Source organism: Rathayibacter sp. AY1B6, assembly GCF_002932755.1.
In the GTDB taxonomy this organism is placed as follows: Bacteria; Actinomycetota; Actinomycetes; order Actinomycetales; family Microbacteriaceae; genus Rathayibacter.
In genome coordinates this window covers 1-110553 of record NZ_PSWL01000004.1, presented here as the reverse complement: position 1 = coordinate 110553, position 110553 = coordinate 1, and the positions used below count along the sequence as shown (strand labels likewise).

Here is a 110553-nt window from a genome sequence, read left to right as displayed (position 1 = left end):
CCCGGTCGCCGACGACCACGATCGCCACGTCGGAGTCGGCGGCCGCCCGGACCGCCTCGGCGATCCCGGAGGCGTCGTCGCCCTCGACCGAGCAGCCCTCGGCGAGCAGCAGCTCGGCCGGGCCGAACTCGGCCGCCAGCGCGTCCGCGACGGTCGGGATCTCGAAACCGAGCGGCACGCCCGGGTGGTGCGCCAGCACGTGGTTGGCGAAGGAGTAGCAGCCCATCAGGGCGGGCGCGCTGTCGGCGTTGGGGCCGATCAGGGCGAGGCGGCGCTGCGGGGCGAGCGGCAGGACGCCGTCGTTGGCGAGCAGCACCACCGACTCCTCGGCCAGTCGGCGGGCGATGTCGCGGTGGGCCGGCGAGTCGAGGTCGATCGACTCGGGGGCGTCGTCGAAGCGCGCGTCGAGCAGGCCGAGCCGTTCCTTCTGCGCGAGCACCCGCAGCACGGCCCGGTCGACGAGCGCCTCGTCGGCCTCTCCGGCCCGGATGCGCGCGGCCAGCGGAGCGAGGAACGCGTCACCGGTGGGCAGCTCCACGTCGATCCCCGCGGCGAGCGCCAGCTCGGCCGCCTCGCCCAGGTCGGCGGCGACCGCGTGCATGAGGTGGAGGAACGCGACCGCGAAGTAGTCGGCGACGACCACGCCGTCGAAGCCCCAGCGCTCGCGCAGCACGCCCGTGAGGTAGGCGGGCGTCGCTCCGACCGGGTCCCCGTCGATCTCGGCGTAGGAGTTCATCACCGAGCGGGCGCCCCCGTCGCGGATCGCCATCTCGAACGGCGGCAGCAGCACGTCCGCGATCTCGCGCGGTCCGGCGTGCACCGGCGCGTGGTTGCGGCCGCCGCGGGAGGCGGAGTAGCCGATGAAGTGCTTCAGCGTCGCGTCGACGCCGGTGGACTGCAGCCCCTGCACGTACGCGGTGCCGATCGTGCCGACGACGTACGGGTCCTCGGCGATGCACTCGTCGACCCGGCCCCAGCGGGGGTCGCGGATCACGTCGAGCACGGGCGCCAGGCCCTGGTGGATCCCGAGCTCGCGCATCGAGCCGCCGATCACGGCGCCGAGCTCGGCCACGAGCTCGGGGTCGAAGGAGGCGCCCCAGGCGAGCGGAGTCGGGAACGTCGCGGCCTGCCAGGCGGCGAGCCCGGTCAGGCACTCCTCGTGGACGATCGCCGGGATGCCCAGCCGCGTCTCCTCGACGAGGCGGCGCTGCTCCGCCCACAGCCATCGGGCGCGCTCGAGCGGATCGACGGGGCGCGTACCGTAGACGCGGGTCAGCTGGCCGATCCCCTCGCGGGTCGCCTCGGCGTATCCGGTCGAGGTGGCCATCTCCCCGGCGAGCGGGGCGACGACCTCGCCGCCCTGGTCGACCCAGTAGCCGACCAGCTGGGAGAGCTTCTCCTCCAGCGTCATCCGGCCCAGAAGCTCGGTGGTGCGGGCGGACGGGGCCTGGGGCTCCTCTGGTGCGTGCGGTGCGGTCACGGTGCGACCCTCTCTGCGGGTGGGGCGACGGGTGCGGACGGGACGGGGGACGCGGCGGACGGGCGGAGCGATCCGCTCATCCCTTCACCGCCCCCGTCAGCCCGCCGACGATGCGGCGCTCGAAGACGCTGAAGAAGATCAGCGCCGGGATCATCGACAGCGACACGAAGGCGAGCACCTTCGCCGTGTCGACCGAGTACTGCGACGAGAACGCCTGCACTCCGAGCGGGAGCGTGAAGGTGGACTCGTTGTTGAGGATGAACAGGGGCAGCAGATAGCTGTTCCAGCTCGCGATGAACGCGAGGATCCCCGTGGTGATCACGCCGGGCATCGCCAGGCGCACGACCATCCGGAAGAAGAAGCCGATCCGGCTGCAGCCGTCGATGAAGGCCGCCTCCTGGATCTCGTCCGGGATCGCGCGGAGGAACGGCACCAGGATGATGATCGTGGTCGGCAGGCCGAACGCGATCTGCGGCAGCACCACTCCGGCGAGCGAGTTCATCAGGCCGAGGCTCTTGATCACCAGGTAGAGAGGAGTGATCGCCACCGTCATCGGGAACATCAGGCCGGCGGCGAAGAGCGCGTAGAACACGCCCCGGCCGGTGAAGTCGTACCGGGCCAGGACGTAGCTCGCCATCAGGCCGAGCACGACCACGCCGAGCGTCGTCGCGAGGCCGGCGATGGTGGAGTTGCCGACCTCCTGCCAGAAGACGCCGCCGGTGATCACGTCGAGGTAGTTCTGCACGTTCCAGGGCGAGGGCAGGCCGGCCGGGTCGGTGGTGATCTGCGCGTTCGTGCGGAAGCCGCCGAGGATGATGTACGCCACCGGGGCGAGCATCAGCGCGATCACGACGATCGCCACGACGTAGGCGATCGTGGTGCCGCGGCCCAGGGGCTGCCGGCGCCGCTTCACCGCGAGAGGCCGAGGGGTCTCCGGAGTGATCGGCGGGGCCGTCATCGTCGTGCCGGTCATCGCTTGTCTCCCGTCAGTGCGCCCGCCGTGTCGCGCCGGAGCACGAAGCGCTGGTAGATCAGCGCCACCACGAGCGAGATCAGGAACAGGACCACTGCGACGGCGTTCCCGTACCCGTAGTTGCCGGCGTTGCGGCCGTTGGTGACCAGGTAGATCGCCATGGTCGAGGTGCCCGCGGTCGAGGACACGTACTGGCCCCAGATGATGTAGACGAGGTCGAACAGCTGCAGTGCGCCGATGATCGACAGGAACGCCCAGATCCGCAGAGTCGGCGCGAGCAGGGGCAGGGTGATCCGCCGCTGCACCTGCCAGTAGGAGGCGCCGTCGATGGCCGCGGCCTCGGACAGCTCCTCGGGGATGCCCTGCAGGCCCGCGAGGAAGAGGATCACGGCGAAGCCGATGTACTTCCACGTGATGATCAGCATCAGCGTCCAGATCGCGATCGCCGGATCCGAGAGCCAGTCCTGCTTCTGCGCGCCGAGGCCGACCTTCTCGAGCAGGCCGTTGACCGCGCCGCTGGTCTGGAGCATCAGGCTCCATCCCGTGCCGACGACGACCTCCGAGATCACGTACGGCACGAAGATCAGGACGCGGATGATCGACTGCCCGCGCAGCTTGCGGTTCAGCAGCAGCGCCAGGAGGATCGCGACCGGCCCCTGGAGCACGAGCGAGAGCACCACGATGATGCCGTTGTGCGCGAGGGCGTCGTGGAAGGTGGGGTCCTGCAGGATCGTCAGGTAGTTGCGGAAGCCGACGAAGTCCGTCGGCACTCCGTAGCCCTGCCAGCTGAAGAAGCCGTAGTAGGCCGCCATCACGACCGGGAAGATCACGAAGGCGAGGAAGACGATCAGCGCCGGGCCGACCAGGAGCGCGATCTCGAAGCGGCCCGCCCAGCCCACGCTGCGGCGGCGCCGGCGCACCGGAGGCGTCGAGGTGACGCCTCCGGTGCGCGCGGCCCCGCGGGGCTCATCCACTCCGAGGAGCGGGCTCTCGCGGAGTGCCATGGTGGCTAGGCCTTCGCCGCGGCGGCGTTGACGGCCTCGACCAGCTGCTCGGGGTCGCTCTTGCCGGCCAGCAGGTCGACGACTCCGACGTTCAGCGCGTTGCCGACGTTGAGGCCGTAGACGGTGTCGAGCCACTGCGAGACGTACGGGGCCGAGTTGTAGGCCTCGAGGATCTGCTGCAGGTACGGCTCGGTGACCGCCTCCTGCGCCACGGTGTTCACCGGGGGCGCGTTGAAGGCCGCGTAGTACTCCTTCTGCACGTCGGAGGTGGCCAGGTAGTTGAGGAAGTCGACGCACTCGTCGGGAGCACCCGCGGAGCAGGAGTAGCCGTCGACGCCGCCCATGATCGCGCCGGCCTCGCCGTCGCCGCCGTCGATCTCGGGGAAGGGGAACCAGCCCAGGTCGGGCAGCGGCTTCTCGTCGGGGGTGAGGGAGGCGATCACGCCCGGGTCCCAGGCGCCCATGAGCTCCATCGACGCCTGGTGGTTGGCGAGGAGTCCGGCCGAGCTGCCCGCGCCCTGCTGGGCGGCGGTGGTGAGGAAGCCCTCGTTGAACGGCTCGGTCGCCGCGAAGTCCTGCAGGTCCTCGCCCGCGCGGACCCAGCAGTCGTCCGAGAAGTCCTTGGTGTCGGCCGCCTCGGCCATGGTGTCGGCGCTGCACTCGCGCAGCGCGAAGAAGTAGTACCAGTGCGCGGCGGGCCAGGCGTCCTTCGCGCCGAGCGCGACGGCCTGGGCTCCGCTGCCCTTGATCTTCGTGATCGCGGAGTCGAGCTCGTCGATCGTCTTCGGGGTCTCGGTGACTCCGGCGGCGGTGAACACGTCCTGGCTGTAGAAGAGGCCGCCCGGGAGGACCGCGACCGGCATCGCCCAGACCTTGTCGTCGAGCGTGTTCGCCGAGAACGAGCCCTCGGGAATCTCGCTCCGCGCCTGGTCGGAGATGCCTCCGGTGAGGTCCTTGAGCTGTCCGCCCGCGACCATGGCGGCGAGCTTGCCGCCTCCGCGCTGGAGGAAGACGTCGGGGGCGTCGCCCGAGTTGAGCGCCGTCTGGAGCTTGCCGTCGAGGTCCTCGTTCTGGATGGCCTGCGACTCGATGGTCACTCCGGGGTTCGCGGCCTCGAAGTCCGCGATCGTCTTGTCCCAGAACTCCTGGCCGGGGCCCGTGGTCGAGTTCTGCCAGAGGGTCATCGCGACGGTGCCGTCGCTCGATCCCGAATCCTGGGCCGAGCAGCCGGTGAGGGCCGCGACCGTGCCGAGCAGGGCTGCTGTCGCCACTGCGATCTTCCTGAACTTCATCGTCCAACCGTTCTCTTCATCGAGGGCGCCGCCTGGTGCACCGGCGCCGTGGGGGTTCCCGCCTTCGCGGGTGGAGTCAGTGTCCGCAGGGGTTGCGAAAGTGGTCAAACGTTTTCGAAATGGTTTTCGAAGCACGGGTTACAGTCGGCCACATGACCACCCGACCGACCATCCACGACGTCGCCGCTGCCGCCGGCGTCTCGGTGGCGACGGTGTCGAAGGCCGTGAACGGCCGCTACGGCATCGCTCCCTCCACCGCCACCCGCGTTCTCGAGGTCGTGCGCGAGCTCGGCTACGAGTCGAGCCTCGTCGCGAGCAGCATGCGCTCCCGGCGCACAGGCGTGATCGGCGTGCTCGTCGCCGGGTTCGAGCCGTTCAGCGCCGAGATCCTGAAGGGCGTGGGGTCGGTGCTGGCGGAGTCGCGGTTCGACCTGCTCGCCTACTCCGGCTCCCACGAGGGCGAGCAGGAGGGCTGGGAGCGGCGCTCGCTGAGCCGGCTCAGCGGCACCCTCATCGACGGCGCGATCATGGTGACGCCGAGCGTGGTGAGCGCCCCCTCCGACATCCCGCTCGTCGCCGTCGACCCTCACACCGGCCGCGCCGACCTGCCGACCGTCGAGTCCGACAACTTCGGCGGCGCCCTGCTCGCCGTCCGCCACCTCGTCGCCCTCGGGCACCGCCGCATCGGCTTCGTCGCGGGCCGCGGCGACCTGCGCTCGGCGCGGCTGCGCGAGGCCGGCTACCGGGCGGCGCTGGCGGAGGCGGGCATCACCTTCGACGATCGGCTGCTGCGCGTGGGCAACTACCACCGCGACACCGCTCGGCGGCCCGCCTCCTCGCTCCTGTCGCTGCCCGACCGGCCGACCGCGGTCTTCGCTGCGAACGACGTCTCGGCGCTCGCGATCATCGAGACCGCCGCGCACCTGGGCCTCGCCGTGCCCCACGACCTGTCGGTGATCGGCTTCGACGACGTGCCCGAGGCCGCGCGCTTCGACCCGCCGCTGACGACGATCCGCCAGCCGATGCAGACCCTCGGTGCGACCGCGGCCGAGATGCTGATCGCCCTGATGGCCGGGCGCGAGCCGCGCTCGCTGCACGTGCAGCTGCCGACCCAGCTCGTCCGCCGGGCGACGACGGGGCCGCCCGCATGAGCGACGACGGGACCGCCGGCAGGGGCGACGACCTCGAGGACGACGGCCCGGCCGCCGTGCACGCCGCCCTCTTCGACGCGCTGGAGCTGGTGGACCTGCCCGCGCTCGAGGCGCTGCTCGACGAGCGCTTCGTGATCGAGCACCCCACCGGCCTCGTGCAGTCCCGGGAGGAGTGGCTCGCCGACATCGACGAGGCGCGCAAGGAGTACCACGAGATCGACCACGTCGAGAGCGCCCTCTCGGGCGGCGCCGCGCACCCGGTGCTCACCTCCCGCACGATCACGGAGGCGACCATCGGCCGCCTGCACGCGACCTGGCGCCTCCAGCTGACGAGCCGTCTCGTCCGCCGCGACGAGGGGTGGGTGATCACGCGGACGGTGGTGACGAGCTGGTGAGGTGGGCGGACCGGCGCGCTCCCGGCAGGCGGCAGGCGGAGCGGGCAGGATCGACACCGTGCTCCTCCAGGTCGTGACCCGCTCCCCCCGCCCGGCCGCCGAGATGTTCGACCGGGCGCGCGACATCGACCTGCACACGCGCTCGCAGTCCGGCGCCCGCGAGCGCGCGGTGTCCGGGACGACCACCGGGCTGATCGGGCTCGGCGAGCACGTGACCTGGAGCGCCCGGCACTTCGGCGTCCCGCTCCGGCTGACCAGCACCGTCACCGCGCTCGACGCCCCGCACTCCTTCGTCGACGAGCAGACCCGCGGGCCCTTCGCCGCGTTCCGCCACGAGCACCGCTTCGAGCCCGACGGCTCCGGCTCCGGCTCCGGCTCCGTGATGATCGACCGGCTGGAGTACTCCGCCCCGCTCGGCGTCCTCGGGAGGATCGTGGAGCGGCTGGTGCTCGACCGGCACCTGCGGCGGCTGCTGGAAGCGCGCGGCGCGTTCCTCGCCGAAGGCGACCGGTGAGCGTCGCGATCCGGACCCGGCTGACGCTCGTCGCCGGGCGCGGAGCGCAGACGGGGCCGAGCGGCGCCCACTAGCGGTTCCGCGCACGTGACCGTGACGCGGCGTCGACCCGTACCGTCGCTTCCCTCGCGGCCGGAGTCCCCGGCGACGGGGAGACGGAGCGCGCTGTGGAGCAGGAGTGGACCCTGCACGAGGTGGCGCGACTGGCCTGCTGCTGCCCGACCTCGGCCTCGGGCTGCCCGAGATCGGGCGCATCCTGCGGCGCGACACGGAGCCGGTGCTCGCTCTCGAGCGGCACCTCGACGTGCTCCAGGAGGAGCGCCGGCGGATCGACCGCCGCATCCGGGCGGTCGCCGGGACCGGGTCGACGGCGACACCATCGCGCTGCCGTTCGTCTGGGGAGAGGCGGTGCCGACGAGCGTCCTGGGACTCCGGCACGAAGGCCTCGCGAACATCCTGCGCGCCTCCTTCGACGAGCTGTGGCGGCGGGCGGAGCCGGTGGGAGCGGACCAGCAGCCGTGGTCGGCGCTCCTCCGCCTGATGCAGCAGGGCAACACCCTCGAGGGCGCGTCGCACCGCCTCGGCCTGAACCCCCGGACCGGACGACGCCGGGTCGCCGCCACGATGGAGCACTACGGAGCACCGACGCTCTTCGCGCTCGGGTCCGCCTGGACCGCGGCGGGCGGCGGTGGTGGCGCATCGGAGGGTGAGAGCACCCGCGTGCGCCGGCCGACCGCGTGCCAGGATCGCTCCATGGGGATGAGCGGAACACGGTTCGCGGTCACGGTCACGGTCACGGCGCTGGCGGGCGGGCTGCTGCTCTCCGGTTGCACCGCTGCGGAGCCGACCGCAGGGCCGTCGGCTGCGGCGGACGGCGTTCCGCCCACGTCCTCCGTAGCACCACCCTCCGCGGCGTCGCCGCTCAGCGCCTTCGAGCAGCAGCTCCCCCTCTCGGGAGACTTCGTCAGCCAGCAGACCGCGACGACCGGCTCGGTGCGGATCGAGCGCCGGGCGGACGGATCGACGTGGGCGGTCCTCACCGGCTTCTCGACCGGCGACGCCTCCGACCTCCGGCTGTCCCTCAAGGAGGGTGCGCTCGACCAGGACGCCTCCGGCAACTGGGTCGACACCGCCGGCTACTCCTTCGACATCGCCGCGCTGGACCCGGACCTGCCCGATCAGGAGATCCCGATCCCGGGGGCCGCGACGATGCCGGAGATCCGCACGCTCACCGCGATGGACTACCAGGGCCCCGACTACCCGTCGCTCGGCTCCGTCGCACTCGCGCCGGCCGCGTGAGGGTGAGCTCCTCCGCGGGTCGAGGGCTCCGCCCGGAGACGGGATGATCGCCTCATGGGGCGCATCCGCTTCAGCAGTCCGGGCTGGGACGAGGACACCGACCGGGGTCCGGCACCCGATCCCGATCGGGCACGGTACTCCCGGGACGACGGGGCGAGGTTCACCGCGATCACGCTCACCTGCCTGTCCGTCCTCCCGTCCCTCGTCCTGACGGCCGCGTTCTTCCTCGTGCGGCTCCCTCCGCTGGACCGCGACGACCAGCCCGACTGGACGGCGCCGAGCGCAGGCGTCCTGGCTCCGTGGCTGCTGCTGTTCCTGCTCCCGCCGCTGGTCACAGGGCTGCTCACCCGACTGGTCGGCGGGCGCGACTCCGACCACGGGTTCCGGCACTCCGCCGCGATCTGCCTCCTGGTGACGGCCCCGTTCCTCGGGCTCTCGGCCCTGTCGCTCCTCGGCTAGACGCCGCCTACGCCTGCAGGACCACCGCGCCGTAGTGCGTGCCCGCGCCCGTGCCCACCAGCAGCACCGACTCCCCCGGCTGCACGCGCGAGCGGTGCAGGGCCAGCGGGATCGCGCTGCCGATCGTGTTGCCGACCTCGCCGAGCGTGATCGTCATCCGGTCGCGGCCCCACAGGCGTGCCATGCCCTCGAGCCCGGCCGCGCTGGTCTGGTGCGGGACCACCCGGTCGATGCCGGGGAGCCCGGTCGAGAGGCCGGGACGCACCTCCTCGAGGAACGCCGGGAAGTGCCGCAGCGCGTCGACGAGCAGCGCCTTGCCCTGCATGTCGAAGCGGAAGTCGGCGAGCCGATCGGGCGCCTCCTCGACGCGGATGCGCGAGCCGAAGCCGCGCAGCTCCGCGTGGCGCACGCCGCTCGAGCGGGTGCGGAAGTGCGTGGTGACCAGGCCCTGGCCCGGAGTCTCGGCGCGGCCGATCAGGACGGCGGCGGCCGCGTCGCCGAAGAGCAGAGCGCTCTCGGGCTGGCCCGGGTCGATGCCGCGGCTGCCGCAGTCGGTCGAGACGATGAGCACGGTGTCGGCGCGGTGGGTGGCGAGGAGGAAGCCCGCCTCCTGCAGAGCGAAGAGGAACGACAGGCAGGTGGCGCCGACGCTGTACGCCGAGACGTCGTCGAGGCCGAGACCCGCGGCGAGAAGCGCGCCTCCGTCCGGGATCGCCTGCAGCTGGGTCCCCGAGGCGTTGAGCACCACGTCGACCGTGTCGAGACCGGCCGCGGCGAGCGCCCGGCGGGCGGCGAGCAGGCCGAGCTCGAGCGGGTCCTCGTCGTCGGTCACCCAGTGACGGGTGCGCACGCCGGAGCGGCGCTCGGCCTCGTCGGCGGGCAGGCCGCAGAGCGCGGCGACCTCGGCGGTCGTGACGATCCGCTCGGGCAGCGCTTCGCCCGTGCCGAGGACGCGGAGCGGGAGGAGGTCGGGCACGCGGGCCCCTTCCTGCCCCGGGACGTGCGGAGCGAATCCCTGTATAGCGCGCCTCTGCACCTCCGCGCGCACTGTTCGGCGCGGTTTGACGGCACGGGCGCCCGCCGACACCATGGTCCCGGAGCGGGGGACGGATGGACGCGCACGGATTCTGGGTGGTCGTGCCCTTCCTCGACGAGGAGAAGCTGCTCGGCGGCGCCCTCGACGCGCTCGCCCGCCAGACCGATCCGGACTTCACCCTCCTGCTCGTCGACAACGGCAGCACCGACGGCTCGCGCGCCGTGATCGAGGAGTTCCGCCGCCGACGCCCGGAGCGGCAGGTCGCCGTGATCGACGAGGCGCAGAAGGGCACGGGAGCCGCCTCCGACACCGGCTTCCGCCATGCGATCGCTGAGGGCGCGTCGGCCGTCGCCCGCACCGACGCCGACTGCCTGCCGGGCGCCGACTGGGTGGCGCGCCTCAAGGCCGATCTCCGCGGCGGCGCCCGCTTCGTCGGCGGCCGCCTGTCCCCGCGGCGGGACGAGGCCGTCTACCGCTGGTACGACGGCGTGCTCGGCACCGCGCTGATCCGCCTGATGGAGCACGCGCCGGCCGTCTTCTACCGCCGCCCCGGCCAGCGGTACCGGATGTTCATGGCCGCCGGCTGCAACCTCGCGATCGACGCCGCTCTGTACCTCCAGGTCGACGGCTTCCCGCGCTCGAGCATCGACGACACCGACGAGGATCTGGAGCTGCACCTCAAGGTCTGCCAGGTGATCGGGCGGAGCGAGGCGCTGCTCGACAGGCACGCGGTCGTGCTCATGTCGATCCGGAAGGGCAAGGCGCTCGGGTACCTCGGGATCCTGCTCTGGTACTGGGGCCGCAAGCGCGGCCTGGAGGTCGTCGATGTCCGCTGAGCGACGCGTGCTGATCACCGGGGCGACGGGCTTCCTCGGCGGCTACGCGGTGCGCGAGTTCCTGGCCGCGGGTGACGACGTGCTCGCCACAGGACGCGACCCGGGGGCGCTGGCGCGGCTGGAGGAGGAGGGCGCGTCGGTCCTCCGCGCGGACCTCGCCGAGCTGGGAGCGATGACCGTCGAGGCCGACGTCCTCGTGCACGCCGCCGCCCTCTCGAGCCCGTGGGGCACGTGGAGCGAGTTCGAGCGCGCGAACGTGGCGGGCACGGAGGCGATGATCGCGCTGGCAGAGCGCTGCGGGATCCGCCGCTTCGTCTTCGTCTCGTCGCCGAGCATCTACTCCGCCCGCCGCCACCAGTACCTGGTGCGGGAGGAGGAGGTCGACACCGGCAGCCGGATGAGTCTCTATATCCGCAGCAAGATCGAGGCCGAGCGGCTGCTGCAGGAGGCGCACCGCGCCGGCCGGATCCCCGAGCTCGTGATCCTGCGCCCGCGCGGCCTGATCGGCGTCGGCGACCCCAGCCTCCTCCCCCGCTTCGTCGCCGCCAGCCGCCGCCGCGGCATCCCCCTCTTCGACGGCGGCCGGAACCCCGTCGACATCACCTGCGTCGAGAACGCCGCGCACGCGCTGGTCCTCGCGGCCGACGCTCCCGTGGCCGACGGCGGCGTCTACAACATCACCAACGGCGAGCCCGCTCCGCTCGGCGACCTGCTCGAGCGCTTCTTCGCCGCGATGGGCGAGGAGCCGCGCTTCATCCGGGTGGACCTGCGCGTGCTGACCGGGCTCGCCGAGATCCTGGAGCGGGTCTACCGGCTGCTGCCCGGCCGCGAGCCGCCGTTCACCCGCTACACCGTGGCGACCCTCGCGTACGCGCAGACCCTCGACATCTCGCGGGCGCGGGCCGAGCTCGGCTACGAGCCGACCGTGCCGCTGGCCGAGGGGATCCGCCGGGTCGGCGAGCACCTGAGGGTGACGCGTGGCTGAGTCGTCGCTGCGGGTGATGGCGTGTGGGAGCACCGTCTTCCCGCTGTCCCGCGTGTTCCGGGGGAAGGGGCTCCCCCGCCGCGTCTTCCCCTCGAACGTCTTCCTCTACACGCACCCGAGCGGCCGACGGGTGCTCGTGGACACGGGCTACCCCCCGACGTTCCGCGGGACGGGCCTCGTCGGAAGGCTGTACGAGCGCATCCTGCCCGCGACGGTGGCGGACGGCGAGACCGTCGACCAGCGGCTGCTCGCGCTCGGACTGACCCCGGCCGACGTGGAGTTCGTGGTGCTGACCCACCTGCACCCGGACCACGTGGGCGGGGTGCGCTGGTTCCCCGACGCGACGTTCGTGCTGTCGTCGGGCCAGATCGCCTCCGTGCGGCGGAACCGGGTGCGGGAGGGGATCTTCCGCGCGCTGCTGCCGCCGTGGTTCGCGGCCGGGATCGTGGCGGACGAGCAGCCCGCGACGACGATCGCGGGGTTGACCGGATTCGACCTGTTCGGCGACGGGTCGCTGCTCGTGGTGCCGCTGCCGGGCCATGCGCGCGGACACCTGGGGGTGATCGTCGAGGGGCGCGTGCTGGTGGCCGGCGACGCGGCGTGGGGGCGGGAGTTCCTCGGCTGGTCCGGGCGCCTGCGGAGACTGCCGCGGTTCATCAGCGACGATGCGCGGGCGCACGAGCGGACGTCGGAGCTGCTCGAGCGGGTGGAGGCGTCGGGGGTGCGGCTGTGCTTCTCGCACGACGCGTATCCGGAGGGGGATGCGGGGGTGCGGGAGGCCTGGCCGGAACGCTGACGCCGACGCCGCGCCCGGCCGACCAGCGCGAGGTCGTCGATCCGATCCGAGGAGTGACGCGGCCGCGAGCCCACTCCGCGGGATCTCGAGACCCCGTTGCTCGACCAGGCGGCAGCGGTCCTCAGCGGGGCAGGCGCTCGTAGGGGACGCGGCGGCTCAGCCAGGCGAGCAGCCCGGCGGCGAGCGCCGCGACCGCCGCCGGGACGAGCAGCAGCCAGAGGGCCGAGGTCACGGCGACGAGGACGAGCGCCGCCGCGGCGACGCCGGCGCCGATCGCGAAGTTCCAGCGCACGTCCGTGGCCACTCCGCCCTCCGGACGCGCCCACAGCACGACCAGGGCCGTCGCGATCGGCCCGAGGAGCAGCCCCAGCACGAACCAGCGCCAGCGCGAGCGGCCCTTCTGCTCGGCGAGACCGGCGGTGACGATCGCGAGTCCGAACCAGATCCAGCCGGAGTCCTGGGTGAGTGTCATGCACGGAGCCTAGGGCGCGAGCGGGATCACCCGGCGAGGTCACCGGTCGGGCACGGCGGCCTGTCGCACGCGTCTCCCGCTCAGCGGTCCCCCGCACGGCGGCCGACCTCCTCCGCTACCCGGGCACCACGAGGGCGACCCCGACGACGACGCCCAGCACGAGAGCCACCGAGCCGGATCCGACCAGGAGGGCGAACGTCAGCGGACGGGTCTCGCGGACGCTCATCGTCCCGGGGATCAGCTCGTTGATCTCGGCGGGGCTCAACGTCTTCTCGGCGGCGGGCGGCGCCTCGATCTGCCGCCGGCGAGCGGCTCCGGCCAGCAGGCGCGCCCACACGCTCCGGCCACCGGCGCGCACTCCACGCGCCGTCGGCACGAGCGGCGTCTCCACGGCGGCGACGACGGCCCGCAGATCCTCGATCTCCCAGTCCGCCCCGCGGAGCCGCAGCGACCGGGTCCCGTCCGACAGGAACAGGATGAGCGAGGGAGGCAGGTGGATCCCCTCGCTGTTCGGGCCGGCGGGCACCCACGCGAGCAGCGCCCTCACCGACGGGTCGGCGCGCTCGAAGGTCACGACCCTGCCTCGAGCGTCCGTGCACTCGATCGCCCGGTCCGAGATCCGGAGGGACGCAGTGGCGAGGAACCGCCGGTTGCGGAGCGCCAGGACTCCGACGATCACCAGAGCCACCGCGGTGGCGAAGCCGAACAGCCCGAGGTAGACGGCCGACGCTGCACCGCGGTCGTCGGCGGCCACGACTCCCCAGACGCTCCCCGCCAGCAGGACCAGCGCGGGAAGGACAGCGACCGGTCGCAGACGCCTCGACTCGTTCTTCTGCCGGGCCCTCGAGGGCCGGAACTCGCGAACCGGCTCCGAGCGGTCCGTCCGTCGCCGCTCCATCAGGTGGACGCGACGGCCGGGGAGCCGGCGCGGTCGCGGTTCCGGAGACGGTCGTCGAGGCTGCGGCGCATGGCGTCAGGGTAGCGTCGGCGCTCCGTCGGGCCCGCTCTCGGTATCGGGGCATTCCTGTGCTTCCTGCGTCGAGCGCGCCGTTCGCGCCGCGGCGACCGCCGAAGGCGAGCACCGGCGCACCTCAGCGCTCCTGCTGAGCCCCGACGACGCCGATAGCCTTCGCTGGTGACCTCCTCCTCCCTCTCCCACCCGGCGAGCCGCTGGGCACTGGACCACATGCCCCTCACCGCGCAGGCGGTCCAGGAGCTCGCTCCGGTGCTCTCCGGGAAGAAGCTGGCGATCTGCCTCCACGTCGAGCCCAAGACCGCCGCTCTCGTCTCGCTCCTGGTCGAGGCCGGGATGGACATCGCTCTGACGGGCTCTCCCGGAACCACGAAGGACGACGTCGCCGACGACCTCCGCGCTCTCGATGTGCGCGTCCACACGAAGCAGAGCGACGGCGAGGCGGAGCACCTCCGCAACATCGAGGAGGTGCTCGAGCACGATCCCGACCTCACCCTCGACAACGGCGCCGACCTGACCCTCCGGCTCCTCGACTCCGGCGTCCCGGACCACTACCTCGGCGGCACCGAGGAGACCACCACCGGCGGCATCCGCCTGCGGGAGAGCAGCGCGACCCTCCCCCGGCCCGTCGTCGTCATCAACGACTCCCCCCTCAAGCTGATCGTCGAGAACGAGTACGGCGTCGGCCAGAGCGTCGTCCAGGGCTTCATGAACGCCACGAACCTCATGATCCCCGGCACGCGCGCCGCGGTCATCGGCTACGGCCCGTGCGGACGCGGAGTCGCCGACACCCTCGCCCAGCTCGGAGCGCGGGTCTCCGTCGCCGACGTCGACCCGATCCGCTCGCTGCAGGCGATCCTCCGCGGCCACCGCGTCGGACCCGTCGCCGACGTCCTCTCGGACGCGCAGTTCGTCTTCACCGCCACCGGAGCACCCGGCGTCATCGGCGCCGCGGAGATCGACGCGTTCGCCGACGGCGCCGTGATCGCCGGCGTCGGCCACTTCCCGTGGGAGATCGACGAAGACGCCCTCGCGGCTGCCACGGAGTCGACCACCGAGTTCGCCGACGGCCGGCGCCGGCAGGGCATCCGCCTGAAGAACGGCAAGCAGATCATCCGCCTCGAGAACGGCCGGATGATCAACCTCACCGCCGCCGGCGGGAATCCGATCCAGGCGATGGACCTCGGCCTGACCCTGCAGGCCCGGAGCCTCGCCGCGGTCGTCACCGCGGACCTCGACGCCGTCGTGCAGCCCGTCCCGGCCGACGTCGAGCACCGCATCGCGACCGACCTCGTCGCCCTCCTCAGCCGCTGAGAGGCGAGCGGGGGGGCTCGGCGGCGATCCGCGGGGCGGCGGCGGTGCACCTCAGAAGACGGCGATCGGATTGACCGGAACGCCGGTGAGCCCGAGCAGGCGCGGTGGGGCCACGCTCAGCAGGAACGACCAGCGGGACAGCTCGGTGCAGACCACGGCGAGCCGCTCGACGTCCGCGCTGTCGATCAGGGGCATGCCCAGCCGGGCGAGCGCGACCCTGTGCATCGGCATCGGCATCTCGGGATCGTGCGGGGGGAAGCTGTCGCCGACGTCCCCCGCGTAGAGCGCCACACCCCGCTCGTGCATCCAGGTCACGGCGTCGACGGTCATGCCGGGGGCCTGCTCCTCCGAATCCCAGGAGAAGCCCCACCCGCTGCGGACCACGAGCGCGTCGCCGGACTGCAGGGGGACGCCTCCTCGGCGCTCGGCCGCGTCGAGGTCGGCGGCGACGATCGCGTGCGCCGCCGGCAGCCTCCCCTGCGGCGCGAGGTCGAGGAGGACTCCGCGCGTGACGATGCCCTCGGCGAACGAGCTGGTGGATCCGTGCATCACTCCGCCGGCGGTGACGGCTTCGGCGAGAGGCCGGCCCGGGTAGACGACTCCGTCGTCGACGGGCAGGTGCGCGAACGCGTCCAGGTGGGTCATCGCCGGGTGGTGCGGAGTCACGATCAGCACCTCGGACATGCCCATCGGAGGGGTGCCGGTGTAGAGGAGCGCCTGCTGCACCGGGGGCGACGGCGGAGCGGCGGGCGCGAAAGGGCCGCCCAGCATCGACGCGGGAGCCACGGGGAGGGCGAGCGAGACCCAGCGGCCGGTCCTCACCTGCTCCGCGGCACGTCGCCGGGCGGCGTCGTCGATGAGGGTGAGCGTGCCGAGCTCGTCCTCCGCGCCCCATCGGCCTCGGTCGTCGGGGAGCTGCGTGCCGGTCATGGGATGTCCTGTCGGATCGATGCGGTCCGGGGTGTGGTGCACACTCCAGGGAGGGGACTGCAGAAGCAGATCCCTGCAGGCTACCTCGTGAAGCAGGTTCCTGTTTCTTTGAATCACCCGGGAGGGATGTCGGCGTGGACGACGACGAGGGACTCGAGGCCGTCCTCGGCTGGAACGCGGTCAAGGTCGCGCGGATCATCGGCGCGCGCATCACCGCCGGGCTCGCGGAGCACGACGTGAGCCTGGTGCAGTTCGGCGTCCTCTCCTGCCTCACCGGCGGAGCGCAGCTGACCTCGGCCGAGATCGCCCGCGCGGTCTTCGTCCGCCCGCAGACGATGTCCGAGGTCCTCGACGGCATGGAGCGGCGAGGGCTGATCGAGCGTGTCGGAGTCCGCGGGAAGGGCCGACGCACCCCCGTCCGCACGACCGCTGACGGGGAGCGCGTCCTCACCGCGGCGCGCGCGGTCGCTCTCGCGACCAACGACCTCAGCGACGTCGGCCTGAGCGCCCCCGCCGCCCGGCAGCTGAACGACCTCCTGCTCACCGTCATCCGGAACGCCGAGGAGCCGACGGGAGCCGGGTTCGGGTCCTGAGGAGGGAGAAGCCGGGCTTCGGAGCATCGGCGACGCCGGACCTCGTCCAGACGGTGTTCACAACGCAGGAAGAATCTGCTCCAGGGCCCCGCGATCCGCGCGGAACGGGTGCCGGATCCTCATCCTTCCTGAGTTGTGAACAGGATCAGCCGAGCGGGGCCGACGAAGGACGCCCGCCCGAGCGCCCTCTTCCGGACGTGGCCGGAAGAGGGCGTTGCCCACGGCGCTCGCAGCTGTCACGGTCGCAGGGCGGCCGACGACGGCCGACCCGACCGGAAGACCCCCATGCGCCTCCGAAGCACTGTCCGCCCGCTCGCGCTCCTCACCGGAGCCCTCCTCCTCGGGACCGGCCTCGCCTCCCTCGACGGGCCGCTCACCGCCACGGCCGCCGCGGCTCACGCGGCCGACGCTCCCGTCGCCGGCGGGCGCGTCGTGGGCTGGGGATACGACGAGGACGGTCGGGCGAGCGCCCCCGGGGATCTGACCGACGCGGTCTCCATCGCGGCCGGCCAGTACTACGGCGTCGCGGCGAGGAGCGACGGCACAGTGGCCGTCTGGGGTGACAATCTCGAGGGCGGTTCCTTCCCGGCGGACGACCTCCGTGACGTCGCGGCCGTGTCCCCCTCTCTGGCGCTTCTCGAGGACGGCACCGTCGCGCCGCTCTTCCCCCCGGATGACCGGTACACCGAGCCGCCGGCCGGGCTGAGCGGCGTCACCGCGATCGACTCGAGCGGCACCCACAGCGTCGCGCTCCGCGACGACGGGACAGTGGCGATCTGGGGATTCGACCAGGGACGAGTGCTGGAGGCGCCTCCCGGTCTGGACGACGTCGTGGCGATCTCCGCCGCGTCCTTCCACACCCTCGCTGTCAGGAGCGACGGCACCGTCGTGAGCTGGGGTTACGACGGCCCCGACGACACCTTCGCGGGTTACTCCGACATCGTCGCGGTCGCGGCAGGACGGACCCACGACCTCGCCGTCCGCGCCGACGGCAGCGTCGTCGCCGAGGGGAGCGACGGGGACGGAGAGAGCGACGTCCCCGCCGGGCTGACCGGTGTCATCGCGGTCTCGGCCGGGTACGGGCACAGCGTCGCGCTCCGCAGGGACGGCACCGTCGCCGCCTGGGGCGACGACGCGGTCGGCCAGTCCACGGTTCCCGCAGGACTGACGGGGGTCACCGCGATCGACGCCGGCTACGGCTTCACCCTCGCCACCGGGACCCGTCCCGTCCTCACCTCCGCCGCGCCTCCCACGGCGACGGTCGGCACCGCGTTCTCCTTCGCCTTCGGAGGGGATGCGCGCTTCGCGGACCACACCCTCGCCAGCGGGACGCTCCCGCCCGGACTGACCCTCACGCCCGCAGGGGTCGTGACGGGCACGCCGACAGAAGCCGGAACCTCCGACATCACCGTCACCGCGACCAACTCCTTCGGGACGACCACCACCGCCTCACGGCGGATCACCGTCGAGGCCGCCGCTCCTGCACCCGTCGCGCCGACGATCAGCGGAACCGTCGCGGCCGGCGTCGTCGGCTCGGCCTACGACTTCACCTACGCGGTCGCCGGAACTCCGACGCCCGCCGTGACCGTGTCGTCGGGCGCCCTGCCCCCGGGTCTCACCCTCGATCCGACGGGGCGCCTCACCGGCACGCCGACCAGGACCGGCAGCTACGGCTTCACGGTGAAGGCCGCCAGCACCTCGGGAACCGCGACCGCGCAGAGCACCCTCACCGTGTCACCCGCGTCCGGGACCGCGAAGGCCGACCTGCGCGTCGACGTCTCCGCTCCGACCACCGCCGTGAAGGGCAGGACGTTCTCGTACACGCTCATCACGAAGAACGCCGGACCCTCCACGTCGACGGCGGTCTACTCGACGGTGGTCCTCCCACCGGGGGTGCGGTTCGTCTCCGCGACGGGGAAGTACACCCGCATCGGCAGCGCCGTGGTCTTCCAGCGCTCGAGCCTCGGAAACGGACGGACGGCCACCGAGAAGATCACCGTCACGGCGACGAGCGCAGGCACGGGCACAGCGCTCGCGAGCACGTTCTCCGTGAGGACTCCGGATCCGTCGATCCGCAGCAACGCCGACACCGCCGCCACCACCGTCCGCTGAGGAGCGGCGCGGATCGGAGCGGCCGCACGCGACGCGCTGCGGGCCGTCGTGTTGTCGGGCACGCCCGCGGCCGTAGCCGGGCTCGCGGGCCTGGTCGCCCGGCTCCCCGGGAGGCTCCGCGCCTGCGCGAACGACGAGTGCACCCTCTTCCTCCTCGACGGCGACGTGCGGCAACCGGATGAAGGCCCGCGCGCACGCGGCGATCGTGCGACAGCACGCCTGGGGCCCCGGCCGACGATCTGCGCCGGGCGGGCATCCGCTGACCGCGACGGTCGGCGTTCCGGAGCCGCCTCCCCGAGCGCATACTGCTCCCATGACGCAGGAGCAGTGGTGGTCGCGGCTGACGCCCGGGAGCCGCACGTGGTTGATCGAGAACAACGGCGACACGGTGCCCGAGAGCATCGCCGCAGAGGTGGCGGCCGCGGGCGGCCCGCCTGTCGGCTCCCCCGGCACGGACGGCGCCGGGCGTCTCGACGACGACGTGACGGACTGGATCGAGGCGCGGGCGAACCTCGAGTAGGTCGGCCTGCCGCCTCTCCTGCGGCTCGTCCTCGGCTGCCTCCGAGCGCACCCGCGCTGCGGTCACGGCAGGAGGATCACCTTGCCGTCGAGCGTCCGGGACTCGGCGAGCTCCATCGCCTCGACGATCCCCGTGAGCGGGAAGCGGGCGGCGATGTTGGCCGTCAGGGAGCCGTCGGCGAGGAGTCCGAGCACGCGGCCGAGGTCCTCCTCGAGCCGCGCACGGAAGCGCGCGGGCCGCAGCGAGTGGCCCGCCCAGAGGTCGTAGAAGACCGCGCGCCGGCCGTTGGGGCCCAGCTGGTATGCCTGGATCCGTGCGAGCTGGCGGAGGAACGGGGGCCAGATGCTCCCGCTGCTCGCGCTGACGATCGCGTAGGCGACGAGGGTGCCGCCGGGTGCGAGCAGCGACCACGCCAGCCGGGTCGTCGCTCCGCCGACGTTGTCGAAGACGGCCTGCACTCCGCCGGGAGCGAGCTCGCGTACGCGAGCAGCGAGGTCGGGATCGGCGTAGTCGACGGGCTCCACTCCGGCAGCACCGAGGGCCTCGTGATGGCGGGGCGAGGCAGCGCCGATCACGCGGATCCCCTCGAGGCGGGCGAGGCGGTGCACGAGGCCGCCGACTCCGCCGTTCGCGCCGAACAGGAGGATCGTGTCGCCGCGGGAGACCCGGGCCGAGCGGTGCAGCATCTGCCACGCCGTCACTCCGTTGACCACGACGGCCTCGGCGTCCTCCGAGGCGACTCCGTCGGGGACGACCACGCAGTCGCGGGCGGCGACACGGGCGTGCCCGGTCCAGCCGCCGGTCTTGGTGAGCGCGGCGACGCGGCGGCCCTCGAGCGACGCGTCGCCGCCGGGTCCGACCGCGAGGACCCGGCCGACGAGGTCGTAGCCGGGGGTGAAGGGGAACGGCGGCTGGGCGACGTAGCGGCCGCGGCGCATCGACTGCTCGGCGAACGAGATGCCGGTGGCCTCGACGGCGACGAGCAGCTCGCCGGCCGTCGGCGGCTCGACCGGTGCCTGCTCGAGGAGCAGTCCGGACGGCTCGACGATCCCGGGGAGGACGACGCGGGTAGTGGTGCGGGGAAGGGTGCTGGACACGAGGGGCTCCTGGGGGTGGTAGTGAGTGACTGGACAGTCACATCTGCGGGCGTGAAAAGGGGAGAGTGGCGAAGAGGAGGAGGAGAGGGGAGGACCGCGGACTCAGTCGCGGTGCCGGATGCCCGCGGAGACGATGCGGGCCCACTCGGAGTCGACGCCGCCGAGGTCGGTCTGCACGATCAGGTGGCAGAGCTGCCCGTAGGCGATGAAGCGCTGCACGGCCGGGCCGTCGGCTCCGGACACGACGGTGACGGTCCGGACGACCGAGGAGATCCCGCGACGCACCGCCTCGCGGATCTCGGGGACCTCGCACGCGCTCTGCGCCTGCGACTGCAGCATGATCAGGTCGCGGTCGGCGATCAGGTCGATGTAGGCGACGGTCATCGCCTCGAGCCGGTCGGCCGGGTCCGAGGAGAGCGAGGCCTCCCCCGCCGCCGCGAGCGTGGACGCCACCTGCTCGTAGCAGCGGTCGACCGCGGCGACGAAGACGCCGAGCTTGCCCGGGAACAGGCGGAAGACGTAGGCGGGCGAGACCCCGGCCTCGGCAGCGACGTCGGTGATCGGGGTCGCGGCGTACCCGGTGCGCGCGAAGACGTGGAGCGCGGCCTCGGTGATCCGCTCGCGCTGCGCCTCAGCGGTGGAGCGGGAGGATGGGGTGGGCATGTGACTGATCGAACACTTACTTCGCTCGCATGTCAAGAGCGGCTGCCGGACGAGTCGACACGCGGGCCGGATCAGGAGCCCCGACGACTCCGTCAGCAGTACCGACGCAGGCCTGCCGGCCAGGAGGGGCGCGCGCCGCTCCGGAGCTCGAGCGCGCCTCCTCCGCCCTGCCGAAAATGGTTCGGCTACCGTCCGTGGCGGGCCGAGTTCCTCGGTCCGCCACCCGAGGAGGGATCGCCCATGCACGATTCGACCGAGGCTGCCGTCGTCAAGAGGGTCCTGGAGGACGAGATCCTCGAGAACTACGCCTCCGTGGTGGACGTGGTCCGGACCTGGATCGAGAGCCCGAACAGCGTCTGCATCGTCTACCGGCGCCGTCTCGACGGCGACCATCTGATCGGTCAGCGCTTCCGCTTCCCACCGCACGCCGCGAACGACGATCCCGTCTCGACGGGAGTCGATGCGGCGCTGAACACGGCCGAGCCCCTCGGCGCGCCCCTGGAACGCGCGCGGCTCGCGGACGGGGTCTTCTGGTTCGCGATACCGCCGACCGACGCACTGCCCGCCATCCCCGACGGGCCGTCAGCACCGAGCCGGGACTGAGCGACGGCGGCGAGCTCGACCGAGCACCCCCTACCCCGCGCCGTAGTCGCATCCTCGGGGACTCGGCAGTGGACACCGTACTGGCCACAGTTGCAGCGCGAGGCCGGATGGCATTCGAGTCCTCTACCGACGGCGTCCAGGCGGCCACCAACGCGTCTTCGTCACTTCGCCCGCCACCGATCATGACCCGGCAATGACGAGGGTGGACACGGCGCAGGACGGGCAGAGTCTGCGGGCGCGCTCGTTGATCGCGCTTTTGTCCCCGGCAGGATCCCGCGGGTCGGGTTCCCGAGGCCGACCCGCTGCCTAGCGTCCCGGCGGGAATACGGCATTGAGCAGGCTGGAGCAGGACGCCAGCGGCGAGCGACGCGAGCGGGTAGTCGCACCCGGCCGCCGACTGCCTTCGGTTCTGCCTGGGGGTTTCGCGTAAGCGCGGCAGGTCGTACGGGGACGCTTTCGCCACTCAGGCGAGTAGGTAGAATCCGGCGGCGGCGACACCGAAGCTCAAGCCCAGCGCGATCCTGATGGGCACGAGCCACTTCTCCGTCGGCCTCATCGCGCAGGAGGCGACGCTTGTCGGTACCCATAGGAGCCATAGCACTGCAAGCACGAGGAGGATTCCACCGTCGCCCGGAAGGGATCCCAGACGGAGGTAACCGATCGTCAAGAGGAGGGTTCCCGCCAAGCCCGCGAGCGAAGCCACCCGCACCTTTCTCGCCGAATCGTGGTCCAAGCGCACACTGCCCATTGCAGGCAACCCTTTCTCGTTCTGCTGGATCAGTCAGTTAGAGCAACACGCGTAGGTCCAGCCAAGACAATTCTGAGACATGCATAACGAGCAGAAGATCATGGCGCACGCCGTGAAAGCGACGACATTTCCCGTGAAGACACAACCCCCGCAACAAGTGACGATCCTCCCAGTGTCGAACGTCGTACAGGTCCGGCATGAGTGCGTGCCTGATCCACAAGCCGCGAATGCGCTCGCTGGGGTGACCGCTGACAACGCGTTCGTTCCGATTGCAGACATGGTTGCCGTGTTCTCGGCCGTATCGACATCGAAAACAGTGACGGTCGACTTCAAAACTTGCCTCGAACTTGAGAGACGTATGCGACGAATATGGACTCGGTCCCCGAGGAGCGTGGTGCTCAAGGCGAGCACGACGGTCGAACCGCTGATTATCGACATATTGATGGGATCACCGGCGAAGCCGCCGTAACGGATTCCTGCCGCGCTCAGATCGTCCTCGAAGTACTGCATGTAGGCCGAACGCTCGTCGTCCGTAACTGGGCGCGTCAGATCGGAGAACCACTCCCCCTCGTTGCTTTTCGTCGATGTGATCGATCGGGAAGCCCGGCCGTCGGCAAGCGCGATCTCTGGAAAAAGAGTCGCGATGAGGGCCCCCGCGCCAGCACCGAAGATAGTCCTTCTATTGATTCGCATGATAGAAAATCCCTTCTCCTCCATTGTTTTCCGGGTCGACTACTCGAACGGCCGCCTCACGGGACGAGGGCAGCCGTCTTTCCACGCTTCGCTTCGGCGAGACGCCAGCCAGCGAGTGCTACGACGCCAGCGACAATCGCGAGGCTCCACGCCTCGGAATATGATCGAGGCTCCTGCCACAAGCTCGGCGCCAACATGACGATGAACAGTAGGTTTCTGGCGACGAGAGTAGGACTCGATCGTTGCCGCAGGACAGCACCGAAACAACCACAATCGTTGACGATCCCGCGAATGAGCGCGCTGACTATAGCGGCCGTATAGGTCGTAAGCAATCCGAGTCCGCTTACAGTCCAGAACCAGCCGAGGTTCGCGATGATGCCCACTCCGACAGCCAGCTCGACAGGCGGGAGAAGACACGTTGTCGCAGTCAGCAGTTTCGTCGGCAGCACCTTGAAGGCGGCGATGGACAAGCGGAGTTGTTCGCGTCCTTCGCGGTATTTGATGACTCCCGCAACACCGATCAAGACCCCGACGAGGACGCGCAACACAACAACCACTATCATCATTGATCCTCACCGTCAGCACTGCACTTCGATTCAACCTTGTAAGGGATTTCCGAGGCGCCTCGCTTCACTGTAGATCGGGAGTGCCGAAATTCCAACGGTTGCCAGAGAATGGCGCGTTGCGACGCCGCTCAGGCGCAGTCGCAAGGGGCCGCAGCACTCCTCGCGGGAGCGACGCCTTCTCGGCTTTCGTCGACCATGCTGCCATTCGGACAAGTCTCTCTGACGGTTAGTCTCGATGAGGTATTCGCCGGACGCCTCAGCCGGAATCCACCCCTCAGGCATCTTTCTTACTGTTTGGGCAAAGGCGCGGGAGGCCCGAGCAACGTGTCTACTCGAGCACGCGGGAAGTCACGGGCTGAGCAACGCCCCGCGGAACGCGTGCCGACGGTCGGACCCGACCCTCCACCCCTATGCCGCAGCGAATCGCACCCCTAAGTTGGGGGGACCCGCATCGCCGACCGCGCACCACTGAGTTCCGATGGAGGAACGCCATGGCCACGACACCCGTGCTCCGCAGGATCGCGATCGCGCTGGTCGCGGTCGTCTCGGTGGGAGTGGCGGGTGCCGCACCGGCGTCCGCTCTCGACAGGCCGATCTCCGGGTACCTCAAGGACAAAGGGGTGACACCCGAGAGGATCGTCGACTACCTCGGCGGGCCGATCGTCTCGCCGTCGACCTCGGTCGGCTACGGCGGCGCGGTCTCGTCGGTCGACGCGAACGCGAGCCGGGCGGGCCTGGAAGTGCTGAAGCGCGGCGGCAACGCTGCCGACGCCGCGGTCGCCACAGCCGCCGCCCTCGGCGTGAGCGAGCCCTACAGCGCCGGTGTCGGCGGCGGCGGGTACTTCGTCTACTTCGACAAGGCGTCCGGCGAGGTCAGCACCATCGACGGGCGCGAGACCGCGCCGGCCGGCATCACCTCGGACGCCTTCCTGGACCCCGCGACGGGCGCTCCCTACCCGTTCACGCCCGACCTCGTCTCGTCCGGCGTCGCGGTCGGCGTGCCCGGCACCGTGGCGACCTGGGACACCGCGGTCGACAGCTTCGGAACCCTGCCGCTCCCGGTCGTGCTGGCTCCCTCCATCGCGCTCGCGGCGAAGGGCTTCCGAGTCGACGAGACCTTCCGCAACCAGACTCTCGACAACCTCGAGCGGTTCCAGGCGTTCCCCGACACCGCGAAGCTGTTCCTCCCCGGCGGGGACGCGCCGAAGGTGGGCAGCACGTTCCGCAACCTCGACCTCGCGAAGACTCTGACCTCCATCGCCGTCCACGGGCCGGACGCGTTCTACGAGGGCGCGCTGGCCGCCGAGATCGCCGACACGGTGCAGCACCCGAAGCTCGCGGACGGCGCGAATCTCCCCGCTCCGGCCGGCACGATGACCGCCGCGGACCTCGCGGCCTACTCGGTCGCCGAGCAGGCGCCCACCCGCGTCTCCTACCGCGGACTCGACGTCTACGGCATGGCCCCCTCCTCCTCCGGAGGGATCGCGGTCGGCGAGGCGCTGAACATCCTCGAGAACCACGACCTCGCGGCCGAGGACACCGGCAGCGCCCTGCACCTCTACCTCGAGGCGTCCGCCCGTGCCTTCGCTGATCGCGGCGCCTACGTCGGCGACCCGGCCTTCGTCGACGTGCCCACCGAGACGCTCCTCAGCCAGGAGTTCGCGGACTCGCGCGACTGCACGATCGACCCGACGACCGCCTCCGTCCGCCCGGTCGCGCCCGGCGCTCTCGACGGCTCCGGATGCTCGACCGCCCCCGCCGTGGAGGAGTCGGACACCGAGAACATCTCCACGACGCACCTCTCCGTCGTGGACAAGTGGGGCAACGCCGCCTCCTACACGCTGACGATCGAGCAGACCGGCGGCTCGGCGATGACCGTCCCCGGCCGCGGCTTCCTCCTCAACAACGAGATGACCGACTTCTCCCCCACCTTCGTCGACGGGGACCCGAACCGGATCGAGCCGGGCAAGCGCCCGCGCTCGTCGATGTCGCCCACGATCGTGCTCGACGGCGGGAACGTGCGGTTCGTCGTCGGCTCGCCGGGCGGATCGACGATCATCACGACGGTCCTGCAGACCCTGGTCAACCGCATCGACCTCGGCATGACGCTGCCGGAGGCGGTGGCCGCTCCCCGCGCCTCCCAGCGCAACGGGGCGACCACCTCGGCCGAGCCGGAGTTCATCGAGGCGTACGCCGACGACCTCGCGCCCTTCGGCCAGCAGCTGGTCCCCTCGGGCGACACCTTCACGTCGGCCGCGCAGATCGGCGCGGTCGCGGCGATCGAGGTCGATCCCTCGGGGCGGATGACCGCGGTCGCCGAGCCCGTACGGCGCGGGGGCGGCGTCGGGCTGGTGGTGCGGCCCGAGAAGTGACGCCCCTGCGGGCAGACGGTCGCGGTCCGAGTGGAGTCGCTCTCGTGCGGAGGAGTCACAGCCCCTTCGGGAAGCCGAGGGGGCGCAGCGCGGGGTCGAGGCTCTCCCACTGGTGACGCCGCTCCGCGTCCCGGTCGGCGTCGCTCCCCCGGAGTCCGACCGCCTTCGCGGCGTACACGGCGGCGTGCGAGCAGTGATCCGCCATGTGCGCGACGGCCGCGGCCTGACCGGCCGCCCGCGCGGCAGCGGTGGCGGCCGGCTCGCCCGCCTGCGTCGCGGTGCGGGCTGCGGCGTGCGCCGCGAAGGCCGCCGTGCGGCACTGCGTCATCGGGGCCTCGCCCCTCTCCCACGCGAGGAGGACGTCGAGCGCACGCCGAGGCCGGGGATCGTCCGGATCCCACTCCTCGAACGCGGGGAGGACGCGCATCACGCACTCCGCCGCCCACCGCGCGAGCGCCCGATGCACCTCCGGCTCGGGATTCGCCCAGGCCGGCTTCTCCGCTCCGCCCACGGGTCTCCCTCCGATTCCGGAGCTCAGCTCAGGCGCTCGGCCAGGTGGACGGTGACGACGTCGCCGAGGTCCTTGCCGATCGTCTTCCGCAGCTTCGCGCTGATCGACAGCATGTGGCCGCCGGCGCCGGTCGGCAGCAGGCCCGCGGTCACCGGCTCGCCGTCGACGGTGGCGACCACCTTCACGGACCTCCCTGTGCCGAACAGCTCGACGGAGCCGGGCACCTCGACGCACGACCAGAGGTCGCCCTTGACGATGACGCCGATCGGAGCGGTGAAGGCGACGTCCATCGGCCCGACGCTCATGCGCTCGGCACACCATCGCCGGAGGAGCTCTGCCCGCTGTACCGGTCGAGGACCTCGTCGTACATCGCGGCGTCGAGCAGACCATCGGACAGGGCCCGGCGGACCTCCTCGAACTCCCCCGGGTCGAGGGTCGTCCAGTCGAAGCCGTCGCTGGGCGACCCGGGCCGGTAGCGCCGGCGGCCGAGCTCGTCGACGGCCTGCTCCCGCGTCAGCTCCCCCGCGGCGAAGCGCTGCGCGATCTCGTACGGTGTCGCGCCGGAGACGCCGGAGCGCACGTGCGGCAGCGCGGCGGCCGCCTCGATCCCGTCGGACACCTCGTCGATCGACATGCGGACCCCTCCCGTCCGAGGGCCCACCGACCCTCCCGTCGACCCTACGACGAGACGCCGCATCCCCGCCGGGTCGGGCGCCGCCTCCACCCGGCCGCGGAGCTCACGATCCGGCCCGGTCGAGGCCACATCGGCGTCCTGCTCGACTGGCCGGACGTCCTCGACCGCCTCCTCGCGGACGGGTTCCCCGGGGACGGCCCCGGCAGCGGAAGCTGAGCGTCTCCTCGCGGCCGGCAGCGGATCCGACGCGGAAGGTGGGCCTGGAAGGGCCACGCTTCGGGAGGGCTCCCTCCGCGAGGATCACGGCATGGCCCCTCACCCGGATCCCCGCCGATGACTCTGCAGGACCTCGCCGACGAGCTCGCCGAGGCTCTCGACCGACCGGTGACGATCGAGGACCCGTCGCACCGGATCCTGGCCGCGGCCCGTACGGGCAGAGGGCCCCGGGACGGCGTGTTCCCGGTCCAGGATCCGCGGGGCCGGCTCGCGACTCTCCTCCTCCCCCGGGAGCGGCCCGCGCCGCTCACTCCGGCCGAGTACTCCCTCATCGACGCGGCCGTCGGCGCGATCCGGCGCCTGCTCGGTCCGTCGACGAGGGCGGGCGGCAGCTCCCGCCGCGAGGACGTCCTCGCGGCGCTGCTCGCGGCGGACGGCAGCATCCGGCGCTCGGCCTTCGCCGAGGCGGTGGAGCGGCGCTGGCTCCGGCGGGACGCCCAGACCGTCGTCCGCGCGGTGCGCCTCGCCGGCGCGACCGGCTCGCTCCAGCGGACGGCGCTGGCGAAGCGGATCGACGCGAGCCCCGCCTTCGGCCTGACCTTCCTCGGCGATCAGGAAGGCGCTCTGTTCTTCGTCAGCGTCGACGCGCCGGAGGCCGCCACCGACGCCATCCTCCACCAGGAGGCGCGCGACCGCGGCACGGCCGTCGACGCGATCGGCTCGGCCCGGTTCGACGTCCGCGACGACGACCTCCTGCCGACCGCCGAGCGGGCCGCCCTCGCCGCGACCATCGTCGGCTCCCTGCCCGACGGCCGCGGCCGGGCCGACATCGCCGAGCTGGGGGCGTGGGTGCTCCTCGCCTCGATCGGGGCGGACAGCTCGCAGCTCGCCATGCTCTCGCCGGCCGCGGCGACGCTGCTCGAGCGGGGCGACGAGGTGCAGCGGCGGACGGTCGAGGCCTACCTCGACGTGCGCGGCAGCGTGCGGGAGGCGTGCGGGCTCCTGCACATCCACCGCACCACGCTCTACTACCGCCTCGACAACCTGCCCGAGGCGGTCCGGGAGGCGCTCGACGACGGACTCGCGCGCAGCACGCTGCACCTCTGCCTCAAGCTGATGAGGTTCCGCGACGGGCTCGAGCGGCGGCGGGCCTCGTGACCGTGCCCGGGGACGTCCCGCAGGTCCGCCTCTACGGGCGGCGCGAGAGCCGCGACGCGTGGGAGATCCGCGACCTCCTCTCGCGCAGCGTCGTCTCGTTCTCGTGGACGCCGATCGACACGGACGAGCAGTGCCTCGCCGTCGCCGGACACCCCCTCGCCACCGCGTCGCTCCCGCTCGTGGTGTTCCCGGACGGCAGCCGCGCCTCCGATCCGACGCTCGCCGAGGTCGCGGCCCGGCTGGGCTGGGTGGGCGCACCCCGGCTGGCCGAGTACGACCTCTCCATCTACGGCGCGGGCCCGGCCGGGCTCTCCGCCGCCGTCTACGCCGCGTCCGAGGGGCTGAAGGTCGTCGTCCTCGAGCGCTCGGCGATCGGCGGGCAGGCCGGATCCAGCAGCCTGATCGAGAACTACCTCGGCTTCCCGCACGGGATCGCGGGAGCCGACCTGGCCGAGCGCGCGCGGCAGCAGGCCGTCTCGTTCGGCGCCGAGCTCCTGCGGATGCGCGAGGGGATCCGCGGGCGCTTCGCCGACGACCGGATCCACGCACTGCTCGCCGACGGGACGACCGTCGTCGCCCGCACCAACATCTGCGCCACGGGAATCCAGTGGCGCCGGCTCGGCCTCGAGCGCGAGGACGAGCTGCTCGGCGTCGGCCTCTACTACGGCGCCGGCACGAGCGAGGCGCCGCTCTGCGAGGGCGAGGACGTCGTGGTCGTCGGAGGCGGCAACTCGGCCGGGCAGGCCGTGATGAACCTCTCGGCGCACGCGCGGCACGTGACCATGCTGGTCCGCGGCCCGGATCTGGCCGACAGCCTCTCCTCCTACCTCGCGGAGCGCGTCGTCCGGCAGCCGAACGTGACGATCCTCCTCGACTCGCGCGTCGCCCGCCTGCACGGCGCCGACGCCCTCGAGTCGATCGAGGTCGAGAACTCGGCGACCGGCGCGCACGGGGCGCTGGCCACCTCGCATCTGTTCGTCTGCATCGGCGGCGAACCGGACACGACCTGGGCGGCGGAGACCGCGATCGTCCGCGACTCCGGCGGCTACCTCGTGACGGGCCCGGACCTCGCGGGCGAGCACGCCGCGCCGGACTGGCCGCTCGAGCGGGCGCCGTTCTACCTCGAGACCAGCGTCCCCGGCTCCTTCGCCGCGGGGGACGTGCGCCGCAGCTCGGTCAAGCGCGTCGCCTCCGCCGTCGGCGAGGGCGCGATGGCCGTCACCTTCGCCCACCGCCACCTGCAGGAGACCTCGTGAGCCGCCGGCTGCCGACGGTGCGCCACGGCGTCGGCTTCTGGATCGTCGCCGCGACCTTCCTGCTCGTGATGGCGTACTCGACGGTGCCGACTCCGCTCTACCCGCTCTACCAGCAGCTCGACGGCTTCCCGCCGTTCGTGATCACCGTCGTCTTCGCCGCCTACGCGGTCGGAGTGATCGTGAGCCTGTACCTCGCCGGTCACGTCAGCGACTGGCTCGGCCGCCGCCGGGTGCTGCTGATCGCGGTGCTCGTCTCGGCGATCTCGGCCGTCCTCTTCTCGCTGACGACGGAGGTTCCGGGGCTGATCGTCGCCCGCTTCGTCAACGGCGTCAGCATCGGGATGCTCACCGCCACCGCGACCGCCCACCTCGGCGAGCTGCGCGCCCGCGCCCGGCCGGACGAGAACACGATCGTCGCCGCGTCGATCTCGGGCGCCGTGAACCTCGGCGGGCTCTCGCTGGGTCCGCTGCTCGGAGGGGTCTTCGCCGAGTTCCTCCCCGATCCGCTCCTCCTGCCGCATCAGGTGTTCCTGGTCGCGCTGCTCGTGGCGGGCCTGGCGCTGCTCCTCGTACCCGAGACGGTCGACGTGCCGGAGACGGCGCCCGCCTACCGGCCGCAGCGGCTCTCGGTGCCGGCGGACGCGCGCCGGGCGTTCCTGCTCGCGGCGTTCGGAGCGTTCTCGGCCTTCTCCGTCCTCGGCCTCTTCACCTCGCTCGCACCGACGTTCCTGGTGCAGACGTTCCAGGTCCGCGACCACCTGCTGGCCGGGGCGACGTCCTTCGCCGTGTTCGCCTCCGCGGCCCTGGGCCAGCTGCTGCTCGTGAAGGTGGCGGTGCGCCTGCAGCTCTCGATCGCGGTGGCGGGCTGCGCGGCCGGGCTCGCAGCGGTCGCGGCCGGAGCGATCGCTCCGCAGCTGGGGGTGTTCCTCGCCGGGGCCGTCGTCTCGGGCTTCGGGGTGGGGCTGCTCTTCAAGGGATCGATCGGCACGGCGGTCGCCCTCGCGGATCCGGCCCGCCGGGGCGAGACCCTGGCGGTGGTGTTCCTGGTCGCCTACACGGGGCTCGCGGTGCCCGCGCTGGCGGCGGGAGCGGCGCTGAACCTCGTCGCCGCGACGACCGTGCTGACGGTGTTCGCGGCGCTGGTGCTGGCGGCGACCGCGACGGCCGGCGTGCTGCTGCGCGCCCGCAGCGCGGCGGCCGGGCGATGAGCGGCGGATCGGGGCGGCGCTGCGTGGGGCTCGGGCTGCGGGGCGGCGGCCGTCGGGGTGCCGGCCGTGTGCACCCCGGACGGCCGCCCGTCGCGTCAGAAGTCCTCGCGCCGCTCCTGCTCGGCCTCGGCGGCCGGCTCGAGCGCGGCGAGATCCCCGAGCGCGAGGCGCAGCTGGCGGAGGAGCCACTCCTCGGTCAGCGCCCCCGCGTCGAGCGCGTCCAGCCGGCGGAGGCGCTCGGCGGCCGACCCGGTGAGGTCGGCGGGCGTCCCGGCGCTCATGCGCCGTACCCCGCTCCGCGGAGCAGGCGGCGCAGGTCGACGAGCTGCTGCTCGTCCACGTCCTTGTGGTGCGGCCGGTGGAGGGTCTCGGTGGTCGAGCCGACCGTCACCGAGAAGGCGCCGTCGTGCTTCTCGTGGACGGTGCCGACGGCTTCGAGCAGCGTCAGCGCGTCCGCCCAGAGGACGTTGTGGCTGGGCGAGTCCTCGAGCAGCCGCTCGAGCGTGTCTCGCTGGTTCGAGTGGAGGTGGCGGGTGTCGGTCATGAACGGCCCTTCGGTGTCAGAGCACGCGCCCCGGTGGCGGTGCTCGGCGTCGCGTCCGACGGTAGGCGCGCGGGTGGAGCCGGTGCGCGAGTCGGATGACTCGAAGAGCGGACGTGGCGGGGCGTCCTCGCGAGAGGCGCGGTCGTGAATCCGGAGCCGGGCGACCGCCTCGACGAGGGGGAGCCTCCCCGCACGCCGGGGCTGCCCGAGGCCGCCGTCTCCGCCGCGTCGCTCCCCGACCGGCCGGCCGCGTTCCTCAACGCTCTGCTGACCGAGCACTTCGTCCTGGAGTCGGCGCGCGGGATCACCGTGACGGAGTCGAGCAGCCGCGCCTCGCTCTACCTGACGATGCTCTCCAGCTCGCTCGTGGCCTTCGGCTTCCTCGCCCCGACCCGGTACGCGATGGGGTTCCTCGCGGTGATCATCCCGGTCGTCGTGCTGCTGGGGGTGTTCACCTACGAGCGGCTGGTGCAGACCTCGATGGAGGACATCGCCGCGCTGACGGCCATCCAGCGCATCCGCCGCTACTACGGGACCCTGCTGCCGGGCGCGGGCGCCTACTTCGCGGTGCCGCGCGGCCGCCACGCGCCGAACGAGCTGCTCGAGATCGGCCGGCGGCAGAGCTGGCGGGGCATCTTCTTCACGATGTCCTCGGCGATCGCGGTGGTCAACTCGATCGTGGCGGGCGCCGGAGTCGCGCTCGCGCTGACGCAGAGCGGCGCGGACGAGGTCCCCGCGATCGCGTGCGGCATGGCGGCCGCGGTCGTCCTCGCGGTGCTGCACGGGGTGTACCAGTTCCACCGGTACCGGCAGATGCGGCTGCGGATCGCCGAGGCGGAGGCGCTGGACGGGGTCGAGAGGCGGTGACGGGGCGGGGTCCGGCGGCGGCGTCGTCCGCCGGCCGGCCGGCGGGCTTCGACCTGCTCCCGCGACTGCTCCCGCGACTGTCCAGGAGTTGTCGCAGTCGCATGCCCAGTGCGACAACTCTTGCGCTGTCGCGGGGGGGGGTACGGCTCAGGCGCGCTCGGCGAGGAGGTACTGCCAGTCGCGCGGCACGCGGTCCTTCGGCCCCGGAGTGGTCTGGCTCGCCGGGTGGCTCTGCGGGTCGGCCAGGGCGGGGCCGTCGGCGTAGTCGTCGGTCCGGTAGTCCCAGAACCAGTCCTCGCCGGGCTCGAAGCTGCGGATGACCGCGTGGCCGGTCGAGTGGTAGTGGGCCGACGCGTGGCGGTTCAGCGAGTCGTCGCAGCAGCCGATGTGCCCGCAGAGCGCGCAGCGGCGCAGGTGCAGCCACCACGAGCCGGACTGCTCGCACTCGACGCAGCCGGGGCCGCTCGGCGGGACGGAGGGGTCGATCATCTGCTGCGACGTCATGCGCTCAGCATGCGCCTCCCGCGGCGGCAGGCACCAGGTCGGATGACTCGATCCTGCGGCTCCGTCACGCGCTCCGGGCGTCCTCGAGGCTGAGGAGCGCGTCGCGGAGCCCGGCCCGCGAGGTCACCCCGAGCTTGGGGAAGATCCGGTACAGGTGCCCGCTGACGGTGCGGGGCGAGACGAAGAGCTGCTGGGCGATCTGCTTGTTCGAGAGCCCGGCGGCGGCGAGGGAGACCACGCGCCGCTCCTGCTCACTGAGGTCGGCGGCCACCGGCGCCTCCCCCGCGCCGCCCGCCGCCCGCAGCTCGTGCTGGGCACGGGCGAGCCAGAGCTCCGCCCCCACCGCGGCGAACCCCGCGGCGGCCTGGCGGAACCGGGTGCGCGCCTCCAGCGGACGCATCCGGCGGCGCAGCCACTCGCCGTGGCAGAGCTGGACGCGCGCCCGCTCGAACGGCCACTCCTCGGAGGCCGGGACGAGGGAGCTCTCGAAGAGGGCGCCCGCGCCGCCGGAGGGATCGAGGACCGCGGTCGCCGCCAGGGCGAGCATCCGCCCGCGAGGAGCGAGGGGCCGCTCGGCGAGCTCCGCCGCGGCCGCCGCCAGCTCGGCGCAGTGCCCGGGCAGGCGGAGGCGCGAGGCGGCCTCCGCGGCGTCGAGGAGCTCCAGCGGGTCGCGGCCGGCGCGGGAGGAGGAGCGGGCGTGCGCCTCCTCGAAGCGGCCGCCGCCGAGGTCGAGCGAGCACAGGGCGTGATCCGTGGCGCGCGCGACCGACGCCGCTCCGTGCCGCAGCGCCCAGGCCGACGCTCGCTCGGCGCACTCGAGAGTGCGAGCCCGGTCGCCCTGCACCGCGTGGACCCGGGCTCGAGCCGCGTCGATCAGCGCACGGACGGCGGGCAGCTCGTCGACGCGGGCGGCGGCGCGGTCGAGGTCGGCCGAGGCGTCATCGAGGCGACCGCGGTCGAGGGCGGTGGTGCCGCGGCGGAGGAGGGCGAGGGTGCCGGGCAGGCCGTCCGCCTCCTCGCCGCGGTCGAGGAGCCCGGCGAGGCGGTCGCGGCGCTCGTCCGAGACCTCGAGCAGCGACCAGGCGAGGTGCAGCGCGACCGTCTTCCACGGGTCGCCCGTGACCGCGGAGTCCTCGGCGAGCAGCAGGCGGCGCTCCCACTCCTCGTGTGTGACCGGTCGCGCGCTGGCCTCCACGAGGCGCAGGACGGGATCGAGGGAGTGCTCCTCGCCGACGGCGAGCGCCTCCTGCCACCACGCGGGATCGCCGCGGAGCACGCAGGCGGTGTGGAGGACGGTCGCCAGCAGGTCGGCGGCGTCGTCGCGCGGGGCTGCGTGGTCGGCGGGGAGTCCGCCGCCGTCCTCGCGGGAGGCACCGTCTACAGGCGAGTCACCGCCGACAGGCGAATCACCGCCCGCAGACGAGCCCCCACGCCCGACCCGAGCGCCGAGCGCCCGGAGGGCCGCGCGGCGGACCCCGCCCACGTCACCCGTGCGGAGCAGCGCGTCGGCGAGCCGGGCCGCCTCGACGGCGGCCCCGGGAACAGCGCCGTCCTCCCGCGAGCGCTCCACCACCCGCTCGAGGGCCGCCGCATCGCCGGTGAAGGCCGCGACGGCGGCCGCGCGCGCCTCGAGCGCCTCCCGCAGAGCACCACCGCGCGCACCCGAGCGCGCCTCGGCCAGGAGGAGCAGCGCCTCCTGCGGCCTGCCCGCGCGGAGGCGCTCCTCCGCCGCGTCCTCGAGGAGCCGCGCCCGCTCCTCCGGCCCGGCCGCGTCGTCCGCCGCGAGCAGCAGGCGGAGGTGCGGGGCCGACTCCGGGCGATCGGCGAGACGCCTCCGTGCCGTCCGCAGCGCTCGGGGCGACGCCGTCGAGAGCACCACCGCTCGGACCACCGGGTCGCGGAACGCACGGCCGCCCGCCGTCAGGATCCCCTCCTGCACCAGGGCGCGGTCCCCGTCGCCGAGGGCCGACCCGATCGCCTCCGGGAACTCGGCGCCCGCCACCGCCGCGAGCAGGAGCGCCTCCCGGCACGTCTCCGACAGCGGAGCCAGCAGGTCGAGCACCCTGGTCTCGGCCTGCTCGAGCCGCGGGTAGACCGGGAAGTGCGAGGGAGCGTCCTCGTCGGCCCAGGCCCGCCCGAGGACGTCGAGGAGCAGCGGATTCCCCTCCGCGACCCGCAGCAGGCGCGCCTCGACGGCGAGCGGCCGCCGGCAGCCGTGGGCGCGCAGGAAGCCGCGGGCCGCCTCCGCGTCGAGGGGCTCCGTGCGCCGGTGCCGCAGGCCCTCCCAGCCGGCGAGGACGCGGCGGTCGCCGGTGGCGAGGAGGCAGGCGGCGCCGACCTCGTCGACCAGCCGGGTCACCAGGGCCTGGAGGGTCTCGCGGGCGGCGACGTCGAACCGCTCCCAGTCGTCGACGACGATCAGGAAGCCGGGGTCGCAGGGGGAGGCGGAGGAGTCGCGCACCCGCTGCAGACGGCCGATCAGCGTGGCGAACAGCGCGAGCGAGGACGCGCCGATCACGGCGTCGCCGCGGTCCGGCCGCACCTCCACGACCTCGCAGCCGGCGGCCCGAGCGGTGGCCGCGGCGGAGCGCAGCATGTGCGTCCGGCCCGAGCCGATCCCGCCCTCGACCACCAGGAGCCGCTCCCGCGCCGGCGACGCCGAGCTCAGCATCCGGACCACCACGTCCTCGGGGGCGCTCGGGTGCGCGGGCGGCGAGGAGAGGGCACTGATCGTCATCGCGACTCCTGAGGGACGGGTTCCGAGGACCCCATGCTGACCGCCGGGCACTGCCGCGCTCTCCTCCCTCTGTCGGAACCCTCGGGCGCTCCCGGGCTCTCCTCCCTCTGTCGCGATCCTCCGGAGCGCGGCCGGGCCCCGGTCGGCGTCGGGCAGGAGGGCACCGGAAGGCAGGAGGGCACAGAAAGGAAGGAGGGCACAGCAGGCACAGCAGGGCACAGCTGGGCAGTGGGCCCGGCGGGTGCCCGACGGTACTCTGTGTCCCACCGGACGACCGGTACGGCCCCACCCCCGCACGACCGCCGCTCGACCCGGCGGCTGAACCGATGGAGTCGCACGATGAGCTCTCGCAGCCCCCTCGCGGAGTTCCTCCGCGCTCGACGGGCGGCGCTGCAGCCGGAGCAGGTCGGCATGCCGACCGCGGGCACCCGGCGACGGGTGCCGGGTCTGCGCCGCGAGGAGGTCGCCGACCGCGCCCGCATCAGCCGCGACTACTACCTCCGCGTCGAGCAGGGGCACGCCGTCGCTCCGTCCGACCAGGTGCTGAACGCCCTCGCCGAGGCGCTCGCCTTCGACGAGTTCGAGCGCGCCTACCTCTTCCGGCTGGCCCGACTGCGCCCCGGCGCGCGCGATCCCGCCTCCCTTCCGCCAGGCCAGGGCGTGGAGTCGCTGCTCGCCCACTGGCCGAGGACGCCGGCGTACGCGTTCGACCGCAACCTCGACGTCCTCGGCGCGAACGATCTGATGAGCCGTCTCGCCCCCTACAAGGGCGCGCCCGGCGCCAACATGCTGCTCTCCACGTCCCGCGGCTTCGCCCGCGCCGTGGCGGACGGCGACCCGCCGGACCAGCTGCAGGCGTGGGGCCAGGTCTTCCGCGAGCTGATCGCCGCACTGCGGTTCTACAGCGACCCCGACGATCCGCGGCTGCACGAGATCGTCGGCGAGTGCTCGGTCGGGAATCCGCTGTTCCGGTCGATCTGGGCCGAGTACCAGGTCCGCCCCTTCACCCACCGGTGGATCCGCGTCCACGTCGAGCCGTTCGACTGGCTCGACCTCGAGATGCAGACCCTGGAGCTCGCCGGCGCTCCGGGCCGGTACGTCGTGACCTACCTCGCGGCGGCGGGGACTCCGGCGGCCGCGGCCGTCGACTACCTCGCCTCGCTGCGGCCCGCTCCGGAGGCGGGCACCGCGCTGACCGCCCCGGCCGGCGCCTGACCAGTGGCGGCGAGGAGCGCGAGAGCCTCGCGACCCGCCGCGCCACCCGCCTCGAACAGGAGCAGGAGGCGCGCGCCGTCCCGGACCAGCCGGTAGTCCATCGGCACGGAGCCGACCGCAGTGTCGAGGAACACGACCGACCCGCGCGCGTCGGCCTCCGCCCCGACCGCCCACGAGTCCGCGAACCGCGGGCTCCTCGCCGAGAGCTCCCCGACGACCGTCAGGAACTCCCGATCCCCCCGGTGCCGGTCGAGCGCGTCCCGGAGCATCGCCGCGACCTGATCGGCGGCGGCACCCCAGCACGGCAGGTCCTCGACCTCGGACGAGTCCAGGAAGGTGAAGCGGGCGATGCTCACTCCTGCGGCGAAGGCGGGCGAGAGCGCCCGCGCGAGCGGAGTCGCGGCCAGCACCCGCAGGTGCCGGTCCAGCAGCACCGCCGCCCTCCCCGCCCACGGCAGGAGCGCCGCCTCGTGATCCTCAGCCATGTCCCCGTCCCCCGTCCCCTCCGCGCGTCCCTGTCTCAGCGCAGCGGAGTGATCCCCTGCGTGCCGGGCGGGAACGTCGCCAGCACCTCCTCCGGGATGTTCAGGTGCTGCGCGACCAGCGACGGCGGCAGGTGGCTGAGCCACTGGGCGAGCGACACCTCCTCGTAGCGGGAGCTCTTGAAGGTCTCGATGTAGACGAGCGTGTCGTCGCCGGTGTTCTCGACGTAGTGGCCGAAGTTGCGGCGCACGACGCCCACGTCGCCCGCGTGGAAGTCGGTCGTGTTGGCGTGCGGGCCCGTGTTGAACACGGTCATCCGGGCGGATCCGCGGAGGTAGTACTGCCACTCGTCGGCGTTGGGGTGCCAGTGCAGCTCGCGCATCGAGCCGGGCTCGACGGTCGTCAGCGCGGCTGAGACCGTGCGCGAGGCCGGGAAGTTCGTGCTGTCGGCGATCTGGATCCGGCCGCCGCTGTTCTGGTGCACCGGCTCGGACCGGGAGAGCCGGAAGATCACCGCCTCGTCGCCGTCCTGCACCCCGGCCGCGGCCCGGTCGGCCTGAAGGTCGCCGGGCACGTCGCCCGGGAAGATCCAGAGGTCGTGCAGCGGGATGTCGCGGAAGACCTCCTGCGCGACGCCGAAGTTCTTCGCCAGCACGTCGGGCGGCGTGTGCGCGAACCAGTCGGTGAGCAGGAGCGTGTTGCTCTCGGACTGCTCGCCGTCGTCGAACGCCAGCACGAACTCCGCCCCGTCCGGGCCGAGGCCCTGCAGGGAGTGCGGCAGCCCGGGCGGGAAGTACCAGAGGTCCCCCTCCTGCACGTCGTCGACGCTGGGCCGGCCGGTGCGGCTGAGCGTGGTGATGCGGCAGTTCCCCCTGGTCATCAGCGCCCACTCGGCGCTCTGGTGCCAGTGCAGCTCGCGGATCCCGCCGGCCTCGAGGTACATGTTCACGCCGGCGATCTCGTTCGAGATCGCGAAGTCGGCCTGCGTGAGCTCGCGCGCCCAGCCTCCCCGCTGCACCCGCCGCGGCGAGATGTTGAAGGAGGACCAGAAGAACGGCTGCGTGCTGATGTCGGTCGCGGGCGCCGCGATCTGGTTCGGGAACAGTCCCTCCAGAACGCGGTTCTGCGGGCCGGTCATCGTGTTCGCCGAGGGATCGCCCTCGGTGTTCACGATCCCCTCCTGGGGGAGGTCCGGGTCTCCGAATCCGGGGGTCTCGTGGTGCGGAGCGGTGCTGTCGTCGGGTTCCACGGCGTTCTCCCTGCTGATCGTCCTGCGCGCCTGCGCTGCTCCGATCCCACCGCTCCGGATCGGGACGCACCACGGTCATCCGACTCGATCCGCGCGTCCCGTCGACCGGCCCGGGTCAGCCGCCCAGGCCCTCGAGAACGTCCCGCGAGGGCACGAAGTAGACCCCGCCGGTCGTCGCGGTCGAGAAGTCGAGGAGGCGGTCGTGCCGGCCCGCGGGCACGCCGACGAACATCCGGGTCAGCATCGTCTCGATCACCGACAGGTCGGCGGCCAGCCCGAGGAAGTACGTGCCGAACTCCCCCTTGCCGGGTCGGCCGAAGGGCATGTTGTCGCGGAGGATGTCGTGCTCGGTCCCGCCGGCGTCGACCACGGTCGCGAGCCCCTTGTGCGAGAGCTGCGCCGGATCGTCCTCGCGCTCGACGTTGTCGGCCTTGCTCCGGCCGATGACCCGCTCCTGCTGCTCGGTGGTGAGCGCGTGCCAGGCCGTCAGGTCGTGCAGGTACTTCTGCACGACCAGGTAGCTGCCGCCCGCGAACGCCGCGTCCTCCGCGCCGATCAGTGCGACGCGGGGCAGCGCCTCCCCGGTGGGGTTCTCGGTGCCGTCGACGAAGCCCAGCAGGTCGCGGTTGTCGAAGTAGCGGAAGCCGACCACCTCGTCGCGGACGACGACGTCCTCGCCGAGCGCGTCGAGCAGGAGGCGCTCGAACTCGAAGCAGGCGTCGTCGCGCTCCGCCCGGATGTGGAACAGGAGGTCGGTCTGGGTCGAGACCGCCGTGTGCGCCGCGCCGACCACCTCCCGGAACGGGTGCAGCTGCGCGGGGCGCCCCTCCCCGCCGAAGCGGTCCCACGCGTCGCTCCCGATCCCGACCAGGCACGAGAGGCGCAGGCCCAGGTCGCGGAAGCCGACCGCGCGGAGGATCCCGCCCACGTCCGCGACGACGTCCCGCACGCGGTCCGCGGCGTCCTGCCCGCCGACGATGTCGAGCGAGAGGAAGACGGCGGACCTGCTGAGCGGAGCGACGACCGCCTGCGGCTCGATCGGGACGCGGTCCTCGACGGTCACCGGAGCACCGCCGGCCGGGGCGTCGTCGTCAGGGGCGTCGTCAGGGGCATCGTCAGGGGCGTCGTCAGGGGCATCGTCGTGGGCATCGTCAGGGGCATCGCGACCTCCGGTCCGCGCGCCGCGGGAGGGCGCGTCCGCCGCGATCCTGTCAGCGCCCGCGGTGCCGGTCACGAGTCATCCGACCCCACTCGACGAGCGCGGCCGGCGACCCCGGAACCGCCCGGGCGACCAGGTCTGGACGATCGTCGGAACATCTCCCCGCGCTCTTCAGGGAGCGCTCCCACGCCCCTATCGTGGAGCCGCTCCCCACCCTCATCCGGGGAGGCACCACCTTGGACACGACCCGGGCCGGGCTCGGGATCGACACGAGCACGGAGGTTCGAAGATGCCGTTTGTGACCACGGACGACGACGTCGAGATCTACTACAAGGACTGGGGCAGCACCGACACGCAGCCCATCGTCTTCCACCACGGCTGGCCGCTGTCGTCCGACGACTGGGACGCGCAGATGCTCTTCTTCCACGCGCACGGCTACCGCGTCATCGCGACCGACCGCCGCGGGCACGGCCGCTCCACCCAGGTCGGCACCGGACACGACATGGACCACTACGCCAGCGACGTGAACGCGGTCGTCGAGCACCTCGACCTGCGGAACGCGATCCACATCGGCCACTCCACCGGAGGCGGCCAGGTCGCGCGCTACGTCGCGAAGTACGGCGAGCCCCAGGGCCGCGTGGCCAAAGCCGTCCTCGTCTCGTCGGTCCCGCCGCTGATGGTGCAGACCGAGGCGAACCCCGAGGGCACGCCGATCTCGGTGTTCGACGGCTTCCGCGACGCTCTCGCGGCGAACCGCGCCGAGTTCTACCAGGCCGTCGCGGCGGGTCCGTTCTACGGCTTCAACCGCGAGGGCGTCGAGCTCTCGCAGCCGGTGGTGGACAACTGGTGGCGCCAGGGCATGACCGGATCCGCGCTCGCGCACTACGAGGGCATCAAGGCCTTCTCGGAGACGGACCAGACCGAGGACCTGAAGGCGATCACCGTCCCCGTCCTCGTCACCCAGGGCGACGACGACCAGGTCGTCCCCTACAAGGACGCCGCGCTCAAGCAGCACGAGCTGCTGCAGAACTCGACGCTCAAGATCTACGAGGGCTACCCGCACGGCATGCTGACCGTCCACGCCGACGTCATCAACCCCGACCTGCTGGCCTTCATCCAGGAGTAGCGCGGGCCGCTCGCAGGCGCGTCCCGGCCGTTCCGGGGCGCGTCTGCGGGGCCGGGGCGCCCACGGGCGGACACCGGGACGGCCGCGGCCCCCGCCTCAGGCGTCGGCGCCGGCGTCCCTGCCGAGCACCGCGGCGAGCTCGCCCCGCCCGCCGATCCCGAGCTTGCGGTACGCCGAGTACAGGTGCGCGCCGACCGTGCGCGGCGAGAGGAACAGGTTCTGCGCGATCGCGCGGTTCGACAGCCCCGTGCTCGCGAGAGCGCAGATGCGCAGCTCCTGCGGGGTCAGCGTGGCCGCGGCCGGTGACGGAGCGTCCGCGATCCTCCCTCCGGCGGCCCGGAGCGCGTCGCGGGCCCGATCGGCCCAGGCGCGGATCGGCAGCTCCTCGAGCATCGCCAGCGACTCGCGGAGGAGGGGGCGCGCCTCCGCCGCCCGCCCGGCCCTGTGCAGCCCGTCGCCCACGAGCAGCAGCGCCCGCGCCCGCACGTACGGGAGCGGCGGCGGAGTCCGGCGCAGCAGCCCGGCCGCGGCGTCCGGCGCTCCATCTGCGAGCGCCACCGCGACCTGCGAGTAGCGGACCGCCGCCTCGATCATCGGCTGGTGCCAGCGCTCGAAGAGCGATTCCAGCCTCGCGGCGTGCAGGCGCACGACTCCGACGTCTCCGGTCGCGAGAGCCGCGTCGACGAGGTCGGGCGTGGTCAGGATCGCGAAGCCGGGGTTCAGGGAGTCGTCGTCCGTATCGAGGAGGGGCAGGAGCTCCGGAACGGCGTCGCCGGGCCGCGACTCGAGGACCGCCACCGCCGCTCTCGATCCGCGGAGCGTCGCCCGCATCACGCTGGAGCAGAGGACGGCCGCGCCGATCGCGCTGCCCGCACTGATCGCCTCGGGATCGGGCGCGACGCCCTCCATCGCGTCGAACCAGGCCAGGCAGGCCCGGGACGCGGTCTCGAAGCCGACGTCCCCCAGGTCGCTGCCGAGGACGAGCGCCTCCTCCGCGAAGGAGCGGGCGCGCGAGAAGCGGCCCGCGAGCGACGTGGTCATCGAGGCGGCGAGGAGCGCCTGCGGGAGGATCCGGATGTCGCCGCGCGCGCGCAGCCCGGTGATCGCCTCCTCCAGGAGCTCCCGGGCGACCTCGACCTCGCCCGCCGTGTTGAGCGCGTAGCCGAGCCACCACGCCTCCTCCGGACCGCTCGCCCCGCCGGCCGCCGCGAGCGCACGCCGGACGACCTCGTCGCCGCGGGCGATCGGCTCGGTCACCGCCGCGAGCAGGACGGCGCGCGGATCGGAGTCGTCGAGGGCGAGCGCGCGCACCGCCTGGATCATCGGCTCCCCCGGCGACGCCTCGCGGTTGTGGTCCCAGGCGATGGCGGCGAGGTGCAGGAGCGCGGCCGTGGCGGCGTCGACGGCTCCGCTGCTCTGCAGCGCGTTCACCGCGGCGAGCGCGGGCGAGAGGTCGCCCCGAGAGAGGGCCGTCCGCCCGGTCGGCAGCGTCTCGCGCGTCCAGGCGGCGCGGGCGGTGAGCACCGGATCGACGGTCTCGCCCGCCGCGCGGTGCACGAGCAGCGCCGCCTCCGCGGTCCGGCCGGCGAGACCGGAGTACTCGGCCGCGTCGATCAGGCGCGAGACGCGCAGCGGCCCGGCGGGGGTCAGCTCCGCGGACCGCTCCATCGCCTGGGCCGCCAGGACGACGTCGCCGGTCGCCAGGCCCGACGCCGCGAGACCGGCGAGCTCCTCGCCCACCGGCCCGTCCGAGCCCGTCGCGAGCTCCGAGCGCCACCACAGCGTCCGGCTCGGATCGTCGCGGTGCTCCTGCACGAGCGTGCGGAGCACGGCCGCGCGCTCGGAGGGGCGGCTCACGCTCGTCACCGCGGACTGCACGAGGGGGTGCCGGAAGCGGAGGCCGCTTCCCGGCGTCCAGCTGAGCAGCGACGCGGCGACGGCTCTGTCGATCCAGGAGGGATCGGGGTGGCGGCCGAGCGCCAGGTTCGCCAGCCGGCTCGCCTCCTCCGCCGTCGCGACGTCGCCCAGCGCCACGGCCAGCACGGCGAGCCGCGAGGGCTGGTCGAGCTCCGCGAAGCGTTCGGCGAAGGCCGACTCGAGGCGTCCGGTCACCGCGCGGTCCTCCGCCTCGTCGGCCGACGGGTCGCGCCCGGTCAGCTCCACCAGGGCCAGCGGATTCCCGCGGGCGAGGTCGAGCAGAGCGCGCCGAGCGGCGCCGCGAGGAGGATGCGGGAGCGTGTCGAGGAGCGCGGCCGAGTCGGCGGCCGACAGCGGCCCGAGGTGGAGGTGCTCGAGGCCGGAGTCCTCCTCGGGCCGGTCCCTCGTGGTCATCACGACGACGACGCGGTCCTCCCCGATGCGCCGGGCGAGCATCCGCAGCGCCCATGCCGACTCCGGGTCGATCCGGTGCAGGTCCTCGACGACGACCAGCAGGGGCCGATCGGCGGCGGCATCGCTCAGGAGGGTCAGGGCCGAGAGGCCGGCCAGCAGCGGCGTCGGCTGCACTCCCTCCGCAAGATGGAAGGCGACGCCGAGCGCGTCCCGCTGCGGAAGAGGCAGGCCGTCGAGGCCCGGGCGGAGCGGGTGCAGGAGCAGCTGCAGCGCCGCGTACTGATCGCCCGACTCCGCTGCGGAGCCCGCGGTGCGCAGCACCCGCACGTCGCGGGAGCGCGCGTAGGCGACGACGTCCTCGACCAGGGTGGTCTTGCCGACCCCGGCGTCTCCGTCGATGACGAGCGCCGACCCGTGGGCGGCGATGCGGTCGACCAGCAGGCGGAGCCGCGCGAGCTCCGATCCCCGACCGACGACGAGCGTGTCCCGCTTCACGCGTCGAGTATCGCACCCTCGCGCAGACACTCCTCGACCCGGTGGCGGGCCCGGATGAAATCGATCGCGGCGGCCGCAGCGCTGCCGGCGGCGCCGAAGAAGGAGGTCAGGAAGTGGTCGCCTCCGTGCACCTCCAGGGTCTGCCAGCGGAAGGCGATGAAGCCGAAGGGGTCGACGCGCACCGGCGACGAGCCCTCGCGGAGCGGATACGCCTCCTGGCTCGCCCAGACGCGGCGGAAGACCCGCGAGCGGCCCCCGAGCGAGGCGACCAGCACCCGCAGCCGCGGGTCCGCCGGGTCGGAGTGGAAGCGGAGGGCCGCGGTCATCACGGCGATCGTGCGGTCCCAGTCCTCGTGCCGGGCGGCGTCGGTCTCGAGCGCCGCCGCGTCGACGACGGCCTCGATCATGTTGGTCCCCTGCTCGCAGACCAGGGGCAGGAACAGACGGCCGAGCTCGTTCACGGCGACGAGGTCCTGGTAGCGGTCCACCACGTAGGCGGGCGTCGTGGTCCAGGACGAGACCATGCTCGTCAGGCTGCCGATCTGCGCCGGCGTCGGCGCGGCCTGCGCCCACCCCGGCGAGCGCCGCGGCGCGGCGTGCCCGCCGAGCCGGAAGAGGTAGTCGCGCCCGTCCGCGTCGAGGCGGAACGCGCGGGCCAGGGCGTCCAGGACCTGCGCCGAGGGGCGGCGGTCCTTGCCCTGCTCGAGCCGCAGGTAGTAGTCCGGGCTGATCCCCGCGAGCACGGCGACCTCCTGCCGGCGCAGCCCGCTGACCCGGCGACGTCCGTCGGTCCCCAGGCCGACCTCATCGGGGCGCAGCCGGTCGCGGTGCCCCCGGAGGTAGGCGCCGAGCCGCGCGGTGTCCGTGTCCACGATCCCGCCCTTCTCTCCCCTCGAGGCTAGGGAGGCGGCGGGCCCGGCTCCACGGGACGCCGACCTAGATCCGCGGCGGGAGTACCTAGATCGGCGGGGCGGAGACGTCCGGGCGGTGGCGGTGGCGGCGGCGGCGGTGCGCGGCGGTGCGCGGCGGGGTGCGGCGGGGTGCGGAGGAGCGCACCGGCACTCGGCGCCCCCCTCCGCGGTCAGGCCCCCTCCGCGGTCGGGCCGGCTCCGCAGTCAGCTCAGCTCCGCCGCGGCGTCGGCGATGACCCGCGCGACCTCCTCCGGGTGCGAGCGCATCACCAGGTGCGGCGCGTCGAGCTCGACGACCGACCGCACGCCCGCCCGCCGGTAGCCGAACCGCTCGACGTCCGGGTTGATCGTCCGGTCCGCGGCCGCGACGACGCCCCAGCTCGGCCGGGTCCGCCAGGCGGCGACCGGGGCGGCCTCTCCGAACGCCAGAGCCGCGAGCGGGCGCTGGCCGACCGCGAGCACCGCCGCCTCGGCCGGATCGATCCCGGCCGCGAACACCTCCGGGAACGCCGACACCGCGACCGACACGTCCGTTCCCGGCTCCGCTCCGTCGATCGGGAACGGGGTGTAGACGAGGTTCGCCGGGAGGTCGGAGTCCGGGAAGGCTCCCTGCAGCTGCCCGAGGCTCTCCCCCTCCTCGAGCGCGTAGGCCGCGAGGTAGACGAGGCCGACCACGTTCTCCGCGGCGCCCGCCACCGTGATCACGGCGCCGCCGTACGAGTGGCCCGCGAGCAGGACCGGCCCGTCGAGCTGCTCCACGAAGGAGCGGAGGTACTCCGCATCGCCGAGCAGGCTGCGGTTCGGCACGGCCGGGACGCGCACCGCGTGGCCGGCGTCGAGCAGGATCCGCGTGACCGGGGCGAAGCTCGCGGCGTCGGCGAACGCCCCGTGGACGAGGACGATGGTGGGTGCGGTCATGGGTCTGTCCTTCCGGTCGGGCTGCGGTCCGGCAGCCGACTGCGCAGCCGATGCGGACCCGGGCCGAACCTAGGGCGGCGGACGGCGCGCGTCGTGACCCCGCGACTCCCCTGCCGACCGGGCGGCCGCCTGTCGCCCGCCCGAGGACACCCTCCAGTGCTCGTCCCGCCCGCTCACGGCGGGCCCGGCCCGCTGCAGCGTCCGCGTCCTGGTCCCGGCGGGGTCACCCTCCGCCGGCCGGATGTCCGAGGGCGCGACGCGTCGACGCGCCGGCTCCGCCTGCTCGAGCGCCCGGGATCGCGGCGGGGCGGCTCTCAGGCTCTTCCGGCCGGAGACCGGGGCCGCGGCGCGTCAGCTCGCGAACTCCTCCGGCCAGCCCAGCGCGGCCAGCGACCGGCGCACGCGCTCGATGTCCTCCTCCGAGGGCAGCTCCGACGTCACTCCAGCGATCGCGGTGCCGACGTCCGCGCGGGAGGCGGGCGCGTCGGCGGCGAGACCGGCGGCCACCTCGGCGACCTCCTCGTCGCTCAGACGACGTCGGAGGAGAGCCAGCAGCGGCACGAAGTCCTGCTCGGGAAGCCCGGCGGGGTAGCCGGCGCGCAGCCAGCGGACGATGCGCGTGACCAGGCCCTCGCGGGTGTCCGGCTCGGCCAGCGAATCCGGACCCGCCAGCGGCCAGCCCGCGCTCGCGAGCCGCGAGGAGACGCGGGCGACGTCCTCGGGCATCGCCGGTCCGAGCAGCAGCTGCTCGATCCGCTCGCGCACCACAGCCCGCGAGACGACCGTCTCGGCCCGCTCCGACTCCGACAGGAGCTGCGCGACGACCTGCTCGACCTCGTCGGTCGTGAGGCTGCGGCGCAGCAGGCCCAGCAGCGGCAGGTAGTCCTGCTCCGGCACGCCGGACGGGTAGCCCGCGCGCAGCCAGCCGACCACGCGGGCGACGATCCCCTCCCGCGCCGCGATCGGATCGGTCGAGGCCATGCTCAGCCCTTGGGCACGAAGGTCGGGATCACGTGCTCGAAGCTCACCGACTGGCCCAGGCCCGTCGCGATGATGACGCTCAGGCCGATCACGACGGAGCCCACGACGAGCGCGAAGCAGAGCACGCCGATCCCGCGCAGCACCGGTGCGGGCAGACCGCTCCGGACCGAGGGGGCGTCGGACCCGCCCGAGGCGGGAGCACCGGCGGCGACGGCGAAGGAGCGGACGCCGACGGCGAAGAGCACGGGGAGGCCTGCTCCGAGGAGCACGGCGACGAGGGCCACCTGGCCGGCGGCGGAGAGGAAGAGGGAGAGCACGGTGCGGATCCTTTCGCTCAGACGCCGGCGGTCTCGGGCGCGGGGCGTGCCGCCGCGTCCTGCCACTCGTCGTTGACGTTGTGCGCGCCGATGCTGTCGCGGCGCGAGCGGATGTAGATGAAGGAGGCGACGGCGACGAGGACCGCGGCCATCAGCAGGCCGCCGGCCGCGCCTCCGACGAGGTGGCCGATCCACCACATCACGGCGCCGACCAGGGCGGCGGCCGGAAGCGTGATGACCCACGCGATCACCATGCGCAGCGCCACGCGCCAGCGCACCTGCGCGCCGGGTCGGCCGACTCCGGAGCCGAGGATCGAGCCGGTCGCGACGTGGGTGGTCGAGAGCGCGAAGCCGAGGTGGCTGGAGGCGAGGATGACCGCGGCGGAGGCGCTCTCGGCGGCCATGCCCTGCGGGGTGTCGATCTCGACGAGGCCCTTGCCGACGGTGCGGATGATCCGCCAGCCGCCGATGTAGGTGCCGAGCGAGATGGCCAGCGCGCAGCTGAGCTTGACCCAGAAGGGGACCGACTCGGTGTCGCTCCAGCCGCCGGCCGCGATCAGCGCGAGCGTGATCACTCCCATGGTCTTCTGCGCGTCGTTGGTGCCGTGCGCGAGCGAGACGAGGGAGGCGCTGCCGATCTGCCCGAAGCGGAAGCCGCGGTGGAGGCTCTTCTCGGCGAGGTTCCCGATCACACGGAAGACGAGCCAGGTGCCGATCGCCGCGACCGCTCCGGCGAGGACGGGCGACATCAGCGCCGGGAGGATCACCTTGCCGACGACGCCGTCGAGCTTGGTCCCGTCGCCGGCCCAGTTCACGCCGTTGAGCCCGAGGCCCGCGAGAGCGGAGCCGATCAGGCCGCCGAAGAGGGCGTGCGACGAGCTCGAGGGCAGGCCGAGCAGCCAGGTCAGCAGGTTCCAGACGATGCCGCCGATGAGGCCGGCCAGCACGATCAGCAGCAGAGCGGATCCGCCGTCCTCGAGCAGCGCCGGATCAGGTGCGCCGGAGGAGTCCTGGATCTTGACGACCGCGTTGGTGACGGTCAGCGCCACCTCGATGCTGAGGAACGCACCGACGAGATTCAGCGACGCCGAGAGGGCGACGGCGGTGCGGGGCTTCAGGGCACCGGTCGCGATGGACGTGGCCATCGCGTTCGCCGTGTCATGGAAGCCGTTGGTGAAGTCGAAGGCGAGGGCCGTGACGACGACGAGCGCGAGCAGGATGAAGGGATCCACGCAGACATGATGCTCCCGTGGCGGGAGGCGTCCCGGCGTGGTCGCGAGGCTTCACCTGCTGTTCACCTCGTGGGGTACGCCCGCCCGAGTAACCTGTGCGGATTCTCAGGCGGGCGGTGCGTCGGGCGGGTGGCGGTTCTCCGGAGCGCGCGTCGGCGGGCGGCGCTCCAGCGGACGGCGGTTCACCCGTGCCGGCACTGACGTGCGGCGCTCAGGCGAGCGTGTTCAGGAGGCCGAGCGCGGCAGCGGCGGGGTGAGGTCCGGGGTGTGCGCGGGGTCGGAGTCGGGGGCCGGCTCCTGCGGGGCGGCGGACTCGGCCGCGGTCTCGGAGTCCTCGGAGGACTCCTGGTCCTCGACGGGCTCCTGCGAGCCGGGCAGCGGCGGGGTGAGGTCGAGGGCGCCGACCGCCGGCTCGGCGGCGTGCTTCGGCGCAGCCGGGCGGTTCTCGGCCGCGGCCGCCTTCTTCGCCGCCTTCTCCTGGGTGCGCGTGAGCTTCTCGGTCTGCTCCGCCAGCTTGCGGGCCTTCTTGCGCAGCTTCTTGCTGGAGTCGCGGACCGCCTCGTGCGCTGCGCGCACCGACTTCTCGGCCTTCTTCAGCGCCTTCTTCGCGCGCTTCTGCGCCGCCTTGTCGCGTGCGTCCTTGTCCTTGCCGGTCCCGGCCATGTCCGCTCCTCCGCTCGTCGACCACTCCGGCCGACTCCCCCACGCTACCGAGCGGTACCCGCCCCGCGAACCCGCTGGCGAGCGCGCCCGGGTCGCGCTAGGCGCGCGGGAGGCGGGCGTTCTGCGGCCGTGCCGTCCTTGCTCCTCTGACCCCGGCTGCCCCCTCCCCTCCTCCGCGAGATGCCACCCCGGTTCTCGCGAGATGCCACTCCCCGGTCCGCGAGATGCCACTTGCGCGGGCGACACGCCGAGCCGAGCGGACTCAACTGGCATCTCGCGGGGCGGAGGGAGGCGGCAGCGGACGGCCGGGAGTCGCGGAGGGCGGCGGCCCTGTTCGCGGCTGGGAGTCGCGGGCGAGTCGGCCCCGCGGAGGGCGCGGGTTCGGCAGGCTGGGGCGATGGTCTTCCAGCACGATCCCGGCGGCTACCAGGGCCGCGCGGGACTCCGCCGCCCGATGCGCGGGCCCAAGCGCGACAGATGGATGTGGTGGCGCCTGGGCTCCGGAATCGCGGCGACGGTCGCCGGCGTGATCGCCCTGCTCGTCTTCACCGCCGACCGCTGAGCACGCCGCCGACCCGGCGTACCCCCGCCGCCGCTCGTCGAGCACTCCCGCCTCGCGCGCGCAGAGACACCGCCGAATGCACCCGGTCACCGGCGGCAGCACGGCGTCTCGGCGATCGGGCGGCGTCTCGCGCGGCAGCCGACGCGGCGCCCCTCCCGGCCACCTCGCCCCGGCGCACCACTCCCGCCACTCCGGATCGAGAGCCGATCGATGCGCTCAACCGCTTGACTCCGGAGGGTTCTCTCAGGTCGGATCCGGCGGATCGCGGGTAGTTTGGAGGGTCGCACCGGCTCAGCCGTGCGATCAGCCCCACTGCCCCACCCGGCGCTCGCCTCCCCCTCGAGTGTCGGCAGACCTGGAACCTCCTCTGCATGCACCGTTCGTCACGCGCCTCGACTCCCACCCCCGCAGGAGCCGAGACCGGCAGTCCGTCCGCCCTCCCGACCCGTCGCTCGCTCCGTGACTCGGAGTCCCGCAGCCGCCGCGCTTCCCGCGGCCCGTCGCGCCCCCGGGTCTCCGCCGTCGCCGCGATGACCCTCGTGGCCGGCATCGCGATCACCTCGACGATGCCCGCGTTCGCCGTGGGCGGCACCGCCGACTCCGAGCTGACCCGCGACACGGCCACTGCCGTCGCCGCGGCCCGCCCGCAGAGCTTCGTGGCGGCCGGAGTCGTGCAGCAGAGCGTCACCCGCGACTCCTTCGCCGCCGAGGCCAAGCCCGAGGTCCTCGTCCCCACCGCGTCCCTCGACGCGATCACGGCGACCTCCGGCGAGTCGACCGCGGCCGCCGCCGGAGCGTCCGGAGCGTGGGTCGTCCCGATCTCGGGTCACATCAGCAGCAGCTACGGTCCCCGCCCCGACGCGCCGGTCGCCGGCGTGAACCTGTTCCACAAGGGCACCGACCTCGCCGGCGCCTGCGGCACGCCCGTCCTCGCGGCCTCCAGCGGCACCGTCGAGGAGGCGTCGTACCAGGGCAGCTACGGCAACTGGATCCTGCTCGACAACGGCGGCGGCATCGAGACCGGCTACGCCCACAACAGCGAGCTGATGGTGTCGGTCGGCGAGAGCGTCACCGTCGGCCAGGTCATCGCGCTGCGCGGCTCGACCGGCGCCTCCACCGGCTGCCACCTGCACTTCGAGACGCGGGTCGACGGCGAGGCGGTCGACGCCGTGCCGTTCATGGCCGAGCTCGGCGTCCCGATCGGCTGACGCCCCCGTCGACTCGAGAACGCAGAAGTCGCGGTGATCGCTCTCGACCACCGCGACTTCTGCGTTCTCGTGCGCCCTCCGGCGGGCGTCAGGGCCCGGGGACGGTCCGCGCTCCGGTGGAGACGGCGGCCGACCAGTGCGCGTCGTCCGGCACCGTGGTCACCCTGATCTCGGCGTCCTGCTCGACGGCGATCTGCATGGTGCCCGTGTTGCCGCCTCCCGTGCCGGTGCGAGTCGTGCCCGGGCTGTAGACGCAGGACGATCCGCTCGTCATCAGGCCGACGACCTCGATCGTCACCTCGGCGTCCGCCGTGTCGCAGGCGACCGAGACGGTGATGTGCAGCGGCTCCCCGTTGAGGTTCACGGTCTGCGGATCGTCGGGGCCGACCTGGTCGGTCCACCGCACGGCGGCGGTCGCTCCCTCGGGCAGCGTCACAGGCCCGAGCGGAGCGTCGGTGGGCGTCGCGGTCGGAGCGGTCGTCGTCGGGGCGGCGGTGCCGGAAGCGGTCGGTGCCGTCTCCTCCGCCTGGTCGGCGCCGCCCGTGCAGCCGCTCAGAGCGAGCGCCGCGAGCAGTGCCGAGGCGCCCAGCGCGGTCGCGCGCCGTCCGGCCCGGAGTCCCGTCGCCCGGCGCGGAGCGGTCGTTCTCGTGGTGTCCACGGTGGTTCCCCCTGTCCACTGGCGTCCCTCCGGTCTACCCGAGCCCGCGCGGCCGCGGACCGCACTCTGCGGCGGTTGCCAGGGTCGGGAGCCGTGCTGCGGATCGACGTGGAGCTCCTCCGAATCGGCGCGGCGGCCCGTCGATCCGCTCGGGTGCCGCGGATGATCGGCTCCGGGCGGATCCGACGCCCGCCGCTCCCGGCGCATCCCGCCGAGCCGGCCCCTCCGCACCCGGAAGGCACCGCCATGATCGCCTCGAACACCTACCCCTTCGCCGGACGCACCGTCCTGGTCACCGGAGCCGGCTCCGGCATCGGCCGCTCCATCGCGCGCGCCTTCCTCGAGCAGGGCGCGAGCGTCGCGGTCGCCGGGCGCACCCCCGCCACGCTCGAGGAGACCGTCGCCGGCTTCCCGGCCGAGCGCGTCCTGATCGTCCCCACCGACGTCTCGGTCCGAGCCGAGGTCGACGCGCTCGTCGAGGGCACCGTCGCGAGGTTCGGCGGGATCGACGTCCTCGTGAACAACGCGGCCGGCCACCTCGGCGGCCCGATCGAGGAGGTGGAGGACGACGCCTGGCACTCCCTCTTCGCCACGAACGTCGACGCCCTCTTCTACGCGGTGAGGGCGGCGCTCCCGCACCTGAAGGCGAGCCGCGGCAACATCGTCGTCGTCTCCTCCGTGTCGGGCATCCGCGGCGACTGGGGCCAGGCCGCCTACAACGCGACCAAGGGCGCGATCACGACCTTCGTGCAGTCACTGGCCCTCGACTTCGGCGCGCACGGCGTGCGGGTCAACGCCGTCGCTCCCGCCTTCACGCAGACGCCGCTGACGGAGTCGATGGCGTCGACTCCCGAGGAGCTCGCGCCCTTCATCGACCGCATCGCCCTCGGACGCCCCGGACAGCCGGACGACATCGCCCCGCCGGTGCTCTTCCTCGCCAGCGCGGACGCGGCGTACATCACCGGCGCGATCCTCGCCGTGGACGGCGGGACGAGCGCCTCGACGGGGCAGCCGCACCTCTAGCCGGGCTAGGGAAGCAGCAGCTCGTCCACCTGTCGAAGGCCGCAGAGGGCACGGTGTGTCCGTAGGAGAACGCACAGTGATAGCGGTCGTGGCCTCAAGCGTGGCAGGAGAGCCGGACATCACCCTCACCGGCGTCGCATCGGGGATTTCATGGTCGGCGCCGCCACTAGAGGCAGAATTGACGGAATGCTCTGGCGCCCGGTGAAATTTTGAGTCCTCGCCCCAATCTGCAGGCATCATGCGGCAGACTAGCGATGTGCCTGAAACCGAAACTACACGTCCGATGTGGACCGACGAGCCTTTTAACGTTGATTCCGAAGACTCGTTCGGCCGCGCATCCTTCACCGACACGATAGTGAAGCGGATACAGAGCGCTAGTGCGACTGATTCGAGCACGGTTTTTGGGCTGGTGGGTCCGTGGGGATCCGGTAAGACGTCAATTTCGGACCGTGTACGAGTCGGTCTTGCAAATGATTGGTTGATAGCGGACTTCACCCCGTGGTCAAGCGGGGACGCCGCCTCGATGTCTTTAGAATTTGTAAGCACATTAGCCGATCTCCTGGGCGAGAAAGCGGCAGGTGAATCGCGAGCGAAGCTGGCAAGTTATGCAGGCTTTATAGCACCGTTACTCGGTGCGATTCCGGTTGTCGGTGGTGGGGTGAAGGGCGCTGCTGAGCACGCTCTCGACGCTATCGCCAGCCGTCCGCCCTGGCATAAGCAGTTCGCAGAGTTTGCAAAATTGATTCAATCGCTCGAAAAGCGTGTGCTCATCGTGATAGATGACGTAGACCGGCTCGGCGGAAGTGAATTGCTCACTCTGCTAAGAATCATTAGACTACTCGGCCGTTTTCGCGGCGTTCATTATCTCATTGCATATGATCAAGATACAGTCGAAGACCTGTTGCGTTCTACCGGATCCGTGGGACGTTCTTCAGCTTTTATGGAAAAAATTGTTCAGTACCCCTTTGAAGTACCGCCCATTCCGCGCGCTGCGGCGATTCGCCTCCTGAATGGGCTGATAGAGGAGCTTCTTGCCGTAACTAACACGAGACTTGAGCCGCTGGACCTGCAACGCGCATCCGGTCTCGTCGATGCACTTGCGCCACAACTGCGTACGCCAAGAGGACTGGGGCGTTTCAAAGAGCACTTGGCGGCTTTCGCGGAACATGTACCGGCGGCCCGGTTGGATCTTCTCGATTACATTGCCGTGACGTGGCTTCGACTTAACGCACACGGCGTCTGGTCGCAACTTGAGTCTTGGTACCACGAGCTCACAAGCGGTGAACGAGCCACTTCCGTCACCGCGGCCGTGCCGCTCACAGCAGATGACTGGGAAGACAGGATTGCTGCGGCTCATCCGCAAGCGCACCGTGCAGGCACCTTGGAAGTACTGTCCTTCCTCTTCGAGGGCGTCGACATTCGAGGAAGGCGCTCGTTCGCGACGCACCCACGAGCAATGAACGACCGAACCTACTTCGGGCGCTACCTTCTTCTCGCAATCCCGGAGGACGACGTTGACGATGAATTAATCCGCATGGTTGGGTCCCAAACAGACATTGACAAATTTGAGAAGCCAGCCGGTGAACTCGCGAAGATCATTGATGGCAGCGACGACTCGCTCGCACACCTTGCTCTTACTCGCCTTGCGGCGCTTCGGTCCGGGAATGAGATTCCAAATCCTCTACTTCTGAAATTCCTTTCCGACCGAATCAAGTTAAGAAACGGAGAAGACGAGCGCGTTGGGTCCCCGCGAAACGGTTCGCGTGTGCTCCTTGCGAGAGAAGTAGCTGTTTCTATTCTCGCGGGCGAGATAAGCGCCGAGGCTGTTATCGAGCTACTCGGCGAGGAGGAGTCTCTGACTGTAGTCTGGATGGTACCTCGCTCGGCTGAGTTCCGCGGCAGAGGCCGCGAGATCGCCGACCACTTTGCACGCCTTTGGGCCAGCAATTTACGGAATGATCCGAGTAGGTATATGCACGAAGGTCGACTCGGCGCGGTCGCCGAAGTCGTCACCTACTGCCTAGAGCCTAAAGAGACAGAGGGCCTTTTAGACGGAAACATTACCGATTTCGATAGCTTACTCAAAATCGCGAAGGAATTTGTTTACGTGGCCGAATGGGTAGGAAATTCTCTTTCCTATGAGCTCCGCTTCCGAAAAGATGTATTTCAGCTACTCGTAAGCGCAGCAGTGCGCCAACAGTACCGCTCTGCCGTGCTCGGCAAAGCTGGACAGATACAGTATGAGACGGAAGATCGCCCCTCGCGCGAAATCTCGGAGGAGGTTCTGCTCGCGTTTGCAAACGACTCGCTAAGCGCGCTCTATACATAGCGGCGTGAGGAATCATGTCACTTTTGGGCGATCGCACGGCGGGGCATCCGCTCTCATGTCGCACAGATAGCCGCTACCGCACCTCGCCGCCATTCTATTCCGTTGAACGATCCCCTTAGGGGTCGACCTAATGCCCTCCTTGCCGAACACGGCGATGCCCTGCGACCAGAACTGGAACACCGAGATGATCGGGCTTCCGCGGGAGCCGAATTGCGAATACAGGTCGGGGAAGTCTGTCCACCGGCACACCTTCGCGGCTTCATCGAGGACCCCGACGAGGGGCGTGTGCAGTCGTCCGCCGGGTGAGGTGTCTGCGAGGTCGATCGCCGCCTCGAGGGTGGCCGCGGTGAGCGCGGTGACGAGGGGGCCAGCGGTGCCGGCGCCTTCCCTGGAGAGGGAGTAGAGCGTGCCGGAGCCGCGGACGGACCTCGCCGGGTCGAACTGCGGCCACGGGTCGGCGGTGCGGCGGAAGTTCACCCAGTCCGCGACCTGCGTGTTCCTCAAGTACGCCGCCACCTCCTGAGCGGTCGGGTAGACCGAGCCGCGCAGCTTCTCGGTGGACTGGATGATGCCGAGCACCGCGTCGCCTTTCATGGATATCCGCCGGAGCGCAGCAGCCGCACCGGCTCTTCGTTGGTGACGTCGGTGAGCCACGCGAACACCTGACTGATCGGCTTCTACCCGCCGCGGCGGCGAGCCGCCTCGAGGCCTCCCTGACCGCGCACCCAGACTCGACCGACACCTGTGGAGTATCGTGGAGTCAATTGCATGCAGACGCATGGATACGGACTCGCCGACCGCACGGCCTCCGAGCCCATCCCTCTTCGAGCAGGAGTCGTCATGACCACCACCAGCACCCGCTTCACCGACCGCGTCGTCCTCATCACCGGAGGAGGATCCGGACTCGGCCGCGCCGCCGCGGTCCGCCTCGCCCAGGAGGGCGCGAAGCTCGCCCTCGTCGACATCTCCGAGCAGGGCCTCGCCGCCACGGTCGACGTCCTGCCCGAGGGCACCGAGTCGATCACCGTCCTCGCCGACGTGTCGAAGGAGGCGGACGTCGACGCCTACGTCGCGCGCACCCTCGAGGCGTTCGGACGGATCGACGGCTTCTTCAACAACGCCGGCATCGAGGGCCGCCAGAACCTCACCGAGGACTTCACGGCCGACGAGTTCGACAAGGTCGTCGCGATCAACCTCCGGGGCGTGTTCCTCGGTCTCGAGAAGGTGCTGAAGGTGATGCGCGAGCAGGGCTCGGGCATGGTCGTCAACACCGCGAGCGTCGGCGGCATCACCGCGATCGGCAACCAGTCCGGCTACGCGGCCGCCAAGCACGGCGTCGTCGGCCTCACCCGCAACTCGGCGATCGAGTACGGCGAGTTCGGCATCCGCATCAACGCGATCGCGCCCGGGGCCATCTGGACCCCGATGGTCGAGAACTCGATGAAGCAGCTCGACCCCGAGAACCCGCGCAAGGCGGCCGAGGAGTTCATCCAGGTCAACCCGACCAAGCGCTACGGCGAGGCCGACGAGATCGCCTCGGTCGTCGCCTTCCTCCTCTCGGACGACGCCTCCTACGTCAACGCGACCGTCCTCCCGATCGACGGCGGTCAGTCGATCAAGTACTGAGGCCTGCTCCGCGGAGGGAGCGCCTGCCCCGGCGGGCGGCCCCCTCCGCTCCCGCCGCCTCTCCCGGGGGACCCGGCCCGACGGCTCCTCCACAGGGCGCTTCCCGCTCCGGGGTCTCCTCGAGCGGCTCGTCCCGCGCATCACCCGTCCCGCGGCGGGAGCAGAATGGGGTCGGTCCCGCCGGACCTCGACCGCTACGGAGACATGCATGAACCCCACCGGGAGCTTCCGCGCCGCCCGCGACACCCTCCTGCAGCACCGCACCGATGCGGTCGCCGCGAACGAGGCCTTCCAGTGGCCGGACGTCGGGCCCCGCTTCAACTGGGCGGTGGACTGGTTCGACGCGATCGCGATCGGCAACGAGCGCCCCGCCCTCTGGATCGTGGAGGAGGACGGCTCCGAGGAGCAGTACTCCTTCGACCGGATGCGCTGGCGCTCCGACGAGGTCGCCGCCTGGCTCCACTCGGTCGGCGTCGAGCAGGGCGATCACGTGATGCTCATGCTCGGCAACCGCCTCGAGCTGTGGGAGTCGATGCTCGCGATCATGAAGCTCGGCGCGGTCATCCTCCCGACGACGACCCTGCTCTCGCCCGCCGACCTGGCCGACCGCCTGGAGCGCGGCGAGGTCGCGCACGTCATCGCGGACGCCTCCGAGACCGCCAAGTTCGACGAGATGGAGGGGGACTTCGGCCGCATCGCGGTCGGCGGCGCGGTCGAGGGCTGGCTCGACTACGCCGACTCGCTCGAGCCCTTCGGCATCAGCCCGACGGTGGTCGTCGAGAGCTCCGATCCGTGCCTGATCTACTTCACCTCCGGCACCACCTCGAAGCCCAAGATGGTCGTTCACACCCACGAGTCGTATCCCGTGGGGCACCTCAGCACGATGTACTGGCTCGGCGTCCAGCCGGGCGACGTGCACATGGCGATCAGCTCGCCGGGCTGGGGCAAGCACGCCTGGAGCTGCTTCTTCGCGCCGTGGAACGCGGAGGCGACGGTGTTCGTCTACAACTACAGCCGCTTCTCCCCCACCGCTCTGCACCAGCAGCTCGACCGTGCCGAGGTCACCACGTTCTGCGCGCCGCCGACCGTCTGGCGGATGCTGATCCAGTCGGCGCTGGGAGCGAAGCCGCGCGCGCTGACCGAGATCCTCTCCGCGGGCGAGCCGCTGAATCCCGAGGTCATCGCGACCGTCGAGCGGGAGTGGGGCCTCACGATCCGCGACGGCTACGGCCAGACCGAGACCACGGCGATCATCGCGAACCCGCCCGGCGCCCCGGTGGTCCCCGGAGCGATGGGCCGCGCGCTGCCCGGCGTCGCCATCGCCCTCGTCGACCCCCTGACCGGCGAGCCCGCCTCCACCGGCGAGATCTGCCTCGACCTCTCCGTCGAGCCCGTCAACCTGATGTCCGGCTACCTCGGCGACGAGGACCGCACCGAGCGCGCCCGTGCCGACGGCTACTTCCACACCGGCGACGTGGCGGTCCGCGCGGTCGACGGCACGATCACCTTCGTCGGCCGCACCGACGACATCTTCAAGTCCTCCGACTTCAAGATCTCGCCGTTCGAGGTCGAGAGCGTGCTGCTGCAGCACCCCGCCGTCGCCGAGTCCGCCGTCGTCCCGGCTCCGGACGAGGTGCGCCACAGCGTGGTGAAGGCCTACGTCACCCTCGCCGAGGGCTGGGAGCCGACCGCCGAGACGGCGAGCGCGATCTTCGCCCACACCCGCGAGCTGCTCTCCTCCTTCGAGCGGGTGCGGCGCCTCGAGTTCCATCCCCTGCCCAAGACGATCTCGGGCAAGATCCGCCGCGTCGAGCTGCGCGAGCGCGAGGAGGAGGCGTTCCGCCGCGGCGAGGAGATCCCCACCGAGTGGCGCGCCGACCGCCTCTAGGCGCGGCGCGCGGCCCTCGTCCGCCGACACACCGCCGCAACCGCCGAAGCACCGCTGAGGCGGCGGTGCCTCGACGGGAGGGGGCGGGCCGGGACGCCGGCCGCCGGTGACCAGCGCCGACGGCGATCAGCGACGACGGCGATCAGCGCGGCGTCAGCGGGGGCGCACGGCGATCAGCTCGCCGTGGTCGCGGACGCCGGGGGCGCTGCGGCGGAGGGAGTGGGTCGCCTCGAGGCCCGCCTGCTCGGCGAGCGCGCGCATCTCGGCGAGCGGATGGAACCAGGCCGGTGCGACGGCGTGCGCGAACGCCTCCGTGCGCGGACCCTCGAAGAAGCCGATCAGCACGCTTCCGCCCGGTCGGAGGTGCGCGGCGAGCGCCGCGACCGCGCCGGGCAGCTCCGCCGGCCGGAGGTGGATGAGCGAGTACCACGCGAGAACGCCCCCGAGGCAGTCGACGTCGAGCTCGAGCGCCGAGCCGAGCCGGAACGGGACGTCCGGGAACCGCGCCCGCGCCAGCGCGACGAACTCCGGCACCGGGTCGACGCCGATCGCGGCGGCTCCGCGGCGCTGGAGGAACTCCGTCCAGTGCCCGGGCCCGCAGCCCACGTCGGCGACCGTGCCCTCCAGCCCGTCGGCCCACGACCCGATCAGCTCACGGTCGGCCGCGGGCCCCGCGTCGACCGATCCGAGCAGCGCCGCGTACTCCTCCGCCCGCGCGCCGTACGCGTCCCGAACCTCGTCCATTCGGCGAGCGTAGGCCGCCCGGGAGCGGCGCGCACCGGGCACTCGGAGGCGCGTGGCACGTTCCGCGGTGCCGTTGGCGCGGCTCGGGCGGCGCGGTCCAGTGGCGCGTTCTGACGTCCGAGCGCGCCTGCCCCGTGAGCGTTCGCGCCCGGCGTCCCGAGGCGCTCCACGAGGACGGATCATCGAGGTGCCGCGCGCCCCGTCCCCACCCCGAAGGAGACCCGATGACCCCTGCCGACGCCGCCCCCGCCCTGCCCGCCGCCGCCCTCGTCTTCCCGCTGCTCGTCGGCGTCGCGCTGCTCGCCTCGGGCGCGACCGCCCTGCTCCGCGCCGCCGGCCCCCACGGCGTGCGGAGGCGCCTCGCGGAGTCCCGCGCCCTCGCCGCGGCCCTCGGCGGAGGCCCGGGCTCGCGCGGGTGGAACGCCCGGGGAGCCGTCCCCGCCGGCCTGCGGATCGTCGTCGGCGCCCTCCTCCTGCTCGCCGCCGGCCCGGCCTACACGGCGGCCGCCCTCGTCGCCGCGGCCCTCTGCGCACTCGCCCTCGCGCGCGCCGTCCGCCGCTTCGCCCAGGACCCGGAGGGCGACCCGCCCACCCCGGCCGCGGTCGCCGCCACGGCCGCGCTGCTCGCCTTCGCCACCGTCGCCGCGGCCCAGGGGATCCTCGGATTCACGGGCGTCCCGGCGCACCTCCGGGGGTTCGACCAGCAGGACCTGAGCTGGGCGGCCGCCCTCGTCGGAGTGGTCGCCGCCTGCGGCCTCCTGCAGCTGGCGGGACGCGCAGCGGAACCCGCGACCGCACCGGAGGCGGGCGTCAGGCGGCGCGGCTGATGCTCGGAGCTCCCACGCTGGACGCGCCCCCGCACCTCGTCCTCCACGGCAGCGCGGTGCGTCTCTCGCCCGCCCGCGGCTCGGTGGCCGTGATCACCTTCTGGATGCAGTTCCACAACTCCGGCACCGACGCCCTGCACGACCTCGCCCTGTTCTGCGGCTCCTTCACCGACGGCTCGGGGGTCGAGCTCGACTACGACGAGGCTCCCGTCACCGTCGTCGGCCGGACCGAGCGGGTCGCATCGGGAGCGGGATTCGTGGCCGTCGCGCATTACACGATCGCGCCGCTGCGGGCGCCCCGGACGCTCCGCCACTCCATCGTGCTGCGGGGCCGCACGAGCGACGACCGGCCCTTCACCGACGTCGCCGCGCTCGAGGTCCACGTCGATCCGAGGCGCACACCGGAGGTCCGGTTCCGTCCCCCGATGGCGGGATCCGACACCTTGCGGTGGAGGTGAGCGACGGATGCGATCGCATGAAGACTTCTCACCAAGGGCCCGGGTCGGCCAGGGTAGAGGGATCGCGTCGCACGGAGGACGCGCCAGAGGAAAGGACTCCGCCGTGAGGGGAATCGCAGAAGGCAGCCGACCGATCGTCGATCGCGGGGTGTCCCGCCGGGACACCGCGGCGGCCGCGTGGCTGGCGCGGAGCGGTGTCGACGTCCGCGCGAACGGCGCGTTCCGCATCGTGGCCGACACCCTCTGCAGCGACGGCGTCGAGGTCCTCCGGATCTGGCACTCGCCGGCCCGCCTGCACCGCGCCTCCGCCATCGGCCCGGGCGTGCGCCTGATCATCCCGCTCGAGGGCGTGCTCGTGATCCAGCCGGACGACCCGGCGGCGCTCGAGGTCCGCGTCGAGCCGGGCGACATCGCCTTCCTCCACTGCGACTCCCCGTTCACGATCGTGACCGACACCCCGAGCGCCCGCACCGAGATCGCCCTCGACCGCCCGCTGCTGGGACTGGTCGACTCGGCCGACCGCGGCGCCGTCGTCACCGAGGCCGACGCGGCCAGCCGCGGCATCCTGCTCTCGACCGTCAACGCGACCTTCGGCTCCACCCTCGACGCCGACTCCCCCGCCTTCCCCCTGGTGCGGGCGGCCGTCGAGCAGCTGGCGGGCGCCGTGCTGGCGACCTCGCTGCCGCGCGAGAGCAGCGAGGACGTCTACACGCGCGCCCTCGCCCTGATCTCGGCGATGTCCACCGACCCCCGCCTCTCGGTGCAGGAGATCTGCGAGCGCCTCGGGGTCCCGAAGCGGACGCTGCAGCGCACCTTCGCGCGGAACGGCACCACGGTGTTCGACGAGATCCGCCGCGCACGCCTCACGACCGCGCGCGCCCTCCTCGGCGGGAGCGACTCCCCGCCCTCGCCCGAGCACGTGCTGAGCAGCTACGTCCGCTCGCAGCGCCTGCGCCGCGACCTGCTCCACCTCGAGGCGGTGCCCACCTCGCAGCTGGGCTGACACGGGGGCCGCAGCGCCCTCGGGAGCCCGGTCGTCGGCCGGCGATCACGGCGCGGGCGTACGCCTCCGGTCCGGACGCATCGGCTCGGAGGCTCCACCCGCCGCAGCCGTCCCGCGCTCAGCCCGGGTACGGCACCGACGCCGACGGCCAGCCGGAGGCCGCCAGCTCCGCGCGCAGGCGGTGGTGGTGCTGCACCGCCCCGAGGGAGTCCGTGCGGAAGGCGATCGCGAGGGCCGCGTCGGCCCAGTAGGCGTCCCAGCCGGAGTAGCGCTCGAAGACGCGGTCGCCGACCGCGGCCAGCAGCTCCCAGGCGCGCGCCGCGGGGAGGTAGCCGGCGACGTAGGCGTAGCGGATCGCGCCGATCGTGCGCTCGGCGTCGCCCGCGAGCAGGAGCAGCGGCGGGCGCCCGTCGACCGCCTGGGCCAGCTCGAGGAGGTGGAACTCGCTGCCGCCGGTGAGCGCGGCGACGCGGGAGCGCATCCGCTCGGCGTCGGCGGAGGCCGAGACCTCGGCGAAGCGGGTCGAGAGCGGCCCGCGGGTGAGCACGTCGGCGACCAGCAGCTCGACGTCGTCGGCCGAGGCGATGCGGAAGTCGCGGTCGAGCGCGACCCGGTGCTCGACGAGCGGATGCAGCGGCAGCTGCTGCCACGGCGCTCCCTTCGCTCCGTCGGCGTAGCGGTGCCGCAGCTCCTCCGGGAGCTCCGCCCACGAGGGCTGGAACGCGAGCGACGAGTTCCAGCCGGCGAACGAGAAGTCGCTGACCGCGTCGAGCGCGAGCAGCTGCTGCTGGCGGAGGGACGGGGTCGGCGAGCCGGCCGCGCCGAGGTACGCGAGCTGCTCGCGACGCGGCGCGCGCGCATCCCACTGCTGGAAGCCCACCGTGGCGGCGAGCAGCCCGAAGGCCAGAGCGAAGGCGAACGCCGTGAACGCGACGACGCTCTCTCCGCCGCCGAGCGCGAGCCCCCACGCGAAGCCGACCAGGCCCACGGGAGCGGCGAAGGCGGTCACCAGGAGGGCTCGGCGTCCGGCGCCCTGCCCGCGCCGGTGCGCATCGGCCGCCCGCGCGTAGCGCAGCCGGGGGCGGACGGGGAACTCGACGTCTCCGGGATGGTTCTGCAGCGGCACGGTCGCAGCCTAGGGGCGCGGGTCGCGCGGATGTGTGCTTGCCTGGTCGCATGACTCTCGCCGAAGCACTCCTCGAGCGGGCCGACCTGCAGAAGCGGATCGAGGCCCTCCAGTCGCGGATCGTCGCGAACGCCTCCTACCAGGAGGGAGAGGAGCCGACAGAGGACCCGGCCGAGCTGCTCGCCGACTGCACGCGCGCACTGGGCGAGCTCGAGCGGCTGGTCACGGCGATCAACCTCACCAACGCGACGGCGACCACTCCCACGGGAGAGGTGCTGACCGCGGCGCTCGCCCGCCGCGAGGCCCTGCGCGCTCGGCACAGCCTCCTGACCCGCGCAGCCGACGCTGCCGCCGGCGAGCGCGGCTACCGCCAACTCCGCAGCGAGCTGCGCCGCCTGCCCGCGCTGCCGGTGCGGGAACTGCGCGAGCAGGCCGACGCCGTGGCGCGGGAGCTGCGCGGGCTCGACGCCGACGTCCAGCGGACGAACTGGGGGGTCGAGCTGCAGAGCTGACAGGAGACGCGGTGAGTCGGTAGGCGCACCGGAGCGAGCACGCACCGTCGGGCCGGCGGTTCATCCGGCCCTCTGTCACGCGGTGGGCAGCGTCCCGGCTCCGGCCGTCACTCACAGCCCAGCACCGAGGACCGGTGACCGCGCAGACAGGACACCTCATCACCATGTGCTGGCCGGTGCGCCGAGGGCGGGTTCGGGGACCTCACCGCGTCTCGGATGTCAGTACTCGATGCGCCCGCGCCGGTCGTGGAACTCCCCCGACGGGCCGTCGGAGCCGAGCAGGGCGAGTGCGACGGTCGCGTCCGTCCCCTCGGTGACGGTCTGGTGCCCGCCGTGGCCGTTGAAGTCGGTCGCGGTGTAGCCGGGGTCGCTCGCGTTGATCCGCATCGCCGGCAGGTTCTTCGCGTACTGCACGGTGAGCGCGACGACCGCCGCCTTCGACGCCGCGTACGGGATCGCGGTGACGGGGAACTCGTCGTGGCCCTCGGTGCTCAGCCAGCGCGGCCAGCCGACTCCGGACGCCACGTTCACGACGACCGGGGCCGCGGAGGCCCGCAGCAGCGGAACCGCGGCCTGCGTGACGCGGACGATGCCGACGACGTTCGTCTCGAGGACGCCCGCCATCGCCTCCGGTGTGAGGTCGTCGACCCCGAACGAGGTGCCGAGCACGCCGGCGTTGTTGACGAGCACGTCGAGTCCGGGCAGGGAGGCGATCGCGGAGTCGACGCTCGCCTGATCGGTGACGTCGAGGCGGACGGGGTGGGCGCCGAGCGCGCGGGCGGCGTCGCCGTCGGCGGTGTCCCGCATGCCGGCGTAGACGGTGTGGCCCGCCTCGAGGAGTCGGCGGGCGGTCTCGAGGCCGAGGGAGCGGTTCGCTCCAGTGATGAGTGTCGTGGTCATGCGCCCATCCTTCGCGGGTCGTCGAGCCTCGACCAGGCCGCGCTCGACGGGGGGACCGGCAGTACCTGGCTCGGCGACGGAGGGCGGAGGAGGATGGGCGGCATGGAGGAGTTCGCGACGGTGCTGCGCTCGTGGCGCGACCGCATCCGTCCCGCAGACGTCGGCCTGCCCGCGGGGTCGGGCCGCCGCGCTACGGGCCTGCGCCGCGAGGAGCTGGCGGCGCTCTCGGGCGTGAGCGTCGACTACCTGGTGCGGCTCGAGCAGGGACGCGCGCGGAACCCGTCGCCGTCGATGCTCCGCTCGCTCGCCGTGGCGCTCCGGCTCACGGACAGCGAGCGCGACCACCTCTACCGGGTCGCCGGTGCCGCCGTCCCCTCGCCGGGAGTCGTGCCGCAGCACGTGAGCCCGGGCGTGCAGCGGATCGTCGACCGCCTGGGCGACGTGCCGCTCGCGGTGTTCACGGCGGCCCACGACATCCTGCTGTGGAACCCGCTCTGGGCCGCCCTCAACGGCGATCCCTCGGTGTTCACCGGGCTGGAGCGGAACCTCGTCTGGCGGCACTTCACCTCCGGCCACGCGGGCACCGAGTTCGACGCGCAGCACGAGGAGGACTTCGCGAGCGACCTCGCGGCCGACCTGCGCGCGGCGACCGGGCGCTACCCGCGCGATCCGGTGCTCGCCTCCCTCGTCGCCCGGCTGCGCGAGGAGTCGCCCGAGTTCGAGCGGCGCTGGGCGGAGGTGCGCATCGCCGAGCACCGCGCGAGCCGGAAGACGGTGACGCGGACGCCGGTCGGACCGATCACGGTCGACTGCGATGTGCTCACGGCTCCGGGCACCGACCTGCGCATCGTCGTCTACACGGTGGCGCCCGGCAGTGAGGACGAGGCTCGGCTCGACCTGCTGCGGGTGACGGGGCTGCAGGCGCTGAGCACGGCGCCGGCGTGAAGGGGGACGGGCGCGGCTGGGGCGCGCACAGCGGAGCGGGGCGCTGAACCGGGCTGAGCTGAGTCGAGCCGGCTGAGCCGAGCCGAGCCGGGCGGGGCAGGCCGGGCTCGTCCCACAGCGGGCGGGACCGGCTCGGCGCGGCCGACGGCGCAACCTGCCGATGCGGGCGAGCGGCGGCGAGTGACGGCCGAGGTGGACGGCGAGACGCGTCCGCGGCGCCGACGTCCGCGTCCCCGGACCGCCCGCCACCCCTGCTCAGGACGAGCAGTACGCGGTGATGAACGCGGAGAGCTCGCCCTTCTGCTCGGGGGTCGCGGCGACGACGACGGTGCCCTGCCGGCCCGCGGTCTCGACGGTGACCGGCAGGCGCGTGCCGACCTTGTCCTCGGCGAGCGCGTGGGTGTCGCAGCGGGTGGGGACGGCGTCCAGGACCACGGAGTCGAGGGTCCCGGCGGGCACGGAGCGGTCGAGGATCCAGGCGTCGGCGGCGTCGGGCGGCTGCAGGAGGATCGTGGCGTCCACGCTGCGGAGCACGATCGGGGTGCCGCGGACGTCGGCGGTGATCGTGAGGCGCGCGGGCTCGTGCGCGGCGCCGCCGGACGTGTCGATCCGCAGGGCGAGGTCGGCGTGGACGGTGCGGGCGAAGCAGCCGGAGCGGACGAGCGCGTCGACGAACGAGAACGGGTCGTCGGCGGGGTACGCGTGCTCGCCGTGGCCGTCGATCGCGAGGACGACCTCGAGCGCGGCGGGCGGCTCCGCGGCCGGGCAGGCGGGCTCGGGCACGTCGACGCGGAGGTCGCGCGAGGTCCCGTCGGGGACGCCCGTGCCGCCGGTCCACGTGAGCGGGGCGGCGAGGCGCGGGTCGGCGAGGCGGGCCGCGGTGACCTCGATCGGGGAGCCGCTCCCGTTGTGCACCTCGAAGGCCATGGTGCCGCCGGCGATGTCGGAGCGGTTCTGCTGGACGGAGACGGTGACCCCGGGGGCCGGGGCGGACGGGGCGGAGGAGCGGGCCGGGTCGGGGGCGGCCTGAGCCGGGGTGGCGGTGGTCGCAGCCGCGGTGGCCGCCGCGGTGCCGCTCGGGGCGCCTGTCGCGCCTGCCGGCACGCAGGCCGCGAGGGCGGGCAGGAGGAGCAGCGCGGCGGCGAGGGCGCGGAGGCGTCGCATCGTGCCTCCCTCCGCTCGCCGTCAGTCTGGCGCCCCGGCCCCCTCTCCGCGAGCGGGCGCTCCGCCCCCTCAGCTCGATCGATGCGTCACGAACGGTCGCCACGGCGGCCGGATGACGACCGTTCGTGACGCATCGCCGGAGCGACGGGGGTGAGGACGGGGGACGCGCACCCATTCGGGTGTGCGTCCGCTCCGAAGAAGGAGGGGACTTCAGGAGGAGACAGATGCACGCGGCAGATGGCACGTCGGCACGATCGTCGCGCGAGTGCGCGCATCCGCAGCGATCGGGGCCTCCGGGCTCGACGCGGTGGAGCGGGCGGAGCGCCGGGCAGAGGTCCTGCGCATCGCCGGAGGAGTCGACTCCGGCCGTCTCGGCGACGACCAGGCGATTGCGGCGTTCGGCCGGATCGTCGACGGCCTGCAGCGCGACCTGCCCGGCTCGGCGCTCGGCGCCTAGCCCGCGAGGCCGGCGTCCCGGCACCCGCCCGGAGCGGACACCCGCCGGGCCGACATCCCGAGCCTCCGCGCGGCGCTGAGATCCGCCGGGCGAGCGTGCCGACGGCCCACTGGGCGCGGAGACCCGGCACCCCGAGCACCCGCGCGCCGCGGAGCCCCGCTACCCCAGCGTCCCGAGCGCGATCCGCGGCAGCAGCCGCTGGATCGCGACGGCCGCGGCGCCGCGCGCCCACTCCACGAGCCCGCCGTCGTCGACGAGCAGCGCCAGGGGCGGCGCGTCCGGATCGCGCGTGGCCGCGATCGCCGCGTCGACCACCGCGGCCTGCTCCGTGTAGAGGGCGACGCCCTCCCCCGCCAGGATCACCGTGCCGGACATCGAGAGGTTGCCGATCGCGGCGATCATCGTCCCGAGCGCGCGGGCGGAGTCGGCGAGGATGCGCTCGGCACCGGGGTCGCCCGCGCGGGCGGCGGCGAAGCCCTCGGCCAGGGTCAGCTCGCGGCCGGTCGCGACGAAGAGCTGGCGGAGGAGCGAGGGCAGGCTGAGCATCGCGGTCGAGCAGCCGCGATGGCCGGCCTCGCAGACGGGCCCGGCGGGGTCCAACGGGTAGTGGCCGCCCAGGCCGAGCCCCGCCTCCGGGGGCGCGACCACCCGGTCGTGCACCACCAGTCCGTAGCCCACGCCCGCGCCGACCGTGAGCACCGCGAAGTGCGGGACGCCGCGGCCCCGCCCGAACCAGTGCTCGGCTCCCGTGAGCGCGACCACATCGTTCTCGAGGGCGACCGGCAGCCCGAGGGCGGCCGAGAGCGGAGCGGCGAGGTCGACGTCGCGCCAGCCGAGGAACGGCGCGCGGCTCACCCGGCCGTCGGCGGCGATGCTCCCGCCGAGCGTCACGCCCAGGCCGGCGAAGGCGGAGGGGCCACCGAGCTCGTCGACGACCGAGACGATCGCGGCGATCACGTCGGCGGGCTCCGTGCTCGGCAGCGGGCGGACCAGCTCCCGCTCGGTCCGCGCGCGCAGGTCGGTGCGGACGGCGAGGACCTCGGTGCCGGTGATCTTCACGCCCGCGAAGCTCAGCGCGTCGGCGCGGATGTCGAGCGGGCGGGCGGGGCGGCCGACTCCGGTGCTCTGCTCGGGGCCCTCGACGACCAGGCCGCCGTCGAGGAACGGGCGCGCGAGCCGGGTCAGGCTGGCGGGCGAGAGGCCGAGGCGGCGGCCGAGCTCGGCCCGCGAGACGGGACCGTGGATCAGGACCTCGCGCGCCAGGAGCTCCGACGAGCTCCCGGAGGCGTCCTCAGCGACGATGGTGTCGGTCACGCGGGCTCCTTCTTTCCGGCCTGGTAGAAAGCTACCGGCACCGCGCCGCTCCTGGAACGGATCCGGCCGCCTGCGTCGCTCTTGACACCCCTATTACTTCTGCTCTAGAAATAAGCCATGCACCGCAGCATCGCCCCCACGAACGACTCCGCGACCCTCTCCGGCCGGGAATCGCGCCTCTTCCACCTGCAGGACGGGGGCACCAGCGTCATCGTCGACGCCCGCCTCGTCACCTTCCCCACGATCGTGCACTGGGGCGCCGCGCTCGGAGATCTTTCCGCCGCCGAACTATCCGCTCTCGCCGACGCCGCCCTCCCCCAGCGCGTCTCGGGCGGACTCGACGCCTTCGCGCCGTTCGGGCTCGTCGCCGTCGAGGCCGACGGCTGGCAGCACGCCCCCACCTTCGAGGGCACCCACGAGCGCGCGGCCGCGTCGGAGCGGTTCGAGGTCGAGAGCATCGAGGCGCTCGGCTCCGCCCTCCGGACCGTCGCCTCCGGTGCGGGCGTGCGCCTGACCGTGGACCTCGAGGTCGACGCGGCCGGCCTGCTCACCCAGCGCGCCCGGGTCGAGAACCTCGACGCCCGCCCCTTCCGCCTCGAGCGCTTCGAGCTCGGCTTCCCCCTCCCCGCGACCGCGCGCGAGATCCTCGACACCACCGGCCACCACCTCCGCGAGCGCCACCCCCAGCGCCGCCCGCTGACCATCGGCGAGCACACCCGCCGCACCCGCCGCGGCCGCCCCGGCGCCGACGCGACCCTTCTCCTCGCCGCGGGCACGCCCGGCTTCGGCTGGGAGCGCGGGCTCGTGCACGGCGTCCACCTGGGCTGGAGCGGCGACACCTCGCTCCGTGCCGAGCGCACCGTCGAGGGCGTCTCGCTCCTCGCGGCCGGCGAGCTGCTGCGGCCCGCCGAGATCGAGCTCGCGCAGGGCGAGAGCTACGAGACCCCGGTCGCGTACGGCTCCTGGGGCGACGGGCTCAGCGCTCTGCAGGCCCGGTTCCACGCGTCGCTCCGCGCCCGCCCGCAGCACCCCGTCGCTCCGCGGCCCGTCACCCTCAACACCTGGGAGGCCGTCTACTTCGACCACGACCTCGCGCGCCTAACCGCCCTCGCCGAGCGGGCCGCCCGGATCGGAGTCGAGCGCTTCGTGCTCGACGACGGCTGGTTCCTCGGCCGCCGCGACGACACCGCCGCGCTCGGCGACTGGACGGTCGACCCCGCCGTCTGGCCGGAGGGCCTCACTCCGCTGACGGACGTCGTCACCGGCCTGGGCATGCAGTTCGGCCTCTGGGTCGAGCCCGAGATGATCAGCCCCGACTCCGACCTGGCCCGCGCGCACCCGGAGTGGATCCTCGGCCCGGCCGGCCACCTCCCGGCCTCGGGGCGGCAGCAGCAGGTGCTCGACCTCTCGCAGCGCGGTGCGTTCGAGCACGTGCTCGGCGCCCTCGACGCGCTGCTGACCGAGTACCCGATCGCGTACCTCAAGTGGGACCACAACCGCGACGTGATCGAGGCGGTCTCGCCCGCGACCGGCCGCTCCGCCGTCCACGAGAACGTGCTCGCGCTCTACCGCCTGCTCGACGAGCTGCGCTCCCGGCACCCCGGCGTCGAGATCGAGTCGTGCGCCTCCGGTGGCGCCCGCGTCGACCTCGGCATCCTCGCCCGCACCGACCGCATCTGGACGAGCGACTGCATCGACCCGCTCGAGCGGCAGACCATCCAGCCCTTCACCCAGCTGGTGGTGCCGCCCGAGCTGATGGGGCAGCACATCGGAGGGGCGCGGTCGCACTCGACGCAGCGCACCCACTCGCTCGCCTTCCGCGCCGGCACCGCGCTGCCCGGCCACCTCGGCATCGAGTGGGACGTCTCGGATCTCGCCCCCGCCGTCGAGGAGGAGCTGACCGCCTGGGTCGCCTTCCACCGCGAGCACCGGGCACTGCTGCACACCGGGACGGTCGTACGCGCCGACCTCGCCGACGACGCCGCCTCCCTCTCCGGAGTCGTCGCCGCCGACCGCTCCGCCGCTCTCTTCACCTTCGCCCAGCTGCGCACCGGCGAGACCTACCCGCCCGGCCGGATCACGCTCCCGGGCCTGGACCCGGAGCGCACCTACTCCGTGACGCTCGCCCCGGTCACCTCGCCGCTCGGCGGCCCCGGGCAGTCGCCGCTCGGCTGGGCCGAGCACGGGACCGCGCTGCGCGGCCGCGTGCTGGGCACCGTCGGGCTGCAGGCCCCGGTCCTCGATCCGGAGCAGCTCGTCGTGCTCGTGCTCACCGCCCTCTGACCCGCCCGCCCGGCTCCAGAGCCCTCCCCGCTCCCCGGCCGCCGCACCTGCTCTCGCACCGCCCTCCGCGGTCGAGCGCGCCCTGAGACCTGTCCCCACGCGCAAGGAGGCGCCGCATGTCCGCTCATCCGCATCCCCCCGGGTTCTCCCGGCGGCTGTTCCTCTCGGTGCCGCTCGCCGCGGCGTCCGCCGCCGCCCTCGCCTCCTGCGCCTCCCCCGGCGCCGGCGACGGAGTGACCACGCTCGACTTCTTCCAGTTCAAGGCGGAGGCGGTGGAGGACTTCGCGCGGATCATCCGCGAGTTCGAGGCGGCCAATCCGGACATCCGGGTCATCGCCAACAACGTGCCCGACCCCGACACGGCCATCCGCACCCTGCTCGTCAAGGACAAGGTGCCGGACGTGCTGACCCTGAACGGCAGCGGCTACTACGCCGACCTCGCGAAGGCCGGGGTGTTCCACGACTTCACCGGCGACGAGCTCGTCGAGCGGGTGAACCCGGCGGCGCTCGACATCCTCGCCGCCCTCGGCAGCTTCGAGGGGAAGGAGGTGAACGCCCTCGCCTTCGCGAACAACGCGGACGGGATCCTCTACAACCGCACGATCTTCGCCGAGAACGGGATCGAGGTGCCGACCACCTGGGACGAGCTGATCGCCGTCTGCGAGACGCTCACGGCCGCCGGGATCACTCCCTTCTACGGAGCCCTGCTCGACAACTGGACCGGCGCCCCCGCCTTCAACGCGCTCGGCGGGCAGCTGCAGCCGGACGGCTTCTTCGACGCGATGCGCGAGGAGGGAGCGGCACTCGGCCCCGACTCCCCCGTCTCGTTCACGAAGGACTACGCCACGACGATGGAGCGGCTCGGGCAGCTCTTCTCGTACACGCAGGAGGGCTCGTTCGGCCGCGGCTACGACGACGGCAACCAGGCCTTCGCCGCGGGCGAGGCGGCCATGTACCCCCAGGGAATCTGGGCGATCAACCCGGTGCGCACGAACAACCCGGACATCGACCTCGGCGTCTTCCCCTACCCGGTGCTCGACGACCCGGCGGACACGCAGGTCACCTCGGGCGTCGACGTGGCCGTCGCCATCGGCCGCGGCACTCCGAAGCTCGACGCGGCCCGCCGCTTCGTCGACTTCCTGCTGACCCCCGGAGTCGTCGAGCCGTACGTCGCGAGCCAGGCCGCCTTCTCGCCGCTGGTCGGCGCCGCACCCAACTCGGACCCCACGCTGGCCGAGCTGCAGCCCTACTTCGAGCAGGGACGATTGATCGGCTTCGTCGACCACCAGATCCCCGCGAGCATCCCGCTCAACCCCACGCTCCAGGCGTTCCTCGCCAGCGGGGACGCCGACGCGGCGCTCCGGACCCTCGACAGTGAGTGGCGCAAAGTCGCGGCACGCACGACCAGGAAGTGACCCCATGACCACGACCACGACGGCCGCCGCGCAGGCGGTGGCGACCACTCCTCCGCTGCCCGCGCGCCGCAAGCGCACCATCGGGCGCACCTCGAAGACCTTCTCCTGGATGACGGTCCCCGCCGTCCTGCTCTTCTTCGTGCTGCACACGGTTCCGGTCCTCACCGGAGTCTTCTTCAGCTTCACCGACTACGCGGGCTACGGCTCGTGGGACCTGATCGGCGCCTCGAACTACCTGGCGCTCCTCCAGGACGACCGCGTCTGGAAGGCCTACGGGTTCACCTTCGGCTTCGCGATCGTGGCGACCGTGCTGGTGAACGTGATCTCGCTCGCCATCGCCGTCGCGCTCAACGCGCGGATCAGGTTCCAGACGGCGTTCCGCGGGATCTACTTCATCCCGTACGTGCTCTCGACCCTGGTCATCGGCTACGTGTTCCAGTACCTGTTCGCGAACTCGCTGCCGCAGATCCTCGGCGCTATCCCGGTGATCGGCGAGAACATCCTCGCGAACGCCGACTGGGCGTGGGTGGCGATCGTGGTGCTGGCGGTCTGGCAGGCCTCGGCCTTCTCGATCATCATCTACCTCGCCGGACTCCAGACCATCCCGGGCGAGCTCTACGAGGCGACCTCGCTCGACGGAGCGGGGAGGTGGCGGCAGTTCACCTCGATCACGTTCCCGCTGATCGCCTCCTTCTTCACGATCAACATGGTCATCTCGATGAAGAACTTCCTCCAGGTGTTCGACCACATCATCGCCCTCACCAACGGCGGTCCCGGCACCTCGACGGAGTCGATCACGCTGCTGATCTACCGCGGCGGCTTCCAGGGAGGCGAGTACGCCTATCAGACGGCCAACGCCGTCCTCTACTTCCTCATCATCATCGTGGTCTCGCTGATCCAGTTCCGAGTCCTCAGCCGCAGAGAGGCGTCGTTCTGATGACATCGACCATCACCCCCACGACCGCGATCGCCCTGGGCGAGCCCGAGGGGCGGCGCCGGCCCTCCCGCGACACCTACCGGATCAACTGGTGGGCGACCGCGCTCATCGCGGTCTGCTCGCTGACGATCCTCCTGCCGCTCTACTTCGCCGTCGTGACCGCGCTGAAGACGCCCGACCAGCTCGGCGGCACCGGGTTCGAGCTGCCGACCTCGATCTCGTGGGGCAACTTCGCCGAGGCGTGGACGGCGACCCGCTTCCCGCAGGCCTTCGTGAACACCGCGCTGATCACCGTCGGAGCCGTCGTGCTCACGCTGTTCTCGAACTCGATGGTCGCCTACGCGGTCGCCCGGAACATGCACAGGCCGTTCTTCAAAGGCGTCTACTTCTACCTGCTCGCCGCGGTCTTCGTGCCGTTCCCGATCATCATGCTGCCGGTCGTGAAGGAGACGGCCCTGCTGGGCCTGGACAACCAGGCCGGGCTGATCCTGCTCTACGCCGTGTTCGGCCTCTCGATCAACACGTTCATCTACACGGCCTTCATCCGCTCGATCCCCATCGAGCTCGAGGAGGCGGCGCGCACCGACGGCGCCTCGACCTGGCGGACCTACTGGCAGGTGATCTTCCCGCTGCTCGGCCCGATGAACGCGACCGTCGGGATCCTGACCTGCGTGTGGGCGTGGAACGACTTCATCCTGCCGCTCGTGGTGCTCTCGGACCCGTCCGCGCGCACCCTGCCGCTGGCCGAGTACGTCTTCCAGGGGCAGTTCAACACGAACTACACCGTCGCCTTCGCGTCCTACCTGATGGCGATGGCGCCGCTGCTGATCGTGTACCTCTTCGCCCAGCGCTGGGTGGTCAGCGGAGTGATGCGCGGGTCGATCAAGTAGCGGTCGCGGCGAGCGCCGCCTCGAGCAGGTCGGTGAGCACGGTGCCGTGCGAGCCCGCGTCCTCCGGATGCCACTGCACGCACCAGAGCGGCGCGGACTCGTGCTCGAGGGCCTCGACGGTGCCGTCGTCGGCGCGGCCGACCACGACGAGGCCCTCGCCCGGGCGGTCGACGGCCTGGTGGTGGGAGCTGCGGACGTCGAGCTCGGCGGCGCCGAGGATGCCGGCGAGGGCGCTGCCCGGCTCGAGGGTCACGCGGTGGTCGACCATCCCGGACAGGTGCTCGCCGGGGACCGACCGGCCGACGTGACCCGCGCCGGGCAGGTGCTGCACGAGGTCGCCGCCGAGGGCGACGTTGACCAGCTGCATCCCGCGGCAGATCCCGACCAGCGGGGTCCGCGTCTCGACGGCCCGGCGGACCAGCGCGATCTGAGCGCGGTCGGCCGCGGGGAAGGACTGGCCGCGGTGCGGGTCGTCGGGCCGGCCGCCGTAGAGGGACGGGTCGACGTCCTCCCCTCCGGTGACCACGACGGCGTCGGCGGCGGCGAGCCGGCGCTCGAGCTCGGCGGCGCCGGCCTGCTCGGCCGGGACGCGGTCGACCACGAAGCCCGCTGCGGTGGCGGCCGAGACGACGCTCGCGGTCAGCAGCTGCAGCTCGATCTCGAACTCGGGATCCTCGCGGCCGCCGTCGGCGACGTCGACGACGAGCAGGACGGGGCGGTCGGAGGCCATGCGGACATCGTGCCACCCGGCCGGCTCCGGCAGAACGCCGGCGGAGAGGAGGGCCTCTGCGTCGGCGGGCGAGGGACCGCGCTCTCGGCGCGCGTTCTGCACGAGCCCGCAGACCTCTCCCGGGGTCTGGTCAGGATCCGGCCCCGCGATCTAGGATGTTCACGTTCACACCCCGTGCGAAGACGCACACCTCCGCGGCCCTGCGGATCGTGCCTCGACGCCGCACACGATCACGAGGGCCATCTGCATGAGACGATCACGATCGGCGGTGAGGACCGCTCTGGCGGTCGCGACCGTCGCCGCCACGGCGCTGCTCGGCGCCACGGTCCCCAGCTCCGCCTTCGGAGCCACCGAGACCCCGCTCCTCCACTACACGTTCGACACCGCCCCCACCGGCACCACGGTCGCCGACACCAGCGGCAACGGCTACAGCGCGACGCTTCGCGGCTCCGGAGCCCAGTTCCGCAACGGGCTCATCAGCCTCCCCGGCGGATCCGCCGCGGCCGCCCCCTACCTCGAGATCCCCACCGCCGGCCTCGTCGGCAAGAAGGACCTGACCTTCTCGACCTGGCTCGCCCACAAGGGCGGCACCGGCAACGTCGCCGCCGCGTTCGTCGGAGCGCCCGTCGCCTCCGGCGCCTCGTTCTCCTCCGGCTACTGGCTGCTCAACCCGAGCAACCTCTCCGGCTACACCAAGTCGGTCGTCACGAATTCGGTCAACGCCGGCGCTCCCTACAACACCGAGATCGGCGCCGGAGCGACGGGCGCCCCGACCGTCGGCGCGCGCACCCCCGCGGGCCTCTCGCTCTACACGACCGTCATCGACGGCTCGACCGGCAAGCTCACCGTGTACGTCAACGGTGCGCAGATCTCGCAGAGCACGATCGCCCGCGACGTCTCCTCGTTCGGCCCGTCGCTCGTCGCGTACATCGCGCGCTCGACCTACAACGACCCGGGCTGGAACGGCGAGATGGACGACTTCGCCGTCTACGACAGCGCCCTCAGCAGCAGCTCCGTGCAGGCGCTCTACTCCTCGCAGGCCCTCGACCGCGCCGTCGCGTCGGTCACGGTGCCCACGGAGGCGACCGCCGGCTTCACGGTGCCCACCACCGCCAGCGGTGTCGGCATCACCTGGACGTCGAACAGCGCGGCCGTCGCGATCACCGGCGGCACCGCGACCGTCACGCGCCCCGCCGCGGGACAGCCGGACGCCACCGCCACCCTCACCGCCACCTTCACGGTCGGCACCGAGACCCGCTCGGTCGACTACCCGGTGCGCGTCGCCGCGCAGCTGGACGACGCGACGAAGGTCCAGCGCGACCTCGCCGCGATCGCGATCCCGAACGTCGGCGACATCCGCACGAACGTCTCGGTGCCCTCCACCGGCACGCTCGGCTCGAGCATCGCCTGGAGCGTCGTCAGCCCGAGCGGAGCGACCGTCCGCGACGGCAGCGCTGCCGGCACCCGCACCATCGACGTCGACCGCCCCGCCACCGGGAGCCCCGCGATCGACGTGGTCGTCCGCGCGACCGCGACCAGCGGATCCACCACCCGGACGCGCGACTTCACCCTCCGGGTGCAGCCGCTCCCCGCCGGCACCGACGACACCGAGGCGTACGTCTGGGCGTTCTTCACCGGAGAGGGCGACGGCGCCGAGCGCATCAGCCTCGCCGCCTCGAAGGGCGACGACGCGCTGAGCTGGAACACGCTCAACGGCGGCAAGCCCGTCTTCACCTCGAATCTGGGGACGATGGGCCTGCGCGACCCGTTCATCATCCGCTCGCACGAGGGCGACAAGTTCTTCATGCTCGCGACCGACCTGAAGATCGACGGGCTCCCCGGCGGCTTCGACACCGCGCAGAAGTCGGGCTCGACGTACATCGAGGTCTGGGAGTCGACCGACCTGGTGAACTGGTCCGCCCAGCGCCACGTCAAGGTCTCCACCGACTTCGCCGGCAACACCTGGGCGCCCGAGGCGTACTGGGACGACGAGCTCCAGACGTACGTCGTGTTCTGGGCCTCGAACATGTACCCGACCACGAACACGGCCGACCGCACCTCCGTCACCTACAACCAGATGATGTACGCGACGACCGAGGACTTCACCTCCTTCTCGGAGGCGAAGCCGTGGATCGACGTCAAGCGCGGCGCCGGCAAGGGCACCATCGACTCGACGGTCGCGAAGGACGGCGACACCTACTACCGCTTCACCAAGGACGAGGCGTCGATGACCCTCCGCGAGGAGAAGAGCACCGACCTGCTGGCCACCGTCTCGGGCTCGCTGCCCGGCACCGGCGGACCGGCGGACGAGTGGTCGCTGGTCAAGGAGAAGGTCGCCTCGGGCCTGCCCAACGGCGAGCCCGGCAAGACCTTCACCAGCGGTGAGGGCCCCAACGTCTTCCCCGCCAACGAGGGCGACGTGAACGGCCTCGACTGGTTCCTCTTCATCGACCAGCCGAACTACCACGACGGGCCGAACCACTACATCCCGTTCGGCACCGACGACCTCGCGAACGGCGACTCCTGGCAGCCGCTCGGAGCGAAGCTCCGCACGGGCCTGCCGCAGAACGCCGACGGCGGCAAGCCGCGCCACGGCACGGTCATCCCGGTGACGCGCTCCGAGTACCAGAAGGTGCTCGAGGGCTACGCCCCCGGTCTGGCCGTCGCCTCGGTCGCCCCGCTGACCGCGACGACCACGGCCGGCACCGCGCCGGTCCTGCCCCGCGCCACGATCACGACCGCCGCCGGCACCACCAGCACGGTCGACGTGGCCTGGGACGCCGTCGCGCCCGCCGCCTACGCCACGGCCGGGACCTTCACGGTCTCGGGCGTCGCGCAGGACGCGTCGCGCATGCCGGTGCAGGTCACGGTCACCGTCCAGTCCTCGCTGAAGGTGAGCGCGACCGCCACGTCGCGCTGCGTCGCCGGCAAGGTCGTGCTGACGGTCGTCGGCAGGAACGGCGACACGGTGCCGATGGACGTCTCGATCAGCACCCCGGAGGGCGTGAAGACGATCGCCGGCGTGAAGCCGGGCGCCTCCGGCTCCGCCGCGTTCACGGTGCGCTCGACGCAGCTCGCCGCGGGCGAGGCGACGGTCACCGGCACGGCCACGGTCGGCGGCACGACCGTCACGGCCACGGCCACCGCGCCGTACAGCGCGCGCAGCTGCGGCTGACGCACGGCACTCCCCGGGAGCCCGTCGCACCTCACCGGTGCGGCGGGCTCCCGTCGTTGCGGGGGGCGCGCCCGGCCGAGCCGCCGCGGTCCCGCCGAGACACCCCCCTCGGCACACGGAGTCGAGACACCGCCCTCCCACCGACACATCCCTCCCTCAGCGGCGTCTCGCCGCACAGCGCGGCAGCTCGGCGGCGGCGGGCGGGGCTCCGCGCGCCGCGTGCTTCACTGGAGGGATGACCACGCGTGACGACCACATCGCCGACTTCGCCGAGTTCCTGACCGCCTCCCCCTCCTCGTACCACGCGGCCGCCGAGGCGGCACGTCGCCTCGAGGGAGCCGGATTCACGGGGCTGGACGAGACGCAGGCGTGGCCCGCGGGGCCCGGCCGGTACTACGTCGTCCGCGACGGCGCGATCATCGCCTGGCACCTGCCCGAGGGCTCCGGGGCGACCACGCCCTTCCGCATCCTGGGCGCCCACACCGACTCCCCCGGCTTCATGCTCAAGCCCCGGCCGACGATCGGCTCGAAGGGCTGGCTGCAGGCCGGCGTCGAGATCTACGGCGGCCCGCTGCTCAACTCCTGGCTCGACCGCGAGCTCGAGCTGGCCGGGCGCGTGGTCACCCGCGACGGCTCGACGCGCCTGCTCCGGACCGGTCCGCTGCTGCGCATCCCGCAGCTCGCGATCCACCTCGACCGCACGGCGAACGAGGGCCTCACCCTCGACCGCCAGAAGCACACCGTCCCCGTGTTCGGCGTCGGCGACGCCTCCGAGGTCGACCTGCTCCAGCTGCTCGCCGCGCACGCCGGGCTCGACGACGCCTCCGACATCGCCGGCTACGACCTGCTCACCGCCGACACGCAGGCGCCGCGCCGCTTCGGCCTCGACGAGATGTTCCTCGCCGCCGGGCGGATGGACGACCTCAGCTCCGTGCACGCCGGCCTCGTCGCACTCCTCGCGGCGAGCGCCGATCCCGCGGCGCCGCCCTCGCACATCAGCGTGCTCGCCGCCTTCGACCACGAGGAGCTCGGCTCGGCGAGCCGGTCCGGAGCGAGCGGGCCGTTCCTCGAGGACGTCCTCTCGCGCATCGGCACGGCCCTCGGCGCCGGCATCGACGAGCGCGCCCGGGCGATCGCCGCCTCCTGGTGCCTCTCGGCCGACGCGGGCCACTCCGTGCACCCCAACTACTCCGAGAAGCACGACCCCGCGAACCAGCCGGTCGCCGGGAAGGGGCCGCTGCTCAAGATCAACGCGACCCAGCGCTACGCGACGGATGCGCGCGGCGCGGGGCTGTGGGCGGGCGTCTGCGAGCGCGCCGGCGTCGGGTACCAGGAGTTCGTCTCGAACAACTCGGTGCCGTGCGGATCCACGATCGGCCCGCTGACCGCGACCCGGCTCGGCATCTCCACGGTCGACGTGGGAACGCCGCTGCTCTCGATGCACTCGGCGCGCGAGCTCGCCCACGTGGACGACCTGGTCGCCCTGACCGCGGCGATCGAGGCGTTCTTCACTCCCTAGGCCGGACCTGCGCACGGCGGACGGAGAGGCCGGACCTGCACCCGCGAGGCGGGGAGACCGGACGGGCGCAAGCGAGGCTGAGAGACCGGGTCCTGCTCCAGGCGGACCGTCGGCCGCTCTCAGCCTCGATTCGTGCACGTCTCAGTCGCCGGGCGGCCGCCGGCGCTGCTGCTTCGTCTCGGAGCGCTGCTGTTTCGCCGCGAGACGGCGGCGAGTGGAGCCGCGCGTGGGCCGGGTCGGCCGCCGCGGGGCGGAGGGGGGCGCGAGGGCCGCGGTGATGATCCCGCGGAGCAGCTCGAGGGCCGTCTCCCGGTTGCGCAGCTGCGAGCGCTCCTGCGCCACCGTGACGGTGACCGCTCCGGAGACGAGCCGCCGCCCGAGGCGCTCGAGCAGGCGGGAGCGCTGCTCGTCCGAGAGGGCCGTCGACTCCTCGACGTTCCAGGTGAGCTGCACGCGGCTGTCGGAGGTGTTCACGTGCTGCCCGCCGGGCCCGGAGGAGCGGGAGAACCGCCACTGCAGCTCCGATGCGGGGACGACGAGCCCCGGCCGCACCTCGAGATCCATGCGGCAAGCCTGGCACGCGCCCACCCCGGAGCGGGAGCGACGGCGATCCGCTCCCGAAGGCGGTGTCCTCTTCCGGACGTGTCCGCTACAGGCTCTTGTCCCCGCGGCGGTCACGTCCGGACACTGGAGAGGTGCCCGGGCGGGCGCATCGGCCGACTCCTCAGGGCCACCCGAAGGCGTCGAGGGGTCGGCCGCACGGCTCGGTCCCGCGGGAGCTCAATCGCGCGGCACCGTCTCGGCGAGGTCGATCTCGCCGTCGTCCAGCGCACCAGGCTCGGGCGACTCCGGAGCGAGGAGCACCGGCTCGCCGGCGTCGCCGTCGCGGGTGCGCGAGTCCGCCGCCCACGCCGTGCCGAGCGCGAAGAGCGTCGCCACTCCGTAGTGCTCCATCGCGGCGGCGACGCGGCGGCGGCCGGTCCGCGGATTCATGCCGAGCCGGTGCGAGGCGGTCTCGAGCGTGACGCCCTGGCGCATCAGCCGGAGCAGCGGCAGCCAGCTCTGGTCGACGGCTCCGATCGGCGCGGCCTGCCGCCACAGCACCTCGAAGTACGACTCGACCAGCCCCGCCAACGCCGCGTGGCGCACGCCGAGCACGCTGGTCGGCTTCGTCTCGCCCCGCTCGAACGGGACGGCGAGGTGGTCGCCGTCGACCCAGAACCAGCTCGGCGGGCTCTCGAGGAGCCGGTACTCGACGCCCGCCGCCTGGTACGCCTCTACCCGGGCGAGCACCCGCGGGTCGCGCGCGCCGGCGGCCGGCATGATCACGCGCACCCGGTCCTTCGCCGCGAGCGCGTGCCCGAAGCGGATCGCCCGCTCCGTCGGCGGGTCGAGGAACCGCTCCACATTCGGGAGCACCGCCACGAGCGAGCCGGAGTCGCGCCGGACGAGGTCGAACCAGAGGTCCTCGGACGCGTGCGGACCGTGGCGGAGGAGGGTCGGCACGGGATCCGTCGTGTCCTCGCCGACCCGCCAGGCGCCGAGCAGCATCGGCAGGCCGGCGACGACGCGCTCGATCCCGTCCAGCGACTCCCTGCCCGCCCGCCGCGCCGACTCGGTGTGCCGAGCGATGGCGGCGGCCGCCCACTCCATCGGCGCCGGGAAGTCGAGCTGCTCACCCTCGCCGCCCATGAGCCCCCGACCGCGGAGCCGCTCGATCGCCGCGGCGACCTCGCCCTCGTCGATGTGGGTCAGCTCCGCCGCGTCGGCCAGAGTCGCCGGCCGTCCCCGCAGCAGCGCAGCCAGGAGTCCGTCGTCGTCCATGCGTCTCCTTCGCTGTGGGCCGTCACCCGAGGGTGCCGTCTCCGGGGTCCGGGGAGCAAGGGACGCGCGGCTCGTCGAGCGCGACTCCGGGTTCGATGCCCGTCGCGCCGACCTCCGCGTCGAGCGAGGAGATCGTGCCGAGCGCCTCACGGCACGCCCTACGCCGGAAGCCGCCGTGCACGCTCGACCCTCGGATCCGGCGTGCACGGCGGCTTCTGGCGTGCACGGGCCAGTCCTCCACCGCAGGCGGGTCGGGCGGGCGGGCAGCGGGGGCGGGACACTCGATCCGTCACCTTCAGCCCGACGCGCCTCGAGATGCACCGTCGCGGACGAGCAGGGCCGCGGCGAACAGCCCGCCGATCGAGCCGCCGACGATCCCCACGTCGAGCGGTCGCACCGCTCCTCCTGCTGCCATGTGCGCGACCGTACCGGCGCGCGTGCGGCGCCCGTTCCTTCAGACGGCGGAACAGCGCCCCTCAGGCGCGGTCGTCCGCCCGCAGCGACCGGATCATCCCGCGGAGCAGGCGGGCCGCCGCCTGCCGCTCCTCCTCCGCGAGCCCCTCCAGCATCCGCAGCTCCACCCCGCGGACGGCGGCGGAGGCCTCGGCGAGGCTGCGGCGCCCGCGCTCGGTGAGCCGGGCGGGGAGCGCCTTGCCGACCGGAGCCGCGTCGGGGCGGCTGACGACGCCGTCGCGCTCCAGGGTCTGCAGCAGGACGTTCATCGACTGCCGGGTGACGAAGGCGCCCCGCGCGAGCTGCGAGTTGGAGAGGCCCGGCTTCTGGGCGAGGAGCTCGAGGCAGGAGTAGTGGGTGACCGTCATCCCGAGCGGGCGCAGCACCGCCTCCATCGCCGCGCGCAGGGCGCTCGACGCCTCCTTGAGGAGGTAGCCGAGCGAGGTCTCGAGGTCGATGCCGTCTTGACTCATGTCAGTATTCTGACATACGCTACGGTGTGTCAGAAAGCTGACACAACCGAGGAGGAACCCCATGCCCGTCACCGGCCCCGACTTCGTCTCGCTCCAGGTCCGCGACCTCGCGGCGTCCCAGGCGTTCTACGAGCAGTACCTCGGCCTGGTCCGCTCGCCCGCCGGCCCGCCGCACGCCGTCGTCTTCACGACGACTCCGATCGCCTTCGCCCTGCGCGACCTCGCGCCGGGGACCGACCTCGACTCCGCCTCCCGCCCCGGGGTGGGCGCCGCGATCTGGCTGCACGCGACCGGCGTGCAGGAGATCCACGACGCGCTCGTCTCCGACGGGCACCCCGTCGTCGCGGCTCCGATCGACGGCCCGTTCGGCCGCACCTTCACCTTCGCCGACCCGGACGGGTACCACGTCACCCTGCACGACCGCGCCTGAGCGGCGCGGCTCCCGGGCCGGGCGCCTCAGCCCATCGCGCGCAGCTGGGCGGCGAAGAGATGCAGCGAGCGGTCGACCTCGGGCAGCGCCGGCGTCCGGTTGAGGTGCCCGTGGGGCATCCCGGCCGCCAGGTGCCCGGTCACGGCGACGCCCGCCTCCGCGAGCTGGCGCAGGAGCAGCTCGGCCGACCCCCGCAGCTCGTCGTACTCGTTCACGAGGACCGTGACCGGAGGCAGACCCGCCAACGGCGCGGAGCCGGGCAGCGCCTCGACGGGCAGGTCGGAGATCCGGCCGAGGTAGGTGCGCACCATGCCCTCGATGCTCGACGGAGGGAAGCGGAGGACCGGCGGCAGCTCGCGCAGCTCGGCCGCGATCGCGTCGTCGACGGCGGGGTTGGGGAAGTGCGCGAAGGGGTAGGCCAGGAGCACGTGCTCCGGCAGCCGAGCGCCGGCGTCGCGCTCGCGGAGGACCGCGCCGAGGGCGAGAGCCGCTCCCGCGCTCGCGCCGCCGATCGCGACGGGCGTGGATCCGGCCTCCGTGGAGCGGAGGTGGCGCCAGGCGGCGTGCACGTCGTCGAGCGGGACGGGGTAGCGGACGTCGGGGCCGGCGAGCCGGTAGTCGACGGAGACGACCCGGGCCCGCGCCCGGTGGGCGAGCTCCGCAGCGACGACGTGCGACTCGCGCATGTCGACGCTGCCGGCGGCGAACCCCCCTCCGTGCACCCAGAGCAGAGCGCGCTCGGGAGCAGCGGGGGCGTACACGCGCAGCGGGACCGGCCCGTGCGGGCCGGGCGCCGACTCCGTGACGACGTCGACCCCCTCGGGAAGCGACCAGGGCCCCGGATCCTCCTCGAAGGCGGCCATGCGGGCGGCCTGCTCGGCGTCGAGCGGATACGCGAGGCCGACCAGGAGGGGCAGCCGAGCGGCGAGGTACGGATCTAGCGGCATCGGCGCCTCCTGCGGGGTCGGGGTCGCGGACCACGCTAGTCCGGCCGCGGGTCCTCGAGCGGCGCCGGCTCAGCCGCGGCGCTGCAGGAGCAGCACGCCGTCCAGGAGCACGGCGGCCGTGCCGTCGGGAGCGGTCACGGCGCGCTCCCGCGTCTCGACGAGCTCCGCGGTCCAGTCGGCGGGGTCGAGGGCCAGCTCGGCGAGCTCCTCCTCCGGGCCGACGAGGTGCATCGCTCCGTGGCGGTGGTCGTCGCCGCTCGCCCACGGCGGGGGCGCGGCGTGCGAGACGACGGCGAGGCGGCCGCCGGGAGCGACGACGGAGGCGGCCCGCCGCAGCACGTCGATCCGCGGGAACTCGGCCATCGAGTGCAGGAAGCTCGCCGCCACCAGGTCGAACTCCCCCACGACCGGCCAGTCCTCGGCGAGGTCGGCCTGCACGAAGTCCACCTCGGCGCCCCGCTCGGCCGCGGCCGCGCGGGCCCGGCCCAGCGCCGTCTCGGAGAGGTCGAGCCCGGTCACGCGCCAGCCGAGCGACGCCAGCCACAGCGCGTCCGCCCCCTCGCCGGCGCCGAGGTCGAGGGCGCGGCCCGGGGGCAGCGAGCCGACCAGCCGGACCAGCGTCGCGTTCGGCCGGCCCGACCAGATCCGATCGGAGTCGGCGTAGCGCGCCTCCCACTGCTCGCGTGCGGTGCTCATGCTGCTCCTCGTCCCCGGGCGCAGGGGCACCCGGGTCGAGGATGCCGCGCCGCCGCTCCGGCCGCCAGCGGTCGTGCCGAAGCGGCACGGGCCCGTGTCCGCGGACGAGACGGCCGGACGGAGCCGCGGCGCCGGGCGGACCCGCCGGACGCACTTCCCCGACACGACCTGCGCCGATTAGCGTCGGGGCATGGCCCTCCGACTCGAAGAGATCATCGTCGACTGCACCGACTTCCGGACCCTCGGTCACTGGTGGCAGGAGGCGCTCGGCTGGGACGTCGTGGACGAGGACGAGGACGGCATCGAGCTGCTCGCCCCGTCGGGCCGCGGGCCGAGTCTGCTCTTCCTCGACGTGCCCGAGCGCAAGACCGTGAAGAACCGCCTGCACCTGGATTTCGTGCCGGACGACCAGGAGGCGGAGGTCGCGCGGCTGGTCGCCCTGGGGGCGACGCGGTCCGATGTCGGGCAGGGCGAGCAGTCGTGGGTCGTGCTCGCCGACCCGGAGGGCAACGAGTTCTGCATCCTCTCGGCGCGGGAGTGAGAGCGCTTCCACTTTCCAGGACGGTTGTCGGGAAAGCGCTTCCATGCGCACGCATCGAAAAGGATCCTGAGATGTCAAGGGTAGAACGATCGTTCTCGACTCCCTAGCATCGCCTCCGACGCGTTGTCCGACCGGGAGCGCGCGGAGCCGAGGAGTCACCGTGACCACCTACGACAGACCTGTCGCCGCCGTCGGCATGACGCAGTCGCAGCAGCAGGGCGAGCTGCTCGCCGGCCGCGCCCTCGAGAACCGCGCCCTCGGCCTCTACGCGTACGCCTACCGCCTCACGCTCTCGGACTCCGCGGCGAGCGCCGCCCTCCGCCACGCCGCGGTCACCGTCCGCAGCGGACGGCCGCAGGGACTCGACGACACGGGCACCCTCGACCTGATGCGCACCGAGGTCGGTCGCGCGAGCGTGCAGCGCGGCGGCTCCGCGATGGAGCGCGCCGAGCAGGCCGCCCCGGCGATCAGCGAGGACGACCTGCTGCGCTCGGGCTTCCACCGCCGCCTGCACGCCCTGCCGACGCTCGAGCGTCAGGCCTGGCTGCTCCGCCACACCGGCGGCCACGACGTCGACGCGATCGCGGCGATGCTGCAGGAGTCCGCGGAGCGCATCCGCTCGGCCCTCGCCTCGGCCGCCCGCACGCTGGTCGCGGGCGAGCTGGCCGAGAGCGAGTCCGCGGAGTAGCGCGGCACGAGGTGCCCGAGAGACGCCGGGTCCAGCCGGCGGCGCCCCTCAGGCGTCTGGGACCCGGCCGCGACTCGGCGCGACCGGGAAGGCGGAATCAGTCGAGGTAGTCGATGTCGTCCCACGGCCGGTGGACGTCGCCGGTGTCGCGGTCGTCGTCCGGCACCTCGAGCTCCTCGAAGATCACCGGCACGCCCGTCGAGATCAGGACGCTGACCTGGCGGTTGCCCACGATCACGAAGTCGACGAGGCCTCCTCCGGCCTGTGTCGCCTCGGTCGCCGACCGCTTCAGATCGGCGACGTCGGTCCCCTGGGACAGCCCGTAGGCCTTGCCCTCGATGGTGACGGTGGTGCGGATCATGTGGCGCTGCTGCTCCTCGGCTCGATCGGTTCAGAGTACGAATCGCGGAAGACGGCTGCCAGGCCTTGCGGTGGAGGCTCGCGGCTGCCACGGGTGAAGGGGCCGGCTGAGGCGAGCGGCGTCCGGAGCCGAGGTCAGAAGCAGCGGGACGGGCCGCTCGGGCGGATCCGCCGCTCCTGACCTCGGTTACGGACGCCGGGCGGCGGAGTCAACCGGGCGCGGTGGCCGGAACGCGCGCCGTAGCGTTGACGGCGTCCGCACGTTCCGCATCCAGCGACAAGGAGGATCCGATGACCGAGAAGAACACTCCCGAGGACCCGCAGACCACCGACCCCGAGCACGTCGACCCCGAGACGGCCACCGACCCCGAGGGCGACCCGGTCGAGAACCCGTCGGGCTGACGCCCTCACCGGAACGGCCCGCGGCCGCCGGGACACCGCTGTGAAGGCGACGTTCCGGCGGTCGCGGGCCGTTCCCGTGTCCGGCGCCGTCATACTGGCGGAGTGCAGGCCGACGACGACGAGCGCAGGGATCTCGAGCGGATCCTGTCGGCCCGACCCCGCGAGGACGGCGCCGACCGGGACGAGCGGCGCGAGGCGCTGCGGCGGCTCGGCGAGCTGGAGGCGGAGGACGCGCCTCCCGGAGCGTCGCGGTCCGGCGCGCAGACCGGCGCCGCGCTGTTCGGGGCGCAGCCGGGCGCCGCACATCCCGGCACGGCGACCGACCCGCGTCTCCCCCTGTCCGCGACCGCACTCCCGCTGTCGGCGGCCACCGGCTCCGAGACTCCGGAGTCGCCCGCCGAGCACCCCGACCGGCGCGCCCCGCGGGCGCCCCACCCTCGCCGCCGCCGCCTCGTGCTCGCCGCCGCGATCGTCGGCGGAGCCGCGGTCGGCGCGATCGTCCCCACCGCGCTCCTCCTCCCGCCTCCGGCCGATCCCGTCACCACGCCGACCGCCTCCGCCACTCCCGCCGACCGCTTCGCCGCGCTCGTCGAGGGCTGGGAGCCGACCACCGACGTCCCGCCGGGCCTCGCCCTGCTCGCCGGCGAGGCCGTCGTCTACGGGTCCGGGTTCGACACCGCCGAGAACGACCGCCTGCTGATCACCGAGCCGAACGGCACCACGGTGTGCCTCGCCGTGCAGCGCCCGGACGCGTCCTTCTTCGCCGGCTGCACCGGCTCCGAGGCGTTCTTCGCCGGGGAGCCCCTCCGGGTCAGCGGCACGACGCTCCGCAGCGGCGCCCCGGTGTACACGCAGATCCTCCTCCGCCCGGACGGCACGATCGAGGGCGGCTACCAGCTGGTGCCGGAGTCGCCGCAGCCCGAGGCGGCGGAGCCCGGAACGGTGGAGTCCGGAGCAGCGGCGCCCGGTGCGGCGGACCCCGCGACCAGCGAGCCCTGAGCCGCTAGGCGCGCGTCGCCTCCGCCGCGTCCGCGATCACCTCGAACACGGACGCCGTCCGCTCCCACACCGCGCGCTGCCGCTCCGCTCCCGTGCCCCGCGCCAGGACCCGTTCGACGCCGCGCGCCGCGACCTCCTCGTCGCCCGACTCCGCCAGCGCCCGACCCGCGTGGTCGAGCAGGCGCGCCAGCACCGCAGAGGCGGGGGCCGGGCAGCCGTCCACCGGATCGATGAGGTCGCCGGTCGTGCCGTGGCGGCTCGCGAGCCAGGAGGAGACGGCGATCACCGGAGTCGGCAGCGGCACGGGCGGGACCCCGGCGCCCGCGTCGCGGACGGCGGTCTCGGCGAGCGCCCGGATCAGGACGGCGATCAGCGCCGAGTCCTCGGCGTGCAGCGGGACGTCGGCGATGCGCACCTCGACGGTCGGGTGCGCCCGCGAGAGGCGGGCGTCGAAGTAGAGCATCCCCTCGTCCAGCAGGACGCCGCAGGAGGTGAGGGAGGCGACGACGCTGCGGTACTGCGCGAGGTCGCCCCAGATCCCGACCGGGCCCGCGGTGGGCCAGCGCCCCCACGACTGGTAGCGCCAGCTGGCGAAGCCGGTGTCGACGCCGGCGCTCAGCGGGGAGTTGGCGCTCAGGGCGAGGAGGGCGGGCAGCCAGCCGCGCAGCCGGTCGAGGACTGCGATGCCCTCCTCCGGCGATCCGATCCCGACATGGACGTGCAGGCCGCAGGTGAACTGCTCGCGGGCGACGAGGCCGAAGCGCTCGGCCATCCGGTCGTAGCGCTCGTCGGCCGAGAGGTGCGGCTCGAACGCGGCGGGGCTGGTCGCCACCGCGACGGCCCGGGCCCCGACCTCGCGGGCGGAGTCGTCGGCCAGGCGGCGGCCCTCGCGCAGGCCCGCCAGCAGCGCGTCGTGCGTGCGGGCGGGAGCGCCGACCGCCTCGATCTGCTCCGCCTTGAGCTCGGCGGCCAGGGCGACCGCCGCGGAGCCGCGGACGGAGCCGAGCAGCAGCGGCGCCGCGGGCGTCGGGAGGAACGTGCCGGCGTCGACGAGGAGGTACTCCTCCTCCACCCCGAAGGTGCGGGCGCTCATCGGAGCGCCTTCCGCTCGAGTCCCCCGCCGCAGCCCACCCGGTCATCCCACCGTGCGGGGCGCCCGCCGGGCAACCGTCCCCGGCCGATGTTCAGCCAGTGGCACGGGCGGCGCTCGCGGACGCCCTGCCGCTCGCGCGCTGTCAAGGCCGGGTGCGGCGGGGCGCGGCGCGGGAGGATCGAGGAACACCCAGAACCGGAGGTCCCCGTGCCCGACAGCACTCCCGAGCAGGACGAGTACGACGTCGCCGTCATCGGCGCAGGACCCGCGGGGACGGCCGCCGCCCTCCGTGCCGCGGAACTGGGAGCGCGCGTCGTCGTGCTCGAGGCCGCGCGTGTCGGCGGCACTTGCGTCAACACCGGCTGCGTGCCCACCCGCGTCCTGGCGAAGACGGCGCGGATGATGCGCGAGACCCGCTCGGCCGGCGACTACGGCATCGAGATCGGCACTCCCGTCCTCGACTGGACCGCGACCGTGCGCCACGTGCACGAGCGCGTGGACCTGGTGCGCTCGATCAAGCGCGAGGCGCAGCGGTTCGAGGAGGCGGGGGTCGACCTGATCCACGAGGGCCGCGCGCGCTTCGTCGACGAGAGCACCCTCGTGCTCGACAGCGGGCGGCGGATCCGCGCGCGCTCGATCATGGTCTGCGTCGGCGGGCACTCGCGGCGGCTGCCGATCCCGGGCGCCGAGCTCGCGACCGTGCCGGAGGACGTGCTCGGGCTGACCGGGCTGCCCCGCCGCGTCGCCGTGATCGGCGGCGGCAACACGGGTGCCCAGCTCGTCACGGTCTTCAACGCGTTCGGCTCCGAGGTGACGCTCCTCGACGTCGCCCCGCGGATCCTGATGACCTCCGACTCCAGCATCTCCGAGCACGTCGCGTCCGCCTTCGAGCGCCAGGGCGTCCGCGTCCGCACCGGGATCGAGACGGTGTCGGGCATCGAGCGGCAGGACGACGGCTCGCTCGCGATCACGTGGCGCGAGGGCGGCGAGGACCGCACAGCCGAGGTCGACGTGGTGATCATGGCCACCGGCTGGCCCGCCGACGTCGAGGACCTGGGACTCGAGAACGCCGGCATCGAGGTCGTCCGCTCGGCGATCCCCGCCGACCAGTACTACCGCACCGTCGTGCCGCACATCTTCGCGGTCGGCGACGCGAACGGGCGCGACATGCTCGTGCAGGCGGCGCAGTTCGAGGCGGAGGCCGCCGCCGAGAACGCGGTGCTCGGCGCGAACCGGCGCACGCCCCAGTTCCTCCTGCCCGCCGGCGGATTCACGGACCCGGACTACGCGGGCGTCGGCTTCACGCAGGAGCAGGCCCGCGAGCGCGATCCGCAGTGCGTCGTCGCCTCGGTGCCGTTCTCGAACCTGGACCGCGCCGTCATCGACGACCGCGAGAACGGGTTCCTCACGCTGATCGCCGACCGGCGCCGCGAGCTGCTGCTCGGCGCGCACGCGGTCGGCGAGAACGCGATCGAGGTCGTGCAGTCGGTGACCACGGCGATGGCGGCCGGAGTCGACCTCGCGACCCTCGCGAACGTCCGCTTCGCCTACCCCACCTACAGCGCGGTGATCGGGATGGCGGCGCGCGCGCTGCTGGCCGAGCCGGCGCGGCCGACCGAGCTGGACTGACGCGCTACCCGATCCCGGGAGGCGACGCCAGCCCCGAACCGGCGGCCCGCCGCCTCCGAATAACTGGAGACGGGCACTCCGCCCGCCCCGCCGAGAGGAACCCCTGTGCCGATCCCCGCTGTCGACTACAACCACGTCCGACTCACCGTCCGCGACATCGCCGTCTCGCGCCCGTTCTACGACTCCGTCTTCGGTTTCGACGTCGCCTTCGAGGCGCCGCCGGCCGACGCGTCGCCGGAGGAGAAGGAGCAGCTGGCGTTCGTGTTCGGCGGAGTGATCTACCAGTTCCCGGGCGGACTGCTGGGCCTGCGCCCCGTCGCACCCGGCGACGACCGCTTCGACGAGGACCGGGTCGGACTCGACCACGTCAGCTTCACCGTCCCCGACCTCGACGCACTGAAGGCCGCCGCAGCCGTCCTCGACGACCTCGGCATCGCGCACGAGCCGATCAAGGACGCCGGCGGCATGAGCCTCCTCGAGTTCCGCGACCCCGACAACATCGCGCTCGAGATCACGTCCCCGAGCTGATCCCGCGCACGAACGGACGGGTCTCGATACGCCGCTCCGCTGCAGACGACCACCAGGCGTCTGCTGATCGAGTAGCGCGCGTATCGAGATCCACCCCCCGCTGGGCGCTACCGGGTCCGGCGCCGGCGGTACGGCGTCGTCGTCGACACCCGCACGAGGCCCGCGCGCTCGAGGATGGGCCGCGAGTACTCGGTCGAGTCGCTGTGCACGAGGGTCTTCCCGAGGTCCCGGGCGGAGGCGGCGCGGGCGGCGGTGACCAGGCCGTAGAGCCCGCGTCCGCGGTACTCCGGCAGCGTCGCTCCGCCCCAGATGCCGGCGAAGGCGGTGCCGGGGACGGGCTCGAGCCGGCCGCCGGACGCCATCCGCCCGTCGACCTCGGCGACCCACAGCTCCATGCCGTCGCCGCGCGCCAGGCGGGCGACGAGCGAGTCGGCGATCGACACGTCGACCTCCTCCTCGAAGGCGGCGTCGATCATGGCGCTGAAGGCGCGGACGTCCGGCTCGTCGACGACCCGCCGCAGCACGACCCCCTCCGGGACCGGCCGGTCCGAGAGCAGCGCCTCGACCGGGCCGATCATGATCGACTCGGCCTCGTCGGGCGCGAAGCCGTTCGCGACGAGCGCGTCGTGCAGGCCGGGGGCCTCGTCGTGGCCGCGGGTCTTCCACTCGACGCGGGTGATGCCGGGATCGGCGTCGAAGTGCGCGCAGGCCGCGGCGACCAGGCGGGCGATCTCCTCGGAGGAGGCGCCGCTGAGGTCGCGGTAGGTGACGAATCCGCGTCCGCCGGCGAAGGTCACCAGACGCAGAGGCCCCTCGCGCGTCACGGAGACGGCGCTCGGGGTCTCGGCGTCGGAGCGGAGCTGGTCGTCGTAGGCGCGGAGGTAGTCGGAGCTCATCGCCCCGACGCTACCCCCGGACCCGGGCGATCAGGTCCTGGATGAAGGGGATGACGTCTTTCGCCTGGTCGACGCTGGCGAATCCGGTCGCGATGAGCGGCCAGATCGAGCCGATGAGCGTCGCGATCACGGCGGCCACCGCAGCGATCCAGGCGAGGGCCGCGGTGCGGGAGAGGAACGAGACCGCGAGGCAGGCCAGGCCGACCGCGTAGCTGATGACGATCGAGAGGACGATCGCGCCGACCGGGACGTCGAGCGCCCCGGCCGTGGTCCCGTCGGCCGCGCCGATCAGCCCGAGGACGGGCAGCAGCACGGCGACGACGACCACGAACGAGAGCACGACGCCCGTGGCGAGCGCGATCCAGGCCGCACGCGGCTTGCGTCGCGCGCCGTACGAGCGGGTGCGCACGGGACTACTCCCGACCGGCGGCGGACGACGCGCGGTCGTCCTCGGAGCGGGGGGCGTCCTCGGAGCGGGTGGCGTCCTCGGAGCGGGTGGCGTCCGAGTCGTCGCGGGCGGCCTCGTCGGCCCGGGCGTCGTCGCGGTCGACGTGCTCGGACTCCGCCGGCGCGACCTCGACCGTCGCGGTGCGGGGGTCGCCGTTGTCGTCGACCGGCTCGACCTGGACGCGGACCACGAACTCCGCGGTCTCGACGACGGCCGGGGCGGCGTGCGTCTCGACGCGGGGGTCGTCCTCGTCGCGCTCGGCGGCGCGCTCGTCGTCGGCCGTCTTCTGGGCGGCTGCGCGCTCGTCGCGCTCGTCGGCCGCGCGGTCCATCGCGTCCGCGGCGTCGTCGGCGGCGTCCGCCAGGCGTCCGCGGGCGGAGTCGACGGCACCGGAGACGGCGTCGCGGGCGTTCCCGACGGCCTCGACGGCGGAGTCGCGGGCGTCGGACGCGGCCCGCTCGGCGGTGTCGACGAGCGGCTCCTTGTCCTCCTCCGGCTTCTCGATCGGATCGAACGGGCCGTGGACGTCGGTCGCCTCGACGTTGACGACGACGTGGCCGCCGGCGACCGGCTCCGCCACGCGCTGCACCTGATCGCGCACGGCGTCCAGGACCTCGCGGACCGGGTGGGGGTACTCGACGACGAGGTCGATGTCGACGGTGGTGACGCCGTCGGCCTTCGAGACCGTCACTCCGGGGACGGTGCTGGTGCCCAGCACGCGGCGGGAGGCGCGGTCGAGGCCGCGGGCGACGGCTCCGCCGAGGTGGTGGACTCCGGACACGCGCTGGGCGCTCTCGCCGGCGGCGGTCGCGACCCGGCTCTCGGTCGTCGCGGGCTCGGACGGCGTCGCGTCCCGGCGGGCGGACTCGCGTCGGCTCTGCTCGTTCGGGGTCGACTGCTCGTCGGTGCGGATGCGCTCGACGGTGCCGGGCTCCATCGGATCGGACATGGGGTGCTCCTTCAGAAAGTCTTCCATCCCGCCTGAGCGGGGCTCTCCGGCCCTCCCGATCGGGAGGGCCGGACGGTGGTGCCGGCGGCTACTGCACGCGGGCGGAGCCGCTCATCTTCGTCCGCAGACCGCTGACGATCTGGATGACGACGGGCGTCTCCTCGCCGAGGAGGGCGTCCCACTGGCGGACGGCCTGGTCGACCGTCTGCCGGGTACGGGCGGGCGAGGCGCCGCGGCGGGTGTGCGCGGTGACGCGCAGCACCTTCTGGTGCTTGATCTCGAACGCGGTCACGTCGACCGCGACGATGGACGGCTCCTGCGACAGAGCCTCCTCGAGGACCTGCTCGGCGACCTTCGCGTCGATGGTGACGGAGCCGCCCGTGGGCGTCCCCGCTCCCTCTCCGGAGCCGACGCGCAGCAGCGTGGAGGTGCGGCCGCGGCCCTGGCGCACGATGAAGCGCACCAGCAGCAGGATGAGGACGAGCGCGACGACCGCGATGACCCAGAGGATCCACGGGGTGCCGCCCGAGAGGGCCTGGCTCGTGGGGTCGGCCGCGTCCTGCGCGGCGGTGGACACGTTCTCCTGGACCTGCGGGAGCAGCGACCCCACCGCGACGGCGCCGCCGGCGAGGAGGAGGACGAGGCCCACGACGAACAGGAGCAGCCGGTTGAGGAATCGGTTCGTGGTGGTCATCAGCGGACCGTTCCCTTCTCGGACAGGCGCACCTTGGAGCGCAGGCGCGGGGTGCAGTCGAACGTGGCGAGCTCGGCGTCGACGGCCTCGCGGATCGGCGTGACGTCGATGCTGCGGCCGGAGGTGCGGGAGACCGTCACGTCGACGACGCGGGATCCGACCGACACCGACACGTTGTCCGGGTCGACGTCACCGGCGTAGCCGGCGGTGCGGGCGACGGCCTGCGCGATGACGCGGTCGTCGACGATCGCCGCGGTGCGGTCCGTACTGACGGCGCGACGGCCTCGACGGCCGGGCTTGAGCGACACGACGATCAGGACGAGCCCGATCAGCGCGAGAACGGCGCCGGCGGCGGCGGTCAGCGCGATGGGCGCTGCGGCCGCGTTCAGCAGCGAGGACGCTCCGTCCTGGGGAGCCACGAGCAGCGCGGGCTGCCCGAGGACGGCGAGGACCGCCTCCGTGCCCAGCCACGCGAACAGGAGGATGAGCAGCACGGCGAGGACGATCGCCGATCCGGAGCGGGACGAGTGCGTCTCGCGCCGCACCAGGCGCGGGTAGAGCGCCCGGCCGGCAGTGGTGGGAGTCGTCACGACACCCTCCTTCGTTCTCGGAGGTCGGCACCGGTGATCCGGAGGTCGACCCGGCCGATCGTGGAGCCCGTCAGTTCGAGGCAGCGCGAGCGGATGGTCGTCTGCGCCCGGCTGAGTCGGTCCAGCAGCGTCCCGGAGGAGCGGCGGCCCGTCTCGCCCAGGGGCGTGACGTGGATGGGGGCGTGCGCGACGACGTGGAGGCGTCCTCCCTCGTCGTCGAGCTCGACGGAGACGTCGGACGAGTTCACGTCGAGCGCCTCCGCGGTGACGGCCGACACGACTCGGCGCACGGCGCGCGAGCTGATCGTCGTGCGGCCGTGGCTGGCCTCGTCGGCCATCACCGCCGCGGTCACGAGGACCGCCGCCCGCGGAGGGTGTCGCCGAGGGAGCGCAGGTCGAGCTTGCCCTCGACGACCCGCCCGACGCCGTAGCCGATCGCCATGGCGAGGGCGACCCAGAGGAGCGCCCAGAAGCCGAAGACGAGAGCCGTCAGCGCGAGAACCGCGCCGAGGACCAGGCCGATGTGGGACGGAGTCACTTGACGCGGCTCTCGGTCTCGTCGTCCTTGTCGTCCGAGGGGATGAAGACGTCGGAGATGGTGACGTTCACCTCGGCGACCTCCATGCCGACGACCGAGGAGATGGCCTCGGAGACGGCGGAGCGGACGCTGTCGGCGAGCTTCTGCAGCGCGACGGGGTACTCGGCGACGACGGTGATGTCGGCGGCGACCTGCTTCTCGCCGACCTCGACGGAGATGCCCTGGCCGCGGTCCTGCGCGTTGATCGCGTTGCGGATGGCGCCGATGGCGCGGGCGGCGCCGTTGCCCAGGTCGTGCACGCCGGGGACCTCGCGGGCCGCGATGCCGGCGACCTTCTCGACGACGCCGTCGGCGATCGTGTTCTTGCCGGCCGAGGTAGCGGTGCCGTGCTTGGCCGAGGAGGCGTTGGCGAGGCTGGTGGGGGTGACGTTGGTCATGATCTTCTCCAGATGGTCAGAGGTCGTGGCCGGGGGCCGCGGTGCTCACGATCCGTGGCACATGATGAAGACGTGGCCCGAGGCCCGGACGTCCCGGTGGCTCAGCCAAGGTGCAGGAAACGTCGAGCGCGAATGCGTTTCGCGGCCAGCGGGCTGCACAGGCCCCCGCGGAGCACTCGCGGAGCGGCCAGCGGAGTGCACAGGGCGCGACAGGCCGCGGGTGCCGCGACGGTGCGGCCCTCGTGCGCATCGAGCCGATGACCGTCGATATTTCCAGGGTCGACGGCGGAGTCGACGACGCGGCGGCCGACGAGCGGCCGGCATGCGCGCCGACGTCGCCAGGGACACTCCCGCGAGCGAGGTGGTTGCGCAGTCCGGTCGTGTGCACGTGCCGAAGACCACCCGCGGACGTTCACCTCTGCGATCGCCGGAGCGCGGCGAGCAGGCCCGCTCGTCCCTGTCGGCGGTCCGATCGAGGGCCGCAGCGATCTGCTCAGCGGTCGGCAGCGCTGCCTGCTCGGCCGGCGGAAGTGGGTCAGAGGTGCAACCGAGACGGCCGTCAGCGCGTGGCGCTCATCCCTCCTATCCGAGGATCGAGGTCATGTCGGTCTGCTGTGCGAAGGATGCGCGGACGGGATCCGACATAAGCTCCCACACGTGGCAGCCGGCGCAGTGATGTACAACTTCGCGATACAGCTGGCTGATGTGGACCGCGGCGTCTACGAGGACATCACGTTGCGAGCCGCTCGGCACCCCTCCGAGACCGACGCTTACATGATGACGCGCGTGCTCGCGTACTGCCTCGAATACGTGGAGGGGATCACCTTCAGCGAGGGGATCTCGTCGACGGCGACCGAGCCGGCGGTGCTGGTCCGCGATCCCACCGGCAGGCTGACCACGTGGATCGAGGTGGGCGCGCCCGATGCCGAGCGACTGCACTTCGGGAGCAGGCTGGCCGACCGCACGACGGTCTACACGCATCGCAACCCGGAGAAGGTGATCGCGGCGTGGTCGGGCAAGCGCGTCCACCAGCTCGAGCAGATCACCGTCCAGAGCTTCGACCAGGGGTTCCTGGATGCCGCGGTCGCGGTACTCGAGCGCCGCAACACGCTGACCGTGTCGGTCGTCGAGGGGCAGCTGTATCTCGAGTTCAACGGCGTGACGTCGAGCAGCGACATCCACGTGCATCAGCCGGACTGAGCCGGCGCCGAGTGTCACGAGGTCCGTGTCCAGAAGACCGGTCGGAGGACACGATGGAGCATCCTCCGAAACGGTCCCTCGAGAGGCACCCGGAGACGACGAGGGCCCGGCACCGTCCTGGGACGGTCCGGGCCCTCGGGCTCGCAGGGGCTGAGCGTCAGCGGCGCAGCGTGTGGCTCGGCTTCTCGTCGAAGCGCACCTGGTAGGCGCTCGCGAAGCGGCCGAGGTTGCCGAAGCCCCACTCGCGGGCGACCGCGGCGACGGTGGTCGAGCAGGGGTCGCCGGCGATCAGGTCGGAGTGGGCGCGGTCCAGCCGCACGTCGCGCAGGTAGACCGAGGGCGACACTCCGAGGTGCCGCTTCGTCGCCTGCTGCAGGGTGCGGGTGTGCAGACCGGCCGCGCGGGCGGCGTCGGCCGGAGTGATCGGCTCGTGGGCGTGGTGCTGGAGGAAGTCCAGCGCGACGCGGGTCTTCGACGCGGACGGTCGGCGCAGCACGGCCGGCACGTCCCACGCGCGCCACGGGAACAGCAGCAGCAGCACGCGAGCGAGGTCGAGCTCTGCTGTGAAGCGCACCAGCGGTGTGATGGCGGCCGTCGCGAGCGCGGCGGTCGCCTCCGTCACCGCGGCGCGCCAGCGGGCGAGGACTCCCGGGTCGGCCTCGGCCTCGTGGTCGAAGGAGACGGGCTGGCGGGGGCCGGCGTGCGTCTCGGTCGCGACGTCCTCGAGGAACCCGGGGGCGAAGTGGATGAGGTTCTGCCGGTGCGGCTCGAACTCGAGACCGAACTGCCGCTCCGCGGGGAAGAGGAACGGAGCCGACAGCGTGCCGGTGCGGGTGAAGGGCGGCAGGTTCAGGCGTCCGCCGCCGGCCCGGAACCAGCCGACGACGTACTCCTTCAGATGCGGGACCCGGCCGGTGAGGGTGCCGGAGCAGTCGGAGGTGCGCAGGGTCACCCGGTCGCTGCCGCGGACGGCGTAGCGGTAGGAGAAGCCGCGCTGCGACGGAGCGACGCGGAACTCGCCTCCGCCGTACGCCTCGGAGTAGACGGCGGACGCGGCGGACGGATCGTCGCCGGAGGCTTCGTAGCGCCGGTCGGCCCGCTCGTCGCCCGCGAACGGGCTGCCGAGGGTGAAGGTCGACTCGCTCATGACGTCCGCCCGGGGCGGCGGCGGAGGGAGCAGTGCATGGGGGACTTCTTCCGGGTTCGGGGTCCGTGCGCTCGGGGGGACGCACGAGGGGTACGGAATCAAGACGTGTCGAGGAGCCGGAATGTCACGAATCCCGTCTCGTGACGTCCCCCATCGGCGGCACTCGCAATCCGGCCAGCGGATTCGGCGGCCCGTTGTCAAGGCTGGTAGTCATGCCGGACGGCGCCCCACACTGAGGGCATCGGCGCGCGGGGACACCGCACGCGGGACCGCGGAGGAGGCGCTCATCGACGACGACCCCCTCCTGAACGCGTCCGACGCGACCCTCGCCGCGCGCGCCGTCGACGGCGACGTGCAGGCGTTCGAGCAGCTCGCCCGCCGCCACGGCGCCCTCATGCGCGTCTACGCCGCGAAGCTCCTCGGCTCCGAGGCGGAGTCCGAGGACGTGGTGCAGGAGGCGTTCCTCACCGGTTGGCGGCGCCTGGCCGATCTCGACAGCCCGGCGCACATCCGCAACTGGCTGATGCGCATCGTCACCCACAAGGCGATCGACCGGATCCGCGTCCGCCGCCGCCACGACGACATCGACGACTGGGATCCGCCCGCGCCGCCCGAGCACTCCCCCGAGCGCATCGTCGAGGCGCGACTCCAGCTGGACGCGGTCTGGGAAGCGCTGGACCGATTGCCTGCTGATCAGCGACGCTGTTGGCTACTCCGCGAGACCGCCGGCTACAGCTACCAGGAGATCGCCGACGCTCTCGAACTCCCCGTCTCGACGGTCCGCGGCCTCCTCGCCCGGGCCCGTCGATTCCTGCTCCACGAATTGGAGGCATGGCGATGACCGACGACGCCGCCGTGCCCGAGGACGACCTCGACGGCCACACGCTCGAGGAGCTGGGCGAGTACCTCGACCGAGGCCGCGAGCCGCGCGACCCCTCGATCGAGAACTCCGCCGCGTGCCGGCTCGCTCTCGCGAACCTCACCCGCCTCACCGAGCTCTCGGCGCGGGCGCTGCGTCAGGAGGCCGACCGCGAGCCCGACCGCGACGAGGTCTGGATCGCCGGCCTGCTCGACGCGATCCGCTCCGAGGTGCGCTCCGGCCGCGACATCCCCGTCCGCCACCCCGACCCGACCCTCCGCCTGGCGCTCACCGAGGCGGCCGTGCGCGGGATGATCCGCCGCGCCGGCGACACGATGGGCGGCGTCATCATGGGCCGCTGCACTCTCGACGGCGACGTCTCGGCTCCCGGCGCCGTGGTGCGGATCGACGTGACCTGCGCTCTCGAGTTCGGCCTGCCGGTCGCCGTGGCCGCCGACCGCCTGCGCGAGCGCATCCGCTACGCCCTGGAGCGCCACACCGAGCTGATCGTCGGCGCGATCGACGTGACCGTCGACGACGTGTACCCCCACCGGGAGGAGCGGGAATGACCGACGACACCGAGCTCTCGCAGCGGCTGACCGCCGAGATCCGCGACATCGAGGGCGTCGCAGGGGTCTACCCGGCGCAGCCGGTGGTCGAGGCCGCGGCCGACGCGCTCGCCGTGAAGCTGGCGCTGCGGCAGCCCGACGTGCTGGTCGACATCGACCGGTCGGAGGGGTTCACCACGGTGAGCGCGCACATCGCCGCGTCCGCCGCACTGCCGGCCCCCGAGACGCTCCGCCTGGTGGGCGAGCGGATGCACGCGCTGCTCGCCGCCGACCCGTCGGTCTCGGGGCCCCTCGCCGTGAACGTGAAGGTGCGCCTCATCGAGGACTCGGGGCGCGCCGAGCACTGAGCGGGCCCGCGCCGTCCCCCTCCCGCGAGATGCCACTTCGGTACGCCTCGTGCGGCGTGTCGCGTACTGAAGTGGCATCTCGCGGCGGAGGTCAGCGCGCCGGACGGGCCCGGTGGTGAGCTTTCGTGCCGGGGATCACCCCGCCTCGAGGGTGGAGGAAGAGCGAGTCCTCCTCACTAGCGTCGAAGTGCACGCAGCTGTGCACCCCGTCGACGCAGAGGACTCGCCATGCCTTCACGACTCCTCCACCGGCCGCGTCTCGCCCTCGCCCTCGCGGCCCTGTGCTTCGGAGTGCTCGCGGCGACGCCCCCGCAGGCGGTCGCCGCCCTCGCGCCGGCGTCCGCGACTCCGGTCGCCTCGTCCGCCGACCAGGCCGTCACGGCTGCGCCTGCCGACGCCCCGGGCTGGACCACGCTCCTGCGCGACGACTTCACCGGGCCGGCGGGCGCGCCGGTCGGGAGCCAGTGGGAGCACGAGGTCGGCACCTGGGGCACCGGAGCGATCGACCGGACGACCGCGTCTACGGCGAACGTCTTCCTCACGGGCGGCGGCGCTCTGGGCATCCGCGCTCTCCGCGACTCCGCCGGGGCCTGGACGTCCGGGCGGATCGTCACCGCCGACAAGTCGTTCTCGGCGCCGGCGGGCGGACGACTGCTGATGACCGCCTCGATCCAGCTGCCGGACGTCGCGCAGGCCACCGGCTACTGGCCCGCCTTCTGGGCTCTCGGGCGGGACGCGGACGCCGTCATCGACTGGCCCGCGACCGGCGAGTTGGACATGCTCGAGGCCGTCAACGGCACCGCCCAGGTGATCCAGACGCTGCACTGCGGAGTGCCGGACGGCGGCCCCTGCGACGAGCCCGCCGGCCGGACGAGCGGGCTGCTGGACTGCGCGTCCTGCGTGACGGGGTTCCACCGCTACTCCGCGCTGCTCGACCGGACCGTGCCCGGCGACGAGCGCGTGGAGTTCCTCATCGACGGCGTCACCCGGCACGTGGTGCGGGAGTCGGAGGTGGGCGCGGCCGCGTGGCAGGCCGCGGTGCCGAACGACGTGCTGCTGATCCTGAACCTCGCCATCGGGGGCGGGCTGCCCAACGGTGTCTGCGGATGCGACAGCGCGGCCGCTCCGAAGAGCTCCGGCGGGACGATGCTCGTCGACCACGTCGCGGTCTACCGGTCCGACGCGGCGCCGGCTCCGGTCGTCGTCGGGACCGCCGCGGTGGGCGCGACGCTGTCCTCCTCCGCCGCTCGGACGGAACCGCTCGTGCACCGCTGGGCGGCGGGAGGCGTCGACATCGCGGGAGTGACGGGTCCGGATCTCGTGGTCCCCTCCTCCGCGGTCGGCAAGCGGGTGACCGTGACGGTGAGCGCCGCCGACGGCTCCGGCCCGGCGACCTCGCAGCCGACCGCACCGGTCGCCGCCGGCACCCTCGGCGCCGCGACTCCGACCGTCATGGGCACGGCCCGGGTCGGGGCGGTGCTCACGGCCGATCCGGGTCCGTGGACGCCGGCTCCGGTCCACCTCACCTACCGGTGGAAGGCGGACGGCGCGGCGATCGCGGGAGCGACGTCGCCGCGGTTCACGCTCACGAAGGCTCAGGCGGGGAAGCGGATCACGCTGACCGTCACCGGGACGAAGACCGGGTACACCACCGCGAGCCGGACCTCCGCCGCGACGGCGGTCGTGGGACGGTGACGGGCGCGGGCTGTCCCCCGCCCGCCACCGTGTCTCAGACCTCGCGCTTGCGGCGAGGAGCGATGCGCAGGACGGCGGTCCCCGCAGCGATGAGGGCGAAGGCCGCGAGGGCCAGCCAGACCGAGTCGAACCCGGTCATGGCGAGCGTTCCGGCACCGACTCCGGCTCCGGCGGCTGTTCCGATGTGGTTGTACATGTCTCTCTCTCTGTCTCACCAGTCGCGCTGACGGCGTGTCAGCGCATCCAGGTAGGCCTTGGTGTGGACGACCTGCAGGAACAGGTCGACGACGAGCTCGTACATCGATGCGGCGGCGAGCATGTACCGCCAGCCGCGGTCGCGGACCGTGACGATCCGCTCGACGACGAAGATCGCTGTGACGGCCAGCCAGAAGGGCTGGAAGCTCAGCTCGCCCCAGCCGACGGCGTAGACGATCGTGGCGAGGTAGACGTACGTGATGATGCAGCCGAGCATGGTGAGCAGCTGGCGCCCCCAGTAGGGAGCCGTGACCCGCGTGAAGCCGTACTGCACGCAGTTCTCGACCGCCCCGCGCTTCCAGCGCAGGCGCTGACGCCACAGGTCGCCCCAGGTCGGCATGACCTCGGTCACGAGGGTGCAGCCGGCGGGGCTCAGCACGTCGTAGCCGAGGTGGCGGATCGCGAATGTGAGCTCGTTGTCCTCGGTGAGGACGGTGGTGTCGTAGATGCCGCCGATGCCGTCTCCGGAGGGGAGGGAGCCGGCCAGGCGGGCCGCGCTGATGCGGCGCATGACGGCGACCTGCAGCACGGCCGCGGTCCCGGTGACGACGAGGCACTTCCCGTTCAGCCTGCGCACGTCGCGGGCGTAGCGCGCGTACTCGTTGCGCTGGAGGTGGCCGACGAAGCCGCCGCCCTCACCGCCGCGGAACACTCCTCCGACCGCCCCGATGCCGCCGTGCAGCTTGCCGCGCGCGATCTCGAGGAACCCGGGGTCGAGCGCGGAGTCGGCGTCCTGCACGAGCACCAGGTCGTCGTCCCGCAGCCCCGGAAGGACCTCGGCGAGGAACTGGTTGAGGCCGCCCGCCTTCTTGTGGCTGTTCCCGACGGTCACGAACACCTCGGCCCCGTGCGCGAGGGCGATCTCGACCGTGGCGTCGGTGCAGTTGTCGGCGATGACGACGATCCGGTCCGGCGGCCAGGTCTGCCGGCGCAGGCCCTCGATCGCCGCGGCGATCCCGGCCTCCTCGTTGTGGGCGGGGAGGGCGGCGACCAGGTCGCCGATGCGCGACGAGGCGCGGCGGCCGCTGCGGGGCCTGGTGCGGGCGATCGGGGTGGTCGCCGGAGGCAGCCGGTCGGTGTCGAGGGCGGGGAGCGCAGTGCGCTCGAGGACCGCAGCCGGGGCCGGCGGACGCTCCAGGAGCGCGGTCGGTGCGGCCGGACGCTCCAGCAGCGCGATCGCGGCGGCCGGACGCTCGAGGACAGCGGCCGGCACGACCGGGCGCTCGACCACCGCAGCGGGGACGGCCGGGCGCTCCAGGAGCGCGGCCGGTGCGGCCGGACGCTCCAGCACCGTGGTCGGCGCAGCCGGCACCGACATCGCTCCAGCAGGCAGCGCGGACGCGAGGCGGCGCGGAGCGGAGACCCGTTCGCGCCCGGGGCGGGCGGCACGGCGTCCGGGGAGGGGGCGCGCTGCCGCCTCGTCGTGCGCCTCCCAGGTCGCCCGGCGACGGGGAGCCGTCGACTCGTCCGCGCCGTGGCCGGGCTGTGTGCGCATGACTGTTCCTCTCCGCGGCCGGGGCCGATGTGCGCTGATGAGCGCCCGCGCGGAACGGAGGTCGTCGCCGGGGTGGGCGCGACCCGAGTGAGGAACGGCGTCCGACGGGGGGATCGGAGCAGGGCCTGACAGAGGACAGCATCGGGGGGTGCTGCGATCAATGTAGGGGCACGGAGATGATGGAAGCAAGTGAAATTTGTCCCCCTAAAGGGGCCACGCAAGGCCCTTGCGGCATATCCACCGTCGTCGTACCCGGTCAGGTGGCTCGTCGAGCCTCCTCGCCATACGGTCCACGCCCTTCCCGCGCCGCCTCACGGCGGACCGTTCGGGGGTCGGCGGCGCTCTTGTGCGCCGGGCCGCCGGGGTCCACCATCGAGCGACGGCCCCCACCCGGGGCGGCCGCAGCCGACGGGTCGGGGGCGCCATGCGGTCGCGAGGTCTGCTCTTCTGCCTGATCCCGCCGATCCTCTGGGGCGGCATGCTCCCGGTCGCGGACAGCATCGCGGCGACGGTCGACTCCTTCTTCATGACCCTCATCCGCTACACGGCCGCCGCCGTGGTCCTGGCCGCGCTGCTCGCCCGGGCGGAGGGGCTCCGCGCCTTCCGGCTCGACGGCCGCGGGTGGCGTCTGGCGCTGCTCGGCGCCTCCGGATTCGCCGGCTTCGGCCTGCTCGCCTTCACGGCTCTGCGGTTCACCTCGGCCCCGAACGTCAGTCTGATGATGGGGATGATGCCCGCCATCGGGGCGGTGCTCGCGAGCATCGGCGCCCGGCGCCTCCCGCCGTCGGCCACCGTCGGCTGCATCCTGCTCGCGCTCGTAGGAGTCGCGCTCGTCGTCACCCGCGGCGACGTCGCCCTCCTCCTCGACGGCGAGCTGGGGTTCGGCGAGCTGCTCGCCCTGCTCGGCGCGATCTGCTGGGTCGTCTACACGCGCGGAGCCGCGGCCTTCCCCGGCTGGTCGGCGCTGCGGTACTCGACGCTCACCACCGCGCTCGGCTGCCCCTCGATCGCCGTCGCGGTCGCCGTCGCGACGGCCACCGGCTCCGCGCACCCGCCGACCGGCACCGAGGTGCTCGCGGCCTGGCCGCAGCTGGCCTACCTGATCCTCCTGGCCGGCGTCGTCGCCGTGCTGCTGTGGAACACGGGCATCAAGCTGCTCGGCGCCCTCAACGGCACGCTCTTCCAGAACCTCGTCCCGGTGACGACCTTCGCGATCAGCATGGCGGGCGGCTACCGGCCGGGTCCCGTCGCCCTCCTCGGCGCGGCGATCGTCGTGACGGCGCTGCTGCTCAACAACTGGGCGACGCGGCGCGCGGCCGCGGTCGCCGCACATCCCGTCCCGGTCGCGGCTCCGGTGCCCTGAGCCCCCGACCGGTCGCCGCGTAGCGCTGGGCGCAGACGACCACGGCGAGCGCCGTCTCGAGCAGGTCGCCTCCGTAGAACAGCAGGAGCGCGGCCTGCCGACCGGTCTCGTCCGGCGCCTCCGCGGAGAGCACGGTCGCGAGCAGCGCGTGCGCGGCGATGCCCGCTCCGAGCACGCCCAGGCGCAGGCCGAACGGGGCGCGGTGCGGGTCCGGGTCGACTCCGGCGAGCGCCGCCGTCAGCAGGCAGCCGCTGAGCAGGAAGTGCACGCCGAGCGCGAGGTGCAGCAGCGGATCGGCGTGCGCGGCGGCGAGCAGTCCGGTCGAGAGCAGGAGCGCCGTCACCGGGTGGGCGAGGAGACGGGCCGGGCGGCTCCGGAGCAGCCGCGAGAGCCGTCGGGCCGCGGCGACGTCGAGCGCACGCAGGGCCAGGGTGACCGGGGCCGAGAGCACCAGGAGGAGCGGCGCGAGCATCCCGAGGACCAGGTGCGTCAGCATCGCCCCGCGCGGATCCGCGTGCGACCACTCCGCGAGCGGACCCGTGAAGCAGAGCGCCGCGGTCGCGAGCCCGCCGAGGAGCAGGGCGGTGCGGCGGAGCGGCCACGGCCGTCCGCGCCGCCGCTCGAGTGCCGCGGCGCCCCCTCCGAGCGCCGCCGCGGCGGCCAGCGGGACCAGGAGCAGCAGACCCGCGTCGAGCAGGGCGTGGTCGGCGTGCGGAGTCACGCCGTCGCGCGCCGTCGCCGCGGCAGGAGGAGGAGCCCCGCCGCGAGGAGCACCGCTTCGGAGGCGATCCAGGCGGAGTCGTAGAGCAGCAGGTCGACGTCGTAGCGCACCTGGTGCACGCGGAGCAGCTTGTGGTCGACGACTCCGTCCCACAGCTGGAACAGCCCCGCCCCCGTGAGCCCGCGGCCCACGCCGTGCGCGGACGCAGGGCGGATCGGCGCCGCGCATCGGCGAGCAGGAAGCCGCCGCCGACGAGCGCGAGGATCTCGGCCGCGTGCAGCAGCCCGTCCGAGAGGAGCCCGATCGCCGGAGTGGAGCGGTCGTAGAAATGGTGCCAGGCGAGGATCTGGTGGAAGACGATCTCGTCGACGGCCGCCATGAGCCCGACTCCGATCAGGACGGCGCCCTGGAAGGCCCGGTCGCCGCGGAGTCGCCGGCCGCTCCGCCGCATCCGGTCCCCTCCCGATCGAGTGCCGGGGCCTCGGGATCCCGAGACCCCCGCGCCTCCTCCCGAGGCCCCGCCATCAGGGAAGCGGACGCGCGGATCGCGGCCTAGAGGGTTGACTCCTCCGGGCGTCGCCGTGCGGGCACCTTCGCTACGGGCCGGGCACACCGGGCGCAACCCCGTGCGAGGGACCGCACCCGTTCGGGAGAGTGGAGGCATGCAGCAGCTGACCTACGCCTCCAAGAGCTTTGTGACCACCGACGCCGTGACCGAGGCCCTCCTCGACCTGGTGACCGCGATCGACCGCCAGGAGCACTCCGAAGCGGTCACGGTCCCGGCCTTCACCGAGGACGGCGAGCTCATCGAGGCGAAGATGACGCTCGATGCGAGCAGCGAGCTGGTCGCCGTGCCCGTCGAGGTCTCCATCAAGGACGAGGAGTCGACCACCGGCGCCGTCGAGGCCGCCGTCGAGGACATCCGCTCCCGCATCAAGAGCAACCGCGCCACGATCGCGCGCCCCGTGATCGACGAGGACCCGGAGCCCTACAACTACGAGGAGTTCTGAGCCGCCGCCTGCGCGCCTCCGCGCCTCCGCGCTGAGTCGCCCGGATCTGCACGCGACTTGCCGCAGCGGCCAGCCGATCCGGGCACCTCGGCGACGGTCCTCCCGACGCGCCTCTTGACCGGCGGCGCCGCAGGGAGTCGGATGAGGGCGTGCGCGCGCTGGTCCCCGTCTCCGATCCGTGGTCCGTCGACGGCAGCGGGCGGACGAACGACGGGCCGGTCGACGACCTCGCGGTCCGCGCCGAGCGGCACGGAGGCTCGTACTCGGTCCGGACGCTGCGGCTGACCGGTGTCCGCCTCGGGCCGCGCGGCTCGGTGCACGGAGTGGTCACCGACCCGGTCGCGACGGCCGCGCTCGCGATCGGCTCGCTCCTCCTCTCGGCGATCCCCGCGGGCCTGCCCGGGGACCGGACGCGAGCGGCGATGGTGGCGGCGGAGGCGCGGGCTCAGGAGCTGGCCGCCGACCGGCCCGCGTGGGAGGTGAGCGCCCTCCCCCTCGACGGCGTCGACTACGCGCTCTTCACCCGCACCCTGCCCGAGGGCGCGGTCGCCCACGCCGACCTCGGCTGGGCCGTCATCGCGCTGTGGAGCACCGGCCCGCTCCCCGTGGGCCCCTTCCACCTGCTCGAGGTCCCCGACGAGCCCGTCCCGCGCTGAGTCGCCCGGATCGGTTCGCGACACGCCGCAGCGGGGAGCCGATCCGGGCGACTCAGCGAGCGGATCAGCGCGATCAGCGCAGGGTCACGCGCCTGCGACCGTGGAGCCGCGCACCAGCAGCTCGGTCGGCAGCAGCGTCACGCGCTGGACCTCCTCGCCGGCCAGGAGGCGCACCAGCACGTCCGCCATCGCCTCGCCGAGGCCTGTGGAGGGCTGGCGGACCGTCGTGAGGCGCGGCTCGCTCGCCTCGGCGAAGTAGTCGCCGTCGAAGCCCGCGAGCGCGATGTCGCCCGGCACCGTGAGGCCGCGCTCGCGCAGCGCCGTCAGGGCGCCCGCCGCCATCTGGTCGTTGGAGGCGAAGACCGCGTCGATCGGCCGGCCGGAGTCGAGCAGGCGGCGCATCGCGGTCGCGCCGTCCTCGGGCGAGTAGTCGCCGTACTCGACGAGCGAGTCGTCGAGGCCCGCGGCGGTGACGGCCGAGCGCCAGCCGGCCAGGCGGTCGATCGCGGCCGGCATGTCCTGACGGCTCGCGATCATCGCGGGGGCCGTGCGGCCGAGGCCCAGGAGGTGCTCGGTGACCGTGCGCGCCGCTCCGGTGTTGTCGACGTCGACGAAGTAGCTGCCGCCGTCCTCCGTCAGCGGCCGCCCGCCGAAGACCACGGGGAGGGAGGCGCCGAGCTGCGCGTAGGAGTGGTCGCCGCTGTGGTGCGAGACGACGAGCGCGCCGTCGACGTTGCCGCCGAGCAGGTAGCGCCGCGTCTTCTCGGGCGCCGCCTCCGAAGCGATGACGATCGTGAGCGTGTACTCCGTGCCGACGAACGCCATCGCAGCGCCCTGCACGACCGAGGCGAGGAACGGATCCGCGAACACCTTCGCCGCCGACTCCGGCACCACCAGCGCGACGGTCTGCGTGCGACGGCTGGCGAGGGAGCGCGCGGCGCGGTTGGGCACGTAGCCGAGCTGCTCGATCGCGGCGAGCACGGCCGTCCGGGCGCCGTCCTTCACGCGCGGGGAGTCGTTGACCACCCGGCTGACCGTGGCGCGGGAGACTCCGGCCAGAGCGGCGACGGCTTCGAGGGTCGGGGCGGCCGAGACGGCGTCGTGGGTCATGCAGGCCTTCCTCGCGGGTGCCTCCGAGGCTAGCCGAGCGCCGGAGCAGCGGGCCCGTGGACCGCGTCCTCGGCGCGAAGGGGCGCGGATCGCGGCCATTCGGGGGTGATGCAGGGCGGAGCAGGAGCGCGCTGTCGGGGCGCTCGCCGTTCGCGCGGTGGGCGACCGGTCACGGGCCACCGACGCCGGGGAGCCCCGTGACGGTCAGCGCCCGCGACGGAAGCGCGCGAGGAGGCTCCGGAGCCGCTCGGCCTGCCGGTCGGTGAAGTCGTTCGACAGCCGGAACGCCTCGCTCGTCGGATCCGCCCCGTTCGCGACATCGCGGAAGGCGCGCAGCGCCTGCTCCGACGGCGTCGGCCCGTCCCCCGGACGCGGCTGCGCCGACCCGCTCGAGGGGTCCTCGTCGCGCCGGTCGTTCGGCTCCATGTCGCCTCCTCCGCGCCAGCCCAGGCGGCGGGAGGGCGGGCCAGGAGGTCTCGGGCGGAGTGTGATCGGCGGGACCTGCGCGGCAGCGGTCGGGGTGATCCGAGCACGACGACCGGCCGAGTCGGGAACCCGCCGGCCGCTCAGTCCACTGCCCGATCCCTCCTCGCAGCCCCCGACCCCCGGGCCCGGGGCACCACGACCCCGGGCCCGAGGCCCCCGTCCCGCGGTCCGATGTCCCCCGACCCGGTCCCGCGGGAGCCTTCGGGCGTCAGCCCTTCACCGCTCCGCTCATGATTCCCGCGATGAGCTGGCGCCCGGCGAGCAGGAACAGCACCAGCAGCGGGATCACCGAGAGCACGGCGCCGGCGAGCACGATCGAGTAGTCGACGTAGTAGCCCGACTGCAGCTGCGCGAGCGCCGTCTGCAGCGTCGGATTCGTGGGGCTGAGGACGATCAGGGGCCAGAGGAAGTCGGTCCACGCCATCATGAACGTGAAGAGCCCGAGGATCGCCATCGCCGGCCGCGCGGCCGGGACCGCGACGGTGAGGAACGTCCGGAACTGGTTGGCTCCGTCCACGCGCGCCGCCTCGATCAGCTCGTCCGGGATCACGTCGACCAGGTACTGCCGCATGAAGAAGACGCCGAACGCGGTGACCAGCGTCGGCACGATCACGGCGCCGAGCGAGCCCGTCCAGCCGAGCTGCCGCATCAGGATGAACAGCGGGATGATGCCCAGCTGCGTCGGGATCGCCATGGTCGCGACGACTCCGATCATCAGACCGTCGCGCCCGCGGAACCGCAGCTTCGCGAAGGCGTAGCCGGCGAGCGTCGAGAACGACACGACCGACAGCGTGATGATCCCCGAGACGAGGACGCTGTTCAGCAGCGCCGTCCAGAACGGGATCGCCGTCAGCACCTGCGAGGCGTTGGCGAGGAAGTTGCCGCCCGGGACGAGCGGGAGGGTCTCGCTGCGGGTCGCGTTGGAGCCGCTCGCCACGACGAACGACCACCACAGCGGGTAGGTCGAGCCGAGGATGAAGGCGCTCAGCAGCCCGTAGGTGAGGAAGCCGGGCCGGTCGACGCGGCCGGCGCGGGAGGCGCGGACGCGGCGCACCGGGAAGACGGCGGAGGTGGCGGGGGCGGTCATCGCTCGCTCTCGTTCTGGCCGAGGCCGGTGGTGGTGAGCAGGGGGTCCGCGGCGGCGATCTCGTCGGCGGTCGCCCGGCGGGTGGCGCGCCGCTTCGAGATCCGGTTCTCGACGGAGGCGATCCGCCGCGAGATCGCGAAGTTGAGCAGGCCGATCAGCACGATCAGGAGGAACAGCAGCCACGCGATCGCGGCCGCCTCGCCGAAGTTCTGGCGGAAGAACGCCATCTCCCAGAGGTAGAGGACGGTGGTCTGGAACTGCCGGTCCGAGCCGCCGATGCCGCCCGCGTTCGACACGTCGAACAGGCGCGGCTCCGCGAAGATCTGCAGGCCGCCGATGGTGGCGGTGATGATCACGAAGATCAGGGTCGGCCGGATGCTGGGGATCGTGATCGAGCGGAAGCGGCGGAAGGCGTTCGCTCCGTCGATCGCGGCCGACTCGTGCAGCTCGCGCGGCACCGCCTGCATGGCGGCGAGGAGGATGAGGGCGTTGTAGCCGGTCCAGCGCCAGTTGACCATCGTCGCGATCGCGACGTGGCTGGCGAGGCGGTCGTTCGTCCACTCGATCGGGCTGATGCCCACGAGGCCGATCAGATTGTTGATCAGGCCCTCCTGGTCGCTGAAGACGCTCGAGAAGATCAGCGCGACCGCGACCGGCGAGACGATGTACGGCAGCAGGACGCTCATCCGCCAGAAGGTGCTGGCGCGCAGCGCCTGGTCGAGGGCGGCCGCGAGCAGCAGCGCGACGGCGAGCTGCGGGATCGTGGAGAGCAGGAAGATGCTCAGCGTGTTGACGATCGAGTTCCAGAAGAAGCGGTCGCCGAGCACGGCCGCGAAGTTCGCGAACCCGACGAAGTCGCCCTGGCCCTGCAGCAGCTGCCAGTCGTAGAGCGACACGACGAGCGTGTAGACCAGCGGGAACGCGCCGGTGAGCGCGAAGAGCAGGAAGAACGGCGAGATGTAGAGGTAGGGCGAGGCCTTCACGTCGAAGCGGCTCGCGCGCTGGCGGAAGGTCAGCGGGAGTCGGGGCGCCGGGCGCCGCTTCCCCGCGGGGGGCGTCGCCGTGGCCGGCGGGGTGAGTGTGCTCGTCATGGCGCTCTCTTCGAGGTCGAGTCGGAGTCGGAGGGGATGCGGCGGGGCCGGCCGGGATGCGGGCGGCCCGGCCGCGCGGGACCGGGAGGTCCGGTGGCGGCCGGACCTCCCGGGGCGGGGAGGCGTCGATCCGGAGGGGTCATCCCCCGGGCGTCGGCCCGACCGGATCAGTCGACGAGCTCACCGAGGAGCTGGAGCGCCTCGTTCCAGCCCTCCTTGCCATCGATCTCGCCGCGGTCGACCTTCTGCAGGACCGGTCCGAAGACGTTCTCCTGGATCAGCGAGTCGTCCGGGCCCTTGTACTGGGCGACGACGCCCTCGGCGCGCTGCGCGAGGATCGCGCCGGTCGGGGAGTCGTTCATGCCGGGGTCGGGAGCGGCCGCCGAGGCGAGCTCCTTCTGCGCGTCGAGGGTGCTCGGGAACGGTCCGGCCGCCTCGAACGCCTTCAGCTGCTGCTCCGGCTCGCTGAGCCACGACGCCAGCGCGGCGGCCTCGGCGGGGTGCTTCGACTGGGTCGGGACCGAGAGGAACGAGCCGCCCCAGTTGGCGGGGCCGCCGGGGAAGACGTCGGCGAAGTCCCAGCCGGTGGCCTCGGCGTTCCCGCCGCCGGCCTCGACGTTGCTCTTCAGCGTGCCGAACATCCAGCCCGGGCAGACGAAGGTGGCGAAGGTCTGGTCGGTGAACGACGTGCCCTTGTTCCAGTCCCACGCCTTCTGCGCGGCCGAGAGGCCGGAGGCGGTGGCGTCGGTCAGCTGGCCCCAGCGCTCCTCGAGCTCCGGGTTGCCCTCGACGTTCAGCTCGCCGTCGGAGGTGTAGTACCCCTCGGGCAGCTGGTTGACCATGGCGTTCCAGACGAATCCGGAGTGGTCGAACCACGCCTTGCCGGTCGCGTCGTGGTACTTCTGGCCGGCGGCGAAGTAGTCGTCCCAGGTCGCGTCCGGTCCGCCGAGCATCTCGGCGACGGCGGCGCGGTCGGTGGGCAGACCTGCGGCCTCGAAGGCGGCCGTGTTGTAGCAGAGGCCCTCGGGTCCGATGTCGGTGCCGTAGCCGATGACGCGCCCCTCGGGGTCGGTCGCCTGCTCGTACTTCCAGTCGACCCAGTCGGCCTTGCGGTCCTCGATGCCGTGGTCGCGCAGGTCGACGAACTGGTCCGAGACCTCCATGACGGAGCCGAGCCAGCCCTCCTCGATGGCGACGACGTCGGCGAGCCCGGAGCCGGCGGCGAGCTTGGTGAACGCGTCGGTCCGCGCGTTGCCGCCGGTGTCGATGTTGTTCGGGACGATGGTGATGCCCGGGTGGGCGTCCTCGTACTCGCCGTAGAGCTCGTCGAAGCCCATGGCGTTGAACGTGGTGACGGTCAGTTCGATGTCCCCGCCCGCGGAGGCGTCGGATCCCGACGAGCATCCGGTGACGATCAGGGCGAGGGACGAGGCGCCGGCGATCGCCGCGGCGATCCTGGTGCGTCGTGAATAGGGCACGGTCACTCCTTCGTGATGGTGGTGAGGGCACTCCGGACAGCGCTCCCACGCGTGCTGTGCCGCGTGTGTGAGAGCGCTCTCACGA

114 protein-coding genes and 1 pseudogene (1 of these 115 only partly in view) are annotated in these 110553 nt (G+C 73.0%); 53 read left to right on the top strand and 62 right to left on the bottom strand.

What is annotated here, in order from left to right; translation table 11 throughout:
- The 4 genes from C5D08_RS03255 to C5D08_RS03240 form a co-directional block, all read right to left on the bottom strand.
- Positions 1-1411, bottom strand: partial view of a glycoside hydrolase family 3 N-terminal domain-containing protein gene (locus C5D08_RS03255; RefSeq protein WP_104275794.1) — the 5' portion only. Its footprint begins 836 nt before the window's first position; only the first 1411 of its 2247 coding nucleotides appear in the window; its start codon is at positions 1409-1411; its stop codon lies off the left edge, out of view.
- Positions 1412-1556: 145 nt separating this feature from the next.
- Positions 1557-2453, bottom strand: coding sequence for a carbohydrate ABC transporter permease (locus C5D08_RS03250; protein WP_104224899.1), 897 nt, complete (start codon positions 2451-2453; stop codon positions 1557-1559).
- The gene (locus C5D08_RS03245) at positions 2450-3457 is read right to left on the bottom strand and encodes a carbohydrate ABC transporter permease (protein WP_104275793.1); all 1008 of its coding nucleotides are present in this window, start codon (positions 3455-3457) and stop codon (positions 2450-2452) included. Before C5D08_RS03245 ends, C5D08_RS03250 begins: the two co-directional genes overlap by 4 nt.
- A 5-nt stretch (positions 3458-3462) precedes the next feature.
- On the bottom strand, positions 3463-4749 hold the full coding sequence (locus C5D08_RS03240) for an ABC transporter substrate-binding protein (RefSeq protein ID WP_104275792.1): 1287 nt from the start codon (positions 4747-4749) through the stop codon (positions 3463-3465).
- Positions 4750-4901: 152 nt separating this feature from the next.
- On the opposite strand from C5D08_RS03240, the gene C5D08_RS03235 reads away from it, so the two are divergent.
- From C5D08_RS03235 to C5D08_RS03215, 5 genes are all read left to right on the top strand, one after another.
- On the top strand, positions 4902-5900 hold the full coding sequence (locus tag C5D08_RS03235) for a LacI family DNA-binding transcriptional regulator (RefSeq protein ID WP_104275791.1): 999 nt from the start codon (positions 4902-4904) through the stop codon (positions 5898-5900).
- A complete protein-coding gene (locus C5D08_RS03230) occupies positions 5897-6295 on the top strand; it encodes a nuclear transport factor 2 family protein (RefSeq protein ID WP_104275790.1) in 399 nt (132 codons plus the stop codon). Before C5D08_RS03235 ends, C5D08_RS03230 begins: the two co-directional genes overlap by 4 nt.
- A 58-nt stretch (positions 6296-6353) precedes the next feature.
- Positions 6354-6809: an SRPBCC family protein gene (locus C5D08_RS03225; protein WP_308471622.1), complete on the top strand. Its 456-nt coding sequence runs from the start codon at positions 6354-6356 to the stop codon at positions 6807-6809.
- Positions 6810-7217: 408 nt separating this feature from the next.
- Positions 7218-8108 carry a hypothetical protein gene (locus tag C5D08_RS03220; protein WP_104275789.1) on the top strand — a complete coding sequence of 297 codons (891 nt, stop codon included), beginning with the start codon at positions 7218-7220 and terminating at the stop codon, positions 8106-8108.
- A gap of 54 nt (positions 8109-8162) precedes the next feature.
- Positions 8163-8567, top strand: a complete 405-nt coding sequence (locus tag C5D08_RS03215; RefSeq protein ID WP_104275788.1) for a hypothetical protein — start codon at positions 8163-8165, stop codon at positions 8565-8567.
- A gap of 7 nt (positions 8568-8574) precedes the next feature.
- On the opposite strand, the gene C5D08_RS03210 is transcribed toward C5D08_RS03215, so the two are convergent.
- Positions 8575-9543, bottom strand: a complete 969-nt coding sequence (locus tag C5D08_RS03210; RefSeq protein WP_219815140.1) for a 3-oxoacyl-ACP synthase III family protein — start codon at positions 9541-9543, stop codon at positions 8575-8577.
- A 134-nt stretch (positions 9544-9677) separates the two neighbouring features.
- Between C5D08_RS03210 and C5D08_RS03205 the strand changes: the two genes are divergently transcribed.
- The 3 genes from C5D08_RS03205 to C5D08_RS03195 are packed head-to-tail and all read left to right on the top strand — an operon-like array spanning position 9678 to position 12220.
- Positions 9678-10439 (top strand): glycosyltransferase family A protein, encoded by a 762-nt coding sequence (locus C5D08_RS03205; protein WP_104275786.1) that lies wholly within the window; start codon positions 9678-9680, stop codon positions 10437-10439.
- Positions 10429-11424 (top strand): NAD(P)-dependent oxidoreductase, encoded by a 996-nt coding sequence (locus C5D08_RS03200; RefSeq protein ID WP_104275785.1) that lies wholly within the window; start codon positions 10429-10431, stop codon positions 11422-11424. The genes C5D08_RS03205 and C5D08_RS03200 overlap by 11 nt, the downstream gene beginning before the upstream one ends.
- The gene (locus tag C5D08_RS03195) at positions 11417-12220 is read left to right on the top strand and encodes an MBL fold metallo-hydrolase (RefSeq protein ID WP_104275784.1); all 804 of its coding nucleotides are present in this window, start codon (positions 11417-11419) and stop codon (positions 12218-12220) included. The genes C5D08_RS03200 and C5D08_RS03195 overlap by 8 nt, the downstream gene beginning before the upstream one ends.
- Before the next feature lie 121 nt (positions 12221-12341).
- Here C5D08_RS03195 and C5D08_RS03190 read toward each other — a convergent pair whose 3' ends face one another.
- Entirely contained in the window at positions 12342-12692 is a 351-nt protein-coding gene (locus tag C5D08_RS03190) for a hypothetical protein (protein WP_104275783.1), read from the bottom strand.
- A 115-nt stretch (positions 12693-12807) separates the two neighbouring features.
- The gene (locus tag C5D08_RS03185; RefSeq protein ID WP_104275782.1) at positions 12808-13590 is read right to left on the bottom strand and encodes a hypothetical protein; all 783 of its coding nucleotides are present in this window, start codon (positions 13588-13590) and stop codon (positions 12808-12810) included.
- A 237-nt stretch (positions 13591-13827) separates the two neighbouring features.
- Here C5D08_RS03185 and C5D08_RS03180 point away from each other — a divergent pair, with 237 nt between their 5' ends.
- Positions 13828-14979, top strand: a complete 1152-nt coding sequence (locus C5D08_RS03180) for an adenosylhomocysteinase (RefSeq protein ID WP_219815139.1) — start codon at positions 13828-13830, stop codon at positions 14977-14979.
- A gap of 51 nt (positions 14980-15030) precedes the next feature.
- Here C5D08_RS03180 and C5D08_RS03175 read toward each other — a convergent pair whose 3' ends face one another.
- The gene (locus C5D08_RS03175; protein ID WP_104275781.1) at positions 15031-15909 is read right to left on the bottom strand and encodes a cyclase family protein; all 879 of its coding nucleotides are present in this window, start codon (positions 15907-15909) and stop codon (positions 15031-15033) included.
- A gap of 134 nt (positions 15910-16043) precedes the next feature.
- On the opposite strand from C5D08_RS03175, the gene C5D08_RS03170 reads away from it, so the two are divergent.
- From C5D08_RS03170 to C5D08_RS03160, 3 genes are all read left to right on the top strand, one after another.
- Positions 16044-16502, top strand: coding sequence for a MarR family winged helix-turn-helix transcriptional regulator (locus C5D08_RS03170; protein ID WP_104275780.1), 459 nt, complete (start codon positions 16044-16046; stop codon positions 16500-16502).
- Between the two features lie 285 nt (positions 16503-16787).
- On the top strand, positions 16788-18614 hold the full coding sequence (locus C5D08_RS03165; RefSeq protein WP_104275779.1) for a putative Ig domain-containing protein: 1827 nt from the start codon (positions 16788-16790) through the stop codon (positions 18612-18614).
- Between the two features lie 313 nt (positions 18615-18927).
- The gene (locus tag C5D08_RS03160; RefSeq protein WP_104275778.1) at positions 18928-19134 is read left to right on the top strand and encodes a hypothetical protein; all 207 of its coding nucleotides are present in this window, start codon (positions 18928-18930) and stop codon (positions 19132-19134) included.
- A 62-nt stretch (positions 19135-19196) separates the two neighbouring features.
- Here C5D08_RS03160 and C5D08_RS03155 read toward each other — a convergent pair whose 3' ends face one another.
- Together C5D08_RS03155 and C5D08_RS03150 are read right to left on the bottom strand one after the other, a co-directional pair.
- Positions 19197-20231 carry a zinc-binding dehydrogenase gene (locus C5D08_RS03155; protein ID WP_104275777.1) on the bottom strand — a complete coding sequence of 345 codons (1035 nt, stop codon included), beginning with the start codon at positions 20229-20231 and terminating at the stop codon, positions 19197-19199.
- 102 nt (positions 20232-20333) lie between these two features.
- Positions 20334-20894 (bottom strand): TetR/AcrR family transcriptional regulator, encoded by a 561-nt coding sequence (locus C5D08_RS03150; RefSeq protein ID WP_104275776.1) that lies wholly within the window; start codon positions 20892-20894, stop codon positions 20334-20336.
- Positions 20895-21134: 240 nt separating this feature from the next.
- Here C5D08_RS03150 and C5D08_RS03145 point away from each other — a divergent pair, with 240 nt between their 5' ends.
- Positions 21135-21497 (top strand): hypothetical protein, encoded by a 363-nt coding sequence (locus C5D08_RS03145; protein ID WP_104224922.1) that lies wholly within the window; start codon positions 21135-21137, stop codon positions 21495-21497.
- Between the two features lie 463 nt (positions 21498-21960).
- On the opposite strand, the gene C5D08_RS03140 is transcribed toward C5D08_RS03145, so the two are convergent.
- Entirely contained in the window at positions 21961-22245 is a 285-nt protein-coding gene (locus C5D08_RS03140) for a hypothetical protein (protein ID WP_104275775.1), read from the bottom strand.
- 79 nt (positions 22246-22324) lie between these two features.
- Here C5D08_RS03140 and C5D08_RS16615 point away from each other — a divergent pair, with 79 nt between their 5' ends.
- Entirely contained in the window at positions 22325-22714 is a 390-nt protein-coding gene (locus C5D08_RS16615; RefSeq protein ID WP_146086069.1) for a hypothetical protein, read from the top strand.
- Positions 22715-22994: 280 nt separating this feature from the next.
- On the opposite strand, the gene C5D08_RS03135 is transcribed toward C5D08_RS16615, so the two are convergent.
- On the bottom strand, positions 22995-23504 hold the full coding sequence (locus C5D08_RS03135; protein WP_104275774.1) for a MauE/DoxX family redox-associated membrane protein: 510 nt from the start codon (positions 23502-23504) through the stop codon (positions 22995-22997).
- 491 nt (positions 23505-23995) lie between these two features.
- Here C5D08_RS03135 and ggt point away from each other — a divergent pair, with 491 nt between their 5' ends.
- Positions 23996-25876 (top strand): gamma-glutamyltransferase, encoded by a 1881-nt coding sequence (gene ggt / locus C5D08_RS03130; protein ID WP_104275773.1) that lies wholly within the window; start codon positions 23996-23998, stop codon positions 25874-25876.
- 55 nt (positions 25877-25931) lie between these two features.
- On the opposite strand, the gene C5D08_RS03125 is transcribed toward ggt, so the two are convergent.
- The 3 genes from C5D08_RS03125 to C5D08_RS03115 all read right to left on the bottom strand — a co-directional run bounded on the left by C5D08_RS03125 (position 25932) and on the right by C5D08_RS03115 (position 27021).
- Positions 25932-26342 carry a putative immunity protein gene (locus C5D08_RS03125; protein WP_374954143.1) on the bottom strand — a complete coding sequence of 137 codons (411 nt, stop codon included), beginning with the start codon at positions 26340-26342 and terminating at the stop codon, positions 25932-25934.
- 68 nt (positions 26343-26410) lie between these two features.
- On the bottom strand, positions 26411-26692 hold the full coding sequence (locus tag C5D08_RS03120; RefSeq protein WP_104275772.1) for a DUF1905 domain-containing protein: 282 nt from the start codon (positions 26690-26692) through the stop codon (positions 26411-26413).
- The gene (locus C5D08_RS03115; protein WP_104275771.1) at positions 26689-27021 is read right to left on the bottom strand and encodes a hypothetical protein; all 333 of its coding nucleotides are present in this window, start codon (positions 27019-27021) and stop codon (positions 26689-26691) included. Before C5D08_RS03115 ends, C5D08_RS03120 begins: the two co-directional genes overlap by 4 nt.
- 333 nt (positions 27022-27354) lie before the next feature.
- Between C5D08_RS03115 and C5D08_RS03110 the strand changes: the two genes are divergently transcribed.
- Genes C5D08_RS03110 through C5D08_RS03100 form a run of 3 tightly spaced genes read left to right on the top strand, consistent with a single transcriptional unit; the run spans position 27355 to position 30859 of the window.
- Positions 27355-28395 carry a helix-turn-helix domain-containing protein gene (locus C5D08_RS03110; protein WP_104275770.1) on the top strand — a complete coding sequence of 347 codons (1041 nt, stop codon included), beginning with the start codon at positions 27355-27357 and terminating at the stop codon, positions 28393-28395.
- Entirely contained in the window at positions 28392-29651 is a 1260-nt protein-coding gene (locus C5D08_RS03105) for an NAD(P)/FAD-dependent oxidoreductase (protein WP_181110072.1), read from the top strand. Before C5D08_RS03110 ends, C5D08_RS03105 begins: the two co-directional genes overlap by 4 nt.
- A complete protein-coding gene (locus C5D08_RS03100) occupies positions 29648-30859 on the top strand; it encodes an MFS transporter (RefSeq protein WP_258065163.1) in 1212 nt (403 codons plus the stop codon). The genes C5D08_RS03105 and C5D08_RS03100 overlap by 4 nt, the downstream gene beginning before the upstream one ends.
- A gap of 95 nt (positions 30860-30954) precedes the next feature.
- On the opposite strand, the gene C5D08_RS03095 is transcribed toward C5D08_RS03100, so the two are convergent.
- Positions 30955-31140: a hypothetical protein gene (locus C5D08_RS03095; RefSeq protein WP_104224778.1), complete on the bottom strand. Its 186-nt coding sequence runs from the start codon at positions 31138-31140 to the stop codon at positions 30955-30957.
- A complete protein-coding gene (locus tag C5D08_RS03090) occupies positions 31137-31403 on the bottom strand; it encodes a hypothetical protein (protein WP_104275769.1) in 267 nt (88 codons plus the stop codon). Before C5D08_RS03090 ends, C5D08_RS03095 begins: the two co-directional genes overlap by 4 nt.
- A 144-nt stretch (positions 31404-31547) precedes the next feature.
- Between C5D08_RS03090 and C5D08_RS03085 the strand changes: the two genes are divergently transcribed.
- Positions 31548-32270 carry a hypothetical protein gene (locus tag C5D08_RS03085; protein WP_104275768.1) on the top strand — a complete coding sequence of 241 codons (723 nt, stop codon included), beginning with the start codon at positions 31548-31550 and terminating at the stop codon, positions 32268-32270.
- Between the two features lie 147 nt (positions 32271-32417).
- On the opposite strand, the gene C5D08_RS03080 is transcribed toward C5D08_RS03085, so the two are convergent.
- Together C5D08_RS03080 and C5D08_RS03075 are read right to left on the bottom strand one after the other, a co-directional pair.
- Positions 32418-32774, bottom strand: a complete 357-nt coding sequence (locus C5D08_RS03080; RefSeq protein ID WP_104275767.1) for a UBP-type zinc finger domain-containing protein — start codon at positions 32772-32774, stop codon at positions 32418-32420.
- Between the two features lie 64 nt (positions 32775-32838).
- Positions 32839-35511 carry a LuxR C-terminal-related transcriptional regulator gene (locus C5D08_RS03075; protein ID WP_104275766.1) on the bottom strand — a complete coding sequence of 891 codons (2673 nt, stop codon included), beginning with the start codon at positions 35509-35511 and terminating at the stop codon, positions 32839-32841.
- A gap of 339 nt (positions 35512-35850) precedes the next feature.
- Between C5D08_RS03075 and C5D08_RS03070 the strand changes: the two genes are divergently transcribed.
- A complete protein-coding gene (locus C5D08_RS03070; RefSeq protein WP_181110070.1) occupies positions 35851-36726 on the top strand; it encodes a helix-turn-helix transcriptional regulator in 876 nt (291 codons plus the stop codon).
- Here the strand turns inward: C5D08_RS03070 and C5D08_RS03065 are convergent.
- The 3 genes from C5D08_RS03065 to C5D08_RS03055 all read right to left on the bottom strand — a co-directional run bounded on the left by C5D08_RS03065 (position 36660) and on the right by C5D08_RS03055 (position 39521).
- On the bottom strand, positions 36660-37211 hold the full coding sequence (locus C5D08_RS03065; protein ID WP_104275764.1) for a hypothetical protein: 552 nt from the start codon (positions 37209-37211) through the stop codon (positions 36660-36662). The genes C5D08_RS03070 and C5D08_RS03065 overlap by 67 nt on opposite strands.
- A gap of 35 nt (positions 37212-37246) precedes the next feature.
- Complete coding sequence (locus C5D08_RS03060) at positions 37247-38458, bottom strand: cupin domain-containing protein (RefSeq protein WP_258065165.1); 1212 nt, start codon at positions 38456-38458, stop codon at positions 37247-37249.
- A 115-nt stretch (positions 38459-38573) separates the two neighbouring features.
- Complete coding sequence (locus C5D08_RS03055; RefSeq protein ID WP_104275763.1) at positions 38574-39521, bottom strand: Dyp-type peroxidase; 948 nt, start codon at positions 39519-39521, stop codon at positions 38574-38576.
- A 385-nt stretch (positions 39522-39906) separates the two neighbouring features.
- On the opposite strand from C5D08_RS03055, the gene C5D08_RS03050 reads away from it, so the two are divergent.
- Positions 39907-40743 carry an alpha/beta fold hydrolase gene (locus C5D08_RS03050; RefSeq protein ID WP_104275762.1) on the top strand — a complete coding sequence of 279 codons (837 nt, stop codon included), beginning with the start codon at positions 39907-39909 and terminating at the stop codon, positions 40741-40743.
- Between the two features lie 96 nt (positions 40744-40839).
- On the opposite strand, the gene C5D08_RS03045 is transcribed toward C5D08_RS03050, so the two are convergent.
- From C5D08_RS03045 to C5D08_RS03015, 7 genes are all read right to left on the bottom strand, one after another.
- Positions 40840-43569 carry an AAA family ATPase gene (locus C5D08_RS03045; protein ID WP_181110068.1) on the bottom strand — a complete coding sequence of 910 codons (2730 nt, stop codon included), beginning with the start codon at positions 43567-43569 and terminating at the stop codon, positions 40840-40842.
- Complete coding sequence (locus C5D08_RS03040) at positions 43566-44441, bottom strand: helix-turn-helix domain-containing protein (RefSeq protein WP_181110066.1); 876 nt, start codon at positions 44439-44441, stop codon at positions 43566-43568. The genes C5D08_RS03045 and C5D08_RS03040 overlap by 4 nt, the downstream gene beginning before the upstream one ends.
- A gap of 243 nt (positions 44442-44684) precedes the next feature.
- Positions 44685-45398 carry an alpha/beta fold hydrolase gene (locus C5D08_RS03035; protein WP_104275760.1) on the bottom strand — a complete coding sequence of 238 codons (714 nt, stop codon included), beginning with the start codon at positions 45396-45398 and terminating at the stop codon, positions 44685-44687.
- A gap of 351 nt (positions 45399-45749) precedes the next feature.
- Positions 45750-46379: a DUF3349 domain-containing protein gene (locus C5D08_RS03030; RefSeq protein ID WP_104275759.1), complete on the bottom strand. Its 630-nt coding sequence runs from the start codon at positions 46377-46379 to the stop codon at positions 45750-45752.
- A 2-nt stretch (positions 46380-46381) separates the two neighbouring features.
- Positions 46382-46696, bottom strand: coding sequence for a hypothetical protein (locus C5D08_RS03025; RefSeq protein ID WP_104275758.1), 315 nt, complete (start codon positions 46694-46696; stop codon positions 46382-46384).
- A gap of 17 nt (positions 46697-46713) precedes the next feature.
- Entirely contained in the window at positions 46714-47928 is a 1215-nt protein-coding gene (locus tag C5D08_RS03020) for an inorganic phosphate transporter (RefSeq protein WP_104275757.1), read from the bottom strand.
- A gap of 225 nt (positions 47929-48153) precedes the next feature.
- Entirely contained in the window at positions 48154-48591 is a 438-nt protein-coding gene (locus tag C5D08_RS03015) for a hypothetical protein (RefSeq protein WP_104275756.1), read from the bottom strand.
- 397 nt (positions 48592-48988) lie between these two features.
- On the opposite strand from C5D08_RS03015, the gene C5D08_RS16895 reads away from it, so the two are divergent.
- Both C5D08_RS16895 and C5D08_RS03010 read left to right on the top strand, forming a co-directional pair.
- Positions 48989-49153, top strand: a complete 165-nt coding sequence (locus tag C5D08_RS16895; RefSeq protein WP_181110064.1) for a hypothetical protein — start codon at positions 48989-48991, stop codon at positions 49151-49153.
- 530 nt (positions 49154-49683) lie between these two features.
- Positions 49684-50361, top strand: a complete 678-nt coding sequence (locus C5D08_RS03010) for a M23 family metallopeptidase (protein ID WP_146086068.1) — start codon at positions 49684-49686, stop codon at positions 50359-50361.
- A gap of 88 nt (positions 50362-50449) precedes the next feature.
- On the opposite strand, the gene C5D08_RS03005 is transcribed toward C5D08_RS03010, so the two are convergent.
- A complete protein-coding gene (locus tag C5D08_RS03005; protein ID WP_104275754.1) occupies positions 50450-51019 on the bottom strand; it encodes a hypothetical protein in 570 nt (189 codons plus the stop codon).
- A 246-nt stretch (positions 51020-51265) separates the two neighbouring features.
- On the opposite strand from C5D08_RS03005, the gene C5D08_RS03000 reads away from it, so the two are divergent.
- A complete protein-coding gene (locus tag C5D08_RS03000) occupies positions 51266-52042 on the top strand; it encodes an SDR family NAD(P)-dependent oxidoreductase (protein WP_258067249.1) in 777 nt (258 codons plus the stop codon).
- A gap of 256 nt (positions 52043-52298) precedes the next feature.
- Positions 52299-54371, top strand: a complete 2073-nt coding sequence (locus tag C5D08_RS02995) for a P-loop NTPase fold protein (protein WP_181110062.1) — start codon at positions 52299-52301, stop codon at positions 54369-54371.
- A gap of 12 nt (positions 54372-54383) precedes the next feature.
- Here C5D08_RS02995 and C5D08_RS02990 read toward each other — a convergent pair whose 3' ends face one another.
- A complete protein-coding gene (locus C5D08_RS02990; protein WP_181110060.1) occupies positions 54384-54965 on the bottom strand; it encodes a TraM recognition domain-containing protein in 582 nt (193 codons plus the stop codon).
- Between the two features lie 246 nt (positions 54966-55211).
- Here C5D08_RS02990 and C5D08_RS02985 point away from each other — a divergent pair, with 246 nt between their 5' ends.
- A complete protein-coding gene (locus C5D08_RS02985; RefSeq protein WP_258065340.1) occupies positions 55212-55997 on the top strand; it encodes a glucose 1-dehydrogenase in 786 nt (261 codons plus the stop codon).
- Positions 55998-56205: 208 nt separating this feature from the next.
- Positions 56206-57885 carry an AMP-binding protein gene (locus tag C5D08_RS02980; protein ID WP_104275750.1) on the top strand — a complete coding sequence of 560 codons (1680 nt, stop codon included), beginning with the start codon at positions 56206-56208 and terminating at the stop codon, positions 57883-57885.
- Positions 57886-58038: 153 nt separating this feature from the next.
- Here the strand turns inward: C5D08_RS02980 and C5D08_RS02975 are convergent, their stop codons facing one another.
- Positions 58039-58629, bottom strand: a complete 591-nt coding sequence (locus C5D08_RS02975) for a trans-aconitate 2-methyltransferase (RefSeq protein WP_104275749.1) — start codon at positions 58627-58629, stop codon at positions 58039-58041.
- A 224-nt stretch (positions 58630-58853) separates the two neighbouring features.
- Between C5D08_RS02975 and C5D08_RS02970 the strand changes: the two genes are divergently transcribed.
- From C5D08_RS02970 to C5D08_RS02960, 3 genes are all read left to right on the top strand, one after another.
- Positions 58854-59456 carry a hypothetical protein gene (locus C5D08_RS02970; RefSeq protein ID WP_104275748.1) on the top strand — a complete coding sequence of 201 codons (603 nt, stop codon included), beginning with the start codon at positions 58854-58856 and terminating at the stop codon, positions 59454-59456.
- Entirely contained in the window at positions 59456-59914 is a 459-nt protein-coding gene (locus C5D08_RS02965; protein ID WP_104275747.1) for a hypothetical protein, read from the top strand. The genes C5D08_RS02970 and C5D08_RS02965 overlap by 1 nt, the downstream gene beginning before the upstream one ends.
- Positions 59915-60062: 148 nt before the next feature.
- A complete protein-coding gene (locus C5D08_RS02960) occupies positions 60063-60917 on the top strand; it encodes a hypothetical protein (protein ID WP_181110058.1) in 855 nt (284 codons plus the stop codon).
- A 118-nt stretch (positions 60918-61035) separates the two neighbouring features.
- Here the strand turns inward: C5D08_RS02960 and C5D08_RS02955 are convergent, their stop codons facing one another.
- Positions 61036-62043 (bottom strand): DUF1266 domain-containing protein, encoded by a 1008-nt coding sequence (locus C5D08_RS02955; RefSeq protein WP_104275745.1) that lies wholly within the window; start codon positions 62041-62043, stop codon positions 61036-61038.
- 50 nt (positions 62044-62093) lie between these two features.
- On the opposite strand from C5D08_RS02955, the gene C5D08_RS02950 reads away from it, so the two are divergent.
- Complete coding sequence (locus tag C5D08_RS02950; protein ID WP_104224023.1) at positions 62094-62555, top strand: DIP1984 family protein; 462 nt, start codon at positions 62094-62096, stop codon at positions 62553-62555.
- Between the two features lie 219 nt (positions 62556-62774).
- Here the strand turns inward: C5D08_RS02950 and C5D08_RS02945 are convergent, their stop codons facing one another.
- Positions 62775-63455, bottom strand: coding sequence for an SDR family NAD(P)-dependent oxidoreductase (locus C5D08_RS02945; RefSeq protein ID WP_104275744.1), 681 nt, complete (start codon positions 63453-63455; stop codon positions 62775-62777).
- Between the two features lie 102 nt (positions 63456-63557).
- Here C5D08_RS02945 and C5D08_RS02940 point away from each other — a divergent pair, with 102 nt between their 5' ends.
- The gene (locus tag C5D08_RS02940) at positions 63558-64400 is read left to right on the top strand and encodes a helix-turn-helix transcriptional regulator (RefSeq protein WP_104275743.1); all 843 of its coding nucleotides are present in this window, start codon (positions 63558-63560) and stop codon (positions 64398-64400) included.
- A 255-nt stretch (positions 64401-64655) separates the two neighbouring features.
- Here the strand turns inward: C5D08_RS02940 and C5D08_RS02935 are convergent, their stop codons facing one another.
- Entirely contained in the window at positions 64656-65564 is a 909-nt protein-coding gene (locus C5D08_RS02935; RefSeq protein ID WP_104275742.1) for a hypothetical protein, read from the bottom strand.
- A 265-nt stretch (positions 65565-65829) separates the two neighbouring features.
- On the opposite strand from C5D08_RS02935, the gene C5D08_RS02930 reads away from it, so the two are divergent.
- Positions 65830-66021: a hypothetical protein gene (locus tag C5D08_RS02930; protein ID WP_104275741.1), complete on the top strand. Its 192-nt coding sequence runs from the start codon at positions 65830-65832 to the stop codon at positions 66019-66021.
- A gap of 159 nt (positions 66022-66180) precedes the next feature.
- Here C5D08_RS02930 and C5D08_RS02925 read toward each other — a convergent pair whose 3' ends face one another.
- A complete protein-coding gene (locus tag C5D08_RS02925) occupies positions 66181-67335 on the bottom strand; it encodes an ROK family transcriptional regulator (protein ID WP_104275740.1) in 1155 nt (384 codons plus the stop codon).
- A gap of 117 nt (positions 67336-67452) precedes the next feature.
- Between C5D08_RS02925 and C5D08_RS02920 the strand changes: the two genes are divergently transcribed.
- The 4 genes from C5D08_RS02920 to C5D08_RS02905 all read left to right on the top strand — a co-directional run bounded on the left by C5D08_RS02920 (position 67453) and on the right by C5D08_RS02905 (position 72860).
- The gene (locus C5D08_RS02920) at positions 67453-69618 is read left to right on the top strand and encodes an alpha-galactosidase (protein ID WP_104275739.1); all 2166 of its coding nucleotides are present in this window, start codon (positions 67453-67455) and stop codon (positions 69616-69618) included.
- A 116-nt stretch (positions 69619-69734) separates the two neighbouring features.
- A complete protein-coding gene (locus tag C5D08_RS02915) occupies positions 69735-71033 on the top strand; it encodes an ABC transporter substrate-binding protein (protein ID WP_104275738.1) in 1299 nt (432 codons plus the stop codon).
- Between the two features lie 4 nt (positions 71034-71037).
- The gene (locus C5D08_RS02910; RefSeq protein WP_104275737.1) at positions 71038-71970 is read left to right on the top strand and encodes a carbohydrate ABC transporter permease; all 933 of its coding nucleotides are present in this window, start codon (positions 71038-71040) and stop codon (positions 71968-71970) included.
- Positions 71970-72860 (top strand): carbohydrate ABC transporter permease, encoded by an 891-nt coding sequence (locus C5D08_RS02905; protein WP_347877594.1) that lies wholly within the window; start codon positions 71970-71972, stop codon positions 72858-72860. The genes C5D08_RS02910 and C5D08_RS02905 overlap by 1 nt, the downstream gene beginning before the upstream one ends.
- On the opposite strand, the gene C5D08_RS02900 is transcribed toward C5D08_RS02905, so the two are convergent.
- Positions 72853-73590 carry a gamma-glutamyl-gamma-aminobutyrate hydrolase family protein gene (locus tag C5D08_RS02900; RefSeq protein ID WP_104275736.1) on the bottom strand — a complete coding sequence of 246 codons (738 nt, stop codon included), beginning with the start codon at positions 73588-73590 and terminating at the stop codon, positions 72853-72855. The genes C5D08_RS02905 and C5D08_RS02900 overlap by 8 nt on opposite strands.
- 268 nt (positions 73591-73858) lie before the next feature.
- On the opposite strand from C5D08_RS02900, the gene C5D08_RS02895 reads away from it, so the two are divergent.
- Both C5D08_RS02895 and C5D08_RS02890 read left to right on the top strand, forming a co-directional pair.
- A complete protein-coding gene (locus C5D08_RS02895; RefSeq protein WP_181110173.1) occupies positions 73859-76765 on the top strand; it encodes an immunoglobulin-like domain-containing protein in 2907 nt (968 codons plus the stop codon).
- Positions 76766-77000: 235 nt separating this feature from the next.
- A complete protein-coding gene (locus tag C5D08_RS02890) occupies positions 77001-78284 on the top strand; it encodes a M18 family aminopeptidase (protein WP_104275734.1) in 1284 nt (427 codons plus the stop codon).
- A gap of 141 nt (positions 78285-78425) precedes the next feature.
- Here C5D08_RS02890 and arfB read toward each other — a convergent pair whose 3' ends face one another.
- From arfB to C5D08_RS02875, 3 genes are all read right to left on the bottom strand, one after another.
- Positions 78426-78848: an alternative ribosome rescue aminoacyl-tRNA hydrolase ArfB gene (arfB, locus tag C5D08_RS02885; RefSeq protein ID WP_104275733.1), complete on the bottom strand. Its 423-nt coding sequence runs from the start codon at positions 78846-78848 to the stop codon at positions 78426-78428.
- Between the two features lie 216 nt (positions 78849-79064).
- The gene (locus C5D08_RS02880; RefSeq protein ID WP_104275732.1) at positions 79065-80108 is read right to left on the bottom strand and encodes a hypothetical protein; all 1044 of its coding nucleotides are present in this window, start codon (positions 80106-80108) and stop codon (positions 79065-79067) included.
- Between the two features lie 476 nt (positions 80109-80584).
- The gene (locus C5D08_RS02875; RefSeq protein ID WP_104275731.1) at positions 80585-81034 is read right to left on the bottom strand and encodes a MarR family winged helix-turn-helix transcriptional regulator; all 450 of its coding nucleotides are present in this window, start codon (positions 81032-81034) and stop codon (positions 80585-80587) included.
- Positions 81035-81095: 61 nt separating this feature from the next.
- On the opposite strand from C5D08_RS02875, the gene C5D08_RS02870 reads away from it, so the two are divergent.
- Complete coding sequence (locus tag C5D08_RS02870; protein ID WP_104275730.1) at positions 81096-81464, top strand: VOC family protein; 369 nt, start codon at positions 81096-81098, stop codon at positions 81462-81464.
- A 26-nt stretch (positions 81465-81490) separates the two neighbouring features.
- On the opposite strand, the gene C5D08_RS02865 is transcribed toward C5D08_RS02870, so the two are convergent.
- Positions 81491-82411, bottom strand: coding sequence for an alpha/beta hydrolase fold domain-containing protein (locus C5D08_RS02865; protein WP_104275729.1), 921 nt, complete (start codon positions 82409-82411; stop codon positions 81491-81493).
- A 69-nt stretch (positions 82412-82480) separates the two neighbouring features.
- Positions 82481-83107: a class I SAM-dependent methyltransferase gene (locus C5D08_RS02860; RefSeq protein WP_104275728.1), complete on the bottom strand. Its 627-nt coding sequence runs from the start codon at positions 83105-83107 to the stop codon at positions 82481-82483.
- A 190-nt stretch (positions 83108-83297) separates the two neighbouring features.
- Between C5D08_RS02860 and C5D08_RS02850 the strand changes: the two genes are divergently transcribed.
- On the top strand, positions 83298-83648 hold the full coding sequence (locus C5D08_RS02850) for a VOC family protein (protein ID WP_104275726.1): 351 nt from the start codon (positions 83298-83300) through the stop codon (positions 83646-83648).
- Positions 83649-83808: 160 nt separating this feature from the next.
- The gene (locus C5D08_RS02845) at positions 83809-84336 is read left to right on the top strand and encodes a hypothetical protein (RefSeq protein ID WP_104275725.1); all 528 of its coding nucleotides are present in this window, start codon (positions 83809-83811) and stop codon (positions 84334-84336) included.
- 97 nt (positions 84337-84433) lie between these two features.
- Here the strand turns inward: C5D08_RS02845 and C5D08_RS02840 are convergent, their stop codons facing one another.
- Complete coding sequence (locus tag C5D08_RS02840) at positions 84434-84697, bottom strand: hypothetical protein (protein WP_104275724.1); 264 nt, start codon at positions 84695-84697, stop codon at positions 84434-84436.
- A gap of 503 nt (positions 84698-85200) precedes the next feature.
- Between C5D08_RS02840 and C5D08_RS02835 the strand changes: the two genes are divergently transcribed.
- Complete coding sequence (locus C5D08_RS02835; protein WP_104275723.1) at positions 85201-86097, top strand: hypothetical protein; 897 nt, start codon at positions 85201-85203, stop codon at positions 86095-86097.
- A gap of 4 nt (positions 86098-86101) precedes the next feature.
- On the opposite strand, the gene C5D08_RS02830 is transcribed toward C5D08_RS02835, so the two are convergent.
- Positions 86102-87190, bottom strand: a complete 1089-nt coding sequence (locus C5D08_RS02830) for a glutamate--cysteine ligase (RefSeq protein WP_104275722.1) — start codon at positions 87188-87190, stop codon at positions 86102-86104.
- A 207-nt stretch (positions 87191-87397) separates the two neighbouring features.
- Here C5D08_RS02830 and C5D08_RS02825 point away from each other — a divergent pair, with 207 nt between their 5' ends.
- Together C5D08_RS02825 and C5D08_RS02820 are read left to right on the top strand one after the other, a co-directional pair.
- Complete coding sequence (locus tag C5D08_RS02825; RefSeq protein WP_258067245.1) at positions 87398-88819, top strand: NAD(P)/FAD-dependent oxidoreductase; 1422 nt, start codon at positions 87398-87400, stop codon at positions 88817-88819.
- Between the two features lie 105 nt (positions 88820-88924).
- The gene (locus C5D08_RS02820; protein ID WP_104223996.1) at positions 88925-89347 is read left to right on the top strand and encodes a VOC family protein; all 423 of its coding nucleotides are present in this window, start codon (positions 88925-88927) and stop codon (positions 89345-89347) included.
- A 107-nt stretch (positions 89348-89454) separates the two neighbouring features.
- On the opposite strand, the gene C5D08_RS02815 is transcribed toward C5D08_RS02820, so the two are convergent.
- The 8 genes from C5D08_RS02815 to C5D08_RS02780 form a co-directional block, all read right to left on the bottom strand.
- Positions 89455-90243 carry a GNAT family N-acetyltransferase gene (locus C5D08_RS02815; protein ID WP_104275720.1) on the bottom strand — a complete coding sequence of 263 codons (789 nt, stop codon included), beginning with the start codon at positions 90241-90243 and terminating at the stop codon, positions 89455-89457.
- 10 nt (positions 90244-90253) lie between these two features.
- Positions 90254-90652, bottom strand: a complete 399-nt coding sequence (locus C5D08_RS02810) for a hypothetical protein (protein WP_104275719.1) — start codon at positions 90650-90652, stop codon at positions 90254-90256.
- A gap of 4 nt (positions 90653-90656) precedes the next feature.
- Positions 90657-91640: an Asp23/Gls24 family envelope stress response protein gene (locus C5D08_RS02805; protein WP_181110175.1), complete on the bottom strand. Its 984-nt coding sequence runs from the start codon at positions 91638-91640 to the stop codon at positions 90657-90659.
- 88 nt (positions 91641-91728) lie between these two features.
- A complete protein-coding gene (locus C5D08_RS02800; protein ID WP_104275717.1) occupies positions 91729-92334 on the bottom strand; it encodes a hypothetical protein in 606 nt (201 codons plus the stop codon).
- Positions 92334-92924, bottom strand: coding sequence for a DUF6286 domain-containing protein (locus C5D08_RS02795; protein ID WP_104225847.1), 591 nt, complete (start codon positions 92922-92924; stop codon positions 92334-92336). The genes C5D08_RS02800 and C5D08_RS02795 overlap by 1 nt, the downstream gene beginning before the upstream one ends.
- Complete coding sequence (locus C5D08_RS02790; RefSeq protein WP_244230558.1) at positions 92921-93277, bottom strand: hypothetical protein; 357 nt, start codon at positions 93275-93277, stop codon at positions 92921-92923. Before C5D08_RS02790 ends, C5D08_RS02795 begins: the two co-directional genes overlap by 4 nt.
- Positions 93274-93462: a DUF2273 domain-containing protein gene (locus C5D08_RS02785; RefSeq protein ID WP_104223990.1), complete on the bottom strand. Its 189-nt coding sequence runs from the start codon at positions 93460-93462 to the stop codon at positions 93274-93276. Before C5D08_RS02785 ends, C5D08_RS02790 begins: the two co-directional genes overlap by 4 nt.
- A complete protein-coding gene (locus tag C5D08_RS02780) occupies positions 93459-93899 on the bottom strand; it encodes an Asp23/Gls24 family envelope stress response protein (RefSeq protein WP_104275716.1) in 441 nt (146 codons plus the stop codon). The genes C5D08_RS02785 and C5D08_RS02780 overlap by 4 nt, the downstream gene beginning before the upstream one ends.
- A 657-nt stretch (positions 93900-94556) precedes the next feature.
- On the opposite strand from C5D08_RS02780, the gene C5D08_RS02775 reads away from it, so the two are divergent.
- Positions 94557-95099: a YaeQ family protein gene (locus tag C5D08_RS02775; protein ID WP_104275715.1), complete on the top strand. Its 543-nt coding sequence runs from the start codon at positions 94557-94559 to the stop codon at positions 95097-95099.
- A 157-nt stretch (positions 95100-95256) separates the two neighbouring features.
- On the opposite strand, the gene C5D08_RS02770 is transcribed toward C5D08_RS02775, so the two are convergent.
- Positions 95257-96246: a helix-turn-helix transcriptional regulator gene (locus C5D08_RS02770; RefSeq protein WP_104275714.1), complete on the bottom strand. Its 990-nt coding sequence runs from the start codon at positions 96244-96246 to the stop codon at positions 95257-95259.
- Positions 96247-96598: 352 nt separating this feature from the next.
- Here C5D08_RS02770 and C5D08_RS02765 point away from each other — a divergent pair, with 352 nt between their 5' ends.
- The 4 genes from C5D08_RS02765 (at position 96599) to C5D08_RS02750 (ending at position 99716) form a co-directional block, all read left to right on the top strand.
- Entirely contained in the window at positions 96599-97087 is a 489-nt protein-coding gene (locus C5D08_RS02765) for an RNA polymerase sigma factor (protein WP_244248147.1), read from the top strand.
- Positions 97084-97674 carry an Asp23/Gls24 family envelope stress response protein gene (locus tag C5D08_RS02760; protein ID WP_146082619.1) on the top strand — a complete coding sequence of 197 codons (591 nt, stop codon included), beginning with the start codon at positions 97084-97086 and terminating at the stop codon, positions 97672-97674. The genes C5D08_RS02765 and C5D08_RS02760 overlap by 4 nt, the downstream gene beginning before the upstream one ends.
- Positions 97671-98021, top strand: coding sequence for a hypothetical protein (locus C5D08_RS02755; protein ID WP_104275712.1), 351 nt, complete (start codon positions 97671-97673; stop codon positions 98019-98021). Before C5D08_RS02760 ends, C5D08_RS02755 begins: the two co-directional genes overlap by 4 nt.
- Before the next feature lie 228 nt (positions 98022-98249).
- Complete coding sequence (locus tag C5D08_RS02750; RefSeq protein WP_104275711.1) at positions 98250-99716, top strand: family 16 glycosylhydrolase; 1467 nt, start codon at positions 98250-98252, stop codon at positions 99714-99716.
- A 34-nt stretch (positions 99717-99750) separates the two neighbouring features.
- Here the strand turns inward: C5D08_RS02750 and C5D08_RS16890 are convergent, their stop codons facing one another.
- Together C5D08_RS16890 and C5D08_RS02745 are read right to left on the bottom strand one after the other, a co-directional pair.
- Complete coding sequence (locus C5D08_RS16890) at positions 99751-99912, bottom strand: hypothetical protein (protein WP_167305255.1); 162 nt, start codon at positions 99910-99912, stop codon at positions 99751-99753.
- Positions 99913-99927: 15 nt separating this feature from the next.
- Positions 99928-101466 (bottom strand): glycosyltransferase family 2 protein, encoded by a 1539-nt coding sequence (locus C5D08_RS02745; protein ID WP_258067244.1) that lies wholly within the window; start codon positions 101464-101466, stop codon positions 99928-99930.
- 424 nt (positions 101467-101890) lie between these two features.
- Here C5D08_RS02745 and C5D08_RS02740 point away from each other — a divergent pair, with 424 nt between their 5' ends.
- Positions 101891-102829, top strand: a complete 939-nt coding sequence (locus C5D08_RS02740) for a DMT family transporter (RefSeq protein ID WP_104275709.1) — start codon at positions 101891-101893, stop codon at positions 102827-102829.
- On the opposite strand, the gene C5D08_RS02735 is transcribed toward C5D08_RS02740, so the two are convergent.
- Together C5D08_RS02735 and C5D08_RS02730 are read right to left on the bottom strand one after the other, a co-directional pair.
- Positions 102756-103550 (bottom strand): cytochrome c oxidase assembly protein, encoded by a 795-nt coding sequence (locus tag C5D08_RS02735; protein WP_104275708.1) that lies wholly within the window; start codon positions 103548-103550, stop codon positions 102756-102758. The two genes, C5D08_RS02740 and C5D08_RS02735, sit on opposite strands and share 74 nt — an antisense overlap.
- A pseudogene (locus C5D08_RS02730) lies at positions 103547-103929 on the bottom strand (DUF2243 domain-containing protein). The gene C5D08_RS02735 and the pseudogene C5D08_RS02730 overlap by 4 nt, the downstream one beginning before the upstream one ends.
- Positions 103930-104212: 283 nt before the next feature.
- Between C5D08_RS02730 and C5D08_RS02725 the strand changes: the two are divergent.
- Both C5D08_RS02725 and C5D08_RS16885 read left to right on the top strand, forming a co-directional pair.
- On the top strand, positions 104213-104560 hold the full coding sequence (locus tag C5D08_RS02725; RefSeq protein ID WP_104223965.1) for a hypothetical protein: 348 nt from the start codon (positions 104213-104215) through the stop codon (positions 104558-104560).
- A gap of 149 nt (positions 104561-104709) precedes the next feature.
- Positions 104710-105216, top strand: coding sequence for a hypothetical protein (locus C5D08_RS16885; protein WP_181110177.1), 507 nt, complete (start codon positions 104710-104712; stop codon positions 105214-105216).
- An 84-nt stretch (positions 105217-105300) separates the two neighbouring features.
- Here C5D08_RS16885 and C5D08_RS02715 read toward each other — a convergent pair whose 3' ends face one another.
- The 5 genes from C5D08_RS02715 to C5D08_RS02695 form a co-directional block, all read right to left on the bottom strand.
- On the bottom strand, positions 105301-106326 hold the full coding sequence (locus tag C5D08_RS02715; protein WP_104275707.1) for a LacI family DNA-binding transcriptional regulator: 1026 nt from the start codon (positions 106324-106326) through the stop codon (positions 105301-105303).
- A 204-nt stretch (positions 106327-106530) separates the two neighbouring features.
- Complete coding sequence (locus C5D08_RS02710; protein ID WP_104275706.1) at positions 106531-106752, bottom strand: hypothetical protein; 222 nt, start codon at positions 106750-106752, stop codon at positions 106531-106533.
- 268 nt (positions 106753-107020) lie between these two features.
- Complete coding sequence (locus tag C5D08_RS02705; RefSeq protein WP_104275705.1) at positions 107021-107899, bottom strand: carbohydrate ABC transporter permease; 879 nt, start codon at positions 107897-107899, stop codon at positions 107021-107023.
- Entirely contained in the window at positions 107896-108990 is a 1095-nt protein-coding gene (locus C5D08_RS02700) for a carbohydrate ABC transporter permease (protein ID WP_104275704.1), read from the bottom strand. Before C5D08_RS02700 ends, C5D08_RS02705 begins: the two co-directional genes overlap by 4 nt.
- 167 nt (positions 108991-109157) lie before the next feature.
- Positions 109158-110468 carry an ABC transporter substrate-binding protein gene (locus tag C5D08_RS02695; RefSeq protein WP_104275834.1) on the bottom strand — a complete coding sequence of 437 codons (1311 nt, stop codon included), beginning with the start codon at positions 110466-110468 and terminating at the stop codon, positions 109158-109160.
- Positions 110469-110553: the final 85 nt, after the last annotated feature.

Bases quoted from the DNA above. Each gene is read 5' to 3' on its own strand.
- C5D08_RS03250 (WP_104224899.1), bottom strand. From the start codon at position 2,453: ATGACCGGCACGACGATGACGGCCCCGCCGATCACTCCGGAGACCCCT.
- C5D08_RS03245 (WP_104275793.1), bottom strand. From the start codon at position 3,457: ATGGCACTCCGCGAGAGCCCGCTCCTCGGAGTGGATGAGCCCCGCGGG.
- C5D08_RS03240 (WP_104275792.1), bottom strand. From the start codon at position 4,749: ATGAAGTTCAGGAAGATCGCAGTGGCGACAGCAGCCCTGCTCGGCACG.
- C5D08_RS03235 (WP_104275791.1), top strand. From the start codon at position 4,902: ATGACCACCCGACCGACCATCCACGACGTCGCCGCTGCCGCCGGCGTC.
- C5D08_RS03230 (WP_104275790.1), top strand. From the start codon at position 5,897: ATGAGCGACGACGGGACCGCCGGCAGGGGCGACGACCTCGAGGACGAC.
- C5D08_RS03215 (WP_104275788.1), top strand. From the start codon at position 8,163: ATGGGGCGCATCCGCTTCAGCAGTCCGGGCTGGGACGAGGACACCGAC.
- C5D08_RS03205 (WP_104275786.1), top strand. From the start codon at position 9,678: ATGGACGCGCACGGATTCTGGGTGGTCGTGCCCTTCCTCGACGAGGAG.
- C5D08_RS03200 (WP_104275785.1), top strand. From the start codon at position 10,429: ATGTCCGCTGAGCGACGCGTGCTGATCACCGGGGCGACGGGCTTCCTC.
- C5D08_RS03190 (WP_104275783.1), bottom strand. From the start codon at position 12,692: ATGACACTCACCCAGGACTCCGGCTGGATCTGGTTCGGACTCGCGATC.
- C5D08_RS03185 (WP_104275782.1), bottom strand. From the start codon at position 13,590: ATGGAGCGGCGACGGACGGACCGCTCGGAGCCGGTTCGCGAGTTCCGG.
- C5D08_RS03175 (WP_104275781.1), bottom strand. From the start codon at position 15,909: ATGACCGGCACGCAGCTCCCCGACGACCGAGGCCGATGGGGCGCGGAG.
- C5D08_RS03165 (WP_104275779.1), top strand. From the start codon at position 16,788: ATGCGCCTCCGAAGCACTGTCCGCCCGCTCGCGCTCCTCACCGGAGCC.
- C5D08_RS03160 (WP_104275778.1), top strand. From the start codon at position 18,928: ATGACGCAGGAGCAGTGGTGGTCGCGGCTGACGCCCGGGAGCCGCACG.
- C5D08_RS03150 (WP_104275776.1), bottom strand. From the start codon at position 20,894: ATGCCCACCCCATCCTCCCGCTCCACCGCTGAGGCGCAGCGCGAGCGG.
- C5D08_RS03145 (WP_104224922.1), top strand. From the start codon at position 21,135: ATGCACGATTCGACCGAGGCTGCCGTCGTCAAGAGGGTCCTGGAGGAC.
- C5D08_RS03140 (WP_104275775.1), bottom strand. From the start codon at position 22,245: ATGGGCAGTGTGCGCTTGGACCACGATTCGGCGAGAAAGGTGCGGGTG.
- C5D08_RS16615 (WP_146086069.1), top strand. From the start codon at position 22,325: ATGCATAACGAGCAGAAGATCATGGCGCACGCCGTGAAAGCGACGACA.
- C5D08_RS03135 (WP_104275774.1), bottom strand. From the start codon at position 23,504: ATGATGATAGTGGTTGTTGTGTTGCGCGTCCTCGTCGGGGTCTTGATC.
- ggt (WP_104275773.1), top strand. From the start codon at position 23,996: ATGGCCACGACACCCGTGCTCCGCAGGATCGCGATCGCGCTGGTCGCG.
- C5D08_RS03120 (WP_104275772.1), bottom strand. From the start codon at position 26,692: ATGAGCGTCGGGCCGATGGACGTCGCCTTCACCGCTCCGATCGGCGTC.
- C5D08_RS03115 (WP_104275771.1), bottom strand. From the start codon at position 27,021: ATGTCGATCGACGAGGTGTCCGACGGGATCGAGGCGGCCGCCGCGCTG.
- C5D08_RS03110 (WP_104275770.1), top strand. From the start codon at position 27,355: ATGACTCTGCAGGACCTCGCCGACGAGCTCGCCGAGGCTCTCGACCGA.
- C5D08_RS03095 (WP_104224778.1), bottom strand. From the start codon at position 31,140: ATGAGCGCCGGGACGCCCGCCGACCTCACCGGGTCGGCCGCCGAGCGC.
- C5D08_RS03090 (WP_104275769.1), bottom strand. From the start codon at position 31,403: ATGACCGACACCCGCCACCTCCACTCGAACCAGCGAGACACGCTCGAG.
- C5D08_RS03080 (WP_104275767.1), bottom strand. From the start codon at position 32,774: ATGACGTCGCAGCAGATGATCGACCCCTCCGTCCCGCCGAGCGGCCCC.
- C5D08_RS03075 (WP_104275766.1), bottom strand. From the start codon at position 35,511: ATGACGATCAGTGCCCTCTCCTCGCCGCCCGCGCACCCGAGCGCCCCC.
- C5D08_RS03070 (WP_181110070.1), top strand. From the start codon at position 35,851: ATGAGCTCTCGCAGCCCCCTCGCGGAGTTCCTCCGCGCTCGACGGGCG.
- C5D08_RS03065 (WP_104275764.1), bottom strand. From the start codon at position 37,211: ATGGCTGAGGATCACGAGGCGGCGCTCCTGCCGTGGGCGGGGAGGGCG.
- C5D08_RS03050 (WP_104275762.1), top strand. From the start codon at position 39,907: ATGCCGTTTGTGACCACGGACGACGACGTCGAGATCTACTACAAGGAC.
- C5D08_RS03035 (WP_104275760.1), bottom strand. From the start codon at position 45,398: ATGACCGCACCCACCATCGTCCTCGTCCACGGGGCGTTCGCCGACGCC.
- C5D08_RS03030 (WP_104275759.1), bottom strand. From the start codon at position 46,379: ATGGCCTCGACCGATCCGATCGCGGCGCGGGAGGGGATCGTCGCCCGC.
- C5D08_RS03015 (WP_104275756.1), bottom strand. From the start codon at position 48,591: ATGGCCGGGACCGGCAAGGACAAGGACGCACGCGACAAGGCGGCGCAG.
- C5D08_RS16895 (WP_181110064.1), top strand. From the start codon at position 48,989: ATGGTCTTCCAGCACGATCCCGGCGGCTACCAGGGCCGCGCGGGACTC.
- C5D08_RS03010 (WP_146086068.1), top strand. From the start codon at position 49,684: ATGACCCTCGTGGCCGGCATCGCGATCACCTCGACGATGCCCGCGTTC.
- C5D08_RS03000 (WP_258067249.1), top strand. From the start codon at position 51,266: ATGATCGCCTCGAACACCTACCCCTTCGCCGGACGCACCGTCCTGGTC.
- C5D08_RS02990 (WP_181110060.1), bottom strand. From the start codon at position 54,965: ATGAAAGGCGACGCGGTGCTCGGCATCATCCAGTCCACCGAGAAGCTG.
- C5D08_RS02985 (WP_258065340.1), top strand. From the start codon at position 55,212: ATGACCACCACCAGCACCCGCTTCACCGACCGCGTCGTCCTCATCACC.
- C5D08_RS02980 (WP_104275750.1), top strand. From the start codon at position 56,206: ATGAACCCCACCGGGAGCTTCCGCGCCGCCCGCGACACCCTCCTGCAG.
- C5D08_RS02975 (WP_104275749.1), bottom strand. From the start codon at position 58,629: ATGGACGAGGTTCGGGACGCGTACGGCGCGCGGGCGGAGGAGTACGCG.
- C5D08_RS02970 (WP_104275748.1), top strand. From the start codon at position 58,854: ATGACCCCTGCCGACGCCGCCCCCGCCCTGCCCGCCGCCGCCCTCGTC.
- C5D08_RS02965 (WP_104275747.1), top strand. From the start codon at position 59,456: ATGCTCGGAGCTCCCACGCTGGACGCGCCCCCGCACCTCGTCCTCCAC.
- C5D08_RS02950 (WP_104224023.1), top strand. From the start codon at position 62,094: ATGACTCTCGCCGAAGCACTCCTCGAGCGGGCCGACCTGCAGAAGCGG.
- C5D08_RS02945 (WP_104275744.1), bottom strand. From the start codon at position 63,455: ATGACCACGACACTCATCACTGGAGCGAACCGCTCCCTCGGCCTCGAG.
- C5D08_RS02940 (WP_104275743.1), top strand. From the start codon at position 63,558: ATGGAGGAGTTCGCGACGGTGCTGCGCTCGTGGCGCGACCGCATCCGT.
- C5D08_RS02935 (WP_104275742.1), bottom strand. From the start codon at position 65,564: ATGCGACGCCTCCGCGCCCTCGCCGCCGCGCTGCTCCTCCTGCCCGCC.
- C5D08_RS02920 (WP_104275739.1), top strand. From the start codon at position 67,453: ATGCACCGCAGCATCGCCCCCACGAACGACTCCGCGACCCTCTCCGGC.
- C5D08_RS02915 (WP_104275738.1), top strand. From the start codon at position 69,735: ATGTCCGCTCATCCGCATCCCCCCGGGTTCTCCCGGCGGCTGTTCCTC.
- C5D08_RS02910 (WP_104275737.1), top strand. From the start codon at position 71,038: ATGACCACGACCACGACGGCCGCCGCGCAGGCGGTGGCGACCACTCCT.
- C5D08_RS02905 (WP_347877594.1), top strand. From the start codon at position 71,970: ATGACATCGACCATCACCCCCACGACCGCGATCGCCCTGGGCGAGCCC.
- C5D08_RS02900 (WP_104275736.1), bottom strand. From the start codon at position 73,590: ATGGCCTCCGACCGCCCCGTCCTGCTCGTCGTCGACGTCGCCGACGGC.
- C5D08_RS02890 (WP_104275734.1), top strand. From the start codon at position 77,001: ATGACCACGCGTGACGACCACATCGCCGACTTCGCCGAGTTCCTGACC.
- arfB (WP_104275733.1), bottom strand. From the start codon at position 78,848: ATGGATCTCGAGGTGCGGCCGGGGCTCGTCGTCCCCGCATCGGAGCTG.
- C5D08_RS02880 (WP_104275732.1), bottom strand. From the start codon at position 80,108: ATGGACGACGACGGACTCCTGGCTGCGCTGCTGCGGGGACGGCCGGCG.
- C5D08_RS02875 (WP_104275731.1), bottom strand. From the start codon at position 81,034: ATGAGTCAAGACGGCATCGACCTCGAGACCTCGCTCGGCTACCTCCTC.
- C5D08_RS02870 (WP_104275730.1), top strand. From the start codon at position 81,096: ATGCCCGTCACCGGCCCCGACTTCGTCTCGCTCCAGGTCCGCGACCTC.
- C5D08_RS02865 (WP_104275729.1), bottom strand. From the start codon at position 82,411: ATGCCGCTAGATCCGTACCTCGCCGCTCGGCTGCCCCTCCTGGTCGGC.
- C5D08_RS02860 (WP_104275728.1), bottom strand. From the start codon at position 83,107: ATGAGCACCGCACGCGAGCAGTGGGAGGCGCGCTACGCCGACTCCGAT.
- C5D08_RS02850 (WP_104275726.1), top strand. From the start codon at position 83,298: ATGGCCCTCCGACTCGAAGAGATCATCGTCGACTGCACCGACTTCCGG.
- C5D08_RS02840 (WP_104275724.1), bottom strand. From the start codon at position 84,697: ATGATCCGCACCACCGTCACCATCGAGGGCAAGGCCTACGGGCTGTCC.
- C5D08_RS02830 (WP_104275722.1), bottom strand. From the start codon at position 87,190: ATGAGCGCCCGCACCTTCGGGGTGGAGGAGGAGTACCTCCTCGTCGAC.
- C5D08_RS02815 (WP_104275720.1), bottom strand. From the start codon at position 90,243: ATGAGCTCCGACTACCTCCGCGCCTACGACGACCAGCTCCGCTCCGAC.
- C5D08_RS02805 (WP_181110175.1), bottom strand. From the start codon at position 91,640: ATGTCCGATCCGATGGAGCCCGGCACCGTCGAGCGCATCCGCACCGAC.
- C5D08_RS02800 (WP_104275717.1), bottom strand. From the start codon at position 92,334: ATGACCACCACGAACCGATTCCTCAACCGGCTGCTCCTGTTCGTCGTG.
- C5D08_RS02780 (WP_104275716.1), bottom strand. From the start codon at position 93,899: ATGACCAACGTCACCCCCACCAGCCTCGCCAACGCCTCCTCGGCCAAG.
- C5D08_RS02770 (WP_104275714.1), bottom strand. From the start codon at position 96,246: ATGAGCGAGTCGACCTTCACCCTCGGCAGCCCGTTCGCGGGCGACGAG.
- C5D08_RS02760 (WP_146082619.1), top strand. From the start codon at position 97,084: ATGACCGACGACGCCGCCGTGCCCGAGGACGACCTCGACGGCCACACG.
- C5D08_RS02755 (WP_104275712.1), top strand. From the start codon at position 97,671: ATGACCGACGACACCGAGCTCTCGCAGCGGCTGACCGCCGAGATCCGC.
- C5D08_RS02750 (WP_104275711.1), top strand. From the start codon at position 98,250: ATGCCTTCACGACTCCTCCACCGGCCGCGTCTCGCCCTCGCCCTCGCG.
- C5D08_RS16890 (WP_167305255.1), bottom strand. From the start codon at position 99,912: ATGTACAACCACATCGGAACAGCCGCCGGAGCCGGAGTCGGTGCCGGA.
- C5D08_RS02745 (WP_258067244.1), bottom strand. From the start codon at position 101,466: ATGCGCACACAGCCCGGCCACGGCGCGGACGAGTCGACGGCTCCCCGT.
- C5D08_RS02740 (WP_104275709.1), top strand. From the start codon at position 101,891: ATGCGGTCGCGAGGTCTGCTCTTCTGCCTGATCCCGCCGATCCTCTGG.
- C5D08_RS02725 (WP_104223965.1), top strand. From the start codon at position 104,213: ATGCAGCAGCTGACCTACGCCTCCAAGAGCTTTGTGACCACCGACGCC.
- C5D08_RS02715 (WP_104275707.1), bottom strand. From the start codon at position 106,326: ATGACCCACGACGCCGTCTCGGCCGCCCCGACCCTCGAAGCCGTCGCC.
- C5D08_RS02710 (WP_104275706.1), bottom strand. From the start codon at position 106,752: ATGGAGCCGAACGACCGGCGCGACGAGGACCCCTCGAGCGGGTCGGCG.
- C5D08_RS02705 (WP_104275705.1), bottom strand. From the start codon at position 107,899: ATGACCGCCCCCGCCACCTCCGCCGTCTTCCCGGTGCGCCGCGTCCGC.
- C5D08_RS02700 (WP_104275704.1), bottom strand. From the start codon at position 108,990: ATGACGAGCACACTCACCCCGCCGGCCACGGCGACGCCCCCCGCGGGG.